Source organism: Bacillus sp. FJAT-29814 (genome assembly GCF_001510715.1).
Taxonomy (GTDB): Bacteria; Bacillota; Bacilli; order Bacillales; family Cytobacillaceae; genus Neobacillus.
On record NZ_LMTJ01000002.1, the window covers coordinates 345,109 to 457,929 of the forward strand.

At 42.4% G+C, this 112,821-nt stretch carries 138 protein-coding genes and 1 riboswitch (2 of these 139 cut by a window edge); of the genes, 57 read left to right on the plus strand and 81 right to left on the minus strand.

The window, feature by feature from the left end; genetic code table 11:
* Nucleotides 1–381 carry the final stretch of a citrate synthase/methylcitrate synthase gene (locus AR334_RS05615; RefSeq protein WP_066306577.1) on the plus strand. The gene continues 714 nt to the left of window position 1, outside the view, so the window shows 381 of its 1,095 coding nt (coding positions 715–1,095); its start codon lies beyond the left edge, outside the window; it ends in the stop codon at nt 379–381.
* Between the two features lie 97 nt (nt 382–478).
* Here the strand turns inward: AR334_RS05615 and AR334_RS05620 are convergent, their stop codons facing one another.
* On the minus strand, nt 479–856 hold the full coding sequence (locus tag AR334_RS05620; protein WP_066306580.1) for a hypothetical protein: 378 nt from the start codon (nt 854–856) through the stop codon (nt 479–481).
* A 241-nt stretch (nt 857–1,097) separates the two neighbouring features.
* Here AR334_RS05620 and AR334_RS05625 point away from each other — a divergent pair, with 241 nt between their 5' ends.
* Nucleotides 1,098–1,526, plus strand: a complete 429-nt coding sequence (locus AR334_RS05625) for a VOC family protein (protein ID WP_066306582.1) — start codon at nt 1,098–1,100, stop codon at nt 1,524–1,526.
* Nucleotides 1,527–1,579: 53 nt separating this feature from the next.
* Here the strand turns inward: AR334_RS05625 and AR334_RS05630 are convergent, their stop codons facing one another.
* From AR334_RS05630 to AR334_RS05645, 4 genes are all read right to left on the minus strand, one after another.
* On the minus strand, nt 1,580–1,771 hold the full coding sequence (locus AR334_RS05630; RefSeq protein WP_216638008.1) for a hypothetical protein: 192 nt from the start codon (nt 1,769–1,771) through the stop codon (nt 1,580–1,582).
* 39 nt (nt 1,772–1,810) lie between these two features.
* A complete protein-coding gene (locus AR334_RS05635; protein ID WP_066306594.1) occupies nt 1,811–2,419 on the minus strand; it encodes an exonuclease domain-containing protein in 609 nt (202 codons plus the stop codon).
* An 83-nt stretch (nt 2,420–2,502) separates the two neighbouring features.
* A complete protein-coding gene (locus tag AR334_RS05640) occupies nt 2,503–3,075 on the minus strand; it encodes a TetR/AcrR family transcriptional regulator (RefSeq protein ID WP_066306597.1) in 573 nt (190 codons plus the stop codon).
* Nucleotides 3,048–3,794, minus strand: a complete 747-nt coding sequence (locus tag AR334_RS05645) for an MBL fold metallo-hydrolase (RefSeq protein ID WP_066306606.1) — start codon at nt 3,792–3,794, stop codon at nt 3,048–3,050. Before AR334_RS05645 ends, AR334_RS05640 begins: the two co-directional genes overlap by 28 nt.
* A 246-nt stretch (nt 3,795–4,040) precedes the next feature.
* Here AR334_RS05645 and AR334_RS05650 point away from each other — a divergent pair, with 246 nt between their 5' ends.
* The 5 genes from AR334_RS05650 to AR334_RS05670 all read left to right on the plus strand — a co-directional run bounded on the left by AR334_RS05650 (nt 4,041) and on the right by AR334_RS05670 (nt 8,481).
* Nucleotides 4,041–4,553: a DoxX family membrane protein gene (locus tag AR334_RS05650; RefSeq protein WP_066306609.1), complete on the plus strand. Its 513-nt coding sequence runs from the start codon at nt 4,041–4,043 to the stop codon at nt 4,551–4,553.
* A gap of 141 nt (nt 4,554–4,694) precedes the next feature.
* Nucleotides 4,695–5,810, plus strand: a complete 1,116-nt coding sequence (locus AR334_RS05655) for an ABC transporter ATP-binding protein (protein ID WP_066306616.1) — start codon at nt 4,695–4,697, stop codon at nt 5,808–5,810.
* On the plus strand, nt 5,800–6,603 hold the full coding sequence (locus AR334_RS05660; protein ID WP_066307691.1) for an ABC transporter permease: 804 nt from the start codon (nt 5,800–5,802) through the stop codon (nt 6,601–6,603). The genes AR334_RS05655 and AR334_RS05660 overlap by 11 nt, the downstream gene beginning before the upstream one ends.
* Before the next feature lies 1 nt (nt 6,604).
* Nucleotides 6,605–7,411: an ABC transporter permease gene (locus tag AR334_RS05665; protein WP_066306618.1), complete on the plus strand. Its 807-nt coding sequence runs from the start codon at nt 6,605–6,607 to the stop codon at nt 7,409–7,411.
* On the plus strand, nt 7,408–8,481 hold the full coding sequence (locus tag AR334_RS05670; RefSeq protein ID WP_066306620.1) for a PotD/PotF family extracellular solute-binding protein: 1,074 nt from the start codon (nt 7,408–7,410) through the stop codon (nt 8,479–8,481). The genes AR334_RS05665 and AR334_RS05670 overlap by 4 nt, the downstream gene beginning before the upstream one ends.
* Before the next feature lie 119 nt (nt 8,482–8,600).
* On the opposite strand, the gene AR334_RS05675 is transcribed toward AR334_RS05670, so the two are convergent.
* The 7 genes from AR334_RS05675 to AR334_RS05705 all read right to left on the minus strand — a co-directional run bounded on the left by AR334_RS05675 (nt 8,601) and on the right by AR334_RS05705 (nt 13,560).
* Nucleotides 8,601–8,822 (minus strand): hypothetical protein, encoded by a 222-nt coding sequence (locus AR334_RS05675; protein ID WP_066306627.1) that lies wholly within the window; start codon nt 8,820–8,822, stop codon nt 8,601–8,603.
* Between the two features lie 183 nt (nt 8,823–9,005).
* Entirely contained in the window at nt 9,006–9,797 is a 792-nt protein-coding gene (locus tag AR334_RS05680) for an energy-coupling factor ABC transporter ATP-binding protein (RefSeq protein WP_066306635.1), read from the minus strand.
* A complete protein-coding gene (locus AR334_RS05685) occupies nt 9,794–10,639 on the minus strand; it encodes an energy-coupling factor ABC transporter ATP-binding protein (RefSeq protein WP_066306638.1) in 846 nt (281 codons plus the stop codon). The genes AR334_RS05680 and AR334_RS05685 overlap by 4 nt, the downstream gene beginning before the upstream one ends.
* Complete coding sequence (locus AR334_RS05690; RefSeq protein ID WP_066306641.1) at nt 10,636–11,403, minus strand: energy-coupling factor transporter transmembrane protein EcfT; 768 nt, start codon at nt 11,401–11,403, stop codon at nt 10,636–10,638. Before AR334_RS05690 ends, AR334_RS05685 begins: the two co-directional genes overlap by 4 nt.
* A gap of 115 nt (nt 11,404–11,518) precedes the next feature.
* Nucleotides 11,519–12,124, minus strand: coding sequence for a hypothetical protein (locus AR334_RS05695; RefSeq protein ID WP_066306649.1), 606 nt, complete (start codon nt 12,122–12,124; stop codon nt 11,519–11,521).
* A gap of 15 nt (nt 12,125–12,139) precedes the next feature.
* Nucleotides 12,140–12,892 (minus strand): nucleoside phosphorylase, encoded by a 753-nt coding sequence (locus AR334_RS05700; RefSeq protein WP_066306652.1) that lies wholly within the window; start codon nt 12,890–12,892, stop codon nt 12,140–12,142.
* A 179-nt stretch (nt 12,893–13,071) separates the two neighbouring features.
* Complete coding sequence (locus tag AR334_RS05705; protein ID WP_066306659.1) at nt 13,072–13,560, minus strand: GNAT family N-acetyltransferase; 489 nt, start codon at nt 13,558–13,560, stop codon at nt 13,072–13,074.
* Between the two features lie 137 nt (nt 13,561–13,697).
* Between AR334_RS05705 and AR334_RS05710 the strand changes: the two genes are divergently transcribed.
* Nucleotides 13,698–14,048: a VOC family protein gene (locus AR334_RS05710; protein ID WP_066306664.1), complete on the plus strand. Its 351-nt coding sequence runs from the start codon at nt 13,698–13,700 to the stop codon at nt 14,046–14,048.
* 42 nt (nt 14,049–14,090) lie between these two features.
* Here the strand turns inward: AR334_RS05710 and AR334_RS05715 are convergent, their stop codons facing one another.
* Both AR334_RS05715 and AR334_RS05720 read right to left on the minus strand, forming a co-directional pair.
* Nucleotides 14,091–15,413, minus strand: a complete 1,323-nt coding sequence (locus AR334_RS05715; RefSeq protein ID WP_066306668.1) for a DUF4179 domain-containing protein — start codon at nt 15,411–15,413, stop codon at nt 14,091–14,093.
* Nucleotides 15,406–15,930, minus strand: a complete 525-nt coding sequence (locus AR334_RS05720; RefSeq protein ID WP_066306670.1) for a sigma-70 family RNA polymerase sigma factor — start codon at nt 15,928–15,930, stop codon at nt 15,406–15,408. The genes AR334_RS05715 and AR334_RS05720 overlap by 8 nt, the downstream gene beginning before the upstream one ends.
* 233 nt (nt 15,931–16,163) lie before the next feature.
* On the opposite strand from AR334_RS05720, the gene AR334_RS05725 reads away from it, so the two are divergent.
* Nucleotides 16,164–16,670, plus strand: a complete 507-nt coding sequence (locus AR334_RS05725) for a nucleotidyltransferase family protein (RefSeq protein ID WP_066307693.1) — start codon at nt 16,164–16,166, stop codon at nt 16,668–16,670.
* Between the two features lie 231 nt (nt 16,671–16,901).
* Here the strand turns inward: AR334_RS05725 and bioB are convergent, their stop codons facing one another.
* Nucleotides 16,902–17,915 (minus strand): biotin synthase BioB, encoded by a 1,014-nt coding sequence (bioB, locus tag AR334_RS05730; protein WP_066306672.1) that lies wholly within the window; start codon nt 17,913–17,915, stop codon nt 16,902–16,904.
* A 439-nt stretch (nt 17,916–18,354) separates the two neighbouring features.
* On the opposite strand from bioB, the gene kynU reads away from it, so the two are divergent.
* From kynU to kynB, 4 genes are read left to right on the plus strand one after another with little or no spacing between them, the layout of a single operon-like run.
* Nucleotides 18,355–19,641, plus strand: coding sequence for a kynureninase (gene kynU, locus AR334_RS05735; protein WP_066306674.1), 1,287 nt, complete (start codon nt 18,355–18,357; stop codon nt 19,639–19,641).
* A 56-nt stretch (nt 19,642–19,697) separates the two neighbouring features.
* Complete coding sequence (locus AR334_RS05740) at nt 19,698–21,116, plus strand: amino acid permease (protein WP_066306679.1); 1,419 nt, start codon at nt 19,698–19,700, stop codon at nt 21,114–21,116.
* Nucleotides 21,117–21,132: 16 nt separating this feature from the next.
* A complete protein-coding gene (gene kynA, locus AR334_RS05745; RefSeq protein ID WP_066306681.1) occupies nt 21,133–21,996 on the plus strand; it encodes a tryptophan 2,3-dioxygenase in 864 nt (287 codons plus the stop codon).
* Nucleotides 21,997–22,031: 35 nt separating this feature from the next.
* Nucleotides 22,032–22,658 (plus strand): arylformamidase, encoded by a 627-nt coding sequence (gene kynB / locus AR334_RS05750; RefSeq protein WP_066306682.1) that lies wholly within the window; start codon nt 22,032–22,034, stop codon nt 22,656–22,658.
* Nucleotides 22,659–23,008: 350 nt separating this feature from the next.
* Here the strand turns inward: kynB and AR334_RS05755 are convergent, their stop codons facing one another.
* Complete coding sequence (locus tag AR334_RS05755) at nt 23,009–24,073, minus strand: undecaprenyldiphospho-muramoylpentapeptide beta-N-acetylglucosaminyltransferase (RefSeq protein WP_066306688.1); 1,065 nt, start codon at nt 24,071–24,073, stop codon at nt 23,009–23,011.
* Between the two features lie 157 nt (nt 24,074–24,230).
* Here AR334_RS05755 and AR334_RS28730 point away from each other — a divergent pair, with 157 nt between their 5' ends.
* Entirely contained in the window at nt 24,231–24,344 is a 114-nt protein-coding gene (locus AR334_RS28730) for a YjcZ family sporulation protein (RefSeq protein ID WP_172799162.1), read from the plus strand.
* A gap of 106 nt (nt 24,345–24,450) precedes the next feature.
* On the opposite strand, the gene AR334_RS05760 is transcribed toward AR334_RS28730, so the two are convergent.
* A complete protein-coding gene (locus tag AR334_RS05760; RefSeq protein ID WP_066306690.1) occupies nt 24,451–24,858 on the minus strand; it encodes a VWA-like domain-containing protein in 408 nt (135 codons plus the stop codon).
* 252 nt (nt 24,859–25,110) lie between these two features.
* Between AR334_RS05760 and AR334_RS05765 the strand changes: the two genes are divergently transcribed.
* Nucleotides 25,111–25,530 carry a hypothetical protein gene (locus tag AR334_RS05765; protein WP_066306696.1) on the plus strand — a complete coding sequence of 140 codons (420 nt, stop codon included), beginning with the start codon at nt 25,111–25,113 and terminating at the stop codon, nt 25,528–25,530.
* A 486-nt stretch (nt 25,531–26,016) separates the two neighbouring features.
* Here the strand turns inward: AR334_RS05765 and AR334_RS05770 are convergent, their stop codons facing one another.
* The 3 genes from AR334_RS05770 to AR334_RS05780 form a co-directional block, all read right to left on the minus strand.
* The gene (locus tag AR334_RS05770; RefSeq protein ID WP_066306702.1) at nt 26,017–27,054 is read right to left on the minus strand and encodes a GGDEF domain-containing protein; all 1,038 of its coding nucleotides are present in this window, start codon (nt 27,052–27,054) and stop codon (nt 26,017–26,019) included.
* 52 nt (nt 27,055–27,106) lie between these two features.
* Nucleotides 27,107–27,196, minus strand: a riboswitch (cyclic di-GMP riboswitch).
* Between the two features lie 254 nt (nt 27,197–27,450).
* Complete coding sequence (locus AR334_RS05775) at nt 27,451–28,698, minus strand: cation:dicarboxylase symporter family transporter (protein ID WP_066306705.1); 1,248 nt, start codon at nt 28,696–28,698, stop codon at nt 27,451–27,453.
* A gap of 212 nt (nt 28,699–28,910) precedes the next feature.
* Nucleotides 28,911–29,168, minus strand: coding sequence for an alpha/beta fold hydrolase (locus AR334_RS05780; RefSeq protein ID WP_066306711.1), 258 nt, complete (start codon nt 29,166–29,168; stop codon nt 28,911–28,913).
* 133 nt (nt 29,169–29,301) lie between these two features.
* Here AR334_RS05780 and AR334_RS05785 point away from each other — a divergent pair, with 133 nt between their 5' ends.
* A complete protein-coding gene (locus AR334_RS05785) occupies nt 29,302–30,090 on the plus strand; it encodes an alpha/beta hydrolase (RefSeq protein ID WP_066306717.1) in 789 nt (262 codons plus the stop codon).
* Between the two features lie 93 nt (nt 30,091–30,183).
* The gene (locus tag AR334_RS05790; protein WP_301337153.1) at nt 30,184–30,564 is read left to right on the plus strand and encodes a YbaN family protein; all 381 of its coding nucleotides are present in this window, start codon (nt 30,184–30,186) and stop codon (nt 30,562–30,564) included.
* A 98-nt stretch (nt 30,565–30,662) separates the two neighbouring features.
* On the opposite strand, the gene AR334_RS05795 is transcribed toward AR334_RS05790, so the two are convergent.
* Entirely contained in the window at nt 30,663–31,466 is an 804-nt protein-coding gene (locus AR334_RS05795; protein ID WP_066306722.1) for an alpha/beta fold hydrolase, read from the minus strand.
* Nucleotides 31,467–31,478: 12 nt separating this feature from the next.
* On the minus strand, nt 31,479–32,108 hold the full coding sequence (locus tag AR334_RS05800) for a pyridoxamine 5'-phosphate oxidase family protein (protein ID WP_066306724.1): 630 nt from the start codon (nt 32,106–32,108) through the stop codon (nt 31,479–31,481).
* A 131-nt stretch (nt 32,109–32,239) separates the two neighbouring features.
* On the opposite strand from AR334_RS05800, the gene AR334_RS05805 reads away from it, so the two are divergent.
* Nucleotides 32,240–32,734: a YobA family protein gene (locus AR334_RS05805; protein WP_066306728.1), complete on the plus strand. Its 495-nt coding sequence runs from the start codon at nt 32,240–32,242 to the stop codon at nt 32,732–32,734.
* Between the two features lie 63 nt (nt 32,735–32,797).
* Here AR334_RS05805 and AR334_RS05810 read toward each other — a convergent pair whose 3' ends face one another.
* Both AR334_RS05810 and AR334_RS05815 read right to left on the minus strand, forming a co-directional pair.
* Complete coding sequence (locus tag AR334_RS05810; RefSeq protein WP_066307694.1) at nt 32,798–33,508, minus strand: polysaccharide deacetylase family protein; 711 nt, start codon at nt 33,506–33,508, stop codon at nt 32,798–32,800.
* 85 nt (nt 33,509–33,593) lie between these two features.
* Nucleotides 33,594–34,049 (minus strand): DUF2269 family protein, encoded by a 456-nt coding sequence (locus AR334_RS05815; RefSeq protein ID WP_066306731.1) that lies wholly within the window; start codon nt 34,047–34,049, stop codon nt 33,594–33,596.
* Between the two features lie 161 nt (nt 34,050–34,210).
* On the opposite strand from AR334_RS05815, the gene AR334_RS05820 reads away from it, so the two are divergent.
* Nucleotides 34,211–34,543, plus strand: a complete 333-nt coding sequence (locus AR334_RS05820; protein WP_066306734.1) for a hypothetical protein — start codon at nt 34,211–34,213, stop codon at nt 34,541–34,543.
* A gap of 72 nt (nt 34,544–34,615) precedes the next feature.
* Here the strand turns inward: AR334_RS05820 and AR334_RS05825 are convergent, their stop codons facing one another.
* The 6 genes from AR334_RS05825 to AR334_RS05850 all read right to left on the minus strand — a co-directional run bounded on the left by AR334_RS05825 (nt 34,616) and on the right by AR334_RS05850 (nt 38,750).
* Complete coding sequence (locus AR334_RS05825; protein WP_066306737.1) at nt 34,616–35,158, minus strand: GNAT family N-acetyltransferase; 543 nt, start codon at nt 35,156–35,158, stop codon at nt 34,616–34,618.
* Between the two features lie 16 nt (nt 35,159–35,174).
* A complete protein-coding gene (locus tag AR334_RS05830) occupies nt 35,175–35,573 on the minus strand; it encodes a GNAT family N-acetyltransferase (RefSeq protein WP_066306738.1) in 399 nt (132 codons plus the stop codon).
* 11 nt (nt 35,574–35,584) lie between these two features.
* A complete protein-coding gene (locus AR334_RS05835; protein WP_066306743.1) occupies nt 35,585–36,091 on the minus strand; it encodes a GNAT family N-acetyltransferase in 507 nt (168 codons plus the stop codon).
* A 23-nt stretch (nt 36,092–36,114) separates the two neighbouring features.
* Nucleotides 36,115–36,651 (minus strand): HD domain-containing protein, encoded by a 537-nt coding sequence (locus tag AR334_RS05840; protein WP_066306745.1) that lies wholly within the window; start codon nt 36,649–36,651, stop codon nt 36,115–36,117.
* 99 nt (nt 36,652–36,750) lie between these two features.
* Nucleotides 36,751–37,992 carry an MFS transporter gene (locus AR334_RS05845; RefSeq protein WP_066306747.1) on the minus strand — a complete coding sequence of 414 codons (1,242 nt, stop codon included), beginning with the start codon at nt 37,990–37,992 and terminating at the stop codon, nt 36,751–36,753.
* Nucleotides 37,993–38,282: 290 nt separating this feature from the next.
* A complete protein-coding gene (locus AR334_RS05850; protein ID WP_253701188.1) occupies nt 38,283–38,750 on the minus strand; it encodes an N-acetyltransferase in 468 nt (155 codons plus the stop codon).
* Nucleotides 38,751–38,815: 65 nt separating this feature from the next.
* On the opposite strand from AR334_RS05850, the gene AR334_RS05855 reads away from it, so the two are divergent.
* A complete protein-coding gene (locus AR334_RS05855) occupies nt 38,816–39,433 on the plus strand; it encodes an NUDIX hydrolase (RefSeq protein ID WP_066306749.1) in 618 nt (205 codons plus the stop codon).
* 32 nt (nt 39,434–39,465) lie between these two features.
* Here the strand turns inward: AR334_RS05855 and AR334_RS05860 are convergent, their stop codons facing one another.
* From AR334_RS05860 to AR334_RS05870, 3 genes are all read right to left on the minus strand, one after another.
* The gene (locus AR334_RS05860) at nt 39,466–39,774 is read right to left on the minus strand and encodes a hypothetical protein (protein ID WP_066306753.1); all 309 of its coding nucleotides are present in this window, start codon (nt 39,772–39,774) and stop codon (nt 39,466–39,468) included.
* A 126-nt stretch (nt 39,775–39,900) separates the two neighbouring features.
* A complete protein-coding gene (locus AR334_RS05865; protein WP_066306754.1) occupies nt 39,901–40,302 on the minus strand; it encodes a DUF1259 domain-containing protein in 402 nt (133 codons plus the stop codon).
* A 390-nt stretch (nt 40,303–40,692) separates the two neighbouring features.
* Nucleotides 40,693–41,256 (minus strand): GNAT family N-acetyltransferase, encoded by a 564-nt coding sequence (locus AR334_RS05870; protein WP_066306755.1) that lies wholly within the window; start codon nt 41,254–41,256, stop codon nt 40,693–40,695.
* Nucleotides 41,257–41,404: 148 nt separating this feature from the next.
* Between AR334_RS05870 and AR334_RS05875 the strand changes: the two genes are divergently transcribed.
* Nucleotides 41,405–41,647, plus strand: coding sequence for a hypothetical protein (locus tag AR334_RS05875; protein ID WP_066306757.1), 243 nt, complete (start codon nt 41,405–41,407; stop codon nt 41,645–41,647).
* A gap of 34 nt (nt 41,648–41,681) precedes the next feature.
* On the plus strand, nt 41,682–41,816 hold the full coding sequence (locus AR334_RS30570) for a hypothetical protein (RefSeq protein ID WP_301337150.1): 135 nt from the start codon (nt 41,682–41,684) through the stop codon (nt 41,814–41,816).
* A gap of 78 nt (nt 41,817–41,894) precedes the next feature.
* Here AR334_RS30570 and AR334_RS05880 read toward each other — a convergent pair whose 3' ends face one another.
* From AR334_RS05880 to AR334_RS05890, 3 genes are read right to left on the minus strand one after another with little or no spacing between them, the layout of a single operon-like run.
* Entirely contained in the window at nt 41,895–43,160 is a 1,266-nt protein-coding gene (locus tag AR334_RS05880; protein WP_066306765.1) for an FtsW/RodA/SpoVE family cell cycle protein, read from the minus strand.
* 6 nt (nt 43,161–43,166) lie between these two features.
* Nucleotides 43,167–43,571, minus strand: a complete 405-nt coding sequence (locus AR334_RS05885; protein WP_066306767.1) for a PadR family transcriptional regulator — start codon at nt 43,569–43,571, stop codon at nt 43,167–43,169.
* Nucleotides 43,571–44,107 (minus strand): sigma-70 family RNA polymerase sigma factor, encoded by a 537-nt coding sequence (locus tag AR334_RS05890; protein ID WP_066306769.1) that lies wholly within the window; start codon nt 44,105–44,107, stop codon nt 43,571–43,573. The genes AR334_RS05885 and AR334_RS05890 overlap by 1 nt, the downstream gene beginning before the upstream one ends.
* Before the next feature lie 221 nt (nt 44,108–44,328).
* On the opposite strand from AR334_RS05890, the gene AR334_RS29395 reads away from it, so the two are divergent.
* Complete coding sequence (locus tag AR334_RS29395) at nt 44,329–44,511, plus strand: hypothetical protein (RefSeq protein WP_156431185.1); 183 nt, start codon at nt 44,329–44,331, stop codon at nt 44,509–44,511.
* On the opposite strand, the gene AR334_RS05895 is transcribed toward AR334_RS29395, so the two are convergent.
* Nucleotides 44,508–44,933, minus strand: a complete 426-nt coding sequence (locus tag AR334_RS05895) for a DUF1801 domain-containing protein (protein ID WP_066306771.1) — start codon at nt 44,931–44,933, stop codon at nt 44,508–44,510. The genes AR334_RS29395 and AR334_RS05895 overlap by 4 nt on opposite strands.
* A 98-nt stretch (nt 44,934–45,031) precedes the next feature.
* On the opposite strand from AR334_RS05895, the gene AR334_RS05900 reads away from it, so the two are divergent.
* The gene (locus AR334_RS05900) at nt 45,032–45,376 is read left to right on the plus strand and encodes a YqzG/YhdC family protein (protein WP_253701189.1); all 345 of its coding nucleotides are present in this window, start codon (nt 45,032–45,034) and stop codon (nt 45,374–45,376) included.
* Nucleotides 45,377–45,381: 5 nt separating this feature from the next.
* Here AR334_RS05900 and AR334_RS05905 read toward each other — a convergent pair whose 3' ends face one another.
* Both AR334_RS05905 and AR334_RS05910 read right to left on the minus strand, forming a co-directional pair.
* Nucleotides 45,382–45,585 carry a DNA-binding protein gene (locus AR334_RS05905; protein WP_066306777.1) on the minus strand — a complete coding sequence of 68 codons (204 nt, stop codon included), beginning with the start codon at nt 45,583–45,585 and terminating at the stop codon, nt 45,382–45,384.
* Nucleotides 45,586–45,768: 183 nt separating this feature from the next.
* Nucleotides 45,769–46,473, minus strand: a complete 705-nt coding sequence (locus AR334_RS05910) for a YjjG family noncanonical pyrimidine nucleotidase (RefSeq protein ID WP_066306780.1) — start codon at nt 46,471–46,473, stop codon at nt 45,769–45,771.
* 152 nt (nt 46,474–46,625) lie between these two features.
* Between AR334_RS05910 and AR334_RS05915 the strand changes: the two genes are divergently transcribed.
* The 3 genes from AR334_RS05915 to AR334_RS05925 are packed head-to-tail and all read left to right on the plus strand — an operon-like array spanning nt 46,626 to nt 47,544.
* Nucleotides 46,626–46,844, plus strand: coding sequence for a helix-turn-helix transcriptional regulator (locus AR334_RS05915; RefSeq protein ID WP_172799163.1), 219 nt, complete (start codon nt 46,626–46,628; stop codon nt 46,842–46,844).
* A gap of 25 nt (nt 46,845–46,869) precedes the next feature.
* Nucleotides 46,870–47,241 (plus strand): hypothetical protein, encoded by a 372-nt coding sequence (locus AR334_RS05920; RefSeq protein WP_066306781.1) that lies wholly within the window; start codon nt 46,870–46,872, stop codon nt 47,239–47,241.
* 24 nt (nt 47,242–47,265) lie between these two features.
* Nucleotides 47,266–47,544 carry a DUF3784 domain-containing protein gene (locus tag AR334_RS05925; protein WP_253701190.1) on the plus strand — a complete coding sequence of 93 codons (279 nt, stop codon included), beginning with the start codon at nt 47,266–47,268 and terminating at the stop codon, nt 47,542–47,544.
* Nucleotides 47,545–47,580: 36 nt separating this feature from the next.
* Here the strand turns inward: AR334_RS05925 and AR334_RS05930 are convergent, their stop codons facing one another.
* Both AR334_RS05930 and AR334_RS05935 read right to left on the minus strand, forming a co-directional pair.
* Nucleotides 47,581–48,558 carry a zinc-binding dehydrogenase gene (locus tag AR334_RS05930; RefSeq protein ID WP_066306784.1) on the minus strand — a complete coding sequence of 326 codons (978 nt, stop codon included), beginning with the start codon at nt 48,556–48,558 and terminating at the stop codon, nt 47,581–47,583.
* Between the two features lie 68 nt (nt 48,559–48,626).
* Nucleotides 48,627–49,601 (minus strand): DMT family transporter, encoded by a 975-nt coding sequence (locus AR334_RS05935; protein WP_066306785.1) that lies wholly within the window; start codon nt 49,599–49,601, stop codon nt 48,627–48,629.
* A gap of 339 nt (nt 49,602–49,940) precedes the next feature.
* Here AR334_RS05935 and AR334_RS05940 point away from each other — a divergent pair, with 339 nt between their 5' ends.
* Entirely contained in the window at nt 49,941–51,668 is a 1,728-nt protein-coding gene (locus tag AR334_RS05940) for an ABC transporter substrate-binding protein (protein WP_066306787.1), read from the plus strand.
* A gap of 43 nt (nt 51,669–51,711) precedes the next feature.
* On the opposite strand, the gene solA is transcribed toward AR334_RS05940, so the two are convergent.
* Nucleotides 51,712–52,848 (minus strand): N-methyl-L-tryptophan oxidase, encoded by a 1,137-nt coding sequence (gene solA / locus AR334_RS05945; protein WP_066306790.1) that lies wholly within the window; start codon nt 52,846–52,848, stop codon nt 51,712–51,714.
* 91 nt (nt 52,849–52,939) lie between these two features.
* Here solA and AR334_RS05950 point away from each other — a divergent pair, with 91 nt between their 5' ends.
* The gene (locus AR334_RS05950) at nt 52,940–53,560 is read left to right on the plus strand and encodes a LysE family translocator (protein ID WP_066306794.1); all 621 of its coding nucleotides are present in this window, start codon (nt 52,940–52,942) and stop codon (nt 53,558–53,560) included.
* 167 nt (nt 53,561–53,727) lie between these two features.
* Here the strand turns inward: AR334_RS05950 and AR334_RS05955 are convergent, their stop codons facing one another.
* Nucleotides 53,728–54,090: a hypothetical protein gene (locus tag AR334_RS05955; RefSeq protein WP_066306798.1), complete on the minus strand. Its 363-nt coding sequence runs from the start codon at nt 54,088–54,090 to the stop codon at nt 53,728–53,730.
* Between the two features lie 57 nt (nt 54,091–54,147).
* Nucleotides 54,148–54,765 carry a LysE/ArgO family amino acid transporter gene (locus AR334_RS05960; protein ID WP_066306802.1) on the minus strand — a complete coding sequence of 206 codons (618 nt, stop codon included), beginning with the start codon at nt 54,763–54,765 and terminating at the stop codon, nt 54,148–54,150.
* Between the two features lie 156 nt (nt 54,766–54,921).
* Here AR334_RS05960 and lepB point away from each other — a divergent pair, with 156 nt between their 5' ends.
* Both lepB and AR334_RS05970 read left to right on the plus strand, forming a co-directional pair.
* Nucleotides 54,922–55,449, plus strand: a complete 528-nt coding sequence (lepB, locus tag AR334_RS05965; RefSeq protein ID WP_066306804.1) for a signal peptidase I — start codon at nt 54,922–54,924, stop codon at nt 55,447–55,449.
* Between the two features lie 34 nt (nt 55,450–55,483).
* Entirely contained in the window at nt 55,484–55,822 is a 339-nt protein-coding gene (locus tag AR334_RS05970) for a cupin domain-containing protein (RefSeq protein ID WP_066306806.1), read from the plus strand.
* Between the two features lie 49 nt (nt 55,823–55,871).
* Here AR334_RS05970 and AR334_RS05975 read toward each other — a convergent pair whose 3' ends face one another.
* Nucleotides 55,872–56,063: a DUF1272 domain-containing protein gene (locus tag AR334_RS05975; RefSeq protein WP_066306807.1), complete on the minus strand. Its 192-nt coding sequence runs from the start codon at nt 56,061–56,063 to the stop codon at nt 55,872–55,874.
* Nucleotides 56,035–56,847 carry an MBL fold metallo-hydrolase gene (locus AR334_RS05980; protein WP_066306810.1) on the minus strand — a complete coding sequence of 271 codons (813 nt, stop codon included), beginning with the start codon at nt 56,845–56,847 and terminating at the stop codon, nt 56,035–56,037. Before AR334_RS05980 ends, AR334_RS05975 begins: the two co-directional genes overlap by 29 nt.
* A gap of 217 nt (nt 56,848–57,064) precedes the next feature.
* On the opposite strand from AR334_RS05980, the gene AR334_RS05985 reads away from it, so the two are divergent.
* Nucleotides 57,065–57,493: a helix-turn-helix domain-containing protein gene (locus tag AR334_RS05985; RefSeq protein WP_066306811.1), complete on the plus strand. Its 429-nt coding sequence runs from the start codon at nt 57,065–57,067 to the stop codon at nt 57,491–57,493.
* A 66-nt stretch (nt 57,494–57,559) separates the two neighbouring features.
* Here AR334_RS05985 and AR334_RS05990 read toward each other — a convergent pair whose 3' ends face one another.
* The 4 genes from AR334_RS05990 to AR334_RS06000 all read right to left on the minus strand — a co-directional run bounded on the left by AR334_RS05990 (nt 57,560) and on the right by AR334_RS06000 (nt 59,414).
* Nucleotides 57,560–57,967 carry an NUDIX hydrolase gene (locus AR334_RS05990; protein ID WP_066306815.1) on the minus strand — a complete coding sequence of 136 codons (408 nt, stop codon included), beginning with the start codon at nt 57,965–57,967 and terminating at the stop codon, nt 57,560–57,562.
* A 29-nt stretch (nt 57,968–57,996) separates the two neighbouring features.
* A complete protein-coding gene (locus AR334_RS05995) occupies nt 57,997–58,515 on the minus strand; it encodes a GrpB family protein (protein ID WP_066306817.1) in 519 nt (172 codons plus the stop codon).
* 23 nt (nt 58,516–58,538) lie between these two features.
* Nucleotides 58,539–58,682 carry a hypothetical protein gene (locus AR334_RS29855; RefSeq protein WP_172799164.1) on the minus strand — a complete coding sequence of 48 codons (144 nt, stop codon included), beginning with the start codon at nt 58,680–58,682 and terminating at the stop codon, nt 58,539–58,541.
* 123 nt (nt 58,683–58,805) lie between these two features.
* Entirely contained in the window at nt 58,806–59,414 is a 609-nt protein-coding gene (locus AR334_RS06000; RefSeq protein WP_066306819.1) for a YdcF family protein, read from the minus strand.
* A 157-nt stretch (nt 59,415–59,571) separates the two neighbouring features.
* Between AR334_RS06000 and AR334_RS06005 the strand changes: the two genes are divergently transcribed.
* Complete coding sequence (locus tag AR334_RS06005) at nt 59,572–60,795, plus strand: hypothetical protein (protein ID WP_066306821.1); 1,224 nt, start codon at nt 59,572–59,574, stop codon at nt 60,793–60,795.
* A gap of 76 nt (nt 60,796–60,871) precedes the next feature.
* On the opposite strand, the gene AR334_RS06010 is transcribed toward AR334_RS06005, so the two are convergent.
* The 4 genes from AR334_RS06010 to AR334_RS06025 all read right to left on the minus strand — a co-directional run bounded on the left by AR334_RS06010 (nt 60,872) and on the right by AR334_RS06025 (nt 63,258).
* Nucleotides 60,872–61,198: a YnfA family protein gene (locus tag AR334_RS06010; RefSeq protein WP_066306824.1), complete on the minus strand. Its 327-nt coding sequence runs from the start codon at nt 61,196–61,198 to the stop codon at nt 60,872–60,874.
* A gap of 110 nt (nt 61,199–61,308) precedes the next feature.
* Nucleotides 61,309–61,503 (minus strand): hypothetical protein, encoded by a 195-nt coding sequence (locus AR334_RS06015; RefSeq protein WP_066306825.1) that lies wholly within the window; start codon nt 61,501–61,503, stop codon nt 61,309–61,311.
* A 17-nt stretch (nt 61,504–61,520) separates the two neighbouring features.
* Nucleotides 61,521–61,994 (minus strand): HIT family protein, encoded by a 474-nt coding sequence (locus tag AR334_RS06020; protein WP_253701191.1) that lies wholly within the window; start codon nt 61,992–61,994, stop codon nt 61,521–61,523.
* A gap of 16 nt (nt 61,995–62,010) precedes the next feature.
* Complete coding sequence (locus AR334_RS06025; protein ID WP_066307702.1) at nt 62,011–63,258, minus strand: MFS transporter; 1,248 nt, start codon at nt 63,256–63,258, stop codon at nt 62,011–62,013.
* Between the two features lie 741 nt (nt 63,259–63,999).
* On the opposite strand from AR334_RS06025, the gene AR334_RS06030 reads away from it, so the two are divergent.
* From AR334_RS06030 to AR334_RS29400, 4 genes are read left to right on the plus strand one after another with little or no spacing between them, the layout of a single operon-like run.
* Complete coding sequence (locus AR334_RS06030) at nt 64,000–65,544, plus strand: spore germination protein (RefSeq protein ID WP_066306826.1); 1,545 nt, start codon at nt 64,000–64,002, stop codon at nt 65,542–65,544.
* A 4-nt stretch (nt 65,545–65,548) separates the two neighbouring features.
* The gene (locus AR334_RS06035; RefSeq protein WP_066306829.1) at nt 65,549–66,658 is read left to right on the plus strand and encodes a GerAB/ArcD/ProY family transporter; all 1,110 of its coding nucleotides are present in this window, start codon (nt 65,549–65,551) and stop codon (nt 66,656–66,658) included.
* Nucleotides 66,633–67,871, plus strand: coding sequence for a Ger(x)C family spore germination protein (locus AR334_RS06040; protein WP_066306830.1), 1,239 nt, complete (start codon nt 66,633–66,635; stop codon nt 67,869–67,871). Before AR334_RS06035 ends, AR334_RS06040 begins: the two co-directional genes overlap by 26 nt.
* Nucleotides 67,872–68,030, plus strand: a complete 159-nt coding sequence (locus AR334_RS29400) for a hypothetical protein (RefSeq protein ID WP_156431186.1) — start codon at nt 67,872–67,874, stop codon at nt 68,028–68,030.
* Nucleotides 68,031–68,137: 107 nt separating this feature from the next.
* Here the strand turns inward: AR334_RS29400 and AR334_RS06045 are convergent, their stop codons facing one another.
* Genes AR334_RS06045 through AR334_RS06060 form a run of 4 tightly spaced genes read right to left on the minus strand, consistent with a single transcriptional unit; the run spans nt 68,138 to nt 71,047 of the window.
* Nucleotides 68,138–68,809: an alpha/beta family hydrolase gene (locus AR334_RS06045; RefSeq protein ID WP_066306834.1), complete on the minus strand. Its 672-nt coding sequence runs from the start codon at nt 68,807–68,809 to the stop codon at nt 68,138–68,140.
* Between the two features lie 30 nt (nt 68,810–68,839).
* The gene (locus AR334_RS06050; protein ID WP_066306837.1) at nt 68,840–69,646 is read right to left on the minus strand and encodes a GNAT family N-acetyltransferase; all 807 of its coding nucleotides are present in this window, start codon (nt 69,644–69,646) and stop codon (nt 68,840–68,842) included.
* Nucleotides 69,647–69,697: 51 nt separating this feature from the next.
* Nucleotides 69,698–70,405, minus strand: a complete 708-nt coding sequence (locus AR334_RS06055; RefSeq protein WP_066306839.1) for an MOSC domain-containing protein — start codon at nt 70,403–70,405, stop codon at nt 69,698–69,700.
* Between the two features lie 6 nt (nt 70,406–70,411).
* On the minus strand, nt 70,412–71,047 hold the full coding sequence (locus AR334_RS06060) for a nucleoside deaminase (RefSeq protein WP_066306841.1): 636 nt from the start codon (nt 71,045–71,047) through the stop codon (nt 70,412–70,414).
* Between the two features lie 144 nt (nt 71,048–71,191).
* On the opposite strand from AR334_RS06060, the gene AR334_RS30575 reads away from it, so the two are divergent.
* Nucleotides 71,192–71,320 (plus strand): hypothetical protein, encoded by a 129-nt coding sequence (locus tag AR334_RS30575; RefSeq protein WP_301337151.1) that lies wholly within the window; start codon nt 71,192–71,194, stop codon nt 71,318–71,320.
* Between the two features lie 96 nt (nt 71,321–71,416).
* Nucleotides 71,417–71,668 carry a DUF3949 domain-containing protein gene (locus AR334_RS06065; protein WP_066306842.1) on the plus strand — a complete coding sequence of 84 codons (252 nt, stop codon included), beginning with the start codon at nt 71,417–71,419 and terminating at the stop codon, nt 71,666–71,668.
* Nucleotides 71,669–71,715: 47 nt separating this feature from the next.
* On the opposite strand, the gene AR334_RS06070 is transcribed toward AR334_RS06065, so the two are convergent.
* Nucleotides 71,716–72,369 carry a hypothetical protein gene (locus tag AR334_RS06070; RefSeq protein WP_066306844.1) on the minus strand — a complete coding sequence of 218 codons (654 nt, stop codon included), beginning with the start codon at nt 72,367–72,369 and terminating at the stop codon, nt 71,716–71,718.
* A gap of 302 nt (nt 72,370–72,671) precedes the next feature.
* Between AR334_RS06070 and AR334_RS06075 the strand changes: the two genes are divergently transcribed.
* Complete coding sequence (locus tag AR334_RS06075; protein ID WP_066307703.1) at nt 72,672–73,112, plus strand: SRPBCC family protein; 441 nt, start codon at nt 72,672–72,674, stop codon at nt 73,110–73,112.
* An 18-nt stretch (nt 73,113–73,130) separates the two neighbouring features.
* Here AR334_RS06075 and AR334_RS06080 read toward each other — a convergent pair whose 3' ends face one another.
* The 11 genes from AR334_RS06080 to AR334_RS06130 form a co-directional block, all read right to left on the minus strand.
* Complete coding sequence (locus AR334_RS06080; RefSeq protein ID WP_066306850.1) at nt 73,131–74,018, minus strand: alpha/beta fold hydrolase; 888 nt, start codon at nt 74,016–74,018, stop codon at nt 73,131–73,133.
* Nucleotides 74,019–74,035: 17 nt separating this feature from the next.
* On the minus strand, nt 74,036–74,641 hold the full coding sequence (locus tag AR334_RS06085; RefSeq protein ID WP_066306852.1) for a class I SAM-dependent methyltransferase: 606 nt from the start codon (nt 74,639–74,641) through the stop codon (nt 74,036–74,038).
* Nucleotides 74,642–74,676: 35 nt separating this feature from the next.
* Nucleotides 74,677–75,852: an RNA-guided endonuclease IscB gene (gene iscB / locus AR334_RS06090; RefSeq protein ID WP_253701192.1), complete on the minus strand. Its 1,176-nt coding sequence runs from the start codon at nt 75,850–75,852 to the stop codon at nt 74,677–74,679.
* 117 nt (nt 75,853–75,969) lie between these two features.
* A complete protein-coding gene (locus AR334_RS06095; protein WP_066306857.1) occupies nt 75,970–76,896 on the minus strand; it encodes an NAD-dependent epimerase/dehydratase family protein in 927 nt (308 codons plus the stop codon).
* Nucleotides 76,897–77,146: 250 nt separating this feature from the next.
* Nucleotides 77,147–77,941 (minus strand): aminoglycoside adenylyltransferase domain-containing protein, encoded by a 795-nt coding sequence (locus AR334_RS06100; protein WP_066306859.1) that lies wholly within the window; start codon nt 77,939–77,941, stop codon nt 77,147–77,149.
* Entirely contained in the window at nt 77,942–78,289 is a 348-nt protein-coding gene (locus AR334_RS06105; RefSeq protein WP_066306865.1) for a YkgJ family cysteine cluster protein, read from the minus strand. It abuts the gene before it with no gap.
* 168 nt (nt 78,290–78,457) lie between these two features.
* A complete protein-coding gene (locus AR334_RS06110) occupies nt 78,458–79,051 on the minus strand; it encodes a VanZ family protein (protein WP_066306867.1) in 594 nt (197 codons plus the stop codon).
* A gap of 486 nt (nt 79,052–79,537) precedes the next feature.
* Nucleotides 79,538–80,161 (minus strand): TetR/AcrR family transcriptional regulator, encoded by a 624-nt coding sequence (locus AR334_RS06115; RefSeq protein WP_066306871.1) that lies wholly within the window; start codon nt 80,159–80,161, stop codon nt 79,538–79,540.
* Nucleotides 80,158–81,207, minus strand: a complete 1,050-nt coding sequence (locus AR334_RS06120; RefSeq protein ID WP_156431187.1) for an alpha/beta fold hydrolase — start codon at nt 81,205–81,207, stop codon at nt 80,158–80,160. Before AR334_RS06120 ends, AR334_RS06115 begins: the two co-directional genes overlap by 4 nt.
* Before the next feature lie 156 nt (nt 81,208–81,363).
* Nucleotides 81,364–81,954 (minus strand): hypothetical protein, encoded by a 591-nt coding sequence (locus tag AR334_RS06125; protein WP_066306876.1) that lies wholly within the window; start codon nt 81,952–81,954, stop codon nt 81,364–81,366.
* A 24-nt stretch (nt 81,955–81,978) separates the two neighbouring features.
* Nucleotides 81,979–82,677, minus strand: a complete 699-nt coding sequence (locus AR334_RS06130; RefSeq protein WP_066306878.1) for a CPBP family glutamic-type intramembrane protease — start codon at nt 82,675–82,677, stop codon at nt 81,979–81,981.
* Between the two features lie 118 nt (nt 82,678–82,795).
* Here AR334_RS06130 and AR334_RS06135 point away from each other — a divergent pair, with 118 nt between their 5' ends.
* The 5 genes from AR334_RS06135 (at nt 82,796) to AR334_RS06155 (ending at nt 87,510) form a co-directional block, all read left to right on the plus strand.
* Complete coding sequence (locus AR334_RS06135) at nt 82,796–83,386, plus strand: TetR/AcrR family transcriptional regulator (protein ID WP_066306880.1); 591 nt, start codon at nt 82,796–82,798, stop codon at nt 83,384–83,386.
* A gap of 140 nt (nt 83,387–83,526) precedes the next feature.
* The gene (locus AR334_RS06140) at nt 83,527–83,742 is read left to right on the plus strand and encodes a hypothetical protein (protein ID WP_066306882.1); all 216 of its coding nucleotides are present in this window, start codon (nt 83,527–83,529) and stop codon (nt 83,740–83,742) included.
* Nucleotides 83,743–83,959: 217 nt separating this feature from the next.
* A complete protein-coding gene (locus tag AR334_RS06145) occupies nt 83,960–84,709 on the plus strand; it encodes a DeoR/GlpR family DNA-binding transcription regulator (protein ID WP_066306884.1) in 750 nt (249 codons plus the stop codon).
* On the plus strand, nt 84,706–85,620 hold the full coding sequence (gene pfkB, locus AR334_RS06150; RefSeq protein WP_066306886.1) for a 1-phosphofructokinase: 915 nt from the start codon (nt 84,706–84,708) through the stop codon (nt 85,618–85,620). The genes AR334_RS06145 and pfkB overlap by 4 nt, the downstream gene beginning before the upstream one ends.
* 15 nt (nt 85,621–85,635) lie before the next feature.
* Nucleotides 85,636–87,510: a PTS fructose transporter subunit IIABC gene (locus AR334_RS06155; RefSeq protein WP_066306891.1), complete on the plus strand. Its 1,875-nt coding sequence runs from the start codon at nt 85,636–85,638 to the stop codon at nt 87,508–87,510.
* A 204-nt stretch (nt 87,511–87,714) separates the two neighbouring features.
* On the opposite strand, the gene AR334_RS06160 is transcribed toward AR334_RS06155, so the two are convergent.
* Nucleotides 87,715–88,536, minus strand: a complete 822-nt coding sequence (locus AR334_RS06160) for a pentapeptide repeat-containing protein (RefSeq protein ID WP_066306892.1) — start codon at nt 88,534–88,536, stop codon at nt 87,715–87,717.
* 178 nt (nt 88,537–88,714) lie between these two features.
* On the opposite strand from AR334_RS06160, the gene AR334_RS06165 reads away from it, so the two are divergent.
* Complete coding sequence (locus AR334_RS06165) at nt 88,715–88,996, plus strand: YggT family protein (RefSeq protein WP_066306897.1); 282 nt, start codon at nt 88,715–88,717, stop codon at nt 88,994–88,996.
* Nucleotides 88,997–89,278: 282 nt separating this feature from the next.
* On the opposite strand, the gene AR334_RS06170 is transcribed toward AR334_RS06165, so the two are convergent.
* Complete coding sequence (locus AR334_RS06170) at nt 89,279–90,775, minus strand: RNA-guided endonuclease TnpB family protein (RefSeq protein WP_066306900.1); 1,497 nt, start codon at nt 90,773–90,775, stop codon at nt 89,279–89,281.
* 213 nt (nt 90,776–90,988) lie between these two features.
* Between AR334_RS06170 and AR334_RS06175 the strand changes: the two genes are divergently transcribed.
* The 9 genes from AR334_RS06175 to AR334_RS06215 all read left to right on the plus strand — a co-directional run bounded on the left by AR334_RS06175 (nt 90,989) and on the right by AR334_RS06215 (nt 98,948).
* Nucleotides 90,989–92,002, plus strand: coding sequence for a S66 peptidase family protein (locus AR334_RS06175; RefSeq protein ID WP_066306903.1), 1,014 nt, complete (start codon nt 90,989–90,991; stop codon nt 92,000–92,002).
* A gap of 30 nt (nt 92,003–92,032) precedes the next feature.
* Entirely contained in the window at nt 92,033–92,929 is an 897-nt protein-coding gene (locus tag AR334_RS06180) for a DMT family transporter (RefSeq protein WP_066306912.1), read from the plus strand.
* A 21-nt stretch (nt 92,930–92,950) separates the two neighbouring features.
* Nucleotides 92,951–93,859 (plus strand): phosphotransferase, encoded by a 909-nt coding sequence (locus AR334_RS06185; protein WP_066306914.1) that lies wholly within the window; start codon nt 92,951–92,953, stop codon nt 93,857–93,859.
* Between the two features lie 373 nt (nt 93,860–94,232).
* Nucleotides 94,233–94,688, plus strand: a complete 456-nt coding sequence (locus AR334_RS06190; protein WP_066306915.1) for an Rrf2 family transcriptional regulator — start codon at nt 94,233–94,235, stop codon at nt 94,686–94,688.
* Nucleotides 94,666–94,860, plus strand: a complete 195-nt coding sequence (locus AR334_RS06195; protein WP_066306916.1) for a YezD family protein — start codon at nt 94,666–94,668, stop codon at nt 94,858–94,860. Before AR334_RS06190 ends, AR334_RS06195 begins: the two co-directional genes overlap by 23 nt.
* Before the next feature lie 128 nt (nt 94,861–94,988).
* Nucleotides 94,989–96,035 (plus strand): sulfate ABC transporter substrate-binding protein, encoded by a 1,047-nt coding sequence (locus AR334_RS06200; RefSeq protein WP_066306917.1) that lies wholly within the window; start codon nt 94,989–94,991, stop codon nt 96,033–96,035.
* 106 nt (nt 96,036–96,141) lie between these two features.
* Nucleotides 96,142–96,978, plus strand: coding sequence for a sulfate ABC transporter permease subunit CysT (gene cysT / locus AR334_RS06205; RefSeq protein WP_066306920.1), 837 nt, complete (start codon nt 96,142–96,144; stop codon nt 96,976–96,978).
* Between the two features lie 15 nt (nt 96,979–96,993).
* Complete coding sequence (gene cysW / locus AR334_RS06210) at nt 96,994–97,863, plus strand: sulfate ABC transporter permease subunit CysW (RefSeq protein ID WP_066306921.1); 870 nt, start codon at nt 96,994–96,996, stop codon at nt 97,861–97,863.
* Nucleotides 97,864–97,868: 5 nt separating this feature from the next.
* The gene (locus AR334_RS06215; RefSeq protein WP_066307704.1) at nt 97,869–98,948 is read left to right on the plus strand and encodes a sulfate/molybdate ABC transporter ATP-binding protein; all 1,080 of its coding nucleotides are present in this window, start codon (nt 97,869–97,871) and stop codon (nt 98,946–98,948) included.
* A gap of 432 nt (nt 98,949–99,380) precedes the next feature.
* Here the strand turns inward: AR334_RS06215 and AR334_RS06220 are convergent, their stop codons facing one another.
* Nucleotides 99,381–102,500: a DEAD/DEAH box helicase gene (locus AR334_RS06220; RefSeq protein WP_066306926.1), complete on the minus strand. Its 3,120-nt coding sequence runs from the start codon at nt 102,498–102,500 to the stop codon at nt 99,381–99,383.
* Nucleotides 102,501–102,822: 322 nt separating this feature from the next.
* Between AR334_RS06220 and AR334_RS06225 the strand changes: the two genes are divergently transcribed.
* Complete coding sequence (locus AR334_RS06225; RefSeq protein ID WP_253701193.1) at nt 102,823–103,845, plus strand: C40 family peptidase; 1,023 nt, start codon at nt 102,823–102,825, stop codon at nt 103,843–103,845.
* A 272-nt stretch (nt 103,846–104,117) separates the two neighbouring features.
* On the opposite strand, the gene AR334_RS06230 is transcribed toward AR334_RS06225, so the two are convergent.
* From AR334_RS06230 to AR334_RS29405, 3 genes are all read right to left on the minus strand, one after another.
* Nucleotides 104,118–105,017: a DUF2971 domain-containing protein gene (locus tag AR334_RS06230; RefSeq protein WP_066306930.1), complete on the minus strand. Its 900-nt coding sequence runs from the start codon at nt 105,015–105,017 to the stop codon at nt 104,118–104,120.
* 144 nt (nt 105,018–105,161) lie between these two features.
* Nucleotides 105,162–106,526 carry a guanine deaminase gene (gene guaD / locus AR334_RS06235; protein ID WP_066306931.1) on the minus strand — a complete coding sequence of 455 codons (1,365 nt, stop codon included), beginning with the start codon at nt 106,524–106,526 and terminating at the stop codon, nt 105,162–105,164.
* Nucleotides 106,527–106,732: 206 nt separating this feature from the next.
* Nucleotides 106,733–106,891, minus strand: a complete 159-nt coding sequence (locus AR334_RS29405; protein WP_156431189.1) for a hypothetical protein — start codon at nt 106,889–106,891, stop codon at nt 106,733–106,735.
* Nucleotides 106,892–107,151: 260 nt separating this feature from the next.
* Here AR334_RS29405 and AR334_RS06240 point away from each other — a divergent pair, with 260 nt between their 5' ends.
* On the plus strand, nt 107,152–107,661 hold the full coding sequence (locus AR334_RS06240; RefSeq protein ID WP_301337154.1) for a M15 family metallopeptidase: 510 nt from the start codon (nt 107,152–107,154) through the stop codon (nt 107,659–107,661).
* Nucleotides 107,662–107,709: 48 nt separating this feature from the next.
* Here the strand turns inward: AR334_RS06240 and AR334_RS06245 are convergent, their stop codons facing one another.
* The 5 genes from AR334_RS06245 to AR334_RS06265 form a co-directional block, all read right to left on the minus strand.
* Nucleotides 107,710–108,453, minus strand: a complete 744-nt coding sequence (locus AR334_RS06245; protein ID WP_066306936.1) for a hypothetical protein — start codon at nt 108,451–108,453, stop codon at nt 107,710–107,712.
* Nucleotides 108,454–108,717: 264 nt separating this feature from the next.
* Nucleotides 108,718–109,821, minus strand: a complete 1,104-nt coding sequence (locus tag AR334_RS06250; RefSeq protein WP_066306939.1) for a P1 family peptidase — start codon at nt 109,819–109,821, stop codon at nt 108,718–108,720.
* Between the two features lie 83 nt (nt 109,822–109,904).
* Nucleotides 109,905–110,804, minus strand: a complete 900-nt coding sequence (locus AR334_RS06255) for an acetamidase/formamidase family protein (RefSeq protein ID WP_066306941.1) — start codon at nt 110,802–110,804, stop codon at nt 109,905–109,907.
* Between the two features lie 69 nt (nt 110,805–110,873).
* A complete protein-coding gene (locus AR334_RS06260; protein WP_066306943.1) occupies nt 110,874–111,806 on the minus strand; it encodes a hypothetical protein in 933 nt (310 codons plus the stop codon).
* Between the two features lie 36 nt (nt 111,807–111,842).
* Nucleotides 111,843–112,821 carry the 3' portion of an APC family permease gene (locus AR334_RS06265; RefSeq protein ID WP_172799165.1) on the minus strand. Its footprint extends 623 nt past the window's final position, so 979 of the gene's 1,602 nt are visible here — the last part of the coding sequence; its start codon lies beyond the right edge, outside the window — the gene reads right to left on this strand; the stop codon is at nt 111,843–111,845.

Below are 112,821 nucleotides of genomic sequence, written 5' to 3' on the forward strand. Positions count from 1 at the left end.
GTGATGAAGAATAAATTGTTTAGGGGAGACAGATTAATGGGTTTTGGTCATCGCGTCTATAAAACTCATGACCCCCGCGCCATTGCCCTAAAGGCCAAGTTGCAGGAATTGGTTGGCCAGGATGAATGGCTTGACCTCGCAATAGAAACAGAAGAAACAGCAGTCAAGGTGTTAGAGGAACTAAAACCTGGAAGGTCACTTTATACAAATGTAGAGTTCTACGCCGCCGCCATCATGAAAGCCATCCACATGGAAGCAGACCTATTCACACCAACCTTCACCGCAAGCAGGATCGTCGGCTGGACGGCACACATTCTCGAACAAGCCGAAAACAACACCATCTACCGGCCACAATCAAAATACATCGGGACATTCAAATAAATGGTTTCAAAAATTGGTGTCAGGCACCGGTCGTGGACATTTGTATTCCTCAGGTGGACACTTGCAAATTAGCCCATAATTAGGAAAAGGCAAGGGATTAGATCCTTGCCTTTGTGGGTTTATCTTTTTGGTTTCGGTGGATGGTTAGTCCAATGATTTGGGGGATTAGGTTGAGGATACTTACAACGATTAGCAGTTGCTGGGATGTTAGGGGTTTGAAATACCAGCCCCATTTTTCGTGTCCGGCCATTGTTGTATTGAGATAATAGGAAATGACCAAGGAGACCAGGTTGCCAATAACCAGTACTGGTACCGTGGCCGAATACATGGCGATGTAACCCAATATCAAACTGATTACGACCATGATCCCGTACCCTAGCATTGAGCCTTGCGAAACATCAAGAAACATTGCGATAAATACGTAGGGAAAACTTAGTAAACTAATCAATAGTATACTGATTATTGTTTTTTTCAAGATGGACCTTCCTCCCGTTAAAAGTTTGCACGCACGGATTCACTCATTTAGTGTAATTTTACACCTAATCATCCACTTTTACAACTTTTTCCTATTCATCCTCTCATTTATTTTAAAAAAACCATTTACGAACACACGTTCCTTGTTTTATAATGTAACTATTGGTTAATAATAGCAACTGTGTTAATTTCATTTTCTAAAAACGTTAACTAATAAATTTAATTCAAGGAGTGATTGTTGGATGGCCGTAAAATTAATACCCTATTTAGTGATGAATGGAAACGCACGGGAAGCAGTCCAATTTTACGAGAAGGCGTTGGACGCTCAGGTTCTGTTTATGCAATCTTTTGGAGAAATGCCTGAAAACCCGGAATTTCCGCTGCCTGCAGATGCCAAGGATCGTGTCAGTCACGCCTCCATTAAGGTCGGTGAGTCTGAGATTATGTTTTCTGACACATTCCCGGGACAACCGCATCAAACCGGAACGCAAGTGATAATTTGTATTTCAACGAACGATGCGGAACAGGCAAGGAGAATGTTCGAAGCGCTTTCGGACGGAGGCCAAGTGGAAATGCCGATCCAGGAAACGTTCTTTAGCCCTGCTTATGGCACAGTAACGGACAAATTCGGGGTCACCTTCCAGGTGTTTACGGAAGGTCCACATCAATAATAAGTAGATACAAAAATGGCTCTGGTTGCAGCATGTGCATCAGAGCCATAAATCTATTCCCTCGTCCAATATCTATCGATATCAGTCAGTTCACCCCACAAAGGCTCAAGACCATTTGCCTCTATGAAGGCATCAAATCGTTGGCAGTTTTCTTCCTTAAACTGCACGCCTTCCAGCCAAATCGTATCACATTCATCACAAATATAAATATGATGATCCAGCTTTGCAACCATGGCTTTGCACACTACACCTTGCTCGCAGAAAGGACAATAAATCATCCCGAGTTACCCCATTTTTGCCCTTGAAGCGGCGGGTTGGTATTTTCTCATCGGCCCGTATTCCAAGACTTCGTGAAGATATAGATTTCCCTTTGGACTCACCTTTTTCAGCAGTTCCATCAAGTATGTAATATCGTCCATCGCTCTATGTGTTTGATAATTTGTAATCTCATGTGCTTGCAAAAGTGTAAGCAGCTTGCCATTTGGAAAACCATACTGTTTCCAAGGGACATTTCGCATTGTGCAATACCACTTCAAATCGTTTACTTCCGGGTACATCTGAAAAAGAAAGCTGCGGTCAAATGATGCATTGTGCGCAAAAACTGCCTCTGCCCTGTGAAAATAGGTTTTAATTTTTCCATCATAAAAGCTTTTTCCTCTAACATCATCAAAGGGAATGCCGTGAACACGGAATGCTTGGTTATAGTTCTTCCGTGCCGTGGCAGAAAGCGGTTCTCGTAAAAATGACTCTTCTTCCAGTATATCAAGAATTTCACCGGTTTCCGACCGGAAGGAAAAAAGCTTCAAGGCCAGTTCAATGACTTCATCCTTAGTTGGACCTAATCCGGTAGTCTCAACATCGAGCATTAAACCGTAGCTTTCCTGTTTCAGCATAACCATCACCCTTTAATTCAAAAATTTCCTTTATTATATCAAATTTTTCAACCTGTTTCTTCTGGAAAAAAATCCGTAAGGGATCATTGCCCCTGACGGATTCCATCAATAAACGCTTTAATGATTATTTCTAGGCTTTCATCCAAATCCAACGCCATTTTGAAGCCGCCCCTTTGCTCCAATGAGGAAAATCCGTGTAAAATGCTTCGTAAGCCCCTGACGGCATGCAGAGCCATATCTCCCTCCAATTGATATGCCTGCAACACCCGGACAGAGAGGCCGACAATCTTCGATCCTGCCTGCTGGACATCGGCATCCTCCGGTTCCGGGGCCATCAAGGTAGCCTCGTATACTCCCGGATTAGTCCTTGCAAAATTAACATATGCCCGGCCGATTGAAAGGATTGCTTTGGTGCCGGATACCCCAATGGCCGCTTGCGTCATTTCCTCATACAGTTTATTCAATCCATAGATAGCGAGGTGTTTTCGTAAGCCTGGAAGCCCATCAAAATGATTATATAATGAAGGTGGGCGGATACTGAGCCTTTTCGCCAGGTTCGCAAGGGTAACCTCCTGCATTCCCTGCTCGTTGGCTAGTTCCCCCGCCGCTTCTAGTATCGTTGCTAAGTCTAGTGCAAATCTTGGTCTTGGTGACATCTGTAAGCTCCTTTATTTATTTTCTGTTCCATATTTTTAATGGCTGTGGTCATTGCATGGAATGGATTTTCAACCAGCTCCCCATGCCCGACCGCTAATAAACTTGGTTTTAAATTCACCAGTTTCTTGGCGCTGGCTAAAGCCGCCTTTTTACTCCATGTGGCAAAGGCCGGGAATGGAAAAAACAACTTCATATCTCCTGAAACGGCGATTCCTCCCCGTGTTTGAAAAGCATCTCCGGCAATGACTGCATTGGTCCGAGTGTCCAAAAATGACATCGATCCTGGTGTATGACCTGGAGTCTCAAATGCCTGCAACGAACCAACGAAGTCCCCTTCCTTTAATAAAACATCGGCCCTTGTTTTTAGATTCTTGGGAACTCCACCTTTGATTGGGGTTTGCTCCTCATGCGCATCAAGCGACCGGTCACCGGACATTAACCGGCTGTCCCGCACGGAGATGTAAACTTGGACATCTGGAAGGATTTCTTTCAATGAATCTAGTGCCCCGACATGGTCTTCATGGGCATGGGTCAACACAATTTTGGTAATCGGCTTCCCAATTTTTTCAGCCACTTGGATAATCCCCTTTTTACCAAAATCAAGTGCTGCATCAATTAGGGTCAATCCATCATCTTCCTCGACCAAATAGCAATTAACCGGAAAAACCTTTGCCATAAACGTAACTTGATACAGATAGCCGTTTTGAATGATTCTCATTTTACCCATCTCCCTAAAACTAATATCATTAGTTTTATAATAACTAATAGCATTAGTTTTAGCAAGATTTTTTAAAAAAATTTTGTAAAAAATTGTATTCACTGTCGCCTTGTAACAAATTGTTCAATACTTTTTTACAAAAATGTGAATAAGTGCACAAACTACTCCCAACATGAAATAAATTTGCTATATTAATAGCGTGGTAATTATTTATAACTTATTTAACATACTAAGGAGATGTTTCAAATGTTTGCAAATTGGTTAAGAGAAAACAAAATTGCTGCTGGTATTTTAACAGTGTTACGTCTATATCTTGGATATTCTTGGTTTACCGCAGGTCTAGGTAAATTAACCAGCGGAGGCTTCGATGCTTCTGGATTTTTAAAAGGCGCGATTGCCAACCCGGTTAAAGGTCCGGACGGAGCAGTTGTTTATGGCTGGTACGTGGAATTCTTAAAAGGCTTCGCTCTTCCAAACGTAGATATCTTCAACGTTGTTGTACCTGTCGGTGAAACATTGATTGGTTTAGGATTACTTTTGGGCTGCTTAACAACTGCTGCCATGTTCTTCGGCCTTGTGATGAACTTCTCTTTCTTCCTTGCCGGAACTGTATCTCATAACCCAACAGACATCTTGCTTGGCTTCATCATTTTAACTGCTGGTTATAACGCAGGCCGTATCGGTCTTGACCGCTGGGTGGTTCCATTCATCCGTAAAACTGTTTTGAAAAACAGCGAGCCTGTCAAAAGCAATGCGTAACTTTTAAAAAATGCCTCATTCCAAGTATGGAATGGGGCATTTTTTTATGTAAAAGTAAACTACGATTGAATTTTTTGACAGAACCTGTATAATTGTTCCCGAATCTAACGAATAGATAATTATACAAGGGGGTGGCTATTTGTGCCAAATACTGCCATTATTCAATTTAACCATGTAACAAAGCAATACGATAACGATCCACCCGTGCTTCAAGATGTTAGTTTTGAAATAGAACGAGGCAAATTTTATACCTTACTCGGTCCCTCAGGTTGTGGGAAAACAACGATATTGCGATTAATTGCCGGATTTACAGAACCATCAAACGGTGATATTTATTTTAACGGAGAAAAAATCAATCATGTACCTGCCAATAAACGCAAGATGAACACGGTGTTTCAAGATTATGCGTTATTCCCCCATTTAAATGTGTTTGAAAATGTCGCTTTCGGCTTACGTATAAAAAAGCTAAAAAACAGTGAAATAACCAAAAAGGTTCGAGAAGCATTGAGTTTTGTTAACCTTCAGGGTTATGAAACCCGCGAAATTAGGGAGATGTCCGGCGGGCAAAAGCAACGGGTAGCGATTGCGAGGGCAATTGTGAATGAACCGGAAGTCATCCTGCTTGATGAGCCGCTTTCAGCACTAGACTTAAAACTGCGCACTGAAATGCAGTATGAACTTCGTGAGCTGCAGCGCCGGCTTGGGATTACCTTTATTTTTGTTACCCATGACCAAGAAGAAGCGTTGGCGATGTCCGATGAAATTTTTGTTCTTAACAAAGGGATCATTCAGCAAAGCGGTACACCGACCGATATATACGATGAGCCGATCAACCGCTTCGTTGCTGATTTTATTGGAGAGTCCAATATTGTCGACGGAGTCATGCTCCGGGATCATCTGGTTGAATTTACTGGCAAGCAGTTTGATTGTGTCGACGAAGGCTTTAACGAAAATGAACCCATTGAAGTTGTCATCCGTCCGGAGGATTTGGAAATTACTACTTTGGACCGCGGCAAACTTCAGGTCCGCGTTGACTCGCAATTGTTCCGCGGGGTTCATTATGAGCTGTCCTGCTACGACAAGGACGGAAATGAGTGGCTCGTCCATTCCACCAAAAAGGCTAATGTCGGCGATGAAATCGGGCTTTATTTTGACCCGGAAGCGATTCATGTCATGCGCCACGGGGAGACAGAGGAAGAATTCGACCGCCGGTTAGAGGCATATAATGATGGGCAGGGTTCTGGCGATGGAAAATAAGCTAACCCGCCATTTATACTCCATCCCCTATTTCCTGTGGATGCTCCTGTTCGTAGTGGCACCTATAGTTCTCGTCGTTTATTATTCTTTATTTGATATTGAAGGAAATTTTTCATTTGTTAACTATCAAAAGTTTTTCACGCCCGTATATCTGCAGATGACCCTAAGTTCGTTTTGGTATGCGTTTTTGATCACGGCGATTTCGCTGTTGGTTGCTTATCCGACCGCACTGCTGCTGACAAAAACCAAACATAAGCAATTATGGCTTCTGCTGATTATCGTTCCCTCGTGGATTAATCTTTTATTGAAGGCCTATGCTTTTTTGGGAATTTTCGGGACATACGGCGCCGCCAACAGCTTTTTAAAAATCATTGGCATTGGCTCGAAGCAAATCCTGTTTACCGATTTCAGCTTTGTTTTTGTCTCGGTATATATTTTTATCCCGTTCATGATTTTGCCAATTTTCAATGCCCTGAATGAATTGAACCCGACGCTTCTGGATGCCGCAAGCGATTTGGGAGCATCGAAATGGGTGACTTTCCGAAGAGTGATTTTTCCGCTGACGCTTGATGGCGTGAAATCGGGCTGCCAAGTTGTGTTTATTCCTGCACTTTCGTTGTTCATGCTGACGCGGTTAATTGCCGGCAACCGAGTGATTACCCTGGGAACATCGATTGAACAGCATTTCCTCGTAACCCAAGATTGGGGCATGGGCTCAACGATTGCCGTATTTTTAATTATTGCGATGGTCCTGATTATGGTCCTCACAAACACCAGAAAGCGAGGTGTGTAAATTGGATAAAAAAATTACACCGTTATCGAAACTGTTTTTGGCGATTATCTTTTTTATCCTATATGCACCGATTTTCTTTCTGATTTTTTATTCGTTCAACAGCGGCGATACGATGTATGACTTTGAAGGGTTTTCGCTTGATTGGTACCGGGAACTGTTTCAGGATACAAGATTATTAATTATTGTTTTAAATACAATTGTAATTGCTTTGTTGTCGGCTCTGATTGCGACGATCATCGGGGTGCTCGGGGCACTGGTGATTTATTTGGCGAAAAAAAATCAGACAAAAAACACCTTAATGTCGTTAAACAATATATTGATTGTCAGCCCGGACGTTATCATCGGCGCCTCGTTTTTAATCCTGTTCACGATGGCCGGAATCAAACTGGGCTTCTATTCGGTATTGATGTCACATATTGCTTTTAGCATTCCGATCGTTGTGCTGATGGTGCTCCCAAAACTATTGGAGATGAGCCCATCGTTAATTGATGCAGCACGGGATTTGGGGGCGGGACGGTGGAATATTTTCACCAAGGTCATCATCCCGTACATTACACCGGGAATCTGGGCCGGTTTTTTCATGGCCCTCACTTATTCTTTCGATGATTTTGCCGTCACTTTCTTTGTAACCGGGAACGGTTTTTCGACGCTGTCCGTGGAAATTTACTCGCTGGCGCGGCGGGGAATCGCGTTAAATATTAATGCCTTGTCCGCCCTCTTGTTCCTCTTTACGATGCTGCTAGTCGTGATTTATTACTTTATCACAAGAGCTTCGAAGGTTAATGGAATGGGGGTGCGCAAGCGATGAACAATTTGGTCCGATTTTTCCTAATCATCGTTGTGGTTTCAGGGATCCTGCTGGGGACGATTTCCCATTTGAACACCTCCCAAGGCTATTCCGGGAACAATACGCTGACCGTTTATAACTGGGGCGATTACATTGATGTGGAGTTAATTAAACGGTTCGAAAAAGAAACCGGCATCAAGGTGATTTATGAAACCTTTGATTCCAATGAGGCGATGATGACCAAAATTCAGCAGGGCGGTACCAGCTATGATGTGGCGGTCCCGTCTGAATACACGATTGATAAAATGCGCCAGGATGATTTGCTGATTCCGCTTGACCATTCCAAACTGCCGAACTTGAAAAACATTGATCAGCGGTTTATGGATTTGCCGTTTGACCCTGATAATAAATATTCCGTTCCGTATTTCTGGGGAACTGTTGGTGTTGTCTATAATCCATCTATGATTAACGGGAAAAAAATCACCAGCTGGAATGACCTCTGGGACCCTGCTTTAAAAAATGAAATTTTGTTGATTGACGGGGCTCGTGAGGTCATGGGCATGGGGTTAAATAGTCTTGGATACTCATTAAATGATACGAATAAAAAGCATTTGCAGGAAGCAAAGACGAAACTTGATAAGCTGACGCCGAATGTAAAAGCAATTGTCGGGGATGAAATCAAGATGCTCATGGCCAATGAGGAGGCTTCGATTGGTCTCGTCTGGTCTGGGGATGCTTCGGAAATCATGTCAGAAAATGAGGATTTGGATTATGTGGTGCCAAAGGAAGGCTCGAATTTGTGGTTTGATAACATGGTCATCCCGAAAACCGCTAAGAACGTGGATGGTGCGCACAAATTCATCAACTTCATGCTTGATCCCGAGGTTGCTGCGCAAAACACCGATTACGTCGGCTACTCTACACCGAATAAGGCTGCATTGAAGCACTTGCCTAAGGAAGTTGTGGAGGATGAGCGGTTCTATCCTTCACCGGAGCTGACCGAGAAACTGGAAGTATACGAGAACCTAGGGAAACGAAATTTGGCGTATTATAATGAGTTGTTTTTGCAATTTAAGATGCATCGGAAATAAGACTGGGCCACTGCCTAGTCTTATTTATTTTTTGATTTTTACCGCTGGGCCCTCTCCAGACCCCTATCGGGCAAAAGAAAAACGCCACAATCATCCGAAAGGTGATTGTGGCGCACTTATTAATAGCTCTTGTCTTCTTTGAGGCTTTCTCTGTCTGTATACCAATTCGTCACCTGAGTCAGGATGGCAAAGACGAAGAAGAAGTTCATGGCCCAAACGTTGATAAACGGAGTAATTCCGCCAAATTCGATGGTTACATAGCCTTTAAGTTTCATTACAATTATTGATTCGATAAAAACAAGCACAAACCCCAACACACCCGCAATTGCCGCACGTAACATTACCGACCCCTCCAAACCATATTTCACCCTATATAAACAATGGTCAAGCTATATTTTTAACAATTCTGTGAACACTATAATAACTTCATTATATAGCAGAACCGGAGAATAAAAAAGTAACTCTGTTTATTATTTTTTAATTAAAAGCATATAAAAAAAAGGTGCCCTATTTGGTCACCTTCCTCACTTTACAGCTTTAATAAATTCTTCTACCGTTAAAATGGTATTTTCAAAACCAAGGTTCTCCGCCAGTTGTGTTATTCCCGGAGCTTCGACATGGGCTTCCTGCAAAATATCCTTCTGGGCGAACACGTCACGTGTTTCCCCATCAAGCAGGACCTTCCCCTGATTAAACACAATCGTGCGCTCAAAGTTCTCGGCGACAAAATCCATATCGTGGATAATCGTCATAATCAGTTTCTCTTTCTTTGTAAGCTCTTTGATGATTTGCTTAATGATTTCCTTGCCGGCATGGTCCTGAGCAATGGTCGGTTCATCCAAAATGATGATGTCTGGATCCATCGCGACAATGGAAGCAATGCAGAGCAGCTTTTTTTCCGAAAGGCTTAAATCATGAGGGTTCATCTCAAGTTTATCGTCAAGGTTAACCAACTTCAACGCCTTAACAGCTTGCTTCTCGGCAGTATGCCTTCCCATCTTGATATTGAGCAGCCCGAACATCGCTTCCTCAAGAACCGTTCGTTTGAAAATCTGATCATTTGGATTTTGAAACACCAGCCCGACGGTTCTGGCCAATTCAGCCGCCGTTTTCCGTTTTACATTGTGATTTTGAATCAGTATGTCACCTTCATCCGGCTTTAAAAGGCCTTTTAGAAGCTTCACAAAGGTTGTTTTCCCTGCTCCGTTTTGGCCGATAATTGCTGTGGACCGCCGGTCAAACTCCAAATTAATTCCAGAGAGCACCGGGCCCTCCGCTTTATGATAGGAAAATGAAAGATTGGACACTTTTATCATTTGATCACACCTCGCAATGCCATCTCTGCATCTACAAGCGTTACAGGGTAACTGTCTGTCCCAGCCTTTTTCACGCCTAGCGCCCTGCAAACTCGTGTATAAACTGGTGCGGTTATACCGTACGTCTCCAAATCATCTCGTGAAAATATTTTTTCAGGGGTATCAAAGTCAATAACCATGCCTTCATGAAGCAATAGAACCCGATTACAATACTGGGCGACCTTTTCCATTTTGTGTTCGGCCATAATGACGGTAAAACCCTGTTGACTAAGCTCATGAATGGCCCTGAACACTTCATCGGAACCGGCCGGGTCCAACTGGGAAGTCGGTTCATCCAACACTAAAATTTCCGGTTTCATGGCGATGATGCCGGCGATGGCCATCCGCTGCAACTGCCCGCCAGAGAGGTCAAACGGGTTATGGTCTTTGACATGTTCTATTTTTAACAGCTTAAGCACTTCATCAATTCGTTTTAGCATTTCGTCCCGCGGCAATCCGATATTCTCAAGTCCAAAGGCAATTTCCTCATAAACTGTCATTTTTGAGCCCGTCACTTGCGTGAAAGGGTTTTGAAAAACCATTCCTACCTTTAACGAGAGGTCGGCAATACTGTGCTGTTTGACTTCGAGCCCGTCAACCAGGACCTTCCCACCGTACGCACCCTTGTAGAAATGCGGCACAAGTCCAACCATGGCCTGGCATAATGTCGATTTCCCCGCTGAATTCTTTCCAATAACCCCGATGAATTCGCCTGCTTCCACTTCAAAGGAAATGTCATTGAGCGCCAATGTTTCGGCTAATGGATATTTATATTTAAGTCCTTGGGCAATAATTTTTTTCATAAAAAAATCCTCCAGGCAACGGCACCCACGATGAGCAATAGCAGTAAGGATTGAATCCATTTGCTATGGGCATAGGTTTTTTCCACATTAAGATAGGTCTTTGGGGTCCGTGAATTAAAACCTCGTACCTCCAAAGCCATCGCCCGCTCCTTCGTATTGATCAGCGACCCTAATACAACTGGGCCCAACAGCGGCAGAAAGGCTTTAATCCGGACAAGCAGACTCCCCTCGGTTTCCATTCCGCGCGACCGCTGTGCATCGGTAATCGTACTCATCGACGCCATCATTTCTGGTATGATTTGGAACACTGAAACAATGACGTAGCCGATTCGTGGCGACATGCCTTTGCGAACCAATGACTCGACAAGATCGGATGGTTTGGTGGTCAGCACCAGAATCATAAACGCCCCGACAATATTGACAACCCTTAGTGTAATTTTTAAAGCATAATAAAGTCCTTCCTGATACATGGCAAATGGGCCGATTTGAAACAGCACCGTTTCGTTTTCCGGCCTAAACAGCCCTTGAATGATGACAACGGTAATCAGGACGAGAAAGACAAATCCGAATATCGGTAGGGTTTTTCGAAAAACACCCGCTGCCAATAAAAACAGTAAACTGATTCCGACACAAATGAACGAGACCGTAAATGATGGTAGAATGATCGGAATCAAAATGGCAAATAAAATATAGATTAGTTTCGTGATGGGATCGACATCATGGACGAACGATTCCCTGTCCACATATAAGCTAATCGACTTCAAGAAGCCTCACCAGCTTTCCTTCAATATACCTCAATTTTCCTGTAAATTGAGACAAGGGTCAATCACTAAATGAAGACCCGCCAATCGGCGAGCCCTCATTGGTAGAGTTATAGAATTAATCCAATGTTTCCACTTTGTCATTGTTATTGTATAATTGCACGACATTTCGCGGTAATCCTTTAAAAATTCCGTAGCTAATTAACACAACCAGTAATTTATCCGGTACATCGACAACAATCTCGTCAAGGAAGGACGCCAGCCAAATGGAGTCCGTTTTTGCCAGCACGGCAGCAAAGAGTGCATCGCCCCAGACGTTTCCTGTTTGCCCGCCCCAGAAACCGATATTAATCGGTGTGGAGACAATCGTTGCCACTAATCCGATTATGAGGCCGGCAATAATCGCCTTTCCAAAGGTAGAAATATAGCCTTTGTAAAACAGAATTCCGACTGCAAGACCGATCGCCACACTAGTAATTCCATAAACGAACGAGATTGGATCAACAGTTAGCCCATAAATGATGTTGTTTATGGCCCCCGCCAACGCTCCAACAACCGGGCCGCCCAGCATCGCCGCAAGGACCGTTCCGATGGAATCCAGCCATAACGGCAGTTTCAGAACACCGGCTATGAACTTTCCGATATAGTTGACACCGACTGCCACTGGAATAAGAACCAGTGCTGCAGTAGAAAAACGGAACGACCACATGCTTTTCTTGTTCATAAAAATAACCCCCTTTTATTTTTGAAAACTAGAATGATAGGAACTTATGGCTTCAAGTGCGGTTAAAATTTCGGCTTCTTCCCCGCGCTTGCTGGCCGACTCAGCGTCGACGTAATCATTTATTCCTTCTTCCAGGTCTCCTTCTTTTTCGACAACAACATTCAAAATCGAGACAGTCTTGACGCCTCGTAAGCCCCCGATGACAAACAGGGTGGCTGTTTCCATGTCCGAGGCCAAGACGCCTTTTTCGGACCAAAAGTTGTCGATTTCTTGTTCTCTATCAGTATAAAAGCTGTCATGACACCTGACAATACCTGTATGAAAATTTATTCCTTTACTTTTCGCGGCAGTAAGGGCATGGAGGAGTAATTCCGTATCCGGTACAGCAGGATAGGACTTGTCAATATAGGCATCCGGGGCACCATCATTTCTTACCGCTCCGGAAGCAATTACCAAATCTCCAATGCGCAAATTCGGCTGTAGAGCGCCGCAGCTGCCGATACGGATCATCGCCTTTACACCGATATTTTTTAGTTCTTCGATTGCGATTCCAGCAGAGGCTCCGCCAATTCCGGTAGAAGTTACCAAAATTGGAATTCCTTTATAGAGACCTCTGACCGTTTTGAATTCGCGGTTATAGGCTATTTCTTCAGAGTTCTCCAGGTATTTGGCAACTTCGGTAACGCGGCCCGGGTCTCCCGGCAGCAGGGCATACTCTGCGGCTTGCTCGATACCTAATCTGATATGAGGCTGTAGTATATTTATCATCATCATATGCTCCTTCGGTTGGTTTAATTGTTCGTTAGGAAATTAAATAATAGCGGAATAGAGAGGAAAAATTTTCTGGCATATTCTAGTTCAATATTACCAAATATATGAATCCTTTGTTAGTTTTATATGAAAAAAGGTGCCTGACACCATTAGAGGTGCCGGCACCTTTTCAATACTTAAAATGTTGCTAACATGTCCCATGAGGTTCCATCGACGCCGATTTTTTGGAAGCCGAATCGTTTGTATAGCTGGAGTGCAGGGTTGTTGGGGTCGACACTTAAGGAAATGCCAGGATGTCCTGCTTGTTTTGTGAGTCTCAGCATTTCAGCAAGCAGAGCAGTGCCGATTCCTTTTCCGCGGTATTCAGGCAATAAAGCCATCCCTAAAAGCGGAGTCTTTTCGTCAACATACCCATATGTTTTATTGGTTTCATTGAATAACCGCACCCATACCGCTCCAATTGGCGTTTTGTCTCTGTCCATAGCAATAAGCGCTTGATCACCTGTTCTGCCCCAGCCTTGCAGCGATTTGGCAATTTCCGGTTCGTTAAGAATATCCCTTGAAAGCCGCGGTTCGCCTTCAGGAATATAGATGGCCTGATAAAGCATCTCCCATAGGAAATCCTTGTCCTTTTCCGTACCTATTCTAATACTATAACCGTTCAAAATATCACCCCATCTATGTTAGACGATTCTCTCAAAAAAAAGTTGCCTTATTTCGGGTAAGTTGGTATCTTGGAAGGGATTTTTAAAATTTTAGTGAATTTTTTATAGGTTAGACAAATCTATTAGAGGTGATGAAAATGGAGATTGTTGGATTTGGCGGCGTTTTTTGGAGAACTAGACAAATGGATGTTTTAAAAGCCTGGTATAAAGAGGTCCTTGGGCTTTCCATGGAGGATTGGAATGGAACAATTATAACACCAGGTTCCGGAAATCAAACGGTCTTTTCGTTTTTTTCCGAGAATAGTGACTATTTTCCAAAAGAGCAGTCTGTTATGTTAAATTTTCAAGTTAAAAGTATGGAGGAATGTTTGAAGCATCTTGAACAAAAAGGGGTTCCTCTCATTCGTGATCCTGAAATAAGCGAATTTGGTACTTTCGTTTGGATCGCCGACCCTGAAGGAAGACGGATTGAGCTGTGGGAAAAATAAGCGAAGCTAAAATGGAGCCCCCAATGAAGGACTCCATTTTCTTTATTTTATTCGAAGTTTATAATCTCCCTTAATCCAGGACGGAAAGTAGACCAGTTCTAGTGAGATAGGATTTATTTGGTTTTGCGGTGAAGGTATATTCACGCCGATTTCCATTGTTCCGTTCTCGAAACCACTTTGCGAAGAACCCCATTCAGAGGCAATCTCCTCTCCATTCCCATCCATTTTTCTAGTAAAAAGAAAATAATTAAATTCTTTCCCAGGTTTAAAATGGAAATAAATCGCATCCTGCTCTACCCTTAGTTCACTAAAGTAGTTTTCCTTTGGCTGTTTCAGGATCTCCTGCTTTTCGGTATCCACCACCACAAACACTTCATCTTTATTAACTGCTTGAAGCTTATTTAACACCAAATACAATTCCTTTGGCTGTTTAAAATAATTGCTCTGCAGATAGACGATTGCCTCATCAGGCGAAATTTGACTTGAGATAATACCATTATTTATTTTATTCCAAGCCTCACCGTTCTCATCCACAAGCCGTAAATCTTCAAAATTAAGAATCCGTTTTGAATTTTGAGGGTCCATTTTCACATGGATGGCCGCTCTTAAAGGATAAACTTTAGCGTCGATAAAGGTAATCTTCTGTCCTTGGATGGTCACCGTTTTATTTAATTTATAGGTTTTCGCTGCCGGTACATCCTTGTTTAACTGGAATGGCATGATAAAATCCTCTTTCAGAGCCCCGCTCTCTACGCTTACTTGAAGTTCAAACTTCCTTGCTTCCAATGGTGTTTGAAAGTGAAATTCAAAATATTCGCTGAAGCTGGTTTCTCCAGTTTCGGAATAGGGTGGATTTCCAAAAGAAGCCGAGCCAATATCAAGGTTTTTACCGTCCAGACTTTTTAGCTTAACATTCTTCGTAAATAGCTCTGTCTGCTTTTCTTTGGTTTTTATGCTGTAAAACAATGCTAAACCGTCCCTATCGGCAATGGCCCCATCGATGGTAAAGGTCATTCCATTTATCTCCTGAGATACGCCAATTTTCTCATAATAATCATTTTCGAGAGCCAGCATTTTTCCTTTGTCACCACGGATGAGCTCGACAACTTTTTCCATTCCCGGAATCTTTGTAACGTATTCCGCGAAGACGGGTGATAAGCGAATGGAAGTGAAAAAGCTTATGAGAAGAATAGCCGCAGTCATAATGCTAACCAGCCATTTTCTATGGCGGGATTTTCGCCTTTTCTCCAGTTTGGCCATTTGGTAGCCCGCTGTGAGCGCCTGATCTAATAATTGTAGCGGGATATCAGCGTCATCAATACTTTTCTTATATTCTGTTAGTTTCACTTCTTCCTTATCAAACATGCAGGTCATCTCCTTTCGGTTCAAGCTTATCACGCAGGGCTTTCAACGCTTTATTTAGCCACGTTTTCACCGTACCTTCCGGGCACTGCAAGGTTTCGGCAATCTCCTTTATTTTCATGTCTTGAAAATACTTCAGCGACAAGATTTCACGTGATCGGTCGTCAAGAGAATTCAAGGCATCAGCTAATTCTAAAAAACCATAATTCTCCTTCATGCCTTGCTGTTTTAAAAATTCGTCATTTAATACAACTCGTTTGTTCTTTTTTAATTGGTCATTGCAATAATTAATCATAATCCGGATCAGCCAGGTTTTAAAATAAGCTGGTTCCTTTAGGGAGCGAATACTTTTATAGGCACGGTAGGTAACCTCCTGTACTGCCTCCAGTGCGTCTTCCTCATTGCGAAGAAAGGAAAGAGCTGTTTTATATAAATCTATTTTATTAATATGGAGTAACTGTAAAAAAGCTTGGTCATCGCCACGGACGGCCTTCTTGACCAATTTGTCAGTTGAATTCATGCTGCTCCCCCCTTAAACCGTTTTGTCTATATATTAGACTAGGAAGTTGGCAAAAGGATTTAATTTTTTAAAAATTTTTTAAGATGGCGAGATTATGGGACATGAAAGGTATTGAAGAAACGTTGGATGTAAAGGTAAAGTTGACATATGTTTAAATCGAGGTCGAATGAAGGAGTGTTACACGTTTGAAGACTGAGGAGGATATTATTCAGGTAATTAGTGATGATAGCTGGATGATGGAAATCTTAACGACGGTAAAGACTTTGAACTTGCCTGATTGGTGGGTATGTGCGGGATTTGTGCGTACTAAGATATGGGATGTGTTGCATGGGTTGGATGCTAAGACTCCCCTTCAAGATGTGGATGTAATCTATTTTGATCCAGTAAATGCGGATGAAGCTGATGAAAAGATACTTGAGAGCAAGCTGTTAGAATTGATGCCGGATATCCCTTGGTCTGTAAAAAATCAGGCGAGGATGCATGTTATTAACAATCTGCCTCCCTACTCTTCTGCAGTGGACGGAATTTCGAAGTTTCCGGAAACGGTCACGGCTTTAGGGGTCAAGCTTGATGAAAATGGTCATATCATTTTGGCAGCACCCTGGGGCATTGAGGATGTTATAAATTTGTTAGTTAAACCTACACCGCTATTTTCCAATACTGAGTTAGAGAGGGTCTATGTTATGCGAGTTAATAGGAAGAATTGGAAAGCGACTTGGAATTTATTAAAAATTACGTAACTGCGTCTGTATACACTCAGAAGCTTGGCTACGAAAGCAGAAATCTTCACAACTTCCACACAAGTTCCTTATAAATTCTTCACAAGTTTTTTATAGTATAAAAGTAACTTATTAGGAAATAGGTTCACTTGAACTCATTTCTTAAAACTTCCCATAATTTTGATTGGTGCTGACACCAATCTATTTTTTTTGTTCTGATCAGCCCCTGCCATTTTGACAAGGGGCTTTTTTTTAGAATTTCTTTGCTAATGTCTGGCTCTCGGTTTCGAATGGGTTTTCTTCAATTTCAAAGCCGAGATCACTGATCAATTGGTAATCCTCCTTAGCCCCTTGACCAGCGGTAGTTAAATAATCCCCGACGAAAATCGAGTTGGCAATAAATAGCCCTAGGTTCTGGAGGGAACGCAAATTAAACTCACGCCCTCCGGAAATGCGAATTTCTTTTGTTGGATTAATGAATCTGAACAGGGCCAGGATTTTAAGACAGCGAATTGGTGTTAGTTCATTTAAGTTCTCAAGTTTCGTTCCTTTGATCGGATGGAGGAAATTGACCGGGATGGAGTCGGCATCGAGTTCCTTTAAGGCAAATGCCATGTCGATAATGTCATCGTCAGTCTCGCCCATTCCACAAATAACTCCAGAACAAGGAGAGATTCCTGCTTTTTTTACGTTCTCAATGGTTTGCACTCTGTCATCATAATCATGAGTCGTGGTAATGTTAGCATGATGGTTTGCGCTAGTATTGATGTTATGATTAAAGCGATCTACCCCGGCCTCCTTAAGCTTTACTGCCTGCTCCTCATTGACTAATCCCATACAGGCACAAATTTTAATTTTCTCTACCTCGTTTTTAATTTCCTGAACCGCAGAAATGACAGTATCCACTTCATTATTTGTCGGTTTCCGCCCGCTCATGACGATACAATATGTACCAATTTTGTTTCTTTTTGCTTCCTTTGCCCCCTCAACAATTGTCTGCTTGCTGATCAGAGTGTAGCGGTCGATTTCCGTTTTCGCTTTAATGGATTGGGCACAGTAACCGCAATCCTCCGGACAAAGCCCGCTTTTTGCATTAATAATCATATTCAGCTTTACCTTCTTGCCGTAATGCCTTTTACGAATTTCAAAAGCTGCGTTGACCAGGGATAGCAGCTCATCATCCTTTGACAGCAAAATTTTCTCGGCTTCCTCCCTTGTCAGCTGGTAGCCATCGAGTACGTTTTTAGCCAGGTTTAACCAATCCATATCATCACCTCTTTTAATATGTCAACCAATAATTAAATTAAGTTAACAATTAAATTATAAATCACGCGGACTTATATTTAAACAATCTATTATGAACTTTGGCTAAATCAGGAAATTCGGCCTAAGTTAACCCAAATCTTCACAACTTCCACACAACTTCCCCCTAACTTCTACACAACTATTCTATATTATAAAAGTAACTTAATTAGGAAATAGGTTCACTCGAACTCATTTCTTAAAACTTCCCATAATTTTGATTGGTGCCGACACCAATCTATTTTTTTTGTCTTTATTAAATACCTGAGGCTTTGGGATTAGAGAAAGAGTAACAGTGTTAGGAGTATTAAGACTATTCCGAATTATTGTATTGACACTTTAATATTTTAATTGTTATGATGTCCCATGATAATAGATTGAAAGAAAGAAAGGAAGGAAAAAAATGAGGTCAGAAAAGTTCAATCCAACACTAGATTTTGCTAGAAAATTGGATAGCAGGGATCCACTCGCTCCGTTTCGACAGGAATTTTACATAAAGCCCAATTCTATTTACATGGACGGGAATTCATTAGGTTTGCTTTCAAAGCGCGCGGAACGTGCACTGCTGAATTCCTTGGAAGATTGGAAGAACCACGGAATCGACGGCTGGACAAAGGGGAAACAGCCTTGGTTTTACCTGGCGGAGCAATTGACGGAAAGAATAGCACCGCTCGTGGGGGCAGCTGCGGATGAAATAATTGTAAGCGGTTCCACAACCACCAATCTTCATCAGCTTATTGCAACTTTCTATAAACCGACTGGGGCAAGGACTAAGATTTTAGCAGATGAATTGAACTTTCCCAGTGATCTATATGCCATGAAAAGCCAGCTTCAATCCCGCGGTCTTGACCCAAAGGAACATTTGATTCTTGTCAAAAGCCGGGATGGCAGAATCCTCGAAGAAGACGATATCATCGAGGCAATGACCGAAGAGGTTGCGATGGTAATCCTACCGACTGTCCTCTATAGGAGCGGTCAAATCCTAGATATGAAACGGTTGACGGCCGAAGCCCATAAACGAAACATTTTAATCGGCTTCGATGCCTGCCATTCGATTGGCGCCATTCCTCATTCCTTCAGCGAATGGGATGTTGACTTTGCCTATTGGTGCAACTACAAATACTTGAACGGCGGACCAGGCGCGGTCGGCGGTTTGTATGTAAACCACAGGCATTTCGGCACTTCTCCGGGCTTGGCCGGCTGGTTCGGCTCCAATAAGGAAAAGCAATTTGACCTTGAGATTGAGTTTACGCCAGCAAGCACAGCTGGAGCCTACCAAATCGGCACCCCGCATGTGTTAAGTATGGCACCATTAGTCGGCTCCTTGGAGATTTTCGCTGAAGCTGGCATCGATCGTATACGAGAAAAATCACTTCAGCTTAACCAGTATATGATGGATTTGATTGAAGTCGAGCTCGCCGATATGGGATTTGTCATCGGCAATCCAAGGGAAGATTTGCGCCGTGGCGGGCATGTCAGTCTTGAACACAAAGAAGCGGCCCGAATTTGCAAGTCGTTGAAGGAAAACGGCATCATTCCGGACTTCCGTTCACCAAACATCATTCGCCTTGCTCCGGTTGCCCTTTATAACACCTATGAGGACGTATGGCAGGTTGTGCAGACTCTCAAAACCATCATGACAGAAAAGCAATACGAAAAATTCGTGAATGAGCGCGAGGTCGTTGCATAGCAAAACTAAATGGCTATTTTTTTTAAAAAACCTAAGGGGTAGTGGGAGGAAAGTTTATGGTGAATAAACAAACTCAAGGTCAAAATGGCCCTGGGACTGGACTAAAGCGCGATTTAAGTACGGGGCAGCTAACTATGATTGCAATGGGCTGTGCCATCGGGACGGGTCTGTTCCTCGGAAGCGGCCTTGCCATTAGTTTGGCAGGTCCCGCGGTATTAATCAGTTACGCTGTTGGGGCCTTTATTGTCTTACTGTTGATGGGCTGTTTAGCCGAAATGACGGTTGCTCACCCGTTAACAGGGTCGTTTGGCTTCATTGCTGAAAAGTACATTTCGCCGATGGCAGGTTTTCTCGTCCGCTATTCCTATTGGATTGCCAATGTCCTCGCCGTCGGTGTTGAGGTAAGTGCGATCGCAATATATATGAATTACTGGTTTCCAGACGTACCGGGAATCGTGTGGATTTTGCTTTTTGGTGCCGTACTTATTTATGTCAACGCCACTAGTGTCAACACCTTTGCGACCTTTGAATATTGGTTTTCAATGATCAAAATTAGTGCGATTGTGATCTTTATCCTTCTTGGCGCTTACGTTTTATTTGGCTCCTCTGCCGGTAGTGAAATGGGACCTGAAACATTGGTTAATGATGGCGGATTTATTCCTTTTGGCTGGTGGGGAGTCTGGGTTGCCATCTTTATTTCCTTGTTCAGCTTTTTGGGAACAGAGCTCATTGCGGTTACCGCCGGGGAGGCAAAGGATCCTGACGTTGCCGTACCAAAAGCGCTGAAGGCAACGGTATTCCGCTTGTCTACCTTCTATGTTGTTACCCTTGCCATCATGTTGATGATTGTCCCTTGGCATTCCGCGGGTGTAGACAAAAGCCCATTCGTAAAAGTAATGGAAATCTTGAATATTCCTGGCGCTTCCGGGATTATGAACTTTATCGTGTTAACAGCAGCCTTATCGGCAATGAACAGTCAGCTCTATTCGTCAACGAGAATGATGTACTCCTTATCACAGGCCAAATTTGCGCCCTCTATCTTCGGAAAGGTCAGTAAAAGAGGCGTACCATTATCTGCCCTCGCTGTTTCAGCTGTAGGCATTATATTGGCAGCCGCTGTCAGTGCGTTATTCCCAGGTACCTCCTATGCGTTCATGATGGGTATTTCGATGTTCGGTGCCATTTTTACATGGCTGATGGTTTTCATTTCTCATTTATATTTTAGAAAAGCATGGGAAAAATCAGGTGGACGCAAGCTACCCGTGAAAATGATGGGCTTCCCGTTTTTAACGATTCTTGGAGCCGTCCTGCTAGTTGCTTTAATGCTGTCCACATGGGTGACTGATTTTAAAATTCTGCTGCAGTTTGGGGTTCCTTGGTTAATCTTCCTGTCAATCGCTTACTATTTTATCAATAAGAGCAAATCGGCAAACCCGGATTCAACAGTCGGACATGTAACAAAAAACATAAAATGAGAGGAGGCCAAGTGAAATGGAAAAGAAGGATACAGAAAGCCGTGAACAAAACAAGACATTAGGCCCCGAACATGAAATTCAAACCGATTTAAAAAAAGAAATGTCATATGGTGATTACCTTCATCTTGAACAGATATTTTCAAGCCAACATCGGCTTTCGGATCACCACGATGAGATGCTATTTATCATCATTCATCAGACAAGTGAACTATGGATGAAGTTGATTTTGCATGAGCTAGAGGCTGCCATTGCGTGCATTCTCCGTAACGATTTAGAACCGTCGTTTAAAATGCTGTCGCGTGTCTCACGGATTCAACAGCAGTTAATCCAATCATGGAATGTGCTGACAACAATGACACCGGCCGATTATATGCAGTTCCGTGATAAACTTGGTCATTCCTCCGGCTTCCAATCCTATCAGAACCGGCTAATCGAATTTGCTTTAGGCCAAAAAAATGCGCACACGCTTGCCGTTTACAAGCATAAGTTCAACTTGTATGAGCGGATGAACGCAGCTTTGCATGAACCAAGTATCTATGATGCCGCTATCACAGCCCTCGCCGCTCACGGATTGCCGGTTGATGAGACAGTGCTGAAACGTGATTGGTCTCAGGTCTATGAACCGAACCTAAGTGTCGAGGAGGCATGGCTGACAGTTTATCGGAATACCGAAAAATATTGGGATTTATACGAGCTCGCTGAAAAGCTTGTGGATGTCGGCAATCAGCAGCAGCTTTGGCGATTTAACCATATGACCACGGTCGAAAGGATTATTGGCCATAAGAAGGGCACGGGCGGATCTTCCGGAGTGACCTATTTAAAACGGGTGGTCGACCAGCAATTTTTCCCGGAGCTGTTGAGCCTGAGGACAAAGCTGTAATACACTTAGGGTATCTAGGTTTGGAGGCTGGTTTTATGAAAAAATGGATCGATATTTCACAGCGGCTGGACAATCAGGTTCCTGTCTGGCCGGGCGATACCCCTTTCAGCTACAAAGTGAGCTGGAGCAAGGAGGAAAGCGGGTCGGTGAATGTCGGAGAAGTAACGATGAGTGTCCATACCGGCACTCATATTGATGCGCCGTTTCATTTTGATAATGATGGAGAAAGAGTCATTGATTTGGATATTGAGTTGTATATTGGGCCAGCGCGGGTAATTTATGTTCCGAATGTGTCGAGTATCGGTGTGAAGGAATTGGCCGGTGTTGATTTGGATGGAGTAACGCGACTGTTGATTAAGACGGAAGCTTGGAAAGATCGTGGAGGGTTTCCTGATTCAATTCCCCCGATTGAACCGGAGCTAGCGGAGTTTCTTGCGGGTTACGGCGTGCGGCTGCTCGGGCTTGATTTGCCGTCAGTGGACGCCTTGGACAGTAAGGAACTGTTGGCGCACCATGAACTAAGCCGGTTTGGGATTCATATTCTAGAGGGATTGGTGTTGGACGGTATTGAGCCGGGAGATTATGAATTGGCTGCCTTGCCGCTTCCGTTGGCGGAGGCTGATGGCAGTCCAGTGCGAGCGGTGATTCGGAAATTGGAATAAACCTTAACTTTTGTTAATGGCCTATTGATATAGAGACCAGTTTAAAAGGGGAACTTCTTATTATACCGGTAGCCAATCAGCTTTATTGGCTACCCTTTTTCATCTTTCTCATTGTGTTCGGTAGCCAATCGCCTCTATTGGCTACCCATCTTCCTTTTTTTCATTGCGCCCAGTCGCCAATCGCATCAATTGGCTACCCATCTTCCCTTTTATCATTGCGTTCGGTCGCCAATCCCATCAAAGCCCAATTTTCGGAATAAGGTATTACCTCTACTTTTCTCATAAAAAATGCTCCCCTTCCGGTACAACAACTTTAATCCTTGATTCCCACTAAAAACATGCCGATTTCATCATGTATAGCGATTTATTTCATCTACCAGCGTTTGCAGGGCCTTCCCTTGCGGTGAGGATGCCATTGACGCACGAATTCCCCCGCTCCTCTGCTCAAGCGTGTCTATATGCTGAAGCAGCGAATCGCCCGAAAGCCTTTCTTCTTCCAACGTGAGCGAAAACCCCTTTTCCGCGAATGCTTTGGCATTTAAAATTTGGTCGCCCCGGCTTTGCTGCAAACCCAATGGGATAATCAGCATTGGAATCTTTAATGCTAAAAATTCAAAAATCGCGTTCGACCCGCCTCTAGTAATTACAAGGTCTGTTGCCGCCAAAATATCAGGCAGTTCATCATGCACATATTCAAATTGTTTGTAGCCAGAGACACCTTCCAAGCTTTGGTCGAGATTGTTTTTTCCGCACAAATGGACGATTTGATACTTTGCCGAAAGCTGCCCCAAAACATCCCTGACCGCTTCATTAATTTTTCTGGCGCCCAAGCTGCCGCCCATAATCGTTAAAATCGGCAGCCCTCCATGGAAGCCGAGAAATCTTCGACCTTTCTCCGCAGACCCAGCCAGCACTTCCTTCCGAATCGGCGAACCAATCGCCACTGCCTTACCCTTTGGAAAAAATTTCACTGTCTCATCAAAGGAAGTGAAGATCTTTGTCGCAAACCGCTGTGAAATTTTATTAGCCAGTCCTGGTGTCATATCGCTCTCATGAATGAAAATCGGGATCTTTAAAGACCGCGCTGCGACAATCACAGGAACGGAGACAAACCCGCCTTTGGAGAACACCAAATCAGGCTTTAGTTTTTTTAAAATTCTTCGCGCGTCCAGGCATCCTTTCAGTACTCTGAACACATCAACGACATTTTCAAAGTCGATATATCTCCTTAGTTTCCCGCTGCTAATGCTATGATAGGGGATCTGGATTTTTTCGATTAATTCCTTTTCAATGCCTTTTTTCGATCCAATGTATTGAATATTCCAGTCATTTCGGATTTCACTGATTATCGCCAAATTGGGGGTCACGTGACCGGCCGAGCCCCCGCCGGTGAACACAATCGTTTTCTTCGACATACTGCCTCCTAAAAAGCCCAACATAATAAGATAATTATATGTATTTCGGGCTGGCAATACCATTTTTTCTTTTTAATTATTTTACGATAATTCCATGCTTGTCCCTAACAAAATATTCCGAACCGAATACATTATATTATCCTCACTAAAGGAGGTGATGGGTATGTCAGGCTATGGTGGTGGATACGGCGGCTCAATGAGTTTTGTGCTGATTGTCGTTCTGTTTATCCTATTGATTATTGTAGGAACTCAGTTTATGGGCGGCTACTAATTTTTGGACAACCCTCCTTATCCGAATCGGTTTTGAAGCGTGGATGCCACGCTTCCTTTTTTCATATCAAAAGACCAAATCCTCCGCCAGATTTGGTCTTTTTTATCTAAGCTACTTTAATCGCCTTGCCGAACGGTACCCTTGGCAAAAATTCACCTGGGACTAGCCAAAACATTTCGTAATCGACCTCGATTTCCTCTGAAAAAAAGCCGGTGACATCGGTAATATAAAACAGCGTATCCACCTTTTCTTCTGCAGCCCACTCAAGTACTAATGTATAAGAAGATTTCCCGTGATTATGGTACTGAATTGAATCACTTTTGATTGGAGAAATGCTTCTAATTTTAAAATCTGCTTGAACCAAGATCGTATCAGGTTTAACTGTTTCAAACAGTTTCACTATGTTATTAATGAGAATGGTTGGCGCCTCACTGCTGGAAGTATCAACTGCCAAAGCAACCTTTTTATCCTGGCGTTCTTGAATCATCGAAAGGATCCTTTTATGCCATTTCAAGACCGTTTCCCCCTTTGCTTTATTGAGCGAGCGCTATTATTTTCGGTAAGAAACAGCACGTTTATGATTGGATAATTGCGGCAGAGGCATTTTTATTATTAATTAAAAATTGGTTGGCGGAAATAATATATAAGATATTCCCTCCACCCCTTTTTAAAAATCGGTTATCTCATTACAATAGAATTACCAAGGAATTACAGGGGTGGACTTGATGGATTTAAAATTGTATTCGATACTATGGGAAGAGTTATAATGCATCCAATTACAGTGATTGAAACGATTAGCACTGTCTTCATGGTGATGTTCCTAATTGGAGTTGCTTTTATTGTTCCGAAGAGGTTTCGAAAAATTGGCTTGTTGCTGGCAGCTACAGTGATCTTCAGTATGGGGTTATTTTTTGCTGTACGGCCCTTTTGGATTGATTATCGTGTCGGCATAAAAACAGAACAGCTTAATCAATACTTGGCGGAAAAATACCCAAATGAAACGTGGGAGATTCGGCGCAAAGAAGGCCGGCAGTATAATCCATATCATCTTGATGTCAAATTTGAAAATGAGCCAGGATGGGTTTATACCTATTTTGTGGAGGATTCAATGATCTCACAGCTTGGTCTGAGCGTCCCGAACGAACAGATGCCGAATGATGGGAAACACTATGAACCAAGGGAATAGTATAAATTGGGGACGTCCTTGCCTGGACGTCCCCTTTTGGCTTATAGCGGTTTCCTACCGCAGGTAAAGGTAGTTTTGAATTTCATAAAGTCATACATAAGCGCAGCTTTTCTGCCTTTATCAGTGTGTCTGTTTCGTCTGTGGTAGAGGCAATCCATGAATTCGAAATCGCATTGACAAGGATGGACCCCGGCTTTTAGACAAAGGTCATGGCGGCGGCAGCAATCGTCTACATCATTAATTGGGGCTCCCGGCCCGCTACAGCCCGGCCCTCACCAGCGGTAGCCGGGAAAAATGCAAAGGCCAAAGGGATTTCTTCTTCCGCCAGATTCCATGATTAGCACCTCCCTGCTCATTTTTCAAGTATTTATACTACTAAAATATGTACAGGCTTAGAAAATGCAATGGAGATTAGACTATTTTTGAAAAGGAATGTTTGTTCGCCAAAAAACCGCCTGGTATTTTTCCAGGCGGTTCTGCTTTAACTCAAATATTACTTACCAAATTTCGTCCCTTTTCCTTCGACCGGTATAGTCCTTTATCGACCCTGTTTAAGATTGTATCCATGCTGTCCCCTTGGTGATAGCCAGTAACACCAAAACTGCAGGTAATTCTTCCGGAACCGACGAAGTCATGGGAAGCGATGATTTTACGATAATACTCTGCCAACCCGATGGCTTCATGGCTTATCGTATCCGTAATAACGATAAATTCCTCGCCCCCCCAACGGCCAAATAGGTCGCCCGGAGCAAGGTTATCCTTAATAATTCCAGCTAATTCGATTAACACCGAATCCCCTATCTTATGGCCATAGCGGTCATTAATACATTTAAAATAATCGATGTCGAAAAAAATAATCGAAAACGACTTGTCCGTTTGTTTGGACTCCCTCAGCTTTATTTCAAGCCACGCGTCAATCTGATGGCGATTCGCAATTCCGGTCAGCGAATCGAGATAGGCATGTTTCTTTACTAATTCCACTTCTGTATATGCCTTAAATAAATATTGAGTGAAATATAGAACAATAATATAAACCAAATTTGCAAAATAAAATTGTGAAAGGGAATCAACTGACTTCGATGGCAGCTGACCGATAAACAGCATCCCGATGATAAAAGTACAGGCAAAGATAAAACTGGAAAAATAAATCCCCCGTTTTGGGCCTAAGGTAAAAAAGATAAACGTTAAATACAAAGGGGTCCAGATAATAAAATCACCCAAGTCCCCGCCGCCGGATTTAATCATATCATTGTAGATGACATCGAATACGGTGGAAACATGAAAAAAACTGATCAATAGTAGGTTGGAATACTCACTAAAACGAACAAAACGATTTTTGTACAATAGAACCCAACTGAACAGAAACCAGATGAAAAGAGTGCTATTTACAATAGCATCAAATTTGTCTTCCACGAACAAATTTTGCAGTATCGTGTTCAACGTTAACGCGAAAAGAATAAACGGCACAACCCATAGATAAATGCTACGTTTTAAGTCGGATAATGATTTTCCCGTTTTTCCCATAATTTTCTCTCCCAACTAATCTTGATCGATTAGTCCCGCCTGATTGCTCAAAAACGGCAGCTGGCTGGCATAGTCACCTTAGACAACCTTAGCCCCTATAGCTTTGCGCCTTTATCTTTGGATAAATTTGCCTTATCGATTTCCTACAGGTTAATGAAGAAATTTCTTTATTCTACATGTATGTATACTTATGCTGTTATTGGAGTATACTTTCATTTTAACAGAAAACTGGAATTTTTAATATAACATTTAATACAATCCATCAGGTCAAATTACCTACAAAAAAAACACTTAAACAAAAGGTGCCTGACACCATTAGGTAGTCAAGCACCTTTTTTATTTTAGTAATATTGTTATTAGGCTGTACTATCTCTAAGCATAACTGAAACTGAGGATTTATGCTGCAAGTTTTTCTGGCTTTTCATCAAGGCTGTGGCCTTCCCATTTGGAGATGACGATGGCTGCCAATGAGTTGCCAACAATGTTGACGCAAGTCCTTGCCATGTCCAAAATTCGGTCAATACCGGCGATGAAGGCCAAGCCTTCTGCTGGGATGCCGACACTTCCCAATGTGGCAAGCAGGACGACAAACGAAACACCAGGAACTCCAGCTATTCCTTTTGACGTAACCATTAATACTAGAACCAAGGTAATTTGCTGGCCAATCCCCATATCGATGCCATACATCTGCGCAATAAACAAGGCGGCGATTGCCTGATATAAGGTAGAGCCGTCAAGGTTAAAGGAATAACCAGTTGGAATGACAAACGATGTAATCGCTTTTGGACAACCAATTTTCTCCATTTTTTCCATTATTTTCGGCAGTACTGTTTCCGAACTTGCAGTAGAATAACCTAATAAAAGCTCATCCTTCAAGTACTTTACCAGCTTGAAAATATTATAGCCGGCAATTTTAGCCGTGATCCCAAGGATAACAACAATAAAGAATATCATCGATCCATAAACGACAATGACCAATTTTCCTAATGGGATTAACGAAGATAAACCAAACTTCGAAACCGTTACACCGATTAACGCGAAAACTCCTAATGGTGCAACTTTCATAATCTGGTTCGTTACGTAGAACATCGCATCTGCCGTTCCTCGGAAGAAATTTAGTAGCGGTGTTCCCTTTTCACCAATTGCAGCAATTCCAAGTCCAAACATAACCGAGAAGAAAATGATTGCCAACATATCGCCATTAGCCAATGATTGGATGATATTTGTTGGAACAATATTGACAAACGTATCCACCAACGAGTGGCTTTGCGTTGTTTCTGCAGTTTCTACATAGGAATGAATATCTGTTTTGGTTAGCTGAGAGCGGTCAATACCGCTTCCTGGATGAAACAGATTTCCGAATAATAAACCGACAATGATTGCAATTGTGGTGATGATTTCAAAATACAGAAGCGTCTTGCCGCCAAGTTTACCGAGCGATTTCATATCACCCACGCCGGCAACACCGACTATGATACTCGAAACAACAATAGGCACGACAATCATTTTAATGAGGCGAATAAAGATGGTTCCAATTGGCTGGAGAAATTCAGCTACTTGAGGATTCCCGTAGAATACAGCACCAACGGCAATACCCAATGCTAAACCGATGAAGATTTGCCAAGCTAAACTGATTCTTTTCATTTACATCTCTCCTTTAACTATGAAGTAAAATCTCTTATTATACTGCCTATTAGGCTAATACATACAATAAATATAACATTTACACTTTTTTAATATAATTTTTATCGTGATAAATTTCAATGGTAAAAAAACACCAAATCATAATTTAGTAGCATTGAATGTATTCCTTTTGAAAAATTAAAAGAACTCCTGTATGGAGTTCCGAATTTTATTTATGCAAGCTGCTGCTTGATTTTTAAGCATTCCTGATAGAATTTCTCTGGTTCTTCAAAGTTCAATAAATGGGCAGAGTGCTCAAACCAGACAAATTCCTTATGCGGACATTCCAGTTGGTCAAAATATTTTTTTGCTACCGGCGAAGGTGTCTGATAATCCTGTCGGCCGGCAAAAATATAAACCGGCACTTCTAGCGTGGCGACCGACTCATAATTACTTTGAATTTTTTTGTTTTCCTTGTGAGCATTTTGCATCACTCCAAATAGTGGGAAATTTTACAAACCTATTATACTGGCAAAAGATTACTTTTAATAGAAAAATTTAGGCAAAAGGTAGAGGTTATGGTAAATTTATTTAAGAAAGATTTTAGATTGGAAGTGAGCCAGTTTGTTAGAGAAATTCTCCATTTATATGACATCGTTACAGCAAGAAAGAATAGTACGAGTGTATGTGCCAGAAAATTATCATAATGAGACAAAACGTTACCCCGTTTTGTATATGCATGATGGGCAAAATGTTTTCGAGGATGAAGGCTCGATTGGCGGCACTTCCCTTGGATTAAAGGATTATTTGGCTAAAACCGGGCTCGAGATTATTGTCGTTGGGATTGACCAAAATTCCGTTGGTGATGGGCGCGTGAATGATTATTGCCCTTGGCCGCATGGCAAATTAAGTGAGGAGATTTTGGGCTATTTAAGTTCTTCTGGCGGAAACGGTGAGGCTTATTTGGATTTTATTGTCGACGAATTAAAGCCATTCATTGACCGAAAATATCGAACGATTGAAACTGAAACGGCGATGGCCGGCATCTCATTAGGCGCCCTTATCACCACTTATGCCGCCTGCCGCTACCCGCATATATTTCGAAAAATTGCTGTCTTATCTACGGCTTACTATCGAAATCAGGAAGCGATTGAGGCATGTATTGAAGAGTCCGACCTTGACGGCATCGAAAAGTTTTATATGGATATAGGGACGAAAGAAGTGCCGGAGGATTTGGCAGCAAGCCAGCTTTTTATGGAGTTAAGCAGGAAGGTATATGAGCTATTGAGCAGCAAAATTGATGAGATACGTTTTGCGGAAATTATAGATGCGGAGCATCATTACCGGTTTTTCCAAGAGAGAATGCCGGGGATTTTGACTTACCTTTTTGATGATGCGGATTCGAAAAAATGAACCCGTTTTTGTGATATAATATAAGGAAACAGGTTCAAACCTCATCCAAAGGGGTGCTCTATCATTCAAAATCGGATTGTTAAATTCATTTTTATTATTATCGGATTTATTTCCTTAGGATTAGGCGTCCTTGGGATTATTCTGCCTTTATTACCCACAACGCCATTGTTGCTTTTAGCATCGTTCTGCTTCGTAAAAGGGTCCGAACGGTTTGAGCGCTGGTTTAAAGGGACGAGCATCTATAAACGGCATCTGGAAAGCTTCGTAAGGGAACGATCCATGACTCTCAAACAAAAATTGACGATCCTATTGTTTGCGGATGCTATGATTGCAATTGCCTTCATCATGGTTGACAGTTTCCTAGTTAGGATCATCCTGCTACTAATCGTCGCATATAAGTATTACTATTTTTTCACCAAAATCAAAACCATTCCAGTAATTAGTGCAGATACAGGCAAAAGACAGGAATCTTAAATTTCCTGTCTTTTTATCATTTATGCCTTAATTTTAACAGTGTCTTTATTCTTATGCCCCTTTACCTTCTTCCATCTTTGCATAAAAGCTTTCTTCTACTACACCTTTCTTAACCAATCACTCACCAATGATTGCACCATTTCTCTTTTTTCAATCGTTATTAAATGCCCCGCTTGGTCTAGCACCACAAATGTCAAATTTGGTAATTTGTCTAATAAAAATATATGATCTTTATAACCACAAATAGAATCCTGCTTGCCGCAAATTACCAGGGCGGGCTGTTCCAATTTTGAAAGATTTTCAAATGGTTTTTCATTGAAAAAATACCCCCGCTCACGCCAATTGGATTGTAGAAAGGTTTTATCAGCCAACAATCGTCCAGGCTGCACTTCCTGCAAAAAACGCCTAAGGTTCTCTTTTGTTTGATATACCAGTAGCGTTTCAAAAGCTGTACGGACATCTGGATTAACGGAAGCTAGGCTTGACTTGTCTTTTTCTCTTACAACCTTTTCTGGCAAGATTCTTTCTTTCAAATGAACAGCGGGTGCCAGTAAACAGATGCCTGCCACTTGATGCGCCCTGGCGGACAACATACCCTGCGCAATATACCCGCCATATGAATGTCCGATTAAACTAAATGGTTTTTCAAAAAGGACTTCATCGATAAACGCAAGAATGATTCTTCGCATTTCCTCGGTAGATTGAATGTTGTTGCAAGTACTTTGACCATGTGCAGGAATATCAATATAAATCCGCTGAAACCCATCTTCGTTCTGAAAGACTGGTTCCAGCCATGCCTTCATCGACCGATGATCCGTTCCCATTGCATGCAAAATAATTATTGGATGGCCCTTTCCTACCATATCGTAAAATAATGCTTCCTCCTCGAATATAAACCGCATTGCCCCATCTCCTTAATACAACCGCTTCGTGTAACTTTCTTCGAGGCCCTTTTGAATGGTATTAACCGTGGATTTAGGAAGTTTGGCATGTTCGAACAAAATTTTAGCGGCGGAAGGCAAAGTTTCCTTTGCGGGCCAGGAATCAGTATCCCATAAACTTGACCGCTTTAATGCTTTTGCACAATGAATAAAACATTCCTCCACTTCTACGCCAATTCCCAAGAGAGGTTTTTTACCCTTAACCGCCATTTTTTCAAGCAGTTCCTCATCTTTTATTATCGCCGCCTTGCCATTTATTCGAAGCGTCTCCTCCATTCCTGGGATGAAAAAAAGCAGACCTATTTTAGGATTCGATAATATATTACATAATGAATCTAGTCTTTTATTGCCTGGCCTCTCGGGGATCACGAATTGTTTTTCATTTAAAACATGAACAAATCCCGGCATGTCTCCCCGAGGTGATACATCGCAGAATCCATGTTCATCGGCTGTGGCTAACATTAAAAATGGTGATTTCGCAATAAAATCGGCACAATGGCTGTCAATATATAAAATTACCTTTTTAGAAGCCAACTCACTTGGAAAGCCAATAATCGAACGCAGTTCTTCTTTGTTTCCCACCTTATTTTTAAATTGATCCAAAAAATCCCTCTTCCCTGATTGTTTATTTTGTATTTTATCACAGTTTTTTGATTTTTTTAAAAATAGACTAATTGAAATGAAACTCACAATCCAATGCGATGGTCTAATTAAGAAAGGGGGTGCGCAGCTGAATGAAGAAGTTATTACTCATCTTGTTACTTACTAGCCTATGGTTAGTCGGGTGCACGACACATAAAGAGCCAGGAATCGAAGGTTATGTTGTCAAAAAGGGGGATGGACGGATTCTCGTAGTGGCCTCCGCCCCAAAGGATTTTAGTTCTACGGGGGGATTGGCGGAATTCTATAATGCAATATGGTTTTCCAATGCACCGGGGAAGGTAAAGGTTGGCGATAAGGTTCAGGTTTGGTTTGATGTGGTGGCGGAATCTTATCCGGGCCAGTCCGATGCCGAGAAAGTTGAAATCTTGCCTGAAAAAAAGCCAAAAAACGCTGACCTTACCGAAGCCGAAGCGATTCGGAAAGCCTTGGCTCCAGAACAGATTAGTCAATATGAAGTACCAGCAATAAATTCGGTAAATTATAATGAAGCAGCTGATATTTGGGAGGTCCTTGTTAAACAAGGGGATAATGATGCAACTGTAGTAATTAATGATAAAAAAGGCTAACAAGAGCCATTCAAGAGAATGGCCCTTTTGTTATGTCCGAGATATTTAATAGAAAATGTGTTATCACTTGTCAGCTCTTGTTTGTAGTTCGTTCACCGTCACAAATTTATAGCCTTTTTCCGTTAGAACCTCTAATATTCCTTCTACCGCTTTCAGTTCATCGGCAGCAGTACCGACATACCATGGATGTAATAGGATAATCGAACCGGGCTGAATATTGTCCTTGATATACTTAACTTTGTCGGACGATGATGCATAATAAGTGTCTGGCTCAAGGTTCATAGCAATCGTGTCGCGATGATGTTTTTTTAAGTAATATGGTAATCCCATTAGCTTTTTGCTGTTCGGAGGCCGAAAATCAATCTCCCCTTGATATCCTGCTGATCGAATTAACGCATCTGTCTTTTCAATTTCTTTTTTTATGAAGGAAGGGGATTTAAAAATCATCCGCTTATGGGAATACGTATGATTTCCGATCTGATGCCCTGCCTCAATTAATTTCTCTGCTTCCCCTGGAGACTTCTCAATCTCGCTTCCAATTAAAAAAAACGTAGCTTTGGCATTGTATTTTTCCAAAAGTGGAAGGAGTTCCGGAACATTTTCAGTAGGCCCGTCATCGAACGTTAATGCGACCACCTTCTCTTCCGTCCCCACCTGGTGGGTTAATCCTCCAAAAAACTGATATGTTCGAGAGTTCATTAATTTATAAGTTCCAAATAACAATAGAAGGACAAATAAAATGGCTGTTCCAAACAGGATTATTTTCTTTTTCATCATCCACATACTTTCATTAAAAGATACAAGCTATTATAACAAAAAAAGGAGTGTAAAACCGCTGTGGTTCCGCACTCCTTTTTCCCTAAAACGGCTTGGTTATCATAAGCGTAATGATAATGATAAAAATAAAATTTTCGATATACTCATATTTAAAAAGTTCCCTTGATAAACGCCAATATTCTTCCGGGATTTCCTCGCCTTGGTGGGATGCCAACATTTCCTTAATTGGTTTTGATCTCGGTGTCAGCATGACAGGCCCAATTGCCAACGCAGCCAAAAACAGGACAAGACTTAGATCATACCAGCCCATCCGGAACAGGCTTGGATTCAAAACCCCCATCAGCAATCCTGTGACAAGCAGCATGGTCCCGCCTATCATCACATAAATATGAAGTCTATGACGGATGGCATAAGAATGGCGTAATTCCGTCATTGTTTTTCCTGATTTGACGACAGTCGTTAGAATAAACCCCGGCCCCATCCCGATAATAGCAGAAAAAATATGTAAAATAACTAGAATTTTGTAGAAAGTTATCATTTTGAGGCAGCCTCCAATCACTCTAACAGCCTTAATTTTAACATAAACTTGTTTTTTAATATAAAAAGCTTTGTTACAGATTCTTAGATTTTAACAGTTTGTCCTCACACTTTTATGACACAAGCATATTTTAATAAATATAAGCGAAAGGGGGGAAATACATGGCCAGAGATTTCATGGATGAAGAAGTGGTAGATGTCAGCCATAAAAATGACGGCGGACGTATCGTAATTAATGCTGACACAGTGATTATTCGTGCCAAGCGTGTCATCGTTGAAGAGGAAAAAAAACGTCGGACCGATGACCGACATCGGACTGATCACAGACATCGCACAGATAACCGGCATCGGACTGATCACAGACATCGCACAGATAACCGGCATCGGACTGATCACAGACATCGTACAGATGACCAGCATCGGACTGATGACAGACGTCATCATAATCGCCGCGATGACTGGGATGACAGAAGAAGAGGGTTTTCGTGGATCTAACGGCTTGATGGGACAAGCCACTATTAATAAAAACCGGCATAGCTCTTTAAGGGGCTAGCCGGTTTTTTGATCCTATTCATCATTAGGATTGATGATGGCCAACACTTGATGGTCTTCCCATTTCCCATTAATCTTGACATTTTTAATGGCGATGCCTTCCTTATGAAAGCCTGCTTTTTCGAGGACTCTAATGGAGCCGATATTGTGCGGCATAACGCCGGCTTCGATCCGATGAAGGTTCAATTCGACAAACGCATATTGTACAACAAGATGAGTCGCCTCTGTTGTATAGCCTTTGCCATTGTGCTGCTGATCTAAAAAATAACCAATGAACGCACTTTGCAGGGATCCGCGAAGAACTTGAAACAGATTAATGGTTCCAATTAGTTTGTCATCTTCTTTTTTAAAAATCCCAAATTGATAGGATTCGTCCCCTTGCCAATCCTTTTGAAAGCTTTTGATTCTTTCCTGTTGTGCTTCAAGTGTATAGAAATCCTCGTTTCGTTCATAGGAAAACCTTTCGAAGAATCGACGGTTCTCCTGTTGCAATCCAAGGAGTGCAGCAGCATCCTCTTTTGTAAATGGCCGTACATATATATTTTTCCCTGTTAACATTTTCTTCCCGCCTTATTTAATACATCTTGTACATTCCGTGGGATTTTGGGTAGGTATATTGAAAACCAAATTTCTCATAAAGCTTATTTGCCGGTTCGTCAGCGATTAAACTGACATAGGAGCCGGGGCACGTATTTTTATCAAGGTAATCCATGATTTCCTGCATGATGACCTTGCCGAGACCCCGGCCTTGGTAACTCGGTTTTACAACAATATCCACGACATGAAATACCGTGCCGCCATCACCTACGACTCGGCCCATCCCAATCAGCGTGTTTGCCTCGTAGATGGAGACGGCAAACAATGAGTTTGACAGACCAATTTCGGCGGCTTCTAGCGACTTTCTGCTGAGCCCGCCTTCAACCCTTAGCTCATTGTATGCTGAAGGGGCTGGTGGCTGGTAAATAATTTTCATAGAAATCTCCTTTATTTCAAGTGCAGTACCATATGCTCATCATCGTAATAAATGCCATTTATTTTCAAGGCTCTTTCCTCATATCCGTATACTTTAAAGCCCAGTTTGATATAAAGTTTTTTCGCCCTTTCATTTCCAGCCGTTACGGTAAGATTGAGTTTTTCAATTTCATCGATGGTTTTTGCTTTATTGATAGCTGCTGCTAATAAAGCCTCCCCAGTGCCCGTACCTCGTTTGCCAGGCGTGACATACATAGCGAAAATGTTGGCGCGATGGCGGATTTTATATGGTGTCTCTTGTAGCAGCGTAACGACCCCCATCAGCTTATTTTCGTAAAAGGCGCCGAAGGTAAAGTTCCCGACTGTTTCGAAGTTCCGCGCTGTCTGTTCGACGGGATTTTCTCGTTTGACGGCGTCTTCATAACTGGTGAGGAACGCTTCCGGGTTCTGTTGCAATGCCTCAAGCCTAAGAGCCCAATATTGTTCGGCATCTGCTGAATTTAATAGTCTAATTTCCAAGTTATTCTCCCCGCCTTCAAAAATTAGTTAAATAACCGCTTAACCTCTTTTTCCAATTCCTCGACTAACGGAAACGATCCGGATGAACATAAACTTTCTACCAAGCTCGTATAATACCATCTCTGATCGTTCTTGCCGCGGTTAAAGCGGTCCCAGACAGCCTCACCGTTTTTCGCGTAATCATCGATGATCGAGCGGATATTATGGAGTTTGTCTGCACAAGCGACAGCACGGATGTCTTCCGAGGCAGTTTTCAAGAATTCAATGGTATGTTCTTTTCGGTCTTCCCAGGAAAGCGTCTTTTCCGGCTCCGAACAGCCTGCAACGATTTCCACAATCACCGGGCCAAATTCGCGCCGAATGTCCTCGATCGTAAGGTCTGTATCTTCCACTGTATCATGCAGAATTCCGGCGGCGACCACCTCATCCCGGTAACCCGCCTTCAATAATAGTATGCCAACAGCCACCGGGTGCGTTATATACGGGATATCCGTCCCTTTTCTGAACTGACGCTGATGGGCTCTGCCCGCAATCTGAAGTGCTTTATCAATTACATCCATTGGAACCCCCTCCTTTTTATAAAAATAATTCTACCACTATTTTCCTATCTGTAGCCATTAAAAAGGAGCCTGCATACAAATGCAAGCTCCCCTTCTAAATTAGGCTCCTTCCGTTTTTTTCATAACAGTCGAGCCTTTTACTAACGGAACCAAGAAAAAGACACCAACAAGGAATAGCAATGCTGATCCTTCATACATGGCAACAAGCGAAAAAGTCTGCTTCAACCAGCCGCTCGCGGTCATGGTAATGACCATCGTCCCCATAAACACCGGGTTTAAAATTCCATTCACACGGCCGATAAAAGCCGCATCCGTATTTTTCAAGATCATCGTATTGATTCCGATATGGATACATGGCATGAATAAACCAGTAACAAATTGCACTCCTAATGTCAGCCAGAACCATTCGGATAGACCCAACATGATAAATCCGATGACATTCACGGCCATTCCAATGGCGAGCAGGATTTGCGGCGGTGTTTTCTTCGCTAAACCGACCGTCAGACCTCCGCCCAAAATCATTCCTGCTCCAAAAGCCGCCATCAGCCACTGCAGATGCTCCTTCGGTAACCCCAGCTTTTCAGTGACGAGGAAAACCGCCAGCGGCTGCGTCAACCCCAATGCCAGTCCGGCAGCGGCAAAGCAGCCGCCTAGGAGCGTCAATGCCCGGCTGTTTAGCACATACTTGAATCCTGCCTTCATTTCCTGCACAACAGTTGTGTTTTCTTCCTTTTCCTCTGCCACATGATCAGGCGGAAGCAGGAATAATATTCCGGCAGACAGCAAGAAGGCCACGCCCATAATCGCAATCGCAACATCGATTCCGTATTGCTGGTAAACAAATGTACCGAGAACGGGACCGAGAATCATAAACAACGCAAACATCGTTTGGTAAATCGACATCCCCATTTGGATGAGTTCTTCCCTAACATGTGTTTTAAACAACTTCATTCCGGACGGTTGAGAAAACTGGGATAGAATTGAAGACACAAGCGTCGCGAAGAAGATAGCCTTCCAACTCCCATATACAAGAGCCAGCAGAACGACAAATATAGAAATGGCGCTGAGGAAATCGCACCAAATCATCGTCCGTTTTGGCCGCCAGCGGTCTGCAAATGTCCCGCCAATGAAGGAAAACAAGAAGATTGGGGCAAACTCGGCAACCGAAATCAGTGATACCGCAATCGGATTTTCATTTGTCTTCTCGACAACAAAAAGCAAAATCGAATAGTTTCTGACCCAGATCCCAATTTGCAGGAAAAACGTCGAAAGCAGAATCGTTTGAATGACTCGATTTCGAAATAACGCCCCTATCGTCATTTCAGAATTTGTTTGTTCCATAAAAAAACCTCCTGATCCAATCTGGATAGGAGGCAAAACAGGCACCAAAAGGCAAAGTACACTAGGTACTTTTGCCCTCCATTTATAAAAAGCCCGCACTAATCCTATCCAGAAAAATGTTCGTTTATTGACGAATGGTTTCTAAAAATAGGACTAGTTCATCATTGGCTTTAAGTCCACCCTTTCGCAATTTCGTATTACCATATTACTTGATTTGTTTATAAGTTTCAAGAAAATACAATTATTGGAAAGAGAAATTTTAATAGGAGCATTTTCCTAACTAAAATAGCCTAATCCTGTAAACTTTTCTCAAACATGACCATATCCAATGCCCGAATCCCATATTCATAAATCGGCTCCGGATATTTTTTGAAAAAGTCTTTTTTAATTTCGCTCATCCGGAAGCCTACTTTTTGATAAAAAGCCAGGTTAGCAATGCTGGAATTGGCCGTTCCCACAATCATTTTTTGCATACCTTGGGCTCGGTAAATTTCAAAAGCTTCCTGTAAAATCATTTTTCCCAGACCCATTCCTCGGAAATTTTCGGCCAATGCCATATTCTTGACCTCTACCATATGCCCGGGGTGAAAGGTAAATAGGATGACCCCTGCTGCCTGCCCCTCATAAAGAACCGAGAACATCTCCCCGTCATTGATGTACCCCTTAACAATTTCCTCACTTTCATCCGCTAATAGGAGCCATTCCATATACAATTTCCGATGATCTTGTTCTACTGACTTTAAAACTACTTTTTTCACAGCATACACTCCTATGAACCCTTTTCATATATATGGTAATATTATACAAGCAGGTGGTGATAAATATGGAACCAAAATGGCTGGAATGGGCGAAGCAACTGCAGTCCATCGCCCAGGCTGGATTAACCTATTCCAAGGATATTTATGACTTGGAGCGGTTTGAAGCGATTCGAAAAATGAGTGTTGAGATTTTACAAGAACATACTGGGTTGGAAAAGTCCATGATTGCAGATTTGTTTGCTAACGAAACGGGATATGCGACCCCAAAGGTAGACATACGAGCAGTTGTGTTTAAGGATAATCAAATCCTCATGGTCCGCGAAAACCACGATGGCAAATGGTCGCTTCCGGGGGGCTGGGCAGATATCGGTTTTACACCTGGTGAAGTGGCAGCCAAAGAGGTCAAGGAGGAATCAGGTTTTGATGTCAAAGCGGTAAAACTGCTAGCGGTGACCGATTACAAACGCCATGCTCACCCGCCTTCCCCTTATCATGTTTATAAAATGTTTGTCCAATGTGAAATTGTTGGCGGACAAGCTACCGAAGGAATAGAGACAAGTGGTGTTGGATTCTTTGCGGAACACGAACTGCCGCCGTTATCACCCTCGCGCATTACGAAGGACCAAATCGGGATTGCGTTTTCATTTTTTAAAAATCCCAATCAGCCGGTGTACTTTGATTAATGAAAAGGGTATGGTGCAGGCGACCATACCTTTTAATTCGCAGGCAAAAATTTAAGAAATTTTTCTAATAGTAACCGGTCGATTTTTTTCAACTCAAGACAAGGCTGGTTACCAATTGGATAGGGGTAAATGGTTCGTTCGCAAAGGGGGCAAATTCCCTGTTCCTTAAAGGTATGGATAATATTGAGCGGCATTGGCGGGTTTGTTCTGGCAATCATGAAATTATATAAGTTCCCCTTTATGGTGAAGTATATTTCTAAGCCACTATAACCGCTTGTCTCTCTTACCTTAATGTTTTCTAGTGTTAGACCTTTTACCTTTACTTCCTTCATCTTGACCACTGCTTTCCTCCATCTGCTTTTGCCTTAATCATACCATAATCAAGATTTATTGAAAAAAATCTCCTGTTTTGGTAGGAATAATAAAAAAAGCCATTTGTGACTTTCGAACACAAATGGCTCTTCTCTTTAAAAGAGACCAGCTTCTTTCGCTGCCTCAAAGCTGTTTCTGGCAAATTCAAATGGGTCGCCGACATTTTCCCAGTGCATATACATTAAACGGGGACTGTCAAATAGCCAGTGATTGTGAACGGCGGTGACAATTAGTCCTCTTCTTCGTAATGCAGTTAAAAATGGGTTAATTTCCTTTTGTAGGATGACGGTTTCGCCCAGGTTAAGTGTTCTGCCATTTTGGTTATTTTCAAAGGAAAGTGCAAATGGCAGGGCCAAGGGGGAACGGGTCCGACGGCCCAAAATGGTCGCGTTAATATTACGGAGACGTTGGACAACGCAAACAGGGGCTGCTGTGATAACCTCGCCGCCAATAATGTTCGCGAGCCGTTGGCACGAATTTGAAGATGATGATGACACGCGAATCCCTCCTTTCGATGATATGCTATACGATATGCAAAGAGGGACAAGCATGTGAAGGGATTTTTCTAGAGGTTGCCTTTTTTGATAGTGATATAATAGCAAGGTTATTGAACCCGAGCTTGAGATAGAGTATTTAGGGTGAATTTTTAGGAAAGATGATGATTGAAGACAGTTCCTAGGCAAAATTCAGTGAAAGTGTCGTCAATAAGGCTTATTGGCGACAGTTCCATACAAAAGATCACCAAAAGTGTCGTCAATAGGGCCTATTGACGACACTTCCATGTGAAAAATCAGCGAAGGTGTTGTCAATAAGGCCTATTGGCGACAGTTCCATACAAAAGATCATCAAAAGTGTCGTCAATGAGACCCCCAACCAAAATTATTACTTTATTTATGTTTTCTCCAATCCTTTCTGTTAAGTATGTAATGATGATGGATCTGATCATCAATTTCAACATCATCCATAAATTGAAACCCGCATTTTCGGATAACCCGATTAGAGCCAACATTGTTTGGGAGGGCCACTGCATTAAGAACCTCCACATTTGTCTCCTCAAATAAAAAGTCAATTAAGCCTTTTGCAGCCATGGAGGCATACCCCCGATTCCAATAAAACTTCGAGAGTCCATAGGCAATTTCCCGATTCGGGGCAGGCAATTCTTGCTTAAGCCCAGAATGGCAAAAGCCAATCAACTTACCCGTTTCTTTTAAGATAATCGCCAAGTTCAAATACGTCTGGTCTTCAATGTCCGGCAATGCTGCAAGAAACCGATTATTTGAGGGTATCTCATAATTCTCAACGTAATTTAACCGCTGCTCCCGAGTTGTTTTCCAACTAGGCAAAAATTCATAGACCTCGGGCTGGGAGGTAATCTCATAAATCGTGTCCACATCTTCAATCCTGAATTCACGCAGATAAATTTCTCCACAATCAATATATACTTCGGTCAATTCGATCAACTCCAATTTCCAGATACCAATAAATTCTCGTTCAATAAAGAAATTCCTTTTTTTTAAAAAGAAAGGATATGAATACTCACCATGCGCGATTGGAAACCTAAAGCTGTAGTCAAGAATGCATGATAAACGGGGTGTGGTTATGGCAGATAGTCTGGAACCAACGGATTACGAAACAGGGTCCGCAATTCGTACGTTTAACATTATTGATTCAACCGTTGGACCCGAAGGATACGAAGTTCTGTTGGAAATTGATTTGGATAGCGGTTTTGACTTGGAGAGCGTGAAAATGAAAATCTCTCACGAGGACATGGAAGCTTACGAAACAAAGGATATTCATGAAGCGGTGAAGTACGCGTTGGGATTTTTCGATACATGGCAATGATTACGTATAAAGGTAGAGCTAACTAAGGAGCAATGTGAAAAATAATGAAAAGACAATTCCTGCCGATGAATTTAATAATCCTGCAACCCAAAGTCAGGCGGAAAAGACGCTAAAAAGTAAGGCGAACATAAAAAATACCACAAGAGCACGGGAAGATGACCGCCTGTAATGCGGCGGTCTTCTCTAAATTAGCTTGGACATATAAAATTCATCGACATATTCATTAAACAGTTTTGTGCTGCTAAAATTAATAAGTTAAAATGAAATCCTTTCGCCGGTAGACGCTTAAAACAACCCCTATCAAGATTGCATTCACCAGTGTTGGCATTAAACCGTAGCTGATAAACGGCAAAGATATTGAAATGATAGGAAAAACCCCGAACGATATGGCAAGATGGGTTGCCAATTGAACTATATACAGTGCCAGTGCTCCGATGAGTAGCAGTTTTCCGTATGAATCTTTTATTTTGAAAGAAACGGCCACCATTCGCACGGCCAGTAACGTAAGGATTAGGACTAGCACGATGGCGAACATCCAACCATAGTGGTAGGCAAAACTGACAAAAACAAAATCCGTATGGGCTTCAGGGATAAACTCTTTTCTACCTGCATTCCCGAACCATGTTGCCTTAGTCAGTATCTCATGCATCCGACTGTAAAGATATCCAGCGCCGTTGGGATCATTTTCAGGATAAAAAAAAGCAAGCAGTCTTGTTTTTTGATAGCTCTTTAGAATACTCCAGAAACTAATGACCAGCACCGCCACGCCCCCAGCTATCGCTGTCCAAACGGCAATAACGATTTTCCTGTTGAATTTGCTCCACCACATCATCACGAAGACCATGACTGTGTAGATGTAAGTATTCACCATACTTGGCATCGTAACAAACAGACTGAGCGGAATGGAAAATAAAGGGATAAACTGCCAAACCTTAAGCCTCTCACTATTGAAAAAGGCAGCCCAAGCAAAGAACAAGAAGGGAATCGCCATCGTGCTTTCTATTGTTAAAATCGATGGAATTCTTAAAACCGGCGTCCCATTAATCATTGTCGAAGCAAAAAATCTTAAAATAATTAAAATGAAGATTCCAACCAGGTAAAACAGCCAGCCTAACTTCTTCCACTTTCGATAATCAAAAAACATTAGCCCGACCGCAGCTGCTCCACCGAGAAGGACGGTAATCAATTTGCTAATTGAAAAATATCTCTCATCTATATAGCCGAGTGAAATCAGTGGCATGAATCCAAGGCCGAAAGCCATTACAAGCAGGCCAATTAGTATCCAGTCTACCTTGGGACGGTGAAGCCTGCTCAGCTGCTCCCCCAGTTTCCCTGGACTGCCCATTTGTTGAACGGCTTTTTCCTCCGCTTGAGATTCTGTTAGTCCTTTTTCCAGCCATCCCTTTTTTGCCTCTTTTATATGATAGGTTAATTCTTCTGCCACATACTTCTTAGCTTCCTTCGATTTTATATGATTAATAACCTCAGTTATAAAAACATGGCGCTTATTCATGTAGCTTCACCTCTCAAATAATTCTTTCAAAACCAGCTGTTTGTCTTTTTGGTTTTTTTCAGACTTTTGAAGTCTTTTCAACCCTTTTTCCGTCAATCGATAATATTTAATCTCCTCTTGCCAATTGGATTGGATCCAGCCGGACTGTTCGAGCTGATGTAATTGGATGTAGAGGAATCCCTCATTGTCCTCAAATGCCCGAATTCCTCTTCCTCGAAGAAGCTTGGTCAATTCGAAGCCTGTTTTTTCCTGAACGAGTAGCTGGAGGAGAGCAAGCAGCACTTCCTCCCTTGAATGTTCTTGTTTGCCAATTCTCTCATGGATTTGCTTTTGATGCTGTTCGGTAAACCGCAGCTTGGCAAAGGTGGTTCGATCCATTGACTTTTTTAAATTTTTCAAACGGTCCTCCATCATTTTCCCTCCAATTGGTCTTTTAGAAGTTCTTTTGCACGCCTTAGCCGCGTTTTCACCGTGTTACCACTTACGTCAGTCAACACGGCAATTTCATTAATGAGTAATTCCTCATAATAATATAAATAAATGACTTCCCGATATTTAATCGGCAGCTTCATAATTGCGGTTATTAACTCGACATCCTCTTCCTTTTGAATAACAGTCTGCTCGACCATTTCTTTTTTTGTTTCGCTGTGCAAAGGGTCTTCTTCGGTAATAATTACGTTTTTGCTGTACCAGCTTTTTAAATAGTCCTTACAGTGGTTAATAGCAATTCTCCACAGCCATGTTCTTAATTTAGATTTGCCGCTATAAGTATGTAAGCTGTTATAGCACTTCATAAAAATATCCTGCGTCAGATCTTCGGCGGCAGCCCGATTTTTAACATATGAATAAACAAGCTGGAGAATTTCCTGCCCATATCTTGACATGATTTCATCGATTAGGACTTCCTTATCTTCCGTTTCAATCATTTGTACTGTTAGTTCTTCCAATATTAACCCTCCTAGCTAATTCTTAGACGATGTCACCATCCTGAAGGTTTTTATTTTTTCTCAAAAAAGTATGCAGTGAGCGAGGTTCCCAACTCAGCTGAACAGAAAAAAGCAGGGTTGTTCCCCTGCTTCATTAGCTATTGGCTATATTATCTCCCCCTTGCAACTTTTTTCCTCTTTGAATCGTCTAATATGTAAAAATAAGTAAATAGGGTGATTCCATGAGTATGCAAAGGAGTCCATTTGATTCAAAGCAGCAAATGGTTCAAAAAATCTATCGGGAAACTTTGTATAAAAAACGGACTAAGAAAGTTGAGCAAAATGAGAAGAGAGATATTTCCCTTTTTATAGGATTTGTTATCTTTGGCTTCTTTTTATTGGCCATCTTTGAACAATTCCTTTAGCCTTGATTCGGATATTGCTTCTGTAAAAACTGAACCGACTCGATAATTAGCTGTTTTAACATCTCGATATCGATATCCGCGACTTTATTAATGTATACACATCCTTTACCTGATGTATGTTTTCCAAATGCCTTTAATAATTCCTCGCGTTTCGTTTCACCTGGAGCAAAATACAAACTAATTTTGGCCTTTCGTGGTGAAAACCCGACAAGCGGAGCATCTCCCTCATGACCAGAGGCATATTTATAGTGATAAGACCCGAACCCGATAATGCTTGGCCCCCACATCTTCGCTTCAAAACCGGTTGTTTCTGTAAACACCTCAACTAACCTGTACGCATCCTCTCGTTTTTTTGGACTGTCCACATTTTCAATAAACTCAATTACACTATTGTCAGTTGGTTTTGTTTTTTGTTCATACATTTTTGGTACGCTCCTTTTGGATATATTTACGTTGCCGTTTCCTACATATTATTTCGTGAAAATGCCAAGCTAGATGTAAAAACAAAGGGGGCTTTTAAGTGCGAAAGGTCATGTTTAGCCTAATGGTTACTTCGGCGCTGGTTTTTACTGAGGGTGCATTCTTGGTGGGATTGCCTCATATTTCGATTGCCCAGCAGAAACCAATTCCTCCGTATGCCAAATGGGGACAATTAGCCATGAAAAAAACCCATGAAAAATATCCCCAGGCGCAAATCGTGGATTATCTTCATGTTGGCAGAACAACCGGACCGCAATCGTCTGTTGAAAAATTCAAACTTTGGCTGAAAGATTCTCAGAGGGAGTTTGGTGTATTTGTTGATATTGAATTCGAAAATACAACTGAAAAAGTCATTAGTACTAAGTTTAGGGAGACGACAAGATAAAGTTCTCACGAATTTTTTGCAAATGTTAGCCCTTTTTCCGCGAGGGATTTTTTGAGCAGCTCTAACGCTTTTGGCCCCATTCCATGCAATTGCATGATTTCCGCTTCCCTGACCTTAGTTAATTGTTCAAGTCGAACATAGCCGGCACCCTGGAGAGCTCTTTTTGCGGGTTTAGACAGTCTTTCCGGCAAATTACCTTTGGATTCCATAAATATTGCTCCTTTTTGATGTGTTTCTCGCCCTGATAGGGTGGAATTTTCCGGCGAAAAAAATTTATCCGCGCTAAAACTCATTATATCCGCGATTTAGGGTGAGATATCCGCGGAAAAACCAATATATCGGCGATATTTCGATTTTATCCGCGAAAGTCACCCATATTTCTGCGATGCTGCCTAAACAGGTATGGCCTGTTTGGGCCCGACAATTTTTAAAAGATCTGTAAGTTCGTGTATTTCGTAGGTTGGCCTCATTGCCATTGTGTTTTCCTTATAATGCGGGTTAAACCAGCAGGTATCAATACCATAATTGATTCCGCCCTGGATATCAGATGTCAGCGAATCACCGACAATCAATACCTTTCCCTTATCGGTAATGTTGAGCTTGGAAAAAGCATAGTCGAAAATCCCTTTATTAGGTTTTTGGCAGCCCGCTTCTTCTGAAACAATAATAGCCTCAAACGCAGAACGAAGCGGTGAACCCGCTATTCTTGACCTCTGCACGTCGCCAAACCCATTCGTGATAACCGCAAGTCGGCATTCTGTCAGACTGGAACACACTTCCTGTGCACCTGACATCAGATGGCTCTCCTGACCTAAATATTCAAGATAGATCCGGTTAAACAGCTCACCATCTATTTCAAGATTATACTCAATAAAAAGCCGGTTAAACCTCTCTTTTCCTAGTTCAGACAAGCCAATGAGCCCCTGTTCTAATTCTCCCCAAAGGACCTTACTTATTTCCTTATATCGTGGACGGTAATCCTCTACCCCCGCAGGCAAACCAAACTTCAAAAATGCTTTCTGAAATGCGCTCTCTTCCGATTTTCCAAAGTCAAATAATGTATCATCGATATCAAATAAAATGGTTTCGTAATTCATGGCTGCCTCCAAAATCTAAATTTATTCCATTTTATCATTTATTTACAGTTATAAAGATAATACATGCTCAATTTAATTTTTATAAGTAATATATATGTTCAAAAAGTAAAATATATATTACAATGTAAGCATATAGCATTTAAGGGCAGGTAATGAAGTTGAAAGAGTCCATTGTGAAAAACAAGGTGAAAGTGGCCCGTATTGAGAAAAACAATTTGACTCAAGGCGAACTGGCAAAGTTGGTTGGGGTAACAAGACAGACAATGAATTTAATCGAAGCTAACAAATATAACCCCACTATTCGTGTTTGTTTGCTAATCAGTAAGCACCTGGAACGCCCCTTGGACGAATTGTTTTGGTTAGAAGAGTAACTTTTATAGGGAGTTGATACAAACCATGCAAGTGCAGATATTAAAAGTGTTGATTAGTGCAATTATGGTTTTTTCTATTGTCAGTTTATTGTCAGGCCAACTTCAATGGGGCATTTTAGCAGGGCTTGTTGTGGGGGTTGGAAGCGCCAAATGGTTTAGGTTGAAACGGCAAGAAGCCAATGATGAAATCGAATATGACGAAAGGATCAACGCTAACATCAAAGAATATTCTTTTCAGACATTTTCTATTTCCAATCTGCTCTTATTAGTTTACTTAATCGTCTCGGATTTAATTTTTAATGAACATTTAGTCAAGGCAAGCTACCTTGTTATTTATGTATCTATCACATTTATTGTTGCATTTTATATCGTTCCGTTATTGGCACGCCGGGGATAACCAGATCTTTAAGGAGGCATGGAGATGAATCAACCGTTTATAGTTACTGCCGTCATTCTTTTTGTGTTAGCTTTTCTTATTGGAGTAAAAAAGCAAACCTGGATATTGTCAGGCTTTAATCAAAAACGTGTGAAAGACCAGGATAAACTTGCAAAATTGGTCGGTGGATATAACTTCCTTATAGGAATTGCCATGTTAATCGCCGCTTTTATTGATCATCCGAATACAGAAATTTTATTTCCGATTATGATTGTGGGTTATGTGATTCTACTTGGTTATGTCAATACCAAGATGGTCGAATAACATAAAAAGCAGGAGAATTCCTGCTTTTTATGCATATTAATTTAAGACATCCAATATGATCTTCCCTTTATTTAACCTATTTTCAACTAATAGATGGGCACTGGCAGCATCCTTTAGTGGAAACCTATGGCCAACCGCTATTTTTAACTGTTTGTTTACAAGGTAAGGGATTACTTTTTGTGCCGTTTCCCGCTGGAGCTCCGGCCTCTTCTGTCTGGTCGTGCCCAAACTATAACCAAGAACACTCCGACAGCTTGCATGCAAATCGACTGTTTTTATATTTCCGACATGACCGCTGGAATTTCCAAAATGGACTAACCGGCCAAACGGTGCCAGGCAATTAAAACTGTTCTCTGTTACTGCACCGGCTATCGAATCAAGGATAATATCAACTCCCAGGCCATTTGTCAGTTCATTTACCTTCGCTGCGAAGTCCTCCTGCTCATAGCAAATAACATGATCTGCGCCATTTTCAAGTGCTGTTTTTATTTTATCAGGATGTCCAACTGTCCCAATCACTTTACTAGCCCCCATTAATTTGGCGAGCTGTGTGGCCGTGGTGCCGACGCCCCCGGCGGCCGCATGAACCAGTACGGACTCTCCCTCTTCTATTCTGGCGATATTGTGGAGCAGTCTATAGGAAAGGAATGATACAATCGGACACGCCGCTGCTGTCTCAAAGTCTAATTCATCAGGTATAGGATAGACCAATTTATGGGATGCCACCGCGTATTCTGCATATGAACCGCCTTTTGTAAAGGCAATCACTCTTTGTCCTACTGTCAGATTAGAAACATTCGCTCCAATTTCTACTACATAACCGGCTGCATCCAGCCCCGGAACGAAAGGCAATTTGCCTCCTTTTTTTCCATACCTCTGTTTAATATCGGCAAAATTGACACTCGTCTTGACTACCTGGATCAGTACTTCATCCTCGTTAAATTTAGGGACCTCAATATCTTGGTATGATAAATATTCAGGTCCGCCGAAATTTGTTACTACCACTGCTTTCATTAATGCTTACCCCTTTTATAAAAAAATTTAAAGAATTTTCTTTTAAACTACCATAAATGCCCAATATATTAAATCTTTTCATCCACTCTTAATCTAGATTTAAATACTTTATCTGTTCTTTGGATCGATGTCTCTTTTAATAGATTCGTACCGAGCACCCCGGCAATAATCATGATTGACCCTATAATGTGGTATAGATTAATTTGTTCATTTAATAGAATAGCACCGGCGGCGATAGAAATGACGGTCGAAAGGTTAGAGAAAATGCTCATCCTCGATGCGGACAGCTTGGATAAAATATAATTTGATAAAAATGCTGTTATCATCGTCGCAAAAATACCCAAAAACAGAACAGACCCGATAAATTTTAATTCTGTGATCAAATAAAAATAGCCGGCGAGTTCCCCTGTTAATGCATTTTTGATAATCGCACACAGATTAAAAAATAACATCCCCATTGTAACCATCAAATAGGTCAACTGAATCGGAGTAAAGGAGTCGGAGAGATACCTTGAAAGCACAGCATACCCCGAAATAGCTACTGTTGAAACCAGCAGAAACAAAATGCCCAGGATTTTATCATCGGAAACCGTTATGCCGGATCCATTACTGTAAAAGATATAAACTACACCAAAAATCGATAAGAAGATAAAAATGGTTTGAAAGATATTCATCTTTTCCTTAAGAAAGATTGAAGCTAACAGGGCTGTCAATGCAGGCGAAAAGGCCATGATAATGCCTCCTTCAGCGGAAGACGTATACGCTAAACCAAAGGCCTGAAAGCTGAAAAAAATGGTTGGATATAACAAGGCCAGAACAAGTAACGAAGTGATGGTTTTTTTCTCAAACCTTATATTCTTGTTAGGAAGCTTTTTCATAAACATTTTCAAGTATATGCTCAATACTGCCCAACCGATGAAAAAACGCCAGCCCAATGTGTCAACAGGCGAGGCTGTTTCCAATGCCATTTTCGTAAATAAAAACGATAGGCCCACAATGGCTGCATTTAATAGCGCGGCTAAATAGGGTAAAAATTTCTGCACTATACTCACTCCCCCGATTTGGCAGTACCAGCAACTGCCGCTGTCGAAAAATACCGCCTAATTGAATTTATATCTTTCTGTATTTCATCAAGTTCACTAGCAATTGTGTCTTTAGAACTTTCTTTTACGACCAGCCAATTTAGAATTTCAACCTTTTTTGAAAGATAAAAATCCTATCTTCTATCATCAATTGTTCATCTAACATGTTGTATTCCCCCTTCAAATCTTGATTGCTACCATTTGATTTTGTTTTCATTATCTACCCACAGAACTGGTTAAAAAAGGGTATAATTAAGACGAAAATGTCCCCCTTTTTTGAAAAACTGCCGGAGGTCAGCTATGAAAGATTTATCCTATTTTCAAATGAGAGCTCATCTTTATCCCAGGGAAAAACAATTTACCGCTGATGTTAAATTTACAGAGCTTACTGATCTTTGGTTTTGCAGTGAAAAGAATGTAAAAAGGAAAATAAAACAATACGTTCAAGATGGCAAACTTGTATATCTGCCCGGAAACGGAAGAGGCAGAGCATCCATAATTACATTTCTCAAGCCTTTTCAGGCGGAAGTCGAAACGGAAGTGACGAGATTAATAAAGGGAAATGACTTAGAGTCTTTAATTAAAATGATGCAGCTGCCGATTCCAAAAACGTGGGTTTCCAATGTATCCAAGGAAATTCAAAATCTATTTGGCTATTACTCAGACAGTGAGTCGTCAGATGTCCTTAAGACCTATATTAAAAGGAGATTCACGACTCTTGATCCTGCTCATGCCTCTGCCAATGTGGAAATGTTTTTAATACATCAAATAGCCGATAGTTTACTTGTTTTCGACCAAGAATCCGACCTAGTAAAGCCCCAGTTAGCCCATCACTGGGAAACACCGGATGGCGGGAAAACATGGATATTCCATTTAAGGAAAGGCGTCCGCTTTCATAACGGAGATTTGCTAACGAGCGAAGATGTCAAATACACTTTTAAAAGAATCCGTTCGTCATCGTCTCAGCATGACTGGCTCGTTAGGGATATTGAAGAAATAGATTGCCTGTCACCCTATAAAATTCGCATTTCGTTAAAAAAGCCAAACCGGTTTTTTTTAAGATATGTATGCTCGCAAAATATGGCCATCTTACCTAGGAATGTTCCCTTTGCAGAAGAAAAGTGGATTGGCACCGGTGCATATGAGTTGGTCAAAAAATCAGCGGATTTAGTCGTTTTGAAGGCCAATGACAACTATTTTTTATCACGCCCGTTTATTGATGAAATACAAATTTACTATTTTCCATTCTCCGCTAACCAACCTTTACGCTACGATTTACTGAATAAAGAAGAGGATGCCCCTACAACGGTAAAGAGTATTACGGAAGTTGGCTTCAGGTGTTTGGTGTTTAATTTTAGGAAGGACAGTATTGTCCATAATCCTTTCTTTAGAGAAGCAATGTTTAACCTGCTGGATATGAAGAAATTGTGGAGTGAGCTGGGAAGGAAAAATCTGTTGGAGGCTTCGAGTTATTTTTATTGGAATAGCAAAAGCCCAGTTAAAAACTTTGCGGATGTTCCGACACTTTTGGAAAAAGCAAATTATCATGGAGACGTTTTGACACTTTATGTACTTGGGCAGCCCAGCTTTGTTGAGGATGCAGAGTGGATCCAAAAAGAAGCTAAAAAAGTAAATCTTCACTTTCAAATTAGAACGTTCAATTTAGGAGAATTGTATGAGAGTGAGTTGAATCAAGCCGACCTCCTGCTTATGGGAGAAGTGGCTTCGACAGACCATCATCTATCCTTTATAGGCGCTTTTTTAAATAAGACACTAGTGTTTAACCGCTTTTTATCACCTACTCACCTAAACAAGCTGCAAGGATTTTTTGACCAAATGCAGCAAGAAGAGAGTAAGGATAGGAGGGAGAAGTGGATAAACCTAGCTGAAAACTACATCAAGACTGAAAATCTTTTCATTTATCTCTATCATCCTGTAAAGCAAAGAACCTTCCACTCGATGATTCATAATATTCAAGTTGACTCTTTTGGATTGATTGATTATAAAAAGTTATGGATAAATGGATAAGCTTAGTCCTTCGCACGGAAGGCTAAGCTTTGTCCCCGATGACTTATATAAATCTATTTATCGCAAATAAGGAGATATCTTGCTCTGTCTTACCTGAGCTAATCAATTCCGATAATATCTGTCCCACAGCGCTGCTAAATTTAAAGCCATGTCCAGAGAATCCAGCTGCGATGGCAATGTTTGAATAGGCCGGGTGCAGGTCAATAATGAAATTTTCATCAGGAGTCAGGGTGTATATGCAGGTTTTACCATACTTCAAATGGTGGCTATTAGGCATATTCGAGTTCAAAAATTGCACCAAATCAGCTTCATCTTCCGCCAACTCACCAAACCCAAGCATTGGTTGATCCGGGTTTATTTGTTCACCGCCGTCGTGACGACCAACCTTCAATCCAGAACCATCGATACTAGGAAAACCATAATAAAGGCCTTTAGAGGTATTGAACGCAAAGGCTGGAAAATCTTTATGATTATATAAACGTTCATCCGCTTCAAACCAGGCAAATGTTTTTCTTATCGGTTGGAGAGGAAGCTTTAAATCTAACATGGAAAGGAGTTCTCCCGACCATGCACCCGCAGAAACCACAAGTGAATCGGAATAGTAAGTCTGATTTCCCGTGTTGATTGCTACTCCATCATTTTGGGCTTTGATTTCTTTTACTCTAGTATTTGTTATTATAGATGCGCCGTGCTGCTCTGCAAGTTCTCGATAAGCTGAAATACATTCCTCTGGCTTTAAGACACCTGATGTCGGCTCAAAGCAGCTAATGTATTCATTAGACAGTGAGATTCCCGGCCATCGTTTATTGACTTCATCTGAAGTTAGAACCTCCAATGGCAAGGAGTAGGTCTGCGAACTGGAAATGATGTTTTGAATAAAATCCGTTTTTTCCATACCTACATTCAGAACTCCGGTTTGCAGAAACAATGGCTTCCCTGTCGCTTTCTCTAGGTCGTTCCACAATTCTTGAGCTTTAAGCGCTAATGGGACATATTCCGCCCCTTCCCCGTAGGCGTATCTGATAATTCTTGTGTCTCCGTGATGACTGCCATTGTTGTGCGGCGGATTAAAGGAATCCAGCAATAGTGTTCTTTTCCCACTTTTGGCTAAAAAATAGCCGGCTGCCATTCCCATGGAACCTGCCCCAATAACAATCACATCATAATGATTCGAATTCATTTTTTTCACCTTTACTTTTTCGTAAATTCACTTACTTTTCTAAAAATTTGTGGTAAATTAATTTTATCATTTTCAAAAGGTGGTTAATACAATGGAGAATTTTTATTTGTTCGTGATTATGTCGATTTTACTTATTATTTTGCCTGGACCGGATACGGCGATTGCAACAAATAATACCCTGACTGTCGGGAAAGCCGGCGGTTTTAAAACCGTCATCGGTACCTGCTGCGCACTTATGATTCATACATTGGCTGCGGTGGTGGGACTGTCCGCGATCATCGTGAAATCGGCTATGTTATTTTCCGTTTTCAAGTATGTCGGGGCCGTCTACCTTATGTATCTTGGGTTTAAAACATTATGGGCATTAAAAAGCAAGAAACCTGCCGAGCTGGCTGTTGAAAACAAGTATGAAAATAAATCTTGTTTTAAACAAGGATTCCTGACCAATTTGCTAAACCCGAAAGTTGCTGTCTTTTTCCTGACCTTCCTGCCACAGTTTGTGGATGCGGGAAGCGATACATTTGTACCATTTCTTACAATGGGATTGACCTATACCGTATTAACCGCCCTATGGTTTGTGTTCTATATCTATCTGCTAAACCAAATTAGCGCGTTCATGAAAAAGCCAAGGACACAAGCTGTTTTTGAAGGACTAACCGGCACGGTGCTGATTGGTTTTGGCGTTACGCTGGCAATGGAAAAAACACATTAAACTTGGGTAGCCATTCATGGGTATTGGCGACCTAATCTGATGTTTGCTCGTCTTCGGACAGTTTCACTTGTTTTGGTTGTGATTTTGTCCGAAGTTGGCCCATCTTCGGACATTTTCGCTTCGTTTTGTTGCGTTTTTGTCCGAAGGTAGCTCGACTTCGGATATTTTCATTCAGAATTATCCGTTTTACTTATCCTCTCTAGCAACTCCCAATCAACATTTCCATCCAGTTCATTACAAATATTTTCAATCAAATGAAAAGCCATCTGATCCATCCCGCCATCATAACCTTCTTTAGCAAAATATTGATTTTTAAACTGAATAAACCAATAGTATTGGCTGTAAAGGACTTCTTCGTAGATAGATGAAGAACTCGCGATGATTTCTTCGGCATATTGCTCCAAAAACAAAAAATTATCTAATAGTTTCGTTAAGCCTTCATCCTCAAGCACGATGATGTTAGTCTTATCTAACTTTGGATTTAAAGTTTTAAACAGTTTTTCAATTCCCTGTTCTTTAATAATGTTCATAGTGAATCACCCTTATTACTTATTGGAGCAGTCTCCACTGGAAGTTTTACTTATTTTTTACAATGTTTCATACAACTGAATAGCAATATAGACCGCCACGCCCCAAATGATGATGGCAGACACTTTATTGAGCATTCGTAAAAACTTTCCTTCCGAATCGAAATTCCCTACGATTTTTCCGGCAATGGCAAGACCGAGAAACCAAAGCCACGAAACCACGATGCAGGCAATCGTAAATCCGACTTTTTCTGAACCGGTGTAGCCAATAGAACTCGTACCGATAACACCTATAGTATCAAGAATCGCATGAGGGTTAAGCAAGGAAACGGACATGGCAAACATAATTTGCTTTTTCATCGGCATCGCCGCTTCTCTTTGGCTTAAGCTGGCCGGGTCACTCTTCCATATCGACCAACCCATATATAGCAAAAATAAAATTCCAACTGTAAATAAAATAGTTTGCAAGACTGGAATCGTGAAGACAATGACGGATACTCCCAATACGGCCGATAAAATAAGTAAGGTGTCGCACAGCGAAGCAGTAAGGATAACAGGAATTGCTCCTCTAAATTTTGGCTGTGAAGCACCTTGATTAAAGACAAAGACATTTTGTGCCCCAAGTGGAAGGATGAGTCCAAAGGCCAAAACAATTCCGTGAAGTAATGCTGCTAACATGGTTCTCCTCCTAAATAATGAACTGATATTTAACCATTTTATAACAAAACTAGTAAGCTTGTAACTTTTTCAACTCCAATACGTCGTTTAGAAGGAATCGTGCCTTACATTGTTGAATACTTTCAAATACAGACACGTACAAAGGAGTTGTTCCAAATGTCAGATTCAAGAAATGAGTTAGTAAGCTGGGGTAAATCGATATTCATTGCCATTGGGATTGCATTTGTAATTAGGACGTTTTTATTTGCTCCATACATGGTAGAAGGCTCTTCAATGGAACCTACCCTGCATAATCAAGAAAAAGTTTTCGTCAATAAAGCGGGGGATTTTTCGCGAGGGGACATTATCATCATTAAAGGTACCGAGAAAAACTATGTAAAACGGGTAATCGGATTTCCGGGTGACCAGGTTGAAATGAAAACCGATCAATTATACATCAATGGGGAAATAGTGAAAGAAACGTACCTCTCTGAAAATCTAAAGGCTGCTCAGCAGCTGGGCAGTAAGTTAACAGGCGATTTTGGCCCGATAACCGTTCCAAAAGGTCATTATTTTGTCATGGGCGACAACCGTCTCCGCAGCATGGACAGCCGGAATGGCCTTGGTTTTATCAAAGAGGATCAGATTGTTGGAACAAGTGAATTTATATTTTTTCCGGTGACAGAAATTAGATTGGTGAAGTAGCATCGCATTTTTTGAAAAATAGGTGTGATTATAAATGAAAATTAGTAAGACAAATGCCGAACATTATATATGGGGTCCTCATTGCGACGGATGGCATTTAGTTAAGAATGAATATCTGAGCGTGATCCATGAGCGTATGCCTCCGCAAACATTTGAAGTAAGACACCATCATGAGCGTTCCCGTCAATTTTTCTTTGTCTTTTCCGGGATTGCCACACTCGAGGTAGATGGTGAACGTATAAATCTACATCCCCAGGAAGGGTATGAGGTGCCGCCCCTTGTTCCGCATCAAATGTTTAATGAAACCGAGAGTGATTTGGAATTTCTTGTTGTGTCTCAGCCAACCAGTAAGGGAGATAGGATATTAAGATAATATAAAAACCTTCCACAAATTTATTGCTGGAAGGTTTTTTAAATACCCATTATACCGCCCGGACTTTTTGGGGTTTCCTAGGTCTTCTTACAAGCTCCCCGCCGCAATTAGGACAAATATGTTCCATCGCTTCGGTGCACGGTTCGCAAAATGTACATTCATATACACAAATATAGGCGGCAGCATTTTCCTCAATGGAAGAATCACAACGTTCACATTTTTTTCTCATTTCTAATGCCATCTTCCATTACCTCCTCTTTTAGGAATAGTCGTTCATTTGGTTTTAAGAATTGAATGCTAACGCCTTGCACTTTTCCACTTTCTATTAATCTTTCTTCGACATTTTCTGTTTCGCAATAGAATGGTGGATAATCAAATGTTCCGTAATGGATGGGAACCAGATATTTCGCATTTAATAGTTTTGCTGCCTCCACTGCCTCCTCGGGGGTTAAGCATGCAGGCAAACTACTCTGTGTTTTTAATCCTTGAACATCCAGTATGGGGCCATTCACTGGAAGACAGGCAGCATGTATGGGGCCATATTGTTGCTCCATCCGCCACCAATACCCATGCCATTGGGTATCCCCACAGTGCACAATTGTATGGACGCTGTCAGACACAACCCAAGATACTTGGGGAGAACCATAACCATCAACGGAGTAGGAAGCTGAGACCTTCATATCGTTGATAAGGAAAGCATCATTTGGCCCCACCCCTATTACGTTATTAAATCCACATTTTTGGGCATAATCGACTGAATCTTTTGGAATATATATTGGAGTATCTTTACCAAAATATTTTAGGACCGATTGAAAATCAAAGTGGTCCGGATGAAAATGAGTAATTAATACGGCATTAGGACGTTGGATGGTTCCCAGAGAAACCAAGGGCTCTAATGGCTCCCCCAGTCTGGCTGCAAGCGGCCGGTCTTGGCCTTTTATCGGCGCTCCCAATGGATCTATTAGAATAGAAGTCTCTTTTGATTCAACTAATACCGTTGCCCATGATAATTTTTTTAATTCCAAGATAATCTCCCCCATTTCAGCTTAATTGTCCCTTACTTCTCGGTAGCTATCTCCACTATTAGCCTCCACTTCCTTTTTATTCCACAACCTTATGATAATAATACTTTAATGAGTAGTTTTTTGCAACTAACTTTTTATTAAAAACTTACTATCCCATTCTAAAGTTGATATACAATAACTATTTAGTTTAAAATTAGTTTTAAGGGTGGGTGAGCTAATGAAAAAGAAATACAATTTACCATGCAATATCGCGAATACACTTGACATAATTGGGGATCGGTGGACATTATTAATCGTTCGGGACATCATGAACGGAATTACTAAATTTAATGAATTAAAGGACTCTTTAACTGGTATAGCACCGAATATATTATCGGACCGGTTACAATTATTGGAAAAGGAAGGCTTAATCGTTTCAAAAATTTACAGCAAACACCCGCCGAGGTATGAATACGAACTCACACAGGATGGCTGGTCCCTAAAGGATGTCCTGTTCGCCTTGGCCATTTGGGGAAATAATCATTTTGAAAAAACGTACTATCGGGTCGTAGATAAAGTTTGTGACCATGAAGTACGTTTGACGTATGCTTGTCCACATTGTGAAACGTATACAGATAAGCCGGTATTAAAACCTATTAATGACTAATGTATGTCGAATATAGAAAAGGAAAATGGCTTGGGATCCTCCAAGCCATTTTCCTTTTACACACTTTTAAAATTCCACACAGAACGGTTGAAGATCATCGTTTAAGCAATACTCAATTCTTTGTCTAAAATTGCCCCAAGTGACCATTTCAAATGCTTGTTCAAGTGGGAAGAAGCCAACTTCCAAACTTTCAGAACTAGTGGTAAATTCTCCTCCAATTGGTTTTGCTAAAAACAATGTATTGCAAATGGACTCACTCATATTTTGAAAAATTCCACAAAACTTAATAATTTCTACATCAATCCCCGATTCTTCCTTTGTTTCCCTGATCGCGGCAGCCCGCAGCGACTCTCCTTCTTCTACCTGTCCACCAGGGATTTCCCATCCTCTGCGCGGCCCCTTGATTAATAGAATCTCATTTTTTTCGTTTAATACAATCGTAGCCGTTGAAACAATGTGTTTTGGTGGTGCCATATCATTCCCCTCACTTATTTATTACTTCTTTACCCTTTACTCCCCATCCTTTGCCATAGGAGTGCCCGCTGTTCCATTTCCGATACAAATGCCTTCTTGGCTAGACTATATCCACTCGTGTTTTCAAATCTTAGAGCCAGCTCTTCTTTAAATTCACTATACCTGGTGGCCTCATCCGGATGGGAGCGTAGATAATCCCGAAAGATTAGGTGCCGTTGGATTTGCGGGTTATCACTCTGGTAAAAATGAATATGATGGGTTCGGTTTTCCCCGCCTTTTCGAAACAATCTTCTGCCTGGAATTCCCCATTCACCAGCAACATCGTATCCTAGAGCATCCATTTTTCCGTTAAAAAAATCAATTTTGTTGATGTCCTTTACGATGCACATCATGTCGATGACAGGTTTTGCCTTCATGCCAGGAACCGACGTACTCCCAAAATGTTCAAACTGGATAACTTCGTCACCAAATATTGTTTTTAAAAATTGGGCTTCTGTTTGGTACATTTGTGCCCATTCCTTACAAAAGTCTGTAAGCCTAACTTTCATTTATTGAATTCTCCTTTAAATATCTAGTTTCTATTATTCTTCGATAATTCTTCTCGTACCTTTTTTATTTCCTCAGTTTGGTCCAAAATATTATTATTCACTTTTCTTATCGCATCATAGATTGCAAACATCCCCGCGAACAATAAGACCAGGATTAGGATATCCATTTAATCACCTTCCCCGTTTAAATTAATACTAATCTAACTTGGGTAAACATGGAATAAATAAACAAGAAAAAGCAATGCCCCTTGAAGCATTGCCAATTATTGCAAAATTGTCTTTTCCCAACCCTAGTCAATATCAATATTCTCATCGACCAAAACACCTAACTTCACGTAATTGATCAGTTTTTTGGCCTCCGTTTCAACCCGTTTTCTGCCAATGGCAGTTAGACACCAGTTATCCGCATTCGTTAGTTGATCCTTTACTGGACACAAGGTAAATTGAATCCAACTCGGCATATAGGTTTTAAGTGTCAAATGCAGCCTTCTCATATGAAAATGGGAGGTCACGACCAACAACCTTTTGATATTGTGCAAATAGAAGGCCCTGTCCAGTACCAAGAGCGAGGCAAGTACATTTTCTTTTGTATGCAATGAAAGATCTTCAATTAATATATCTTTTTCAGGAATGCCTAACTTCATGGCCTCGTTCTTTAACATGATGGCTTCCGTGAATTGATTTTGCTCCCACTTTACGCCGCCGGAAAATAGAATTTTCCCTGCTCTGCCTGCTTTATATAACTCTACCGCTTTCGGCAACCGGAATTTCACTGCATGACTGCTGCCGGCGACAAAAATACAGTCCCCGGTTTCATTAGTATCCTCAATTCCTCTATACAAAAGATTTGTCAGCTGAACATCCGTGAGTTGATCACCATCTAATTTAGAAATAAACATTTTTCACTCCTGCTTTCAAAAATTCGCCTGGGTCCCCCCTACAATTACTTCCACATGAATGGAGCTAATCCTTCTCATTTAATATATTCCAACAAAGAAGGATTTGTTGAGCTTTTACCGAATTTTAGGAAATATGTCTTTTTATAGGAGGAAATAGATGAAGAGGTTTTTAAAGGCTGGGACAATGATCCTTCTGCTTGGCAGTCTTTTAGCAGGGTGCAGCAGCAGTAAAAATGAACAGGCGAAAAGTACGCCCCAAACGGAGAAGCTACCACCTTCTGAAACAACAAAAAGCAGTGAACCCGTTGTAGATAAGGGCACGCCTGAATGGGATTTGCAGCAAATCACGACGGCGGTTGATGACAATGACAAAGCTTTATTCATGAGCTATCAAAATGAGGAAAATGATACATTTTTCAAAGAACAGCAGCGTTGGATTGATGAGGTGAAATTTAAGAAACAGCAAGGCTACACAGTATCAGTAAAATTATACAGTTTTCACCAAGAGGATGATGCAATCGCCACTGTTCGATTCAGTGTAATGATGAGCCATCCAAAGCTTGGAAGCACAACGAACACGGTGGCCTACCAAATGATTAAATCAGGGGACAGGTGGATTTTAAACGATGTTCCTTTTGAAAAAATGGTCTCCGATTCCGGACAACTGACAGTCTATTACCCTAAGGGACAAGAAACGGCAGCCACCCAAACGTTTAAGGATGCAACTGATATTGTAGATTTCTATTCAAAGAAATTTAATTGGAAACCACAACCGATTTCGATAAAAATCTATCCAACCAGCAACGAAGTATCTGCGACCGTTCCTTGGATCGCATTAGGCGGATGGAATGAGATCGGGGAGTCGCTTAAAATTACAACGGCTCTTTCCGATACCATTTTCCGCTTTTTGGCCCATGAGCTTACACACAAAATGGTGGGGGAAATGGCAAACGATAATGCGACCATTTACTTCCAGGAAGGATTTGCGTCTTATTTGGAAGGCACGGTGATTAGGGACTCGTCCGGCCAAGTATCATATGATCCTAAACTAGCACAAGAAAGGGCTGCTAAGGCAATGAAAGCTTCCAGTTCGGTTAAGACCATTGCGGAACTTGGAACCATTGATTACACAGACCCTGAAGGCTCGATGTATCGTGACGGATTTCTAATCTCTAATTATTTAATAGAAACCAAGGGTCTGCCTACTTTTATGAAAATGCTTGGCTATTTATCGAAATTCGACTATATCGACCAACGCTCAGAACATAAAATGGATACATGTCAGATTAGAACTTTAGAAGCCATTGAAAGCACTTATGGTCCTGCAGACAAAGTCTCCGCGGAAGTTCAAAACTTTTATGTTAAGGGGAGCGGGAAATAATTTGTATAACTAGCAGCCGAAAATTTGCAAGTTTTATTTTCGGCTGTTTACCTCGAATTTTTTTAAATCACCCCCTCTATTGTCGCGGGGCAAACAACATCACTGAAACGCCAATCAAACATATACCCGCTCCTAACCAATCGTATAAATCAGGTGTTTTTCTATCAACACCCCATCCCCATAAAACCGATAGAACGATAAATACCCCGCCGTAGGCAGCATACACCCGCCCGAATGATGGAAAGCTTTGAAAAGTGGCTATCACACCATATAGGGCTAACGCGATTCCCCCGCCTATTCCCCAATAATAGGGCTTTCCTTCTCTTAGCCATAACCAAATCAAATAACCGCCGCCGATTTCGGCCAAACCTGCAAGGACAAATAAAAGAATTGCATTAATAATTTAAACCACTTCCTTAATCGATTGTGTATATGAAAATTATTACTTAATTTAACTAACATTAACCGGACCTTCAAAAAAGGCTGCCAAACAGCGGCAGCCATAAATCCTTTTTATAAAATCCTCCAAATATATAGCCCTAATGCAATTAAAGCGATAAAAATAACAACTGCATAAATTAAGGTCAAGTTAGTTGTATTTCTTTTTGCGGAACCGCTGTAATCTTCGTCAGGTTTCTTGGTGACGATTAGAGTTGCAATCAAAGCAACAATGATAATCACAAAAACCAAACCAACCATTATATTCATGTTACACCTCGTCTAGATTAGTATGCATTCTTTATGATCTCATTCAGTTTCTGGCTTAGCCTTTGCTTCATTTCCCCATGCTGCTCAACTGAAAAATGGTATTTACAATCAAACCAGTGATCCTCTGTATACAGCCAAACCGGCTTTGGAATCCTTTCTTCCGGTTCCCAATCATAGCGCGGGAAAATGTGGGCATGCAAATAGACATCCGTATTTCCATAAATGGAGTAATTTACCCGCCGTGGGCTGCACACTTCCTGAATCGCATCCCCTATGATGCTCATATCCAGAAGATACTCGCTTCTTTGCTTGTAATCCAGTTCATTGAGTGAATTCACTTTTACCGAAGGCAGAAGGACACAGTAGCCAGGAAGAAATTGAGTATCTCCCATTACCGCAAAGCCGCTTCTCATTTTGGCAAGCACCATCGGATTTTCTCCCCGATGGGCAGAAGCAATTCGGTCTTTTTTCCAGTCCATACTTAAGCTCATTTCATTACCCCTTTTATTATGCTGCTTTCTCATTGCCTATTTTAATAGATTTTGGAAGCAATGCGCTAAAAATTGCTGCTAGTGCCAATATGATAATAGAAAGATAGAACGAGGCATTATAGCTGCCAGCGTGACTATAGAATAAACCTGGCAGGTACGCGCCTAAGGCAGAGCCGATTTGATGGCTTAGCGACAGCCAGCCCAAAATAAAGCCAATAGAATGATGTTTAAAATACTGCGTGGCCAGCAGTTGGGTAGGTGCCACTGTGGCAAAGTCGACCAATCCGAACAAGACGGCAAACACAAAGAGCAATGCTGGGTTATGGCTATTTAACAAAATAATAATCGACACAGCCCTTGCTGCATATAAACCGAACAAGATTTTCCGACAGCTCCACTTGTCCGCAATGACACCGGAAAGCAAAATGCCAATAATATTGAAACCGGCAAGCACGCTGACTGCAGCACCTGTGACGGCTGTTGAAAATCCATGATCATGGGAAATCGGGATCAGATGGGTATCCATTAATCCAGTCGTGGTGAACCCACAGATTGCAAATGGCAAAATTAAAAACCAAAACTGCCTTTGCCGGAAAGCATCCCATATCGAAAAATTCTTGGTTGATATCGCCGAGTTATTGATTTGTTCCTCTTTGAGATCCCCGCCAATCGGCTTCAGGCCTTTTTCATGAGGGTCGTTGCGTAAAAGGAACATGACGACAGGGAATATAATTAACGTTAGAAAAATGCCTAAAATGATAACGGTCAGTTTCCAATCGAGCCAGTTAATCAACAGCAATGAGCCTGGAACGAGCAGCATTTGCCCCGCACCAAACCCTGCCTCGATAATCCCTAATGCAAGTCCACGTTTTTCATTAAACCATTTTGTCACAAGAACCGTCGCGGCCACATTGGAAGCCCCGCCAACGCCAATCGAAACGAAAATCCCATATAGCACAAATAATTGCCACGGCTGTTGGACAAAGGAAGTTAGAAAAATACTGATTCCGACAATCAGCGTGCTCACGGATAGGATCAATCGCGGGCCCAGCTGATCTACTAATCTCCCCATTACCGGCTGAGAGAGGCCATATACGATAAAGCTAAGGGTGGAAATGAGGGAAATGGTTCCCCGGTCCATCGAAAAATCTGCTTCCCATGGTTGAACAAACGCACCAAAGGAAAGACGAACTCCCTGAACCGCCAATAAGGCCAAAAAGGTAATAAAGATAATCATCCAAGCGTAATGAAATTTTCTTTTCATGCGATTCTCCTCAAAACATATGTAAAGATTAAATAGATTATCTAAATAAAACACAATTTTTTTCTTAAATTTCACAATATTAATAGTTTTTATTATATCATAATACTCCTTTTCCGCTTTAAACAACAAAAAGGTACTTCCCAATATAAGGAATGCGCCTCTTCGCCTAATAATTTGCTCCGAACACTTGATTAATTCATGATGAATTCACTATGTTGTCCACAATATATTTACAAATAGTAACGAAGTTAATTGGTGCTCATACTATAAAATAGAACTCTCTGAAAGAGGTGAAAAATATGTGGCATGAACACGTAAAAATAACTACTGGCACTCATCCTGGACAATCTGGAGGTTGTATAGCAGAGTACAACCACTCCACCCTAAGTCACAATCCTCAACATCCATTAACCCCTCAAAATCATGTACTGCCACCAGTGCAGCCATATGGAACTTACGGCCAATATGGGGTTCCGCCCTGGAGACCGCCTGGGACATTTTTTTAAATTTTTCATGGGCGATTAAAGGACATGCTTATTTACAATCAGATTACTCATTTTCACTTTTAACATTTCTAATAAAGTATGAAGGCGATGCTTATACAAGCATCGCCTTAAAATATTCTCTCTTATTATCATGAATTTGGTTTAAAGGATGGATTTTTAGTCTTATCATCGTTTTTTTTACATAATTACCCTCATATCTGGAAAAAATTATATAGAATACTGGGGGTGGTTCACGGTGAAAAAAAATATCTTTAAATCGATTAGAAAGCTATTTAACAAGGAGCCACAATTTGACGAAAAATCAAACCAACACAGAATTAACCTAAAACATCAAGATATTAGCACCCGATATGAGGAAAATTTGGAGATTTTTAAGACCATTTTTTCATTCCCAATGAGTTGCGATGTCAAAATCCGTGAGTTTACGATCCGTTCGCTTAATCGTCGTGCCTTTATTATTTTCATCGCTACCATGGTCGACGGTGAATACATCATGAAAAGTATTTTGAAGCCGCTGATTGAAAACCCGCAGCCATCAAGAGATATAGCAAATATTGTTTCTTTTCCTATCGAAGATACAAAGACCAAAATCGGTGCCATCACAGAAGATATCACAACCGGCAATACAGCACTCTTTGTCGAGGGTGATCACCAATGCTATATATTTGCCACAACGGAACTTAAAGGCCGTAGTATTGAAAAATCCGATAATGAAGTCATCATCAGAGGAGCAAAGGAGGCCTTTAACGAAAATCTGTTTGATAATGTAGGGCTAATCCGGAAAAAGATTAAAAATGAAAACCTGATTGTTGATCATTTGGTCGTTACAGAACGATCCCGAAACGATGTCTTGCTGGTTTATGAAAAAGACTTGGTAGATGATAAACTGCTTCAAGCGATAACGAAAAAGCTTAATTCCATTGATGCTGACAGCGTGATTGATTTAAGTATTCTCGAACAGTTCTTGGAGGAACGGCCAAGGTCCCTGTTTCCGACTATCCTAAACACGGAACGACCTGACAGGGCGGTATCCTTTATTGAAGAGGGCCATATTGTTTTGTTAATGTCCAATTCGCCAAATTGTCTTGTCCTGCCTGCTACATTTTGGGCGATCTTTCATTCACCTGAAGATCACTACCTGCGGACGCCATATGGAAATTTTATCAGGCTATTACGATTAGTCGCTTTATTTATATCCATGTTTGCCTCCGCATTTTACATTGCCATTACCAACTATCATGTCGGAATGATACCACCTGATTTATTAATGGCGATTGCCGGGACGCGAGAACGGGTCCCGTTGCCATCGATTATTGAAATCCTGATGATGGAGCTTGCCTTTGAACTGATTCGAGAGGCCGGACTGCGCGTGCCCTCCCCGATTGGCCCGACCATCGGTATTGTCGGAGCGTTAATTTTGGGACAGGCGGCCGTTCAAGCCAATATTATCAGTCCGATTGTTATCATTGTCATCGCACTGAGCGGTTTAAGTTCGTTTATTATTAGTGATGTCAGCATGAATTTTGCGATTCGCATAAGCCGTTTCTTGATGATTTTTTCAGCTGGTTTTATGGGGATGTATGGCATGGAGGCAATGATTTTACTTGGCATCTATTATTTGGTCTCTTTAAAATCATTTGGCGTGCCTTACTTTGCGCCGATGACACCACATACTACCTCGGCAAAGGATCTGATCATTCGGCCAGTGCCAATGAAGTTAAGGTTCCGCCCAGGATATTTAAAACCGAAAGATATGGTGAGACAAGGAAAGGATTCATGATCCGATGAAACAAAAGCCTGTGAAACTTGGTATTCGAGAATATGTAGCGATCGCCATTCTGATGGCTGGTGCAAGAGCAACCGAAGATACGCCAGCGAATTTGTATCAAAAAGTGGAAAATGCTGCGTGGATGGTTCCTCTCCTTTCGTCCGCACTATTTTTTATCCCGCTCTATTTATTGCTGAAGACGATGTCGTTATTTCAAGGGAAAAACATGTTTGTTGTCATGAATAAATTACTCGGCAAATACGTGGGTTTTACTGTCGGACTAATTATTTTCGTGATAAGTTCCTCTGCCATTTCATTTGATTCAAGAACGTATACCAATATCATTAGAACTTATTATTTTAACACAACACCTGTTTTGGTCCTTTATGCGATTTTAATTGCCATCTGTGCATATGGTGCAAAAAAGGGAATACAGCATGTCGGTTCCGCTTCAGTCCTGATTGTATTCTGGGTTATCTGCTCTTTGGCTTTTGCCTTATTATTAAGCATACAAGACAGTACGCTCCAATCGGTGCTGCCAATTTTGGGGCCGGGAATACTTGAAATTATCAAGACAACTCCAAGCAGCCTTGCTATTTTTGCTGATTTTTTTCTGCTGACGATGCTCGTTCCATACTTTAAGTCCAATAAAGAATTTCAAAAAGGCACTTGGATTGCCTATGTTTTTGTCAGTGTCCAAATTAGTGCTTCCGTCTTCTTTATTATTTGTTTTTTTGATCAATCATTAGGAGGATTGGGCTACCCATTTCATACGTTAATTCGTTATATTTCACTTGGAACCTATATTCCCAATATCGAAATCTTCTTTTTTGCCATTTGGATCATGGGAGCAATTATTCGCTTTACCGCCTTCTTGTATCTGACCGCCCTCATATTCGGTCAGCTTTTTAAAATCAAGGATTTTGAATATTTAATTCCATCCATTGCCACGATCTATTTATTGATTGGGCTCATACCAGAATCACCAGTGGAAACAATTGTTCATCTGAAGTCAAGTATTCGAGCCTTGGCAGGTCCGATGTTTGCTGCTATTTCACTTATTTTATGGCTGGCCGCATTGGCAAAAGGAGAATTTAAACGTGCGAAAAACAAAAACAGTATGTAAATTTTTGTTGATAGTTATGATTATTTTCCCCATAACAGGCTGCTGGGACCGCGGCGAATTGGAGGATAAGTCCTATGTGATTGGCCTCGGACTTGATCGTTCCAAAAGAGAAGGGAAAATCAAAGTCACGATGCTGCTGGCCAACCCCGAGGTCGGAAGTATGCAAGGGGGGGGAGGGTCAACCGAAAAGCCGAGAGAGGTTATCTCATTTGATGCCATCGATTTCATTGCCGCCAAAGTAACGGCCAATGCAATCGTTTCCCGGAAAATTAGTTATGATTTATTAAAAATTATTGTGGTTTCCGAAGAGTTCGCTAAGGATCCGGAGTTTTTCAGGATTTTTTATGACGTTGTCTATGATAAAGAAATCCGATTGAACTCCTATTTGGCGATATCGAAAGAAAAGGCAAGCCAATATTTTTTGAAAAATCATCCAAGGATGGAGACAAGACCCCATAAGTACTATCAATATATGGTCGAACACGGGATTGAAAACGGGCTGATCCCCGATTCGACGCTTTTTCGCTTTATTAAGGCAACGGAAAGAGGAAAAGACCTGTTTCTGGCGATGAACACGTCTGCCATAAGGGAAAAGAAGCCGGAAATCAGAGCAGAAGATAACTATTATGCCGGACAGTTGAATGCCTCAGGTGAGCTTGATGATACGCAATTTATCGGTTCTGCCGTATTTAGGGAAGGCGTGATGATTGGAAAGTTAACCGGCCAGGAAACAAGCATCGTCAATACCCTAGATGATACAACAAATATCAGCGATTTTATCATTGATATTCCTAATCCCTTTCCCGGCACAATCAAACAAATGGCACTCAGGGTGATGAAAGAACAAGACAATACTGTCAAAATGAATCTGAATGGGCCACGGCCAAAGATCTTTATTACCCTGCCGTTAAAATTTGAAGTAATGTCAAATCCTTCGGAGGTTGACTTTTCTAAGGAAAAAAATCGGGACATTCTAAAGGCAGAAATAGCCCGCCATTTTAAAACCGAACATGAGAAATTGTTGAGAAAAACACAGAAAAAATACAAGGGTGTACCTTACCCTTTATCACTTGATGCCCAAAAATATTTTGCCACAAATCGGCAATACCAAAAATTTAATTGGACGAAATCATATCAACAAGCAGAAATTCACGTAAAGCCGAAAGTTAATATTGTAGATTATGGAAAAGGTCCTAAGAAAGGGGGAAAATAAATGAAATGGCTCGCAATCCTTGTGCTGCTCGCCATTGCCGTGTATACCTTGGGATTTGCTGTTACTTTATGGAAGGAAAAACAGAGATTTGGTGCAATGGCTGTTATATTTCTAACACTCTCCATAATGATTCTGCCGTTTTTTTCGATTCTTAAATAGTAGTTGAATTGTTCTATTATTCATAATTTCTATGAGGACAACTTCTTCGATTTTTTCACGGGGGTTGTCCTCATGACCCTCTATGAGGACAACCATTGTTCCTCGCACTATATAATCCTATGGTCGCTGACAAAGTCTTTGATGCTTTTCATTACTTCTTTCATAGCGTCGATTGATTCTAATACATCCCCATTTACCTCAAGGCTGTGTTCTGCGTCTGGCACTACAACTGTTTCGATAAGCGGATTGTCTTTCAATGACGAAATTCGTTTCTCTACAAAATGATGATCCTGGTCACCGATTATACAAAGCGACGGCAGTTGGGTCTTCAACAACGCCTGATATACCTCGTCAATTTTGATAAGCGGGGTTAGCCAGATTCCAAAAGACTGACGGGTGAAATGTCTCTGCCCCCATTCCTTTGCCATTGGAATGGTCCCAATCGATTTGCTTAACAGAAAGACTTGTTCGTAAGAACTATCTTTTAAAACCTTTTCAACCACCGCAAAAACATCCTCATACATCCATTGATTTTGTTCAGGTTCAGGCAGCTTTTTAAAATGCTCATTTTTCATAAATTTATAGTTTATGTGAAGGACATCTACATTTTGCTCTAAACAAACCCCCGTACCATAATGAAACAGCGGGCGCTGCGTCGAGTAACCCAATCCCGGCAGCATGACACAGATGCTTTTCGCAGGTTGTTTGCTTCGAATCCACAAATATGGGATGGTCGACATTTCATTTCTCACTACTTGATCTTCAATAAATTTATACATTCGATTCACCTACCATTAATGATGCTACTATTATAAAAATTTAATTTCCTCAATTTGTCCGCTTTTGATAAATCCAATATTTTGATATATCCTGTTGGAGTCTGGATTTTTTGTATCGGCAAATAGCATGGGAACGAGGTTCTCAGATTGGATGATGGCACAAAGTCCGGCGACAAGCATGCTGGCATAACCGTTCTTGCGATACTCATTCGGGGTATATACAGCAGTAATTCGGGCATGCCTTGGGGAACGATGAGCAATATACGCCATCGATACCGGCCAGTCATTCACCATCCAGAAATATAAATCCCCTGATTCAATCATGTTTTTGGCCCTTGTGGCCTGCGTCACTGGCTCTACTAGAGTCCCGAATGCGTCTTTATGAAAACCGACGAGATATTCCGTAACAATATCTGAATGCTGGTCCGTTGTTTTGTGAATTTCCCCAATGAGATTTTTCGGGGGGAGTATTTTTGGACAAAGGTATGCTTCTGTCGTCATGATGATTTCGGATCGGGCGGCGTTTGTTTTTGAATAAACTTCTAAAAATTCTTTTGCTGTCTGAGGATCTGCTACAATTCCGGGTAACTCTTTCAAGGTGTGAGCTAATTCTTGAAAAATTGTATTCCGTTCAGTTGGTGTGACCTCACTTGAAATCCACAAAAACCCGTTCCTTCCAGGCATTTGGGCGAATATCATCTTGCCCTCTTTTGTTTTGAAGGACAAGGAAGCGGCGTCTTCAATGATTCGATGAATGTGGTTATACTGCACTTCATCTTTCATGAAATGACTGCCCTCTGCCACGGCAGGATCGTTAGGAACTAGCCTTGTAAACATTGAAATCCCCCTTATTTTTTGATGCTTTCTCTCACATAAAACCAGTAATCTTCACTTATTCGGCCCATATACCCTATCCGTAATATCGGGGACTCCCTTCAAGGCCCAACGCTTTTCTAATGTCGCTCTCATGCCGGGCGCCAGCAGTTCACATTGAGAAAGCTCCTGCATTTCCTCAAAATTTGGCTGCTTGGCATGGAGAATTTCGTTGCACTTTTGAATCGTCCATTGCGGATATGTGCGCTCTATCAGCGTAAAGGTCTGGCCTTTCTCTACCAGTCCTTCTTTTAATACGCGAAAATACCAGCCGGTTCGGCCTGTATTTTGTATAAGTAGCGCAAGGGTTTTAATTCTAAAACGGCGGGCCGGTTTCCAGCATGGCTGCCGCGGCTGTGACACTTGTACAACCGCTTCGCCGATTTGGAACGTATCGCCAATCGAAACCGTGTCCTCTGTCAAATTTTCCAATAAAAAGTTCTCGCCCATCCCGCCGGGACCGATTGCTGAATTGCCAAGTTCCCCCTTCCAATAAGAATAGTTTTCCAAAGAATAGGCAAACACTGCTTTCTCCGGTCCACCATGGTTCTTAGTATCAAACACTCCGTCGCCAGTCAAACCGGTTTTGCCGACCCTAACGGCCCCTTCAACCGGCTCTTTAAAAATTGCACTCGTCCACTCCCGGTCCATTACGCTTTCAGCATCGTTATCTCCTACCGTTTTTGGTTTCCCGATAAACACTTTTTTTAATAGAAAATCCACTTTCTGTCACCCCTCGTATAAATCATCCAGCATCATCTCATATACCTCTTCTACTTCCAACTGCTGGTAATCTTTTAATCTCTGCTCACTTAACCAAGCACCCGCAAGCTCAGCTGCCCGTGGATAATCCTCCGCCATCAGCTTTTGGACTTTGTCACCCTTTTTAAAACCAATCATTTGGTTAAAATAAACATTTAAAAGTATAGAGAAATCCTCCAAAAAGGCGATAGGCCCGTTAATCTGGATGGGCTTGCGGCTCAAATAAGGCGTCGTGTCCTTCAAATTCGTGCTGCCGCCGAATTTATCCTTGGCGGCATATTCCAGATTACGGATCCCGCTCATATAAAACGCCCCGAAACATAACGGACACGGTTCCATTGTGGTATACAAAACGTAAGAATTCACCCTCTGATGGACCCGGTTATCCAGTTTTAACAGCGCGTTCATTTCAGCATGGGCCAGTTCGTTATGTGAAATAACACTATCTGAAAGTTCGGCAAAGGTGGCACTCTTTCCCCTTGCCACAATTTCTCCATCCGCATCGGTAATCAAAGCCCCTATCGGCCTTGATCCTTCCTGAAATGATGACCACGCTTCCTTAAAACCTTCCTGCCATATGTAAGGGATATCTGACCAATTCACTTTATTTTCGCTCCCACTATTTTGTGATAATAAAATTCTAGCATAATCGATAACTAATATTAATAATATTCAAAATTCCATCCAATCTAATTTGAAACCTTTTTTTCCATATAATCGTATTAAAAACAACGGGGGTGGTGGAAGATGAAGTTGAAAAAGAAACGGAATAAAAGTAAAAATTGGGACTTGATTGACATTGGCTTTGATCTTGTTGAACCGATTTACCTCCTGGTAAGATGGATAGTCCGCATTTTTATTAAAGTCCTTGATTAAATCGAAGGGGCTAAGTACATATTTAGATAATCATGAAACTTTCATCATTTCTATTCGTACAATATAAAAAGGCCATTCTGAAAGGGGTTACAAACCATGGAACTAGCTTTATGGATTTGTATTTCTGTCTATGCCATCTATGCCCTCATCATGATTCCTGTACAATATGCCTATATCGCCGAAACGAAACAGCGGTTTAAGGAACTAAATAAATCCCACAACGAAATTTATGACGACATGTCCTTTGAGGAGCAGCAGCTGCAATATAACCTCCAGGGAAGTCTGTATAATTTGCCGTCGACTTTAATCGCCACACTCATTTACAAAATCCGTAACCCAAAAGAATAGTGAACATTAGAAAAGCTGTCGATCTGACAGCTTTTCATTTTTGTTATTTATTTTTGGCGTAATTCACCGTATTTCCGAATCGCATTTCTCCAAATCAAAAAGCCAGTTTCCATGCTGGACAGGGCCAAACCCACCCAGGCGAACCAACAGGATAACGGGTACTGCTCATATTCTAAATATGGGTCAACAGGTTTTTCTTTGTGAGCGGCATGCTGGGTATCCGGTTTTTGGATTTTCACAGCTTCCTTTTCTACTGGTGCCTCAACCTCAGTTGTAATTAAGCTTGCTTCCACCTGGTCGTTCTCTATTCCCGTGTCTTCTTGGGTTTCTTCCACAACCTCTTCTGCATGTTCAACCTGCTCTTCTACAATGACTGCCTCGTCGACTTGGACCATTTTAACTTCTTGCCCCGACATGGACTTCATCGCTTCGGTGATTAGCTTTGCCAGTTCATCCTTCGGGAAATCCTTAATCGAAATCCAGCCTCGAGCATCAACCTGGTAACCATTTTTCTCGAGGACCTCATTTGGCATGTACTTTCCAATGACATAACCATTTCCACTTGGCTGCAATTCCCGCGCCAGCACTTGCCCTTTTTGCTTGCTTTCCGGGTAAATAAAATTAACCCTTCCATTACTGATTTCTTTTTCCTTGAGTTTAAATGATTTAAAAATAACCTTTTTTTCCTCAAACGAAACCATTGGATTTTTTCTCCTTCCTTTAAAAATCTTTATATATGTTCAACCTTCTGTGAAATAAGCAAATTTCAACATTTTCCAAATTGTCTACTTATAGACTTCTCGATTCATGTCTATTTTCCTGCAAAGGTTTTCAGACTTATATAAATTCGTTTGTGATTACTCTTGGAAAACCATTAATTTATAAAATATGGTAATATCAAGATAGTTTTATGGGTTGTCCATCTCATATGGAAACGGGATTGAGAACCATATGGATTGGGCAGGATAGAAATGCTAAATTGATTGAAGCGAGGGAACATTTTATGAACAACGTGACGAAGTTTAACATTTTGAAACCGGCCAATGAAGTGTTTGAAGCATTTGTCGACCCGGCAAAAATCGGGAATTTTTGGTTCTCCTCTAGTTCGGAAAGATGGGAGCAAGGCAAAACGGTTACGCTAAGGTATGATGAGTACAACGCCGTCCTGAATATTAAGGTAGTCGAGATTGAGTTGAATAGGAAGATTGCCTTCCTTTGGGGACCCCCGGAGGATGAACATCAGGTTACCATTACCATTACTGAAACCGGCCAAGGGGCCGCCATTATTGAAGTGCTAGAGGAAGGTTTCGACGAAAATGACCCAGAGTTACCTTTTAAATTGGCTGACAACAAAGAAGGCTGGGTGTATATGTTGACCTGCTTAAAAGGTTATTTGGAATTTGGCATTACCACTTTACGTAAAGGAATGGTCAAGGACCTATAGGAGAGCCGGCTGGCTCTTCTACAGGTCCTTAATAAATGTATCGACAACTTCCGCTGCCTTTCTCGGGAACTGCATCCAAACATAGGCATGAACCGAACCTTCAATCCTTTGAATCTCAAATTCACTGGTCAGACTCGAAAAATAATCCAGACTATGCCTTATTTTTGGATTGTTCCACTCCTCCTCACTCGGCAAGAACAGAATCGGGCAGGCAGTTTTCTGGTAGTACTCCTCAAAGCGGACATCCAAATATTTTATAATATACTCCGTTCTGACATGATTTTTATAAAAATGCTCAAGGCTTCCGTCAGGCAATTCCTCGATACAGCTTTCGATGAATGCCTGGAAATGCTTGTTCCAGAGGACCTCTTTTTCCAACGGTGCTCTATAATCCTCAATAAAATCTGCTGGCGTTTGATAGGTTTTCAATTTCCGTTCATGCAACTGGGCAATGAGCCGACCTTTTTCCGCTTCAATTTCGGCAGGACTGCCGTTAAATAAGCCATACTCCCCGTATTCGTTGTGAAGCGCCCCTTCACAAACGAGAAACAGGACCCGTTCCGGATGCGAAGCCGCCAAACTCAGTCCCACTTCCGCTCCCATCGAACTGCAGACGACATGACAGCCTTGGATCTTCAACTCTTCTAATAATAAATACAGATCATTGGCAAAATCATCGATATGGTACCCGGTCGCCGGCCTGTCAGACTTGCCATGTCCCCTTAAATCAGGAGTAATAATTCGGTACTGCTGCTGCAAATGTGGGATCACTCCGTCCCACATATGGGATGTTCCACCGCTAAAATGAATAAGCAAAACGGTGGGTTTCTCAGTTTGGCCATCTGTGTGCTGGACATTTAAGGTTATCGATTTTTTTAGTTTGATCTTTTCTTCCACTAAAGTCATAGTTTATTCCTCATTATTTAGGATTTTGGTTTGGCCCAGATTAGATGAACCATGTTCATCCAATAGCTTTCTGATCTTTCAAACGTCATTCCAGATTCCCGAACCATTTCAAGGATGTTTCTTGTATGATGACATCCTGAGAATCGGTACAGAAGAGGGTTCAATGTTTTTTGAAGCACTGAGACAGCTAAGTTTGAACTGATTCCATGCTCCATCAACAGAATTTTCCCATCCGGCTTGCACCAGCGGTTAATTTTTTCAAGAACCATCAAAGGTTTCTCATAACTGCAAAACGATAATGTCGATACAATCGTGTCAAAAGAGGCATCGGGAAAGTCCATCGTTTCGATATCCCCACTGATAAAATCGGCCTGAAAACTGTAGGATTTTGCCGCTTGCTTTGCCTTTTCGAGCATGGCTTCACTAAAATCAGTTGCGGTTACCTTTACGTCTCGGGAATAGTACGGGAAGTTTGCCCCTGCCCCGACGGCTAGCTCTAGCACCTCGCCTTTCGCATGGCTCAAAAGATTTTTTCGCCAGCGCCTCTGGCTTGGGTCTTCTCTTCGTTTGGCATATTTGGCTGCCTGCTTGTCGAAAATCCTGATTTGCTTTTGTTTTTCCATGCATTCACCTCAATTCGGCAAGGAAGCCCCTGCGTTTACGCATGGGGAGGAATTGCCGACTCCTTTCGTTTTTCTACAAAATAAGAATATCCATCAAAACGCTGTACGATTTGACAGTATTTTGCCTGAATTCCTTGAACCATTCGTTTTCCGTTTTTATCCTTGATGTCTACATACCCACTGGAACGCATGGCGATTTGTCCAAACCAAGTGCCTTGATATTTGCCTTTTGGCACAATCGCTTTAACCATATCTCCTGACATAAATCCATGAATCATTTTGATTCGTGGCATTTGACGAATAGGAAAACCAAATTTGTCGGTTCCAGACCTATACCTTGAACCCCGTCCTTTGGCCTTAATTTGAAGAACTTGATTGGTTTTGAAGAGCAACGGTTCGGTTGGTGTAGATTCCCCAATGCAAACTGCATCATAATAATGCTCCTTGGTGAGTTCGTGTTGTATCCGTTGCATTTTCGTTCTTGCTCCTGTTCCGCACTCTATGGTCAAACTCGTTCCTATCAAACATTCATAGAGTTTCCATCGGGTCGAATTGACGACTGCGGTATCTTTCAACGGTTTTTGAAGCTGTTTTATGATAGTGGGTAAACTTGATAGAATCCATTTGCTTCGCTTATCTTTTTTGTTAGCCAATCGGATTGACCATTCATCCAAAGTGAGATTATCCTTTTCTTCGTTACATTCTCGGCAAGCAAGTGTGAGGTTGCTGACTCTATTGGAACCGCCCCTTGATTTCGGATGAACATGTTCAATCTCCAGTGGCACGTCTTTGGTTCCACAATATGCACATCGACGCCCAAACTTATCTAACAGATACTCCCGGACTTCGTAACCCTGCAAAGTTCCTTGTTGGTACTCAATCCCACTAATTTCCGCATTCATCATTTTCTGTGTATCGAACTTCACCAATTCCAAACTGCAATCCGATAAAGGTACTAGCTTTTTAAAGCGATTGACCATGGACAGGACATTGTTGACTCTTGCCATTAAAGAAGGCGGGAGCCACCCTTCAGGACGTTTGCGGTTCAGGAATCGGGCTTGACGGTAACGGGTCTTGCGATTCCGTCTTGACCGTCTATAAGAACGACGGGCTCTTTTTTTAGATTGTGAATCTTCCTCCGTTTGCACGGGTAACACAACCGTAAGGCTGTTCCCTTCGTTAAGGTTGGTAAGGCTTGTCGTGAATCCCACACCGCTCGCTAACACCCCCGCTTGCTTTTAATGAGATTCCATAGAGCCAAGGACTAGAGAAGCATCCTTGGGTATGATGACCGAACCAACGTAGTACCCAATGGGAACTGAAACTGGTCAACTGTGGACTTGCTTATCACAAGTCCCCGCCTTGCGTGGGGTAGTTGACCGCCCTTTAGAATAGTAAACAATCAATTCCTCCAACAATTCATTTATTGGTGTAAACTTGTGCCCTATTGACTCGGCAAGACTGGTGTCCGTTGACCATGACCCCGGCAGGTTATATGGCGATGGGTCTCCATCTGGGCTTAAGGTTGCTTTTGTTTCAGTTATTGTTTCGATTAACGCCACTAATTCACTCAAACTGATGTCGCCGCTTGAGCCCGGATTAATCGCTCCTTGGTAGCCGGACTTGGCGATATTCAGCAGAAACAGTGCTGCTTCTTCTGAATCTATGAAACCATATCTCATGTCGGGATTTTCGATGAACATTGGTTTTTTATTGGTTATATGGTCGACATGAAACTTTAAGCGGTTGGTGAAATCGTCCTTACCGACAATGATGGAGAAGCGCACAGCGACAACGGGAACTTGTGCATGTTGAAAAAGTATAGCTTCTGCAGCTCGCTTTGCCTCTTGGTAGCCGACATAGCCAGGGTACTCCCGGCGATTTTTTAAAACGGGCTTGAATGTTTTGGGGTCAAAGTTCTCTTCTTTATGAAGGGTCCCAAAATCATAGACGGCCTGGCTCGAGGTAAAAATATATTTTTTGATTTTTCCATTTAGGGCCTGCAGCGTGCTTTGGGCTTCCTGGGAAGAGTAGCAGGTTTGATCAAAGACAACATCCCATTCCTTGCCGTAAAAGGCTTGGTTTAATGTGTCGGCATCCTCGCGGTCGATTTTGAGTCTAGATATCCTGTCTCCAAAAGGGTCGGCTGTCAGCCCCCTCGTTGCAATCGTCACCTCGATCCCTTCATCTATTAATAATTGCACCAAGCGCTTGCCGACAAATTGTGTTCCTCCGAGAATTAATGCTGATTTCATGATAAATTCCTCCTATTATTCGTATGTATAACGGAAAATTTTAGACGCGATCTATTAGACACTTTTGGGCTAGAGAGCTAGTAAAGTGTCTTTTAGAGCTAGTCTATTAGACACTTTTGGTACGCACCTTCGGCAAACTGTCTTTTAGAACCAGTCTATTAGATACTTTCGGCACGGACATCAGATAAAGTGTCTAATAGAATGCTGACGAAGGACATAACCTCTCAAGCTAGCACAGGAAACATTAATTTTAATAAAAATCATTGCACTCTTGGATTATGAACTCCATATAATTCAAAGCATCCCTGCGCCTTTCAAAGACTGAATGGTAGTAGGACTTTTTGATATTCTTCCTTAATCCCATCGATTCGTTGATAATTCGATGCCACTTGGACGGTAGGGTATGGAGGGCATACTCCCCTGCCCCGACCTTAGAGGTAATGTCCTTTTCCCTAAGGGTATAATAAATGCGAGTTACTCCCAAAACGCCCCATTCTATTGACTCTAAACTGAATAACATGCCTAAATAATCGAGGGACCCCACCTTTTCACAGCGTTTCTTCCAGCCAACCCAGTAGGTGTTAAGATTAGTTAACATATTCTCAAGCAAAAGATCCCAATCAACGGTAAGGCCATACTTTCCAGGATCGCCCTTCATCACGATCCCGTATTTTATAATCTGGAAGGCATCGATATGGTCCTTAATAAACGGCTTATATCCCTGCAGTTTTCCTTCATTAAAGTACAGTCCAACGGCATCTGCATTTCCGCTTAAATCACCTGCCGCCACATACATTCCATCCAAAAACAACCTTAGGAATTTCCCTTGAACCTCGGAATGAATCAGTTTTAAAACATCAACATCCTTTTCCGTAAGGGACCGTTTCACAACCGCAAAGAAATCAATATCACTTGAACCGGAGTCGAACGCCCCCATCGAAACAGAACCATAAATATAATAGGACTCTAGCAAATTCGGACATCTTGAATCAATCAAACTGAAATATGTATCCAAAACCTCATTAACCATCGCAGGTACTTGCATTTAATGTAAATCCTTCCACGTAAAATCAACCGACAATGTCCCTATGTATCTTTCGTTATTAACAGGCAAATTTTTCGTCGCTAATTCAGGCTTGCGGAAACAGGCAAGCCCCTTGTAATAGCCGAACTTCTGGCATACATCCGGACGCGCCGAATAGATGCCGCACTTGTCATTTTCCATGTCGTAAAAAATACAGGTCCCGTAAAATCTCGTTTGGCTTTCAAGTTCCTGACGTTTCAACCTTGGCATTGATTTTACTTTTTTCTTAATTATTTTCCATTCCCTCTCCGTAATGGAAACCGGGCCGCAGCATAGGCCCCTGCAGCCTTGACATGGTAAGCTTTCCACAAGATTTCCCCTCTATTTAGTAATTTGCTATTTAAATAGGCATTTATTAGCAAACACCTCGTTTATAAATTTCCCTTCCATTTTAGCACAAATTGGTAATATTGCTAAAATTAGTTTAATAATATCAAGTTGGCATGTTTGCGGAATTTGAGAACACTTTGATTCTAATCAACATGTTTTTATTACTTTATTGATGTACGGATAAAGCAGATAACCTAGCCATACTCCCAGCAGGTTCAGGATTAAATCATCAATGTCCATACTCCCCCGTTTTGTCAGATGCTGGGCCGTTTCAATCAGTAGAATGACAACAAGAGGTGTAAGGAATCTTCGAGCCTTTGATAGATTTTTGTAAAGCATTAAAGCAGCAATGCCGTATGGGATAAAAAGAAGAATATTGGCTGTTATATTATAAAAAGCGATGAGGAAGTTTCCTTGTTCGGAAAGAAAATGGATAATTGTTCGAAAGGGAATCAAGTTTATTTCTGTGTATTCTTGATTTGCAGGACGGAAGAACAGCAAAATGAAAAGGCCCAGACTATAAAGGGATAGAGCCATTTTTATAATAAAGGCATGTATATGAATGCTTTCTTTTCGAAGATAATAGACTGCGAAAAACACAAAAAGGGTTACGCATATCCAAACAACCGGCAAAACAACCGGATGTAAGTAAGATAGTAGCTTTAACCAAATAGGGAGTAAGGCTGTGAATAGGAGTTGGGATAGACCGATCGCGATCCTAAATGATTGAGTTGGTTTCATTTTAGTTACCTTTTTGTTTTTTTATAATTAGGGTCCTGGGGGTATCAAAAAAATACAAACTGTTTTATTTTTTCAATCTAATTGTCCCTAAGGATCCGCTTTGAGGACAAGATTTTAAGTTTTTCATTCGAACTGTCCTCATGAATCTTCCATGAGGACAAAATGCTTTGATTTTTCATTTGAACTGTCCTCATGAACCTTCCATGAGGACAAAATGCTTTGGTTTTTCATTCGAACTGTCCTCATGAACCTTCCATGAGGACAAACGGCTTTGGTTTTTCATCCGAACTGTCCTCATGAACCTTCTATGAGGACAAACGGCTTTGGTTTTTCATTCGAACTGTCCTCATGAACCTTCCATGAGGACAGTACGGTTTTGTTTTTCACCCAAAGTGTCCTCAAGGATCCGCTTTGAGGACAAACCTCTTTGGCTTTTGAACAGAAGGGTCCTCAAAGGCATTTAAGATCGTTTATAACAATCCATATTTATTCTGCCTCTGCCACCTTAATAATACCAAGCAAAAACACCAAATGGTCTTTCATCCGCTTTTCAATTAGACTCGTATCCTTCCCGTCAAATCGAAGCATGTTATATTCGGCAAGCATCGAAAACATCGGATACTGGTATTCCGCCGCCAGCAGCGACGGGTCGATTTGCTTTACTTTTCCTAACGCAATCAATTTTTCAAAGACAACTTCAAGGAAATCGAGTGTCTTCTTAATGATGTCATTCAAAAACAGCTCTCTTGCCTGGGTATTGCGATAATGCTCGATGTACAGAATCCGCCATAGTTTCTCGTTAACGGGCTGATCAATATGTTCCTTAAAGTTCTCAAAGCCTTTGGCGAAAAACTGCTCGATGCTGGAGTTGTCGAGAATAACATCAAGTACCTCAATCGGCGGCAGCGTCTTGGCCAATTCCTCTTGAAACATTGAAAATATCGTCGTTATGATTTCGTCCTTATTCTGAAAGTGGTTGTAAAGCGAGCTTTCCTTAATCCCCACTTCCCTGGTAATTTCGCGAATCGAAACACCGCTGTATCCTTTTTGAGAAAATAAATCGATGGCTACGTCTAATATTTTGTCCTTTGTTGAGATCGTTTTCGTCATATTACGTTCTTGGGTCTCCTTTCTTGCTGGGTTTGCGAATATAACGGCAGTACCTGCTTGATTAATACATCATTAAATTTTTCCGGCTCTTCAAAGATAGCAAGATGGCCGGATTCTTCCAGAATGACAAGGTGTTTCTCTGGAGCTTCTACAAAATCAACATACTGCTCCACCAAATCTATAGGAATAATTCTATCATGCCGGCCGGCGATAAAGAATACCGGCACCTTGAGCTCAGGTACCAAAGTAAAGAAATTAATGGAAGTGAGCTCATTCCACAGATTGGTCGCGGAAAAACCAAACCCTTTCATAAATGACAATTTTTCCTTAAAGGTCAGATGATGGCTCATTAGGTAATGCATATTAATGAACGCCGCATTTTTCCTAAAAGAAACGCCATTGAACTTGGTCAGCCATTTCCGCTGAATCACCATGTCATCGATTTTTTTGTATACGCCGCCAGCAGGAAAGCCGACTCCCTCAAGCTCCTGGATCGCTTTTTTAATGCCCTTGTTTTTAGCAGTCTCCAAGGCAAATTCGTAAGATGTCTGCTCTTCAACGCTGCGGTTGATCGGCGGATTGATCGCGACAAAAGCATGCAGGAGGTCCGGATGCCTGTGGGCAAACAACAGCCCGTACAGCGAACCGATGGATTGCCCCATGAGAAAGATTTTTGGCTGTTGGAATTTCTTCATAAGATAATGGACAAGCTCATGTGCATCACCAAGCATTTGATTCAAATTCATCGTTTCGGCGGTTACCTCAGGAGAAAAAGATTTCCCCGAACCTCTTTGATCCCAGTTAACCACCAAATAATGATCTTCCAGTTCACGATTATATTTTTGCTGTGCTCCTGTTTGGGGGCTTCCCGGACCTCCGTGAAGGAATAACAGAATCGGCAGCTCCTTGTTTCGGCCGCGAATCGTAATCCACTGGTCTACCCCGCCAAGTTGTACTTTTTCCAAAGATGAAATGCTATTTGGCTCCTGATGGCCTTGTTTATCCCGGTAAGGCGGGATGTACCCGCCAATAAGCCTTTTTATCATATTTTTCACCCTTCCACCTACTAACGTTCGTTAGTTATATTGAGATTATAGCTAACAACTGTTAGTTTTACAAGGTGTTTTATGAAATAAGTGGAACTTTTTTGTAAAAATATTGATGACTGCAACAGATCCCGCCGACAGCATGGTCTTCCTTTTTCAAAAAATCGCGTCGGTTTTATTAGAAGCAGCAGGTCTTTTGGCCGCTTGAATACCAATGATAATGAAGCCCGCACCCGTAAAAAGGGAACCAACAATTTCTATCATGGATTGAAAGCCAGGAAATACAGAGGCTAAAGCGAAGATTATCGTACCTGCTAATAAAAAATAGCCCGAATATGCAGGCAGTATCTTTCCACGGATAAGCGAAATTCCCAACAAAATCATCCCGATGACAAATAACAGCGGGCCAAATATATAGATTGGCTGGATAGCCGGCGAGCTGAATACTTCACCAACATCCCCCAACGATGCCTGGGCTATTTCCACAAAGACGATGGCCGTTACAATGATATTTCCAGCAACCCCGAAAATCATGGCCAATAGGCCCGTTAAGCCATTTCTTTCCCCCTGAAACATATAAACGGCAAAAAAGGTGAAAACCAATAGTGCATGTGCAGTAAAAATCAATAAATTACCGAAAACTGTCCCATATTCCATAGAGCCATAATTTAATAGATGGGCAGTAATCAGAAGAATTCCAGATAAAATGGCTGTCCAGCATAACAAGCTTACGATTGTTTTGTACATACAAGATCACTCCCTTAAAATGAATTAATTTGGCAAAAAGTAAAATGAAATGGCGGATGTCATGTCAAATATACCGTGAGCAATGATGAGGGGAACAAGTCGGCGTGTTCTTAAATAAACAATCGGAATGAAGACCATGGGGATAACGGTTAAAAAGCGATAAAGTGAATAGTTCATGTCATATGTTACCGGCAGTGCGATGTGCTGCAGTGCCCAAAAAAACATCACGATAGAAACAGGAATTACTTTGTTGTGGAAAACCTCCTCCAACTTGGGCAGACAATAACCCATATAAATGATCTGTTCCATAATCGCCCAGCCAATCGGCCAAATTATCACACTGTAAATGGCCCCCCAAAGCGGAAGCGGGCCTGCTACGATGGGGGCAGCAGCTTTCCCAAATAAAAGAAGAGATATCAGCGTCGCCCATAAAACCGTTAGAGGCATCACTACAATGAGAACAAGGCCCGACAGCTTTAAGTCGCGTTTTAAATCCCCGGGTGAATACCCGACTAAAGATCTAAACTCTATCCCTTCTCTCCTAACCACCCATAACATTAAACCTAAACAGGCAAAGTCAATCATCGAACCATAGACTGTCCACCATCTCCCAGCAGCCAAGTAATCCAAATGAAACCCCAGTGCTACGATCCCTTGAAAAATAACAGCAAATATCGTACGGCTAAGCAAAATCAATAGGATGATCCAAAGCTTATTTTTCATATTCTCCCACCTATCTCCATAAAACTTTACTTACAGTTAAAATTGTTTTACTATTTAAAATATAGATTGTTATCCATATTTTGTAAAGATAAATTTTTCCAAAATGAGGTGGATTTTTTTGAGACGAGAACAAAACAAAGAATATACGAGAAACCTGCTTATCACTTCGGCTATAGAGCTTTTTAAACAGCAAGAATACCAGAAGACTACAATTGATGAAATTGCCAAAAAGGCTGGGGTGAGCAAGCCGACCTTTTTTGCCTACTTCAGATCAAAAGAACAAATTTTATACGAATTTGACCTTCAGCAGTTAGAAGCATTTGAGTTATATATGAAGGAGCAACTAAATAGCCAAGGGGATTTATTCGCAAATTTAAGGGAAGGCATCATGCATATGGCAACAAATTTGCATAGTACCAATGTGTTGACGCAAAATTTGATGCATTTAGTTACCATTAGTGCAGATTACAAACAATTACTTATGAGAATGTCGACTATTTTTCAATCAATCACGAAAGACGTACTTGAGTTTGGGCAGGAAAATCAAATGGTCACCATGAATATTCCCGCTGATGAGATTGCAAGGGATATTTTCAATATCTATTTAGGTGGATTAGTCAGTTGGGTGATTTCAAATGGGGAAGATTCGCTTGAGGTTTTAATCGGGAGCGCTTTGGAGCATTATTTTACTGGTATTAAAATAGTTTGATAAAACTCTGGTCATAGCCATAATCAAGGTCGAGGTTTGTGACATTACAGCCTGACAGTAGAAAAAATCCAAAGCCTGTTATCGAATGTTAAATAACCTCATATATTTTCTATAACTCTATAGAAAAAAGGGTGAGGCCGATGTTTGCTGTTCATTTTTTTGAAAACAAAAATGCGTTATTAACGCAGCTGCTAAAAAACGTTCCCGCAGTTGGCACAGATTTAAAAATTAAAGGAAGGAAAGCCAAGGTGACAGCCGTAAAACAGATTGATGATAAACATTTCCATGTCCTAGTGACATTGGAATCCCTAAAGAAAAACCAGCCTGCTGTTGATCCAAAAAAGAAAAAAAAGTAATGACATAAGCCGTAAACTTTCGGCTTATTTTTTTTTGCTATAAATCTGTTTCGAAGACTCATAGGCTTGTTTGAATCAGGAAAAATAAACAAGATTCGTCGTTTCTGCGACAGTTTTTGAATGGTAATGATTGTTTGCGAATGTTTATGATTGATTTTAAATGGATTCAGCAGTAAAATAAGTTTATTAAGTGAAAGCGTTTTAGGAGGCGATACTTTTGTTGGAGCCAGAACGCCATCAAATCATATTAGAAGCATTGAAGTCAAAGAACACGGTCAAGCTTCAGGAGCTTATTGAATTAACGAACTCTTCCGAGTCAACAATTCGCCGTGATTTGATTCAATTGGAACAAGGGAAATTTCTCAAGCGGGTTCATGGCGGAGCAGCGAGATTGCAAGGCAAGCTTCAGGAACCAAGCATGACAGAAAAATCCTCCAAAAACCTTCAAGCCAAAAAGGCAATTGCCCAATATGCCGGAGGTTTGGTTGAAGCAGGAGATTGCATATACCTCGATGCGGGTTCTACGGTATTTGAGATAATTCCGTTTCTGCCGGAGGACATTGTCGTCGTCACGAACGGCCTGATGCATGCCAATGAACTGCTGGATAAAAAGATCAAAACCTTTTTAATTGGAGGCCATTGCAAGCCGACCACAAAAGCGATGATTGGCCGAGGGGCCTTGGAAAGCCTCGAGTATTACCGATTTGATAAATGCTTCATGGGCGCCAATGGGATTCACCCGCAATTTGGCTACACCACCCCGGACCCCGAGGAAGCGCAGATCAAACAAAAAGCGATTTCGTTATCCCGCGAAGCCTTTATTCTCGCGGATGAATCGAAGTTTTCCGAGATTGCTTTTTCAAAAATTGCCGATATACACGCGGCAGCCATCATAACGAATGATTTGGACCCTGACTTGAAAGAGCACTTCCACAGCAAGACAAACATAAAGGTGGTATCAGCATGATTTACACAGTTACGTTAAACCCATCGCTTGATTACATTGTCGAACTTGACCAAGTCAAGGTGGGTGAATTAAATAGAACGAAAAATGAAACCAAGTTACCTGGCGGTAAGGGCATTAATGTCTCCCAGGTATTAAAGAGATTGGACGTTGACAGTATAGCACTGGGGTTTATTGGTGGCTTTACCGGTGATTATGTGAAAAGTTTTTTAAAAGAATTAAAGATTGACACAGATTTTGTCAAAGTCGCGGAAGATACCCGCATCAACGTCAAGCTTAAGGCAGATAGCGAAACAGAAGTTAACGCCACAGGCCCTGCCATTACAGAAGAAAATTTCGAAGCGTTAAAGGCGAAAATTCGCGCACTGACAGATAAGGATACTCTTGTTTTGGCTGGAAGCATCCCCGCCTCCATGCCGAAGAGCACGTACGAAGCGCTTGCGAAAATTTGCGATGAAAACGGAACCAAGTTTGTCGTCGATGCTGAAGGTGAACTTTTAAAAAGAGTTCTCCCTTTAAAGCCGTTTCTGATTAAGCCGAATCATCATGAACTTGGCGACTTGTTCGGGGTCGACATCAACACCTGTGAAGAAGCCATTCCTTACGCGAAAGAGCTGATTAAACAGGGCGCTCAAAATGTAATTGTTTCCCTTGCCGGCAATGGCGCGGTGTTGATTACGAAAGATGCAGCCTACATGGCCACTGTGCCAAAAGGAGAAGTAAAAAGCTCAGTTGGTGCAGGGGATTCGATGGTGGCTGGATTTATTGCAACCTATCAAAGCAAAAATTCCATTGAAGAGGCGTTCCGAATCAGCGTGGCAACTGGCAGTGCGACTGCTTTTTCCATCGGGTTATGTACCCGCGAGCAAATGGAAGATTTACTGCCGCAAGTACAATTAAGACAGATCTTTTAATAGAGGAGAACCATTATGAGAATAACAGAGCTATTAACGAAACAAACGATCAACCTCGCTTTAAACAGTTCGCAAAAAGCGGATGTGATTGAAGAACTGGTTACAGTGTTAGACGCTGCAGGCAAATTAGCCAACAGGTCCCAATTTAAACAAGCCATTTTAAATCGTGAAGCACAAAGCACCACCGGAATCGGCGAAGGCATCGCCATTCCCCATGCAAAAACAAAGGCAGTCAAACAGGCAGCGATTGCCTTTGGACGATCGACTGGCGGTGTCAATTACGAATCACTCGACGGGCAGCCAGCCCACCTATTCTTTATGATTGCGGCTACAGAAGGAGCAAACAATACACACTTAGAAGCTCTGTCCCGCTTGTCGACGATTCTATTAAAAGAAGAGGTTCGAAACCAGCTTTTAACGGCTGCATCTGAAGATGAGGTTTTGGCGATTATCAACGCGCATGACCAGGAAGATGAAGAAGAAGAGCAATCAATGGCCGGCAAGAAGCAATTCATCGTGGCTGTTACCGCCTGCCCTACCGGGATTGCCCACACGTATATGTCCGCGGATTCATTAAAATCCAAAGCCGCTGAAATGGGTATTGATATAAAAGTCGAAACAAACGGCTCAGGTGGCGCGAAAAACGTCCTGACAGCCGATGAAATTGAAAATGCGACAGCGGTCATTGTGGCTGCCGATACAAAAGTGGAAATGAACCGATTTAATGGCAAGCATGTCATTGAAGTTCCCGTTGCGGACGGGATTCGTAAGCCGCAGCAACTGATAGAGCGGGCATTAAATCAGGATGCACCTGTTTATCACGGCACTGGCCAGTCCTCCAAAAATGAATCCGATCAAGGCGGCCGCAGCATTGGTTCGACCATCTACAAGCATTTGATGAACGGTGTCTCCAATATGCTTCCGTTCGTGGTCGGAGGCGGTATTTTAATCGCGATCAGCTTCCTTTGGGGCTTTAATTCCGCCAATCCAGATGATCCTTCTTATAATGTCATTGCCGAAGCGTTAATGAAAATCGGTGGCGGAAATGCCTTTGCCTTAATGGTTCCGGTGTTGGCTGGATTTATCGCGATGAGTATCGCTGATCGCCCTGGTTTTGCGGCAGGTATGGTCGGCGGAGCGCTCGCAGCTAGCGGTGGTGCTGGCTTCCTTGGCGGACTTGTGGCCGGTTTCTTGGCTGGTTATGTCGTCGTTGGCTTGAAAAAGCTGCTGGCTGGACTTCCTACTTCACTTGAAGGGATTAAGACCATTTTGTTGTATCCGTTATTAGGGATTGCGATTACTGGGTTCATTATGGTCTTTGTTGTCAACAAACCTGTTGGTGCGTTAAATACCGGGATTTCTGAGTGGTTATCCGGTCTTGGAACAGGAAATGCAGTATTACTTGGCATTGTATTAGGTTTAATGATGTCGTTTGACATGGGCGGCCCTGTCAACAAAGCAGCTTATGTGTTTGGAACCGGGTTAATTGCAAACGGAGTATACGAGCCAATGGCTGCGATTATGGCGGCAGGAATGGTTCCTCCTTTAGGCATTGCCCTTGCGACTACTCTGTTTAAGAAAAAGTTTAGCGTTCAGGACCGAGCTGCTGGTCGCGTCAACTATATCATGGGATTATCGTTTATTACGGAAGGCGCGATTCCATTTGCGGCTGCCGACCCGCTTCGCGTCATCCCATCTGTAATGGCCGGATCAGCTGTTGCCGGTGCATTATCGATGTTGTTCGGGATTGGACTTCGTGCGCCGCACGGCGGAGTATTTGTCATGCCGTTGGTTGATGGCAACTGGTTGATGTATTTGGTAGCGGTAGTCGTTGGTGCGGTTGTTTCAGCGGTATTATTGGGAATTTTGAAGAAACCGGTAAGTGAATAGGTTTGTTTTTAAAAAAAAGCCCTGTTGTCCATGCGGAAACGGGGCTTTTTTGTGTGGATTGTGGGGTTGGTCTGGGACCTGAGAGAATATATCCGCGGAAAAATTGGATATATCTGCAGTAATTTCAATATATCCGCGGAAAATTGAATATATCTGCGATTTTTCCAATATATCCGCGATCATTCGAATATATCCGCGAACAGGTTATTTCCAATGGTCAGGCGTCCGCAAATGTGCCGGCAATTTTGTCCGACCATCGCCACGGGCTGCATTCAACTGAGCCTGCGTCAAAAAGAGGCTTCCGGTAAGGTCGGCTCCGGATAAGTTCGTGTCCCTTAAATCCGCCCCAATCATGTCGGCAAATCGCAAATCGGCTTCCCGCAGGTCTGCCGCAATCAGGAGCACCCCTCTTAGATTCGCTCCTCTTAGGTCAGCCTTTCTTAACTTGGCCCCTAGCAAGTCCATTCCCCGGCCGATTTTCTTATTTTTTTGAGTTGTAACTTTTGCACGGACCAAATCACTAGTTTTTAAAAGTAACTCATTTACTTTCGCCCGGTGTACCGGAACATCTAGGTCTAGAATGGCCGCTGGGCTTATCGTTGTGAGATTTTCCGTTTCTTCCAAAGCAGCCTGCAATTCCTTATGAATGGACCGGGCGGCCTCCAAATGAAGCGCCTCATTCAAATAATAAAGGATCTCGTGAAGCTGCTGCATAATCTGAAAGACCTCGAACATTTCTTTTGCTGAATCAGGATTCTCCCGCCAATCGTTGCCGCCATAAGTGGTCTGCGACACCTTCTGCCCAGCACCAAAGCATTCATATACGGTACAGCCGCGAAACCCTTCTTTTCTGAGATCTTGGTGAATCCGGCAGCGATAGTCAGACTGAAGATTTTTGCAAGGGGTTCCTCCGTTTTTATCAAAAGCGAAATCAGCCGACTTTGCATAAGGAAGCGCCACACAGCACAACCCGAAGCAATTCTGGCAATCCGCCCCATATTTATTGATTGTTGTAGGATTCGACATCTTGACACGTCCTCTAAAAAAAATCTATCCAATAGTATACTATAATTTTTATGATAGCACCTGCATCCCCATAGCATTATTTTTGCAATTCTATCGGGGACTAGTATAAAATACTATGAAACCATCTAAAATGACAAACGTATATAATATTCAATACTAGAATAGGCAGGAGATTTTATTGGGTATAAACATTTTACAACTTGGACAATATGCATTTGATATTTATTATTGGATGATTATCATCGCCATTTTCGGGTCATGGTTTCCTGGATTTCAAACCTCGAAGGTGGGCCAGGGGATTGGCAAATTGGTTGAACCCTATTTAGGATTCTTTAGAAAGTTCATCCCTCCGCTCGGGCCGATTGATTTTTCACCCATTATTGCCCTCTTTGTGTTTCACTATTTAAGCAGCTTTGCTTTAGAAGGGCTTAACCAATCATTGAATTTCTTGGGGATTTGATAAAAGGCGAACAGTTCCGTCACTGTTCGCCTTTTATATTTTTCGGCAAAATCGTAGCGTAACATACTCTTCATGCTCGCCTTTTCCAAAGGCACGCTGCTCCATGACAAAACGATATCCCCTCTTGATAATTGAATTCTATAACCCCTTCCCTATTCCCTTTTAAAAATAGAAGTTTTCTAGGTATATGAGTATCCCCATAACTAAAGTTAGGGGTTTCGAAAGATTAGGCTTTAAAAGCCCATTGTCTTTACGTGGGCTACCACTAGTCCCGCTAATACATCAGGCCGCAGCCTTCAGCTTTTCATGTTTTTTCTCCATTATAATGATTTTCTTTGGGGCTTGAAGGAACTGCTTTCTTTCTAGTCCTTCAAATGCCTGCTTTACATGTTTGCGAACAATATTAAAAGCGCCATTTACATCTGCATGAATAAGAACGTTAGACCCTTTAATTTTGTAAAAAGCTCTGCTACACCGATACCCACTAAAATATGGATGGGTATCATCCCCATAGGTTGGAATTGCATCATTGTCCAAAAAGCTAGACTTGGAGGTATAGCTTTCTTCACGGTCAATGACTTGAATTCCTTTCCGTTCAGCCTTGTATCGAATCATTTCTATGAACGTCGCATACGGAATTTGGATGAAGGTCTGCTTATCTGACTTTTTCATTTCTACCTCCGATTTCCAACCAACATTTCTACCTATAATGATGGTATCAATCGTTCTTTCTACGGCAATCTCCACCACTTTTGCACTGGCTTTATGTAAAAAATCCATGACACGATTATTCCTTTTTCTATCCAAGGAAATTAAGCGATTGGTAGTAAATATCCCTTCTTTTGGGTCCTTCCCATTTCTTATAACACACATGTAATTGGCCCTTAATTTGTTATAGTATTGATTAAGGGATTTTAACCATGTGCCTTTGATAAGCAGAGGCTGACGCCCCGTGTTATCGACGATAGTTGCCAGGTTATCGACTCCTAAATCAATACCCATTACCCGTTTGGGAGTAAATATAAATTCATTTTTTTGTTTTTCAGTTCTTTTGATTTCCTTTTCCTGTTCACTTTTAAAAACAATCTCTACTACATAGCGGCCATAGGACGGTACGATTCGAACCTGTTGTAATTCCCCTTCAGATTGAACAATCTTGCCAAGTTTTAATAGAAGAGGGGTTCCAGGTAATTTCAACCTATTCCCCTCTTTTATATCCGTAATTTGATTCGTCAGATAACAGGTTGTGCGGCTATTCTTCGGTTTATATTTTGGGATTTTTGGTTTACCGGAAAAGCTTTCGGGATGGATTTTATATTTCTTAGAGGCTTCAAAATAGCTTTTCCAATCATCATATACTTTCTTCATTGTCTGTTGATTGGACTGAGAGGGCATTGAGGTGTAATCGGTCTGTTTCATAATCTTAAATAAAGCTTCTACAAAGGTATATCCAATGAAGGATTTTTCTTGGGATGGCATTTCAAAAAGCTTCAACTTTGGCTCTATTATTTTTCCTTCTTTGTCTACATTCATCGGTTTTGCTTTTGCTTTTTCATAGCTTTTTAGACGAATTTCATTCATTTGAGGCAAATAGGTTTCAATATCTTGTAACACTTGAAGTTGATTTTCATTTTTAATTTCCTTTTTTAATGCTGTATATACCTGACGAATATAGTAATTGGTAATGTTGTACAAGTTTTTCGCCTTAAAACAAAGCGAATCACAGTAACCGAACAACTCATGTTCAGGATGAATGTGTATTTTATAGGAACTATACATAGTCTTCACCTCCCTCGCAACCAGAACAAATGTTCGGTTTTTATTATAGCAGTGATTAGACTAAATGTATAGTAAGACCTGGTTGTTTTATTGAAAAATAAGCAAAAAAATACAGCTTATATCCCCATATCTAAAGCTAGGGGTTTTACGCTGCTTTTTGATAAATATTCATAATTTTGATAAAATCATCTAAAAGCATTTAGGGGGATGTCGATGATTACCTATCCATTTTTAAAACAGGCAGCAACCATTGGCGTAACAGCGCCTTCATCCGGAGTGCCAGCCGAATTGCATGATCTTGTTAAGCTTGCCTGTAATCGCCTTGAACGGGACGGGTTTCAAACAATCATCGGGGAAACAGTCTGGACAGAAGACAAAACAAAATCTGCCCCCGCGTTGAAACGGGCCGCTGAATTTAAAGATATGATGGATAACGATGACATCGACATCATCCTACCTCCATGGGGCGGTGACCTATTAGTCGAGATTCTTGAGCACCTTGACTTTGAAACTATGAAAACCAAGTGGGTATTAGGCTACTCCGATGTGAGTGGTCTTTTACTAGCTATTACATTACAAACCGGGATGGCTACTGCCCACGGGACAAACCTGATCGATTTACGCGGAGAATATTCGGACGAAACAACTGCGGCGTGGCGGGCTGTTTTATCAACAAACACCGGAGATTCTATCGACCAGCGCTCCTCGAAACTCTTTCAAAAGGAGTGGAATCATTCGAATCCGTCGCCATGCGTGTTTCATTTAACTGAGCCGACTGTTTGGAAAACAGTTTCTAGCCAGACTGAGAAAATTCATGGCCGATTGCTTGGCGGCTGCATTGACATTATCCGCCATCTAATTGGCACACCATTTGGTGATGTCGCCAGTTTTAGAAAAGAGCACATCCCCGGAGAGCAACTAATTTGGTATTTGGAGAATTGCGAATTAAACACGGCCGACCTCCGCAGGTCGCTGGTCCAAATGAAACTGGCAGGCTGGTTTGAACATTGTTCCGGCCTGATGTTTGGGAGGGATCCGAATAAACCTGTGAAAAACTACTACGTCGAGGATGTTTACAAAGATCTTGCCGACGAACTTGGAATTCCGATTATCTACGATATCGATTGCGGTCACATACCACCGCAGATGACGTTTATCAATGGCGCATTTGCTGAGGTCGAAGTAAAGGACGGCAAGGGAACCGTCCGGCAAACGTTCCGGTCATAATGATTTATACACGAGGGGCTGTTATTCAACATGAATGGAAAAGTAAAATTACTTTCGGCCATGCTGATTTTTGGAAGTCTTGGCCTTTTTGTAAAAAATATCGACCTGAGTTCGAGCGAAATTGCCTTTTTAAGGGGCGTTATCGGGAGCCTATTCCTACTCGTTGCCAGTTTACTGGTCAAACACAAGGTATCCGTTAAAATGTTAAAGAAAAATGCCGTTTTGCTGCTTTTATCCGGGGGCGCGGTCGGCCTAAATTGGATTTTTCTTTTTGAATCGTACCGGTACACGACCATCTCCAATGCCACTATCAGCTATTACTTTGCGCCGGTGTTTGTGATGATTTTGGCCCCGTGGATTTTGAAGGAAAAAATCACCCTTGCGAAGGCGGGCTGCATCCTTGCGGCGATGGCCGGATTATTTTTGATCGTCCAAAACGGGTCAGTTGGTGGAACTGGCACTTATAATCACGGACTCGGCATCTTCTACGGCCTATTAGCGGCGGGCTTTTATGCCAGCGTCATTTTAATGAACAAATTTATTAAAAATTTATCGGGGTTTGAAATCACGCTTGTACAGTTGATGACAGCGGCCATTGTCCTGCTTCCTTATATTTTAGTACGGGGACAGCTGGATTTATCAGGGTTAAACTCCTCTTCGATTATGTTCATCCTGATCCTCGGGATCGTACATACGGGTTTTGCCTATTTTTTATATTTTTCGTCGCTTCAGCAGTTAAAAGGGCAGACTATAGCCGTACTCAGCTACATTGACCCGATATCAGCTGTCATTTTCGCCGCGATCTTTTTAAGCGAGAGTATGACTGTTCTGCAAATGGTTGGCGGTGTCCTGATTTTGGGGTCAACCTTTTTAAGTGAAAAACTTGAAGTGAACTTGGGCAAAAATAATCCTACTACAACTTCTTAATAGAATAGGTGCGTGCGTTGGATGAATGACCCGTGGTCTCCGGAGATTGAGGTTTCTAAAAGCATAGCGGAGTTGATGATTGGTCGTCAGTTCCCGCAGTTGAAACCAGTGACAGCCCATGTGCTGGGAGAAGGATTTGATAATTCCGTCTATCTAGTAAATGGGCAGTTTGTTTTTCGGTTTCCCCGCAGGGAGATCGCAGCTGGTTTGCTGGAGACGGAAATCAAGCTGCTTCCAGGGATAGCGCCATTTCTGCCAATCCCGGTACCGAATCCTCTTTTTGTCGGGACTCCTGATGAACCATTTCCATGGCCGTTTGCCGGGTATAAGCCCTTATGCGGTGTAACGCCAACGGGATTGACGCTTGAACAGCGAATGCTATCCGTTGAACCATTGGCCAAATTTTTAAAGACATTGCATGCTTTTTCTGCCTCGGAAGCGGAAAAGCTGGGGCTTCCCCATGACCAATTGGGCAGGCTTGATTTTCTAAAAAGAAAGCCAATGCTCGAGGTGAATATGGAAAAGGCAAAAGGGCTGATGGGGTATGATGAAATGAAACGGATTGGGGGCTTCCTCTCGTCCATTCGAAGGCCGTTTACGAATGAAACCGAAGCACTCCTTCATGGTGATCTGCATATTCGCAATATGCTTGTCGATGAAGCTGGCCGCGTATCGGCCGTGATTGATTGGGGCGATACCCATATTGGCCACCCGGCGCTGGACCTGTCGATTGTTTATAGTTTTTTACCTGCTGAAGGCAGGAAATCCTTTTATCAGGTGTATGGTGAGGTAGAACCAGAAATCAAACGCATGGCCCGCTTCAAAGCCATATACACCCTCCTTTTGCTGCTTTTATATGGGGAAAATCGGGGCGATGTGCATTTGGTCGATGATTGCCGGACTGGACTCCGGTTGGCACTAACAGATTAATTCGCTTTTACCACTGCGCACCCTCTTTGCTTCCCCCTCCCTCCTTTTTCCTATGTCGATAAAAATTTCAAAAAGTTCTTGATTTTGAACAAATGGCATATTATGATTTTTAAATAAGTAATCCTATAGAGTTAATGGGATTTAAAAATAAATGGGCTATTGAGACAACCCACTCAAAGAGTGGGATAAGTGTCCTTCAACCATTCATTGCATATATTTATAAAAAACTAATACCTAGTAAACAAGTCTTGTCCCATCACGTCATCGGGATGAATTTTTATCAGTGAATGTTGACTGAAACACTCAAGTTTAATAGGAATCTATTCTTATCAATGAATCTTGACTGAAACACTCAACATTAGGAGGCATGTCCATGAAGGTGTCGAGTAAAGGAGAATATGCACTGCGAGCCCTACTGTTGCTAGGGAATCATCAAGGGACTGTAATGGGGATTCAGGAAATTTCGGAAAAAACACTGGTCAGCATTCATTACCTGGAACAGATCCTGCTCCAGCTCAAAAAACTGGGCTATCTCACCAGCAAACGAGGCGCTAAAGGCGGTTACATGCTTTACAAGCAGCCAAACGAAATCAATTTGGGAGAAGTCATCCGGGAATTGGAAGGCCCATTGTCCCCCATGTCATGTGCCTCTATTACCAAATATGAACCATGTCCTTTGGAGGAGGGATGTCAATTAAAGCCGCTATGGTCGTTAATCCGAGATGCGATTGCTTATATTCTTGAGCAAACGACACTCCAAGATTTGCTGGAAAACCGAGTTAGCCTAATAAAAGGAGAGGATTTAGTTGTCATTAAAAGGACATCTTGACCAGCAGGTGCTGGAAAAAATCACGAGCCTGTTGAATGGGTTGGAATTTGGAACCATTCAAATTACCGTCCATGATTCACAAATTACCCAGATAGACCGCTTGGAAAAACACCGGCTGCCGCTGCAAAAAAAAGCGAACAGCCAAAGTTCCAGCCAACAACGAAAGATATGAAAATGATTAGCTGCCGATCGGTCACCCGAAGGCCCCTTAGTTAATGTACATGGCAATGTGCATCCAATAACTAATGGGCTTTTTTTATTGAAAAAAGCCCTCAAAAAAACAAATAGAGGAGAATCAATATGCTAAAAAAATTCTGGATAACACTTTTTTCAATTTTATTATTAACCGGGGTGGCCGCATGCTCCAGCCAAAGTTCCACGGAACCGTCAAAAAAAGCAGCTGCGAACAAAAAAGAACCCGTTACATTATTAAACGTTTCCTATGACCCAACCCGAGAATTATATGAGGAATTTAACAAAAGCTTTGCCGCCTACTGGGAAAAAGAAACAGGCCAAAAGGTGACGATTAACCAATCTCATGGCGGCTCCGGCAAGCAGTCTCGGTCGGTTATCGATGGCTTGGAGGCAGATATCGTCACACTTGCCCTTGCCTATGATATCGATGCGATTGCCGATGCCGGCAAGCTGGATGAAAAATGGCAGGAGCGACTCGCAGACAACAGTTCACCGTATACGTCCACCATCGTCTTCCTGGTCCGGAAAGGCAATCCAAAAAATATCAAGGATTGGGATGATCTAGTGAAAAAAGATGTGTCCGTGATTACACCAAATCCGAAAACCTCCGGCGGGGCGAGATGGAATTACTTGGCGGCCTGGGGCTATGCCCTCCAGCAAAGCAACGGTGACGAACAAAAGGCAAAAGAATTTGTGGAAAAACTGTTTAAAAACGTTCCAGTATTGGATTCGGGTGCCCGCGGTTCGACGACGACCTTTGTGGAAAGAGGCATCGGCGATGTTTTGATTGCCTGGGAAAATGAGGCCTATCTCGCGATCAACGAGCTTGGCAAGGACAAATTTGAAATCGTCAATCCATCCGTCAGCATTTTGGCAGAGCCTCCTGTAACCGTTGTGGACAGTATTGTAAAAAAACACGGAACAGAAGAAGTGGCCAAAGCTTATCTTGACTATTTGTATAGTAAAGCAGGACAGGAAATTGCCGCGAAAAACTATTATCGCCCACGGAACGAGGATATAGCTGCCAAATATGCCGATCAGTTTCCAGATATCAAGCTATTTACCATCGATGAAGTGTTTGGTGGATGGAAGAAAGCGCAAAAAATCCATTTTGATGACGGGGGAATATTTGATCAGATTTATAAGCCTTAGTTTAGGAGGATTTTGTCTAATAGGAGGGATTGGCGTAGTCGGCGGCTCTTTCTCGAACCTCGACTGCGCCAATAAATGAAAACATTTAGAATGGAGAGGCTTGCACGTGTTTAAACAATCCAAACACCACCGAGTGCTGCCAGGTTTCGGGCTATCGATGGGATATACCGTCATCTACTTAAGCCTGATGATCCTCATCCCAATTGCCGTGTTATTTTTAAAAGCAACCACCATCAGCTGGGCGGAATTATGGGAGACTGTAACCGATGAAAGAGTCGTAGCTTCCTATAAAATAACGTTCTACACCTCCTTTATCGCCGCTCTTGTGAATGCGATATTCGGAACACTCATTGCCTGGGTATTGGTGCGATACAACTTCTTTGGTAAAAAGTTCGTTGACGCGCTGGTGGATTTGCCATTCGCCATGCCAACAGCCGTTGCCGGCATTGCCCTAACGACGATTTATGCGCCTAACGGCTGGCTCGGGCAATATTTTGCCCAACTGGGGATCAAGATTTCCTACACCCAGTACGGGATTATGATTGCACTGACGTTTATCGGCCTCCCCTTTGTCGTCCGTTCCGTACAGCCGGTATTGCAGGACCTGGATCAGCAATATGAAGAAGCCGCCGCAACCCTTGGTGCTCATTCGGGACAGATTTTTTTCAAAGTTATTTTTCCGGCGATTTTTCCGGCAATCTTAACCGGCTTTGCCCTTGCCTTTGCCAGGGCATTGGGGGAATACGGTTCGGTCGTGTTCATATCAGGCAATATGCCAATGAAAACGGAAATCGTCCCCCTGCTCATCATTACAAAATTGGAGCAATACAACTACGGCGGCGCTGCTGCTATTGCCGCGGTTATGCTCATCTTCTCATTCATTCTCTTATTCTTAATAAATTTTTGGCAATGGAAGACAGCGAAAAAACACCAAATGACCTAGAGGGGTTTTGCACACATGGAAACTAGTAATCTTGTTGAAGTAACAAGTACAAGAGCCAGCAGCTTTAAGCTGGCTCCCATCAGGAAATGGCTGTTGATTGGCGTGGCCCTCAGTTTTTTGGGCATCTTTATTTTCATTCCGCTGCTCGCCGTTTTCTCGGAAGCCTTGAAAAAAGGAATCGGGCTATACTTCGCGGCGATTATAGAACCCGATGCATTGGCGGCAATCAAATTAACCCTGCTTACCGCCTTGATTGCCGTACCCGTGAATACGCTGTTCGGGGTCATAGCCGCATGGGGCATTACGAAATTCAATTTTAAAGGGAAAAATATTTTGATTACCTTAATTGATATCCCGTTCGCGGTGTCTCCGGTTATTGCCGGTCTCGTATTCGTGCTTTTGTTCGGAACAAGTGGTGTGCTTGGGCCGTTTTTGGAAGCGAACAATATGAAAATCATATTTGCGGTACCAGGAATTGTTATTGCCACCCTCTTTATCACGTTCCCATTTGTGGTCCGCGAGTTAATCCCGATTATGCAGGAACAAGGTTCCGAGGAGGAGCAAGCCGCCCTGACCCTCGGTGCCAGCGGGTTGCAGATGTTTTTTCGGGTAACGCTGCCCAATATTAAGTGGGGGCTTTTGTACGGCATCATTCTATGCAATGCCCGAGCCATGGGCGAGTTCGGTGCCGTTTCGGTTGTGTCCGGTCACATCCGCGGACTAACGAACACCGTCCCACTTCATGTTGAAATCTTGTATAACGAGTACAATTTTTCGGCCGCCTTTGCCGTGGCGTCCCTGCTTGCGCTGTTGGCTATTGTTACTCTTGTTTTTAAAAGCATCGTGGAATGGAAGACAAAGAGAAATAATCATGGGGAGAGATGATGGAAATGGGGATTACACTCAATGGGGTCACCAAAGTATTTGGCACCCAAGCAGCCGTTCAAGATATTAACCTTAAAATTCCAACCGGGGACTTTGTGGCATTACTGGGGCCATCCGGCTCGGGCAAAACCACCTTGTTAAGGATGATTGCCGGATTGGAAGGATTGGATAAAGGGAAGATTTTTTTCAATGAGGTCGATTATACTGCTAAAACAGTGAAAGAGCGCAAGGTTGGCTTCGTGTTTCAGCATTATGCCCTGTTTAAGCATATGACGATTTTTGAAAATGTCGCATTTGGGATGAAGGTGAAGCCACGGAAATGGCGCCCTTCGAAAAAGGAAATCCAGGAAAAAGTATTCGAATTATTAAAGCTGGTTCAATTGGAGCATGTTGCCGACCGCTATCCATCCCAGCTTTCAGGCGGACAGCGGCAGCGAATTGCCTTGGCGCGGGCATTGGCGGTTGAGCCGGAGGTGCTGCTTCTGGATGAACCATTCGGCGCACTCGATGCTAAGGTTCGCCAGGAGCTGCGGCACTGGTTAAGGGAAATCCATCAAAAGCTTAACATTACCACTGTGTTTGTTACCCATGATCAAGAGGAAGCACTTGAGATGGCGGATACTGTGGTGGTCATGAATCATGGACGGATTGAACAAATTGGCTCACCTCAGGATGTGTATGAAAAACCGGCAAATGCCTTTGTGTATAGCTTTTTAGGCCGGGTCAACGAATTCCGCGGCGCTGCCCTGTCAAATGGAAGTGATAAGGAAGAAGCAGTCGGTTACATTAGGCCGCATGAGATCCTGTTGAGTAAAATTCCCAAGAGATACAGTGTTGCGGCCGAAGTTTCCCATGTACACGCTGTTGGTTCAACTGTCCGGGCGGTTCTAAGACGACTGGATACGAATGATTTTTTTGAAGTGGAAGTAGCTTTGGATCAATATCGTGCATTGGATCAATTTTCAAAAGGTGCCCTACTTTATGCTGAATTTACGAATATCATTGTGTTTAAGGAAAAGGAGAAGCTGGGCCGTTCGATGATTGTGGAAAAAGTAACTGGGGAGGCGTTTTCGGCTTTATCTTAAAGTGAGAAGGCTCAGTTATTATTCATTGTTGTCTCTCGGGTAGGTATGGGAATTCATAAACGGAGAATTTCCGGTTAATGTATATAGTTGAGGCTTAAAAGGCTGAAATAAGCGGAGATATTCCGGTTATCTGCTCTAAATTAGACTAAATTCAATGATTTAGATGATATAAGCGGAAAAACTACCCTTATTTTTAGGGAAATATAGGTATTTCCCTAAATAAGCGGAATTCCTCCGCTTATTTATCAAACACAGTGAAATCAACATTCAGCAATACAGAGCTTATGAGAAAAAAACTTGAGGACAACTTGACTTTTTTTTCAAGGTGTTTTGTCCTCAAGGCGCCTTTTTGACGACACTTCTTTATTATTTTTCAGGTTATTCTAGTGCCAACAACAATTTAGGCATTTCTGAAGTGGAGCCCCCATTCCCCTACACCATCAAAATCTCCCGAATATCCTCTTCTGTCAAAACTCCCAACACTTTTTCATCGGAATCAAGGATATCCTCGACTAGATGCCGCTTCTTGTCCTGCAGCTCATTCATTTTTTCTTCGATGGTTCCGCGGGCGACCAGCTTAATGACCTGTACGACATTCTTCTGGCCCATACGGTGGGCGCGGTCGGCTGCTTGTTCCTCGACCGCAGGATTCCACCAGGTGTCATACAAAATAACCGTGTCGGCTCCCATCAAGTTCAAGCCCGTTCCGCCGGCCTTTAAGGAAATCAAAAATAAATCACGTTCTCCGTGGTTGAACCGGTCGCAAATCTCAACTCGTTCCTCAGAGGGTGTGCTGCCATCAAGGTAAAAATAAGCCTGGCCCTTTGCCGTTAAGGTCCTCCCGATGATCTCAAGCATTTTCGTAAACTGCGAAAAGATCAGTACGCGCCGGCCTGACAGCCGGGATTCATCCAGGATCTCCATCAACTGCGTAAATTTTGTTGAACCGCCATCATAGCCATCGACAAACAAACCAGGGTGGCAGCAAATCTGCCGCAGTCGCGTCAATCCCGCCAAGATTCTGATGCGATTTTTTCGGATGGTATCTTTGTCCAAATGCTTTAGTGTGTCATGGCGCAGTTTCGCCAAATAGGCAGCATAAAGCTTCTTTTGTTCAGGATACAGCTCGACGGTTTCGAGGAACTCCCGTTTTTCCGGCAGCTCGGCCAACACATCCTCCTTCACCCTCCGCAAGAAGAACGGCCGGATTCTACGGGCAATCTTCTTCCTCGAAAGCCTGCTAAATTCCTTTAGCCCGAGGAATAACTCCGGAAAGACAACATGAAAAATCGACCACAACTCCTCCGCCGAATTCTCAACGGGCGTGCCGGTTAATGCAAACCGATGCCCCGCCTGGAGTTTCTTAACCGCCCTAGCCGTTTGCGTCACCGGATTCTTGAACGCTTGAGCCTCATCAAAGAACACTGTATGAAAGGTCTGTTTTTCAAACCATTTAATATCCCCGCGCAGTAGCGGATAGGAGGTAATCAGCACATCAACATCATCCAAATCGGCCAAAAGCTCCGACCGTTTATCCTTGCTTCCGTCAATGACAACAGCCCGCAAGTCCGGAGCAAACTTCCCAAGTTCACTCAGCCAGTTATACACCACCGATGATGGACAAACCACCAACACCGGCAGCTTGCCATCCCGGACTTCACCAACAACCGAAACGATATACGCGATACTTTGGATCGTTTTCCCCAAGCCCATATCATCTGCCAAAATCCCGCCAAATCCGTAATACGCCAGAGTTTTCATCCACTTGAATCCAACCTTTTGATACTCTTTCAGAATCGGCTCCAAACCTGAAGGAACCGCAAACTCCAACCTGCCGGGGTTTCGCAGCTCGTCCATAAACTGACGGAACGATTCCTCCAGTTTGAATGCATCACTTACCTCTACCGTATCAAGAAGCTGCAAGCATTTCTCGACAGGCAGCGCCAATCCGTCGGCCAAATCCTGATCCTGTAACAGCGGCGACTTAAGATACCGCTGGATCTCCTCGAATTCCCTCGTCTGGAGCGACAGCAACGAGCCATTCGGAAGCCGGTAATACTTTCGCTTTTCCTCTAACGCCGCCAGGACCTCACGGATTTCCTCATTGGAAATGCCCTTCATTTCAAACTTGAAATCCAGCCAATTCGTCCGCTCTTTTCTAACCTTGACTCTAATCTTCGGAAAAACATCTTTAAGAACAATTCGATTCCTGACCGCGGTTGTGGCGTAAATTTGCACGAGCTTCTGCAGCTTTGGCACAACATGAACCAGAAACTCATATTCTAGTTCTTCATTTTGCAAAAAGTAGCCCCCATCGGTCTTAGCAAACGAACTTTCATCCATGATTTCGAGAATTTGCTGTTCCTTCGCCGCATCCCTCATCACCATGACGCCCGCCGGAAATTCCCGTCCTTCCAATGGATTAATTATCACATGTTGATAGTGGAATTCCAGGCCGGCGAGCAGGCGATTTTTCACTCGGTCGAGATAGAGCTTAGCCACAAGTGGGGCAGGCTTTAGCTGCTCCCTTAATTGCTCATCAATGTTCACCTGCCCCAGCCTTTTTAGACCTGGCGCGATTTTTTCAATAAAAATCAGCAATTGGCTTGGCGGGATAGGAATTTCGTTCCTTCCGGCTGCCGCGAGCATCTTCTTCAGTTCCAGCAGTCGTTTATAGTCTTGGTCCTCTAATTGGTTTATTTTTCCAGCATAAAGAACTGACCGATAGGAATCAAGGATGATCAAGCGCCCAAGACCGGTAATCACCAATTCTTTTTTCGAAAAATCAAACTGCAAGGGCAGAACGCCTTCGGACAAGCTCAAACCCTCATATAATTGCCCTCCATGCTCAATCCTTACGTTTGGTGTTTTTAAAAGTAAGGGCAGTATCCGTTCCCATGAAGTCGAAGGTATGGGCAGTATTTTCTTGTCCATGTTTCCTTCAGGCTTGCCAAAAACATGCTCATCACGCATCACATGGATGAGTTCTTGGATGACACTATCGGTCTCTTGCTGAAAACAATGCAGGCTTGGGTCGTAAGGAAACGGGAACGAACGTCCGTCTCTTACCTGTTCCAAAAATGCGCGGATGTCGTACACTTTGGCGATTTCAATACCAATAATGTACTGCCCATTCCCAATTTCAACGGGTTTACAGATTAACCCCACATCCAACACGGTTCTTTTTTCAAAATGACGTTGGTGGCCGCTGTTGCGAATTGGCTTTTCGTCGAAGATTGTCAGCAAGCCTTCGGCCAGCTCCTGACGAGGTTGCCCGCGGTCATAAATCGCAAGTAAAACAGCCGCAACATGCTGACATTCCTTTTTAAAAGAAGTAAGTTTCGGGCAGCTGCATTTCGCCCGAATTTTGCCGTTCTCATCTGTTTCGATTGCTACAAGAAAAGCCTCATCACCATCAACAGTCGCCTGCCAATAGTTGGAGCTATATTTTTCAAAAGTTACTTTATTTGTCCGATAAAAATAATCTCCTCTTTTGAAGGAGACGGAACCACACATTTCAGTTATGATTTTATGATTTAACTCTATGTTCAAGTGGATTGCTCCTTCCTCGAGGGTGAAGCAGTGGATGATTCTCTGCTGCATTTAATATAACGATTTTACCACAAAGGAGAAAGAATCATAAGAGAGCCAGTTTTTATTTCCTGCAATAGCTGTTTCTATTAGGCATTTTCTAAGATTCCACTTCTTCTTGCCGCCTCCTAGTTTATCAATCTTTCAATCTGCTAAGCAGCTACCAAATGATTCAAAAGAACTGCATCCACTTCATAAAATTGGTAAATCTGGCGGATGTTGGTGAAAGCGCTTGCAATTATAGTTGGCTTAAGGACTAATAAAAAAAGAGAGGATGATTGCATTGAAATTAAGATTGGCATTTGTACTACTTCTGGCCAGTGTACTGCTTTTAACATCGGGCTGGACAACAGCAACGGACTCTGCTGTCAACATTTCACAGGACAAAGGGGCTGATACGTACTACATAGACGTTAATGTCGCAACTGTTTGGTCAAAACCCAATATTACTAGAGAAGTAGATGAGCCATCTACCACTAATCCGGCCGATCCGAGAAAGTGGACTTCCACTATGACTTATCAGGATAAGATTGGCCTTGTCGGCAAATTAGAGACACAAGCCCTATATGGATCCCCTGTGACGGTTCTTGAAAGACAGGGAGATTGGGTAAAGGTAGCCGTTCACAATCAATTTACTCCAAAGAATACGGAAGGCTATCCGGGTTGGATGCCGGCTGCCCAATTATCCAAGGAACCAAGTTACGAAAATCAGCTAGACCACCCATTCGCCTTGATAACATCGCCAACAGCCTGGTTATATAACGATAAACATGCGACAGAACCATTCCTTGAAATCAGTTTCAACACCCGCCTTCCAGTGATGCATGAATTTGAAAATGAAGTACTGGTAGCCACTCCAAGTCATGGCAAGAAGTGGTTGAAAAAGTCGGATGTCGCTATCTATAATACGCAAGAAGATATTCCTGAGCCAACTGGAGATGACATTGTCAATACCGGAAAAAAATTCATGAATCTCCCTTACTTATGGGCCGGTACATCCGGATTCGGATTTGACTGTTCCGGGTTTACTTACACGATTCACGCCGCAAATGGCATTTTCATACCGAGAGACTCTTCGGTCCAGGCAAGATATGGAACTCCTGTTACCTGGGATGACCTTCAACCGGGTGACCTGGTCTTCTACGCTTACAATGGGGGCAAAGGCAGCGTCCATCACGTCGGAGTCTATATCGGCGATGGAAAAATGCTGCACTCACCGAACTCATCTACCCACGTTCGCATTGACGACATCGTGGCCTCCGGCTGGATCAAGGAATTTTCCGGTGCCCGCAGATACGTAAAATAATCATAGGGATGGTTCCTGCTGTACATCAGGTGGAACCATCCCTTCTACCTTTTCAACTTCAAGTTTTCGCTCAAAAAATCATTAAGGATTCCAAGTAAATTGACAATTAATTTACAATGATTCCATTAGTGGTTAACAATCTCTTGCTATACTTGGCTTATAAAAGTCAAATCTTAAAGGAGCAGTGGTCATGATGGAATTCCTGATTCGGCTGGTATTTTTAACTACGCTTTGCACGCTTCTTTGAGCCTATTCGCTCTTTTTCAAATTTATTAAAACCTTAACGGCGCCTTTGATGTGCTCAGCTCAATTCCCGCTAACTTTTTGACTGACAGATAAAATTCCAATCCTGATTTAACGATGTCCAATTTGGTACGCGGTCCGATCGTAATTTTTCGAACAAGAAGTTGATCTTCACCTGTTTCCTCGTTCCTCGCATACACAGGCACTTTGATAAACGGTATAAACGCGCCTCTAGAGACGCGAAAATGTATGTGCTCTTCCGCTTTCGGGATGAAAATCGAGCGGAATTCTTCCTCACAGGTAAAAGCAGGATGTTTGATAAAGCAGCCCAATGTCCCAAATGTAAAAAGAATGGCTCTGGAAAAGCTCTCGTCTGATAACCTCGTTTCCTTGGCAAGCTGCAAAAGCTTCTCCATTACTTCTTTGACAATTCGCTTTTGCTGCTCCTCGGCATAAATGACCTTTCCAACAAAGGTAATTTGCGAATTGAAGGTCTGACTAAAAAATTTCTGCGCATCAATGCCAATATTGCAGCCTTCATCTGCACCATATGCGTTCCACAATGGCAGCAAGTCCGGATTCTCAGTCAAAGAAAAAGCAAAAATGTTTAAAGCTTTGTAATAGCTCTCAGTCGTATCAAATTCGCGGAACAGAGAAAGGAACGTATCCTTCTCACGACTGTATTTCAGGTCATCAATGACTTTCCGGACGATGTCGTTCACATAAGAAATCTCTTTATAATCATTCATGAAATCGACACGCGTAATCCAGAAGCAGCGCTCCCGGTCCAAAATATTATTGAGTGTCTCCATGGACGTATAATGGTATAGCATGCTTCCATTCATGGTCTTAGATAAATTCCCAAAAACCCGTTGTTTAAAAAACTCCGCCATCTCCAGAATGAATGGATCAAAAGTTAGCTGTCCCACACAGATTCCCTCCCGTCGCTTATTTTATTAGCATTCCATATTTTGGAGAGATTCTTGCATAAAAAAAGCCTTGCCACTCTTAAATTGACAAGGCTTTTTTAACCTAAGCTTGTTCATTTGTTTTATGCAAACACGCTTGCTCTCCTAGCGTGCATGCACCTTTTCACCTTGGACCCAAACTTCACGAATATTTTCAGGACGAACCAAATACATCATTTTTTGAAATACATCAAGAAGGTCCTCATGATCATCATAAAGAGGTAATTTGGCCGTGCTTAGGGCGGTATCGATAATCTGGACATCCCATGCATGATTTTTTTCAAGACGACCGATTGGCAGGCTTAAACTGTCTCCGCCTCCGGCTGTTGCCAGATAGAAGGCTTCATTCACCGTAATTCGGGAATTTGGGACACCGCGGTCTTCAGCTGGAAGATCCGGGTTCACGCCATCCTCCAACATTCTCGAAGACATGACTGCCTGGCGGACATTATCGAACAAGCTCGGCGAGAATCCGCCAGAAATATCGCTGCCCAAGCCTATCTCGACTCTTTTTTCAAGAAAGCGGGCAATCGGAATGACACTATTAGCAAAGTAGGCATTGGAGATTGGGCAATGGGCAATGGCCGTTCCTGTCTCCGCAAATAACGCAGCATCTTGTTCATTTAAAAAATTGCAATGTGCCATAACAGACTTGTCACGCAATAACCCAAAATCATGGAGAGCAAAGGCATCATTTTTGCCGAAACGTTCCTGGACATACTCATGGGCCCAGTCACTTTCGCTGCAATGCGATTGAATGTATGTATCATGTTTGGCAGCTAATTCGCCCAGCCCTTTCAACGTCTCATCTGTACAACTTGGTATAAACCGTGGGGTGACAACCGGGTAGACTCCATGTTTTGTGGTTTTCGACAGTTCTTTTACGGCTAAAATAAATTCCTCTGTATCCGCCAAAGCCGTTGGCGTATCAGCATCACGATAATAGTCAGGAGTTTGCTCAGGGTTGTCCATCACCACTTTTCCGACTAAACCTCTCTGCCCGCTTTCTGCACAGATTTGAGCAAGCAGGTAACTTGCCTGTTTATGGACAGTGGCAAAATAGAGGGCCGTCGTGGTCCCGTTTGCCAGCAAGGTACTGACAACATCCTGATACACCTTTTGGGCAAAATCCAAGTCCGAAAATTTGGACTCAATCGGAAAGGTATAGGTGTTTAACCAATCGTAGAGCGGAATATCCAATGCGGTTCCGGACTGAGCCCATTGCGGGGCATGCACATGCAAATCCACAAAACCGGGCAATATATATTGCCCCTCTGCAAGGCGGTGAAAGTTTCCCCCGCCTTGGTAAGCCTCCACTAACGGCTGGTAATCGGCCTCTTCCGGTCCAACCACCCTTTCTATTATTCCGTTTTCGTTTATACAAAAAAGATGGTCTTTTAAAACCGCTACCTCTTTGGGAGACTTGCTAGTAAAAGCAGTCCCTTGAAAAATCCGCGCATATTTCATCATAGAGTTCACCTTCATTTACTAATTCTATTTCCTTTTTCATATTAACCTACTGCTTCTTAAAAACAAAAGGCGAATACACAATGCCCCTTATTGACGACACTTTTACTGGTTCCTCCTGCAATTCTGTCGCCAATGCCCCTTATTGACGACACTTTTACTGGTTCCTCCTGCGATTTTGTCGCCAATGACCCTTATTGGCGACACTTTTAACTGGTTACTCCTGCGGTTCTGTCGCCAATGACCCTTATTGGCAACACTTTTAACTGGTTTCTCCTGCGGTTCTGTCGCCAATGACCCTTATTAGAGTCAACACTTTTGCTGGTTCTTCCTGCGGTTTTGTCGCCAATGCCCCTTATTGGCGACACTTTTGCTGGTCCCTCCTGCAGTTTTGTCGCCAATGACCCTTATTGGCAACACTTTTGCTGGTTCTTCCTGCGGTTTTGTCGCCAATACTCTTAAAAATCAACAGCCAGGTCCGCTTGCCTGGCTGTGATAATATTTACTATATGAAACTATGGACAAACGTTTTTCGTCTTAATGTATGAAATTATTTATGAGAGGAATATGTGGTGTGAAGCGTAAACAATCTAGACGTACAGTGTTTGTATTAGTGGTGATCGCCACGATAGTATTCTTTTTTTATAAATTCTCCCACTCTTCAACACCGAATGGTAATCCATTGCCGTCTGAACTTCATCCTGTTGTGAAGGAAAATATAAAACAAGTAATCAAGCAAGCTGCGGATAAGGGGATCGTGGTTGTGATTACCGATGGCTTTCGCAGCGCCGCAGACCAGGATCGACTATATGAAAAAGGGCGAACGGCTGGCGGTACGATTGTCACGCATGCAAAAGGCGGACAGTCGTTTCACAATTATGGGCTTGCGGTTGATTTTGCACTGAAGAATGCTTCCGGCGATGTTATTTGGGATATGCACTATGATGGCAATAAAAATGGCAAAGCTGACTGGGATGAGGTCGTAGAAATCGCAAAACCGCTGGGCTTTGCATGGGGCGGGGATTGGCCGGAGTTTAAAGATTATCCTCACCTGCAAATGGATTTTGGCCTGACGATTGCCGATTTGCAGAATGGGGCAAGACCAACACTGACAGCAGGGCCCAACCCGGGCGAATAATCAACTGGCCATGAATCGCCTATGCTCCCCAATTGATCAAAGAAGACGTTATGTTGAAGTTGGTTTTTCCTTTTTCTCGTTAAACACCATGCTTTCAATTTGCAGCATGACTGACAGGACGTGGATGAAGGCTACGTGCATGTTGGAATCTTGTAAATTCTTGTTGTAATGATGATGGAAGCAGCTTCCCATCGCCTCTCTTGCCTGATAATCAAAATGATAGAAATCGACAATTGGAAAAAATAAGCCGCCGCCCAATGGCATTAGGATTCCCATGGCGACTTCTCCTTGTTTTGGCGGAATGGCAGCTGGATCATAGACGATCACATCCAGCGGCTTTTCTTCAAGGATATCAATGGCCAAAAATATCCGGTCATTTAATTTTGGGCCAATATAATAGAATTTCGGTACCGCTTTGGCGCATTCCCGGAGCCAGGAGATCATGAATGGCTTTCTATGCAGCTCATGATAGTTTTCCTCGATGTACGCTTCGATACTATTATCATGTGGGTCTATGCTGGCATCATACAGCATCCGAAACCAAAATAAATTATAGAGTAAGCTCGAGCGCTTTTTTCTTTGCGGTTGATGCTCATCGACATACTCATTCACCATTGGAAGACAAGCCTCATAATACCGGTCCAAGGCAAACATCATATAATCCCGAAAAACCTCGCTCACCATTTCTCTCTTTAATTCTTCTGATACATCATAATCCGGCCGGAACTTTTTTGCTTTCGCATGAGCTTGGACTAACTCTACTACCTTGTCGAGCGTTGATTGGTTACTCATGTCATGCATCAACCTTTCTGGTTATTAACTTTTCATTGCGATAGGGATTCCAGATAGAGTAAATTAAGAGTTCACGTTACGAAGACATTATGGAGTAAAAAATGAAGTTGCTAAAATTATAGCATTAAAAGTCGAATTTTGACGCTGAATAAAAGGGGAAATTATCCATTTTCACAAAATTGTTAAATATGCCGCAAATGGCAACTCCCCCCTCCTTCTTAAGCCATTAGGGCAGCCAACAGTGTTGAGTGGCTGCCCCAGCATTTATCCTATCCGATTATACTGCCTCATGACCCGCAGTAGCTCTTCATGGTCGATGGCATGGACTTTTTGGCCAAATGGTTTGACTGTTGTCATCGTTTCGGCTGCGAGCATGGCGTTTACCACTGATTCATCAACAGCTTGGCAAACAGCTTCGTAGATAGGATCAAATACTTCATCATTGACGAATTCCAGTTTCAGGCTACCCGGTAATTTTTGAGGAATGTCCATCTCATTTGCCGTGGAAAAAGCCAGAAAGATATCACCCGAGCTGTTTCCTCCAGGAGTTCCGCTTCTGCCAATTCCGATGGCCACGCGTTTGGCAACCCTCCGCAGCTGATGCGGGAGCATCGGAATATCGGTTCCAATAATGACGATAATCGACCCTTGCTCCTTCTCCAAGACCTTCTCCTTCGGCATTTGCTTTCCGACAGGGACCCCCAAAATGGTCAGCCATTCTCGCAAGCCGAAATTTGCTTGGACGAGCACACCGACATGATGCTGCTTTCCATTGATAGAAACAATACGCGAGGATGTCCCAGTTCCGCCTTTAAATTCGTAGCAGATCATGCCGGTTCCCCCACCAACATTGCCTTCAGCGACAGGGCCAGATTTTGCACTTTCTAGGGCTGAAAGGACATGTTCTTCCGAAACATGCTGCCCGTTAATGTCATTCAGGACACCGTCATAGGTTTCGGCAATCACGGGCATCGCCCATAAATGCTCTTGACTGAATTGTTCGCCGTACTGTTGGATCATCCATTTTGTCGTCGCGTGATGGGCAATTCCAACTGAATGGGTATTGGTGATGCAAATCGGACTCAGAAAATAACCGGCATCATTGACCCAATGCACTCCGGTCATCTCGCCGTTGCCGTTTAAGCTATAAAAACCGCCCCAAATCGGCTGCATCCCATCCTTTTTTCCCCGAGGCAATATCGCTGTAACCCCTGTACGGACTGGACCTTTCCCGATTACAACCGGCCCTTCCCCTTCAATAATGGTCGTAAATCCAATTTCCACACCCGGAACATCCGTTAAGGCATTAAACTCTCCGGTTATCCCAGGGAACGGCAAACCAAGGTCTCGCGCACGTTTTTTTACCAAAGTCATTACCCTCCTTCTAAACAATCAGGGGCCTGACTCCCACTGCTTTCACACAGTATAGGACTGGGCCCCTAACCATACCTCTATTTCATTTTATAGCTGTATTGATCCAATATCCACTGAGGGAACTCCATCCGTGCTGTCATGAGCGGGTCGACAATTTGGCAAATCCTTAGGTCACCTACAAGGGATAAGAGCATACCCGCCTCATCCGTCTCGATTCCTAGCTCCTGAACGATAAATTGATGCATGTTAATCGTTGCCTGTTTGGCGGCGTCGTCCAACGTTTCCGCCGAGGCAATCGTGATGAGTTTCCCTTCACTGACAAGCATCGGCAGCGGGAGCGCCTCCCCTTTTAAAACATCCACTTTGACCGTTACTTCTCCTGGAATTTCCAAACCGCAGATGACAATTTCCCCGTCAGCCATCACCGCATGCAAATCCCCCATGGAGAGAAGAGCACCTGGGACATTAACCGGCAAATATAGCGATGAACCTTTAATGATTTGCTTGCAATCCATATTACCGCCATGCTCACCCGGTGTTCCGGTCGGAATTTCTTCTCCGCCGGGAGCGGTGCCGATCACACCGATCATCGGTTTAATCGGAATCTGGATTTTATCATTAAAAATGGCTTTCCCGTCCTTGATGGGAATAATTTTTGTAGTTTCCCCTGTGACATAATCGCGGAGCACTCCCATTTTCGGGGTGGTGGTCATGACCCCTTTTTGGTCAATTTTAATATCCAGGATTTCTACCTTTAAGACATCTCCAGGCTCTGCCCCCTCGACAAACAGAGGCCCTGTTGCCGGGTTAATCTGATCCCAGCCCACTGAACTGAACGGCTGGTCTTCCCGTTGAATTTGGTTGCTAAAACAGTCGTACGTTTCAAACATGACCGTACTTCCTGATGCCACTTTTTTCACCGGCTTATGGTTTGGCGACATCGTTAGTACAGCCTGCTCCTTCTGAATTCTCTCCATTCCTGCAACTCCCCTCTCTACGGGTAGGCCGACTTCCGGTGGATCCTCTTAAGGAACCGGCCCTCTGGCTCAACCCGCTGTTAGCGTATAAGATACCTTTCCCTCATCACTGATGTCCACTAATGCGCCTCGCAGCAAGCCTTGGTCATAGTCGGTTCCGGCATTGATGCAGACGGTCCTGCCTAATGTTGTCACGCCACGGCTTTCATGAACATTCCCATGCAGCGACAGCAACGGCTGGTATTTTTCAATCGCCTCACGCACCGCTTTACTCCCTACGGGCCCGGTGGCCAGGGAATCACCATCGAGAATCGGCTTTAACTCATCATCGTACATGGTTCCTTGATCCAAGTCCGTATCATGGGGAGGAATATGAATATTAAAAATGCAACGATTCATATCCTTCACCTGTGAGGCCAATTGATGTATTTTCTCCGCTAGTTCTTCCTCGCCCAATTCGCGCGGGTACTTAAACACACTTTGTTTCCCCCCGCCTACCGATAGAATTTCGAACCCGCCCGCCTCAATAATTTTGCCATCGCCATTTTGGACGAAGCTTCCGCCGCTGATAATTTCATCAAGGTAGTAATCATCTACGCTCCCCGGAATCAAAATGCACGGAATTCCAGCTGCATGGAACCGTTCATCCGCCATGGCAATCCACTGCTGGAGAACCTCAACCTGCTTCTCCTTAATAATCCGCTCGGCATCACTTTCGGTTAATGAGTTCAACTCATCTTCCGTAACCAGATAAGGATAAAAGCCGGCATCCCGCAAATTCCTCTCCAGGTCCGGAAGCTCCTTCGGGTTCTTCACTTTGACAGTCGAACCATAGTAGCGGCAAGTATAAACGCCGGATTTTTGCACAATGGGTACGACCATTTTACCGGTGAAATCCCCTCCGAAAAGAACCAAATCCGCCTTATAGAATTTGCCGGCATTGGTAAACTTCCGAAAGGTGGTTTCCGCTGCATGCAGGTCGGCCGCAAAAAAAAGTTTCACATTCCTCACCCCTGTATCAATTTTTAAAAGAGTCCATTAATCAGAAGGTATCTCCTGGAATTGAATATCAAGATCGATTCCCTTCTTTGCATGGTGCCGTTTCATCACAAAGTAGACAATGATAGGAATAAACATTAAACATAGCGACACGACAATCATCGTGAATGGCAAATCACCCCGGAAAAACGGAATCAGGAGATAGTAACAAATCGAGATACTGATGGCGAGCGTCAACCAGCCAAGAATGGTGATGAGATGAACGCCTAAAAACTTTGTTTTAACAACCGGAGGTGAGGAGTTAAATAAGATTTTCTTGCGGGTGGAGAACACGATGCCGGCAATCCCCAAGAAAATCCAGGCTAGGAACCAAGTGAAGATTGTGTAAGCGATATTGGCCGTCCAGGAAGGCATGAAAATATCAAGCATTAGGAAGAACCAGGCGCCAATGATGACCGTTCTTAATGCATAAGTTGGTGAATTGGTTTTCTTATTGAGTTCCATAAATTTGCTCGGAATCAGCCGGTCAAACGACCAGGCAACAATATTTCGCGAAGGCCCGAAGCCCAAACCTGCCGCCGATCCAAACGTGGCAATCGCAAAACAGATGGCAATTAAGAACACAAAAATTGGACTCTTTGTCATGATGCCAATCATGATGGTGATAAATGGATCATATCCCTTGAATGGGTAGGCTTCATGCCCGGCATTGTAAAGATAATACAAACTATTGGACCAGATATCGCCGAAGTTGATATAGGACATGGCATAAAAAACTGTCCAGACAATCATCAAAATCGCCAGTGACCCAAACAAGGCCAACAGCTGGGATTTCTGGACATTCCGAACCTCACCGGCAAGGTTCGCCCCAAATGTCGAGCCAAGCGTATTAAGAATAATATAGGTTGAACCCGCCATCACGGTTGCGCCGAAGAGGAATTTCGTCGTATAGCCGTCCGCAGCAGCGAGGTTAATCACATCCCCATAGTTCAATCCGGTCAGTTCTGTGAAATTGGCG

Coding starts and splice junctions, on each gene's coding strand:
- AR334_RS05810 (WP_066307694.1), bottom strand. CDS start 33,508: ATGAAAAAGAAAATAATCCTGTTTGGAACAGCCATTTTATTTGTCCTT.
- AR334_RS06095 (WP_066306857.1), bottom strand. CDS start 76,896: ATGAAATCAGCATTAATTCTCGGAGGAACACAATTTGTCGGCAAGCGC.
- AR334_RS05770 (WP_066306702.1), bottom strand. CDS start 27,054: ATGGGAAAAACGGGAAAATCATTATCCGACTTAAAACGTAGCATTTAT.
- AR334_RS06175 (WP_066306903.1), top strand. CDS start 90,989: ATGATTACCTATCCATTTTTAAAACAGGCAGCAACCATTGGCGTAACA.
- AR334_RS05740 (WP_066306679.1), top strand. CDS start 19,698: ATGGTGAATAAACAAACTCAAGGTCAAAATGGCCCTGGGACTGGACTA.
- AR334_RS06025 (WP_066307702.1), bottom strand. CDS start 63,258: ATGAAAAGAAAATTTCATTACGCTTGGATGATTATCTTTATTACCTTT.
- AR334_RS29855 (WP_172799164.1), bottom strand. CDS start 58,682: ATGGATATCCTAATCCTGGTCTTATTGTTCGCGGGGATGTTTGCAATC.
- AR334_RS05885 (WP_066306767.1), bottom strand. CDS start 43,571: ATGGAGGACCGTTTGAAAAATTTAAAAAAGTCAATGGATCGAACCACC.
- AR334_RS05940 (WP_066306787.1), top strand. CDS start 49,941: ATGAAAGATTTATCCTATTTTCAAATGAGAGCTCATCTTTATCCCAGG.
- AR334_RS05875 (WP_066306757.1), top strand. CDS start 41,405: ATGGCAGATAGTCTGGAACCAACGGATTACGAAACAGGGTCCGCAATT.
- AR334_RS05775 (WP_066306705.1), bottom strand. CDS start 28,698: ATGAAAAGAATCAGTTTAGCTTGGCAAATCTTCATCGGTTTAGCATTG.
- AR334_RS05990 (WP_066306815.1), bottom strand. CDS start 57,967: ATGGCACCACCAAAACACATTGTTTCAACGGCTACGATTGTATTAAAC.
- AR334_RS05780 (WP_066306711.1), bottom strand. CDS start 29,168: ATGCAAAATGCTCACAAGGAAAACAAAAAAATTCAAAGTAATTATGAG.
- AR334_RS29395 (WP_156431185.1), top strand. CDS start 44,329: ATGAGTATGCAAAGGAGTCCATTTGATTCAAAGCAGCAAATGGTTCAA.
- AR334_RS05720 (WP_066306670.1), bottom strand. CDS start 15,930: ATGAATTCAACTGACAAATTGGTCAAGAAGGCCGTCCGTGGCGATGAC.
- AR334_RS05970 (WP_066306806.1), top strand. CDS start 55,484: ATGAAAATTAGTAAGACAAATGCCGAACATTATATATGGGGTCCTCAT.
- AR334_RS06200 (WP_066306917.1), top strand. CDS start 94,989: ATGCTAAAAAAATTCTGGATAACACTTTTTTCAATTTTATTATTAACC.
- AR334_RS05805 (WP_066306728.1), top strand. CDS start 32,240: ATGAAGAAGTTATTACTCATCTTGTTACTTACTAGCCTATGGTTAGTC.
- cysW (WP_066306921.1), top strand. CDS start 96,994: ATGGAAACTAGTAATCTTGTTGAAGTAACAAGTACAAGAGCCAGCAGC.
- AR334_RS05660 (WP_066307691.1), top strand. CDS start 5,800: ATGGAAAATAAGCTAACCCGCCATTTATACTCCATCCCCTATTTCCTG.
- AR334_RS05825 (WP_066306737.1), bottom strand. CDS start 35,158: ATGTTAACAGGGAAAAATATATATGTACGGCCATTTACAAAAGAGGAT.
- AR334_RS06180 (WP_066306912.1), top strand. CDS start 92,033: ATGAATGGAAAAGTAAAATTACTTTCGGCCATGCTGATTTTTGGAAGT.
- AR334_RS05765 (WP_066306696.1), top strand. CDS start 25,111: ATGCATCCAATTACAGTGATTGAAACGATTAGCACTGTCTTCATGGTG.
- AR334_RS06015 (WP_066306825.1), bottom strand. CDS start 61,503: ATGAATATAATGGTTGGTTTGGTTTTTGTGATTATCATTGTTGCTTTG.
- AR334_RS06045 (WP_066306834.1), bottom strand. CDS start 68,809: ATGTATAAATTTATTGAAGATCAAGTAGTGAGAAATGAAATGTCGACC.
- kynA (WP_066306681.1), top strand. CDS start 21,133: ATGGAAAAGAAGGATACAGAAAGCCGTGAACAAAACAAGACATTAGGC.
- AR334_RS05895 (WP_066306771.1), bottom strand. CDS start 44,933: ATGTATGAACAAAAAACAAAACCAACTGACAATAGTGTAATTGAGTTT.
- AR334_RS06115 (WP_066306871.1), bottom strand. CDS start 80,161: ATGACGAAAACGATCTCAACAAAGGACAAAATATTAGACGTAGCCATC.
- pfkB (WP_066306886.1), top strand. CDS start 84,706: ATGATTTACACAGTTACGTTAAACCCATCGCTTGATTACATTGTCGAA.
- AR334_RS05845 (WP_066306747.1), bottom strand. CDS start 37,992: ATGGAACAAACAAATTCTGAAATGACGATAGGGGCGTTATTTCGAAAT.
- AR334_RS05640 (WP_066306597.1), bottom strand. CDS start 3,075: ATGTCACCAAGACCAAGATTTGCACTAGACTTAGCAACGATACTAGAA.
- AR334_RS05680 (WP_066306635.1), bottom strand. CDS start 9,797: ATGATAAAAGTGTCCAATCTTTCATTTTCCTATCATAAAGCGGAGGGC.
- lepB (WP_066306804.1), top strand. CDS start 54,922: ATGTCAGATTCAAGAAATGAGTTAGTAAGCTGGGGTAAATCGATATTC.
- AR334_RS05975 (WP_066306807.1), bottom strand. CDS start 56,063: ATGGCATTAGAAATGAGAAAAAAATGTGAACGTTGTGATTCTTCCATT.
- AR334_RS06170 (WP_066306900.1), bottom strand. CDS start 90,775: ATGTATAGTTCCTATAAAATACACATTCATCCTGAACATGAGTTGTTC.
- AR334_RS06130 (WP_066306878.1), bottom strand. CDS start 82,677: ATGAAAAATAAGCTTTGGATCATCCTATTGATTTTGCTTAGCCGTACG.
- guaD (WP_066306931.1), bottom strand. CDS start 106,526: ATGATGAAATATGCGCGGATTTTTCAAGGGACTGCTTTTACTAGCAAG.
- AR334_RS06245 (WP_066306936.1), bottom strand. CDS start 108,453: ATGAGTAACCAATCAACGCTCGACAAGGTAGTAGAGTTAGTCCAAGCT.
- AR334_RS05915 (WP_172799163.1), top strand. CDS start 46,626: ATGAAGTTGAAAGAGTCCATTGTGAAAAACAAGGTGAAAGTGGCCCGT.
- AR334_RS06065 (WP_066306842.1), top strand. CDS start 71,417: ATGGAACTAGCTTTATGGATTTGTATTTCTGTCTATGCCATCTATGCC.
- AR334_RS05905 (WP_066306777.1), bottom strand. CDS start 45,585: ATGGAATCCAAAGGTAATTTGCCGGAAAGACTGTCTAAACCCGCAAAA.
- AR334_RS05985 (WP_066306811.1), top strand. CDS start 57,065: ATGAAAAAGAAATACAATTTACCATGCAATATCGCGAATACACTTGAC.
- AR334_RS05880 (WP_066306765.1), bottom strand. CDS start 43,160: ATGAATAAGCGCCATGTTTTTATAACTGAGGTTATTAATCATATAAAA.
- AR334_RS06185 (WP_066306914.1), top strand. CDS start 92,951: ATGAATGACCCGTGGTCTCCGGAGATTGAGGTTTCTAAAAGCATAGCG.
- AR334_RS06005 (WP_066306821.1), top strand. CDS start 59,572: ATGAAGAGGTTTTTAAAGGCTGGGACAATGATCCTTCTGCTTGGCAGT.
- kynB (WP_066306682.1), top strand. CDS start 22,032: ATGAAAAAATGGATCGATATTTCACAGCGGCTGGACAATCAGGTTCCT.
- AR334_RS06070 (WP_066306844.1), bottom strand. CDS start 72,369: ATGGTTTCGTTTGAGGAAAAAAAGGTTATTTTTAAATCATTTAAACTC.
- AR334_RS05670 (WP_066306620.1), top strand. CDS start 7,408: ATGAACAATTTGGTCCGATTTTTCCTAATCATCGTTGTGGTTTCAGGG.
- AR334_RS05910 (WP_066306780.1), bottom strand. CDS start 46,473: ATGAATTACGAAACCATTTTATTTGATATCGATGATACATTATTTGAC.
- AR334_RS05925 (WP_253701190.1), top strand. CDS start 47,266: ATGAATCAACCGTTTATAGTTACTGCCGTCATTCTTTTTGTGTTAGCT.
- AR334_RS06215 (WP_066307704.1), top strand. CDS start 97,869: ATGGGGATTACACTCAATGGGGTCACCAAAGTATTTGGCACCCAAGCA.
- AR334_RS06140 (WP_066306882.1), top strand. CDS start 83,527: ATGTTTGCTGTTCATTTTTTTGAAAACAAAAATGCGTTATTAACGCAG.
- AR334_RS06110 (WP_066306867.1), bottom strand. CDS start 79,051: ATGAAACCAACTCAATCATTTAGGATCGCGATCGGTCTATCCCAACTC.
- AR334_RS06160 (WP_066306892.1), bottom strand. CDS start 88,536: ATGTCGAATCCTACAACAATCAATAAATATGGGGCGGATTGCCAGAAT.
- AR334_RS05950 (WP_066306794.1), top strand. CDS start 52,940: ATGGAGAATTTTTATTTGTTCGTGATTATGTCGATTTTACTTATTATT.
- AR334_RS06050 (WP_066306837.1), bottom strand. CDS start 69,646: ATGTTTACAAGGCTAGTTCCTAACGATCCTGCCGTGGCAGAGGGCAGT.
- AR334_RS05930 (WP_066306784.1), bottom strand. CDS start 48,558: ATGAAAGCAGTGGTAGTAACAAATTTCGGCGGACCTGAATATTTATCA.
- AR334_RS30575 (WP_301337151.1), top strand. CDS start 71,192: ATGAAGTTGAAAAAGAAACGGAATAAAAGTAAAAATTGGGACTTGATT.
- AR334_RS05700 (WP_066306652.1), bottom strand. CDS start 12,892: ATGATAAATATACTACAGCCTCATATCAGATTAGGTATCGAGCAAGCC.
- AR334_RS05755 (WP_066306688.1), bottom strand. CDS start 24,073: ATGTCGAAGAAAACGATTGTGTTCACCGGCGGGGGCTCGGCCGGTCAC.
- AR334_RS06125 (WP_066306876.1), bottom strand. CDS start 81,954: ATGTACAAAACAATCGTAAGCTTGTTATGCTGGACAGCCATTTTATCT.
- AR334_RS05695 (WP_066306649.1), bottom strand. CDS start 12,124: ATGAACAAGAAAAGCATGTGGTCGTTCCGTTTTTCTACTGCAGCACTG.
- AR334_RS06000 (WP_066306819.1), bottom strand. CDS start 59,414: ATGTTTATTTCTAAATTAGATGGTGATCAACTCACGGATGTTCAGCTG.
- AR334_RS05645 (WP_066306606.1), bottom strand. CDS start 3,794: ATGAGAATCATTCAAAACGGCTATCTGTATCAAGTTACGTTTATGGCA.
- AR334_RS06190 (WP_066306915.1), top strand. CDS start 94,233: ATGAAGGTGTCGAGTAAAGGAGAATATGCACTGCGAGCCCTACTGTTG.
- AR334_RS05675 (WP_066306627.1), bottom strand. CDS start 8,822: ATGTTACGTGCGGCAATTGCGGGTGTGTTGGGGTTTGTGCTTGTTTTT.
- AR334_RS05725 (WP_066307693.1), top strand. CDS start 16,164: ATGATGGAAATCTTAACGACGGTAAAGACTTTGAACTTGCCTGATTGG.
- AR334_RS05715 (WP_066306668.1), bottom strand. CDS start 15,413: ATGTTTGATAAGGAAGAAGTGAAACTAACAGAATATAAGAAAAGTATT.
- AR334_RS06120 (WP_156431187.1), bottom strand. CDS start 81,207: ATGATAAAAAGGCTTATTGGCGGGTACATCCCGCCTTACCGGGATAAA.
- AR334_RS05995 (WP_066306817.1), bottom strand. CDS start 58,515: ATGAAAGTTAGGCTTACAGACTTTTGTAAGGAATGGGCACAAATGTAC.
- AR334_RS05685 (WP_066306638.1), bottom strand. CDS start 10,639: ATGAAAAAAATTATTGCCCAAGGACTTAAATATAAATATCCATTAGCC.
- AR334_RS06020 (WP_253701191.1), bottom strand. CDS start 61,994: ATGAGCTTAAGTATGGACTGGAAAAAAGACCGAATTGCTTCTGCCCAT.
- solA (WP_066306790.1), bottom strand. CDS start 52,848: ATGAATTCGAATCATTATGATGTGATTGTTATTGGGGCAGGTTCCATG.
- AR334_RS05920 (WP_066306781.1), top strand. CDS start 46,870: ATGCAAGTGCAGATATTAAAAGTGTTGATTAGTGCAATTATGGTTTTT.
- bioB (WP_066306672.1), bottom strand. CDS start 17,915: ATGGATTGGTTAAACCTGGCTAAAAACGTACTCGATGGCTACCAGCTG.
- AR334_RS06035 (WP_066306829.1), top strand. CDS start 65,549: ATGAAACAAAAGCCTGTGAAACTTGGTATTCGAGAATATGTAGCGATC.
- AR334_RS05625 (WP_066306582.1), top strand. CDS start 1,098: ATGGCCGTAAAATTAATACCCTATTTAGTGATGAATGGAAACGCACGG.
- AR334_RS06080 (WP_066306850.1), bottom strand. CDS start 74,018: ATGACTTTAGTGGAAGAAAAGATCAAACTAAAAAAATCGATAACCTTA.
- AR334_RS06085 (WP_066306852.1), bottom strand. CDS start 74,641: ATGGAAAAACAAAAGCAAATCAGGATTTTCGACAAGCAGGCAGCCAAA.
- AR334_RS28730 (WP_172799162.1), top strand. CDS start 24,231: ATGGGTATGTCAGGCTATGGTGGTGGATACGGCGGCTCAATGAGTTTT.
- AR334_RS05795 (WP_066306722.1), bottom strand. CDS start 31,466: ATGCGGTTTATATTCGAGGAGGAAGCATTATTTTACGATATGGTAGGA.
- AR334_RS05960 (WP_066306802.1), bottom strand. CDS start 54,765: ATGTTAGCAGCATTACTTCACGGAATTGTTTTGGCCTTTGGACTCATC.
- AR334_RS05820 (WP_066306734.1), top strand. CDS start 34,211: ATGGCCAGAGATTTCATGGATGAAGAAGTGGTAGATGTCAGCCATAAA.
- AR334_RS05635 (WP_066306594.1), bottom strand. CDS start 2,419: ATGCTGAAACAGGAAAGCTACGGTTTAATGCTCGATGTTGAGACTACC.
- AR334_RS29400 (WP_156431186.1), top strand. CDS start 67,872: ATGAAATGGCTCGCAATCCTTGTGCTGCTCGCCATTGCCGTGTATACC.
- AR334_RS06155 (WP_066306891.1), top strand. CDS start 85,636: ATGAGAATAACAGAGCTATTAACGAAACAAACGATCAACCTCGCTTTA.
- kynU (WP_066306674.1), top strand. CDS start 18,355: ATGAGGTCAGAAAAGTTCAATCCAACACTAGATTTTGCTAGAAAATTG.
- AR334_RS05650 (WP_066306609.1), top strand. CDS start 4,041: ATGTTTGCAAATTGGTTAAGAGAAAACAAAATTGCTGCTGGTATTTTA.
- AR334_RS06255 (WP_066306941.1), bottom strand. CDS start 110,804: ATGGAGAGAATTCAGAAGGAGCAGGCTGTACTAACGATGTCGCCAAAC.
- AR334_RS06075 (WP_066307703.1), top strand. CDS start 72,672: ATGAACAACGTGACGAAGTTTAACATTTTGAAACCGGCCAATGAAGTG.
- AR334_RS05710 (WP_066306664.1), top strand. CDS start 13,698: ATGGAGATTGTTGGATTTGGCGGCGTTTTTTGGAGAACTAGACAAATG.
- AR334_RS05955 (WP_066306798.1), bottom strand. CDS start 54,090: ATGAACATTATTAAAGAACAGGGAATTGAAAAACTGTTTAAAACTTTA.
- AR334_RS05830 (WP_066306738.1), bottom strand. CDS start 35,573: ATGAAAATTATTTACCAGCCACCAGCCCCTTCAGCATACAATGAGCTA.
- AR334_RS05855 (WP_066306749.1), top strand. CDS start 38,816: ATGGAACCAAAATGGCTGGAATGGGCGAAGCAACTGCAGTCCATCGCC.
- AR334_RS06100 (WP_066306859.1), bottom strand. CDS start 77,941: ATGCAAGTACCTGCGATGGTTAATGAGGTTTTGGATACATATTTCAGT.
- AR334_RS05815 (WP_066306731.1), bottom strand. CDS start 34,049: ATGATAACTTTCTACAAAATTCTAGTTATTTTACATATTTTTTCTGCT.
- AR334_RS05840 (WP_066306745.1), bottom strand. CDS start 36,651: ATGGATGTAATTGATAAAGCACTTCAGATTGCGGGCAGAGCCCATCAG.